This is a genomic window from Ruegeria conchae (assembly GCF_000192475.1).
Taxonomy (GTDB): Bacteria; Pseudomonadota; Alphaproteobacteria; order Rhodobacterales; family Rhodobacteraceae; genus Ruegeria; species Ruegeria conchae.
This window is the reverse complement of the sequence record NZ_AEYW01000022.1, coordinates 57,672-172,357: the sequence shown is the minus strand read 5'-3', so window position 1 is coordinate 172,357 and position 114,686 is coordinate 57,672. Positions and strand designations below refer to the sequence as shown.

At 55.9% G+C, this 114,686-nt stretch carries 112 protein-coding genes and 1 pseudogene (2 of these 113 cut by a window edge); 63 read left to right on the top strand and 50 right to left on the bottom strand.

What is annotated here, in order from left to right:
• Positions 1-14: the 3' portion of a winged helix-turn-helix domain-containing protein gene (locus tag G7G_RS0119025; RefSeq protein ID WP_010443052.1), read on the top strand. The gene continues 1,201 nt to the left of window position 1, outside the view; 14 of the gene's 1,215 nt are visible here — the last part of the coding sequence; its start codon lies beyond the left edge, outside the window; the stop codon is at positions 12-14.
• Between the two features lie 8 nt (positions 15-22).
• On the opposite strand, the gene G7G_RS0119020 is transcribed toward G7G_RS0119025, so the two are convergent.
• Positions 23-919 carry a helix-turn-helix transcriptional regulator gene (locus tag G7G_RS0119020; protein ID WP_010443051.1) on the bottom strand — a complete coding sequence of 299 codons (897 nt, stop codon included), beginning with the start codon at positions 917-919 and terminating at the stop codon, positions 23-25.
• A gap of 207 nt (positions 920-1,126) precedes the next feature.
• Positions 1,127-1,558 (bottom strand): MarR family transcriptional regulator, encoded by a 432-nt coding sequence (locus G7G_RS23335; protein ID WP_310793667.1) that lies wholly within the window; start codon positions 1,556-1,558, stop codon positions 1,127-1,129.
• 98 nt (positions 1,559-1,656) lie between these two features.
• On the opposite strand from G7G_RS23335, the gene G7G_RS0119010 reads away from it, so the two are divergent.
• Positions 1,657-3,066: a pyridoxal phosphate-dependent decarboxylase family protein gene (locus tag G7G_RS0119010; protein WP_029622194.1), complete on the top strand. Its 1,410-nt coding sequence runs from the start codon at positions 1,657-1,659 to the stop codon at positions 3,064-3,066.
• Here G7G_RS0119010 and G7G_RS0119005 read toward each other — a convergent pair.
• Positions 3,063-4,205: a DUF3095 domain-containing protein gene (locus G7G_RS0119005; RefSeq protein WP_029622193.1), complete on the bottom strand. Its 1,143-nt coding sequence runs from the start codon at positions 4,203-4,205 to the stop codon at positions 3,063-3,065. The genes G7G_RS0119010 and G7G_RS0119005 overlap by 4 nt on opposite strands.
• Positions 4,206-4,351: 146 nt before the next feature.
• On the opposite strand from G7G_RS0119005, the gene G7G_RS0119000 reads away from it, so the two are divergent.
• From G7G_RS0119000 to G7G_RS0118970, 7 genes are all read left to right on the top strand, one after another.
• The gene (locus G7G_RS0119000) at positions 4,352-5,524 is read left to right on the top strand and encodes an MFS transporter (RefSeq protein WP_010443047.1); all 1,173 of its coding nucleotides are present in this window, start codon (positions 4,352-4,354) and stop codon (positions 5,522-5,524) included.
• A 15-nt stretch (positions 5,525-5,539) separates the two neighbouring features.
• Positions 5,540-5,671, top strand: a complete 132-nt coding sequence (locus G7G_RS24875) for a hypothetical protein (protein ID WP_010443046.1) — start codon at positions 5,540-5,542, stop codon at positions 5,669-5,671.
• A 12-nt stretch (positions 5,672-5,683) separates the two neighbouring features.
• A complete protein-coding gene (locus G7G_RS24870) occupies positions 5,684-5,809 on the top strand; it encodes a hypothetical protein (protein ID WP_010443044.1) in 126 nt (41 codons plus the stop codon).
• On the top strand, positions 5,806-6,072 hold the full coding sequence (locus G7G_RS24760) for a glycosyltransferase (protein WP_324292956.1): 267 nt from the start codon (positions 5,806-5,808) through the stop codon (positions 6,070-6,072). Before G7G_RS24870 ends, G7G_RS24760 begins: the two co-directional genes overlap by 4 nt.
• A 124-nt stretch (positions 6,073-6,196) precedes the next feature.
• Positions 6,197-7,219 (top strand): aspartate-semialdehyde dehydrogenase, encoded by a 1,023-nt coding sequence (locus G7G_RS0118980; RefSeq protein ID WP_010443042.1) that lies wholly within the window; start codon positions 6,197-6,199, stop codon positions 7,217-7,219.
• Between the two features lie 322 nt (positions 7,220-7,541).
• The gene (locus tag G7G_RS0118975) at positions 7,542-9,764 is read left to right on the top strand and encodes a HEAT repeat domain-containing protein (protein ID WP_010443041.1); all 2,223 of its coding nucleotides are present in this window, start codon (positions 7,542-7,544) and stop codon (positions 9,762-9,764) included.
• 216 nt (positions 9,765-9,980) lie between these two features.
• Positions 9,981-11,456: an NAD-dependent succinate-semialdehyde dehydrogenase gene (locus G7G_RS0118970; RefSeq protein WP_010443040.1), complete on the top strand. Its 1,476-nt coding sequence runs from the start codon at positions 9,981-9,983 to the stop codon at positions 11,454-11,456.
• Between the two features lie 58 nt (positions 11,457-11,514).
• Here G7G_RS0118970 and G7G_RS0118965 read toward each other — a convergent pair whose 3' ends face one another.
• From G7G_RS0118965 to G7G_RS0118950, 4 genes are all read right to left on the bottom strand, one after another.
• The gene (locus tag G7G_RS0118965) at positions 11,515-12,720 is read right to left on the bottom strand and encodes a tetracycline resistance MFS efflux pump (protein WP_010443039.1); all 1,206 of its coding nucleotides are present in this window, start codon (positions 12,718-12,720) and stop codon (positions 11,515-11,517) included.
• 179 nt (positions 12,721-12,899) lie between these two features.
• Positions 12,900-13,331 carry a universal stress protein gene (locus tag G7G_RS0118960; protein ID WP_010443038.1) on the bottom strand — a complete coding sequence of 144 codons (432 nt, stop codon included), beginning with the start codon at positions 13,329-13,331 and terminating at the stop codon, positions 12,900-12,902.
• Positions 13,328-15,937: a TRAP transporter permease gene (locus tag G7G_RS0118955; protein ID WP_010443037.1), complete on the bottom strand. Its 2,610-nt coding sequence runs from the start codon at positions 15,935-15,937 to the stop codon at positions 13,328-13,330. The genes G7G_RS0118960 and G7G_RS0118955 overlap by 4 nt, the downstream gene beginning before the upstream one ends.
• A gap of 107 nt (positions 15,938-16,044) precedes the next feature.
• Positions 16,045-17,007: a TAXI family TRAP transporter solute-binding subunit gene (locus G7G_RS0118950; RefSeq protein WP_010443036.1), complete on the bottom strand. Its 963-nt coding sequence runs from the start codon at positions 17,005-17,007 to the stop codon at positions 16,045-16,047.
• Between the two features lie 244 nt (positions 17,008-17,251).
• Between G7G_RS0118950 and G7G_RS0118945 the strand changes: the two genes are divergently transcribed.
• Both G7G_RS0118945 and G7G_RS0118940 read left to right on the top strand, forming a co-directional pair.
• A complete protein-coding gene (locus tag G7G_RS0118945) occupies positions 17,252-19,642 on the top strand; it encodes an ATP-binding protein (protein ID WP_010443035.1) in 2,391 nt (796 codons plus the stop codon).
• The gene (locus G7G_RS0118940; protein ID WP_010443034.1) at positions 19,639-20,256 is read left to right on the top strand and encodes a response regulator transcription factor; all 618 of its coding nucleotides are present in this window, start codon (positions 19,639-19,641) and stop codon (positions 20,254-20,256) included. The genes G7G_RS0118945 and G7G_RS0118940 overlap by 4 nt, the downstream gene beginning before the upstream one ends.
• A 278-nt stretch (positions 20,257-20,534) precedes the next feature.
• On the opposite strand, the gene G7G_RS0118935 is transcribed toward G7G_RS0118940, so the two are convergent.
• The 3 genes from G7G_RS0118935 to G7G_RS0118925 are packed head-to-tail and all read right to left on the bottom strand — an operon-like array spanning position 20,535 to position 23,537.
• On the bottom strand, positions 20,535-21,533 hold the full coding sequence (locus tag G7G_RS0118935) for an ABC transporter substrate-binding protein (protein ID WP_010443033.1): 999 nt from the start codon (positions 21,531-21,533) through the stop codon (positions 20,535-20,537).
• Positions 21,512-22,879 carry a sensor histidine kinase gene (locus G7G_RS0118930; protein ID WP_010443032.1) on the bottom strand — a complete coding sequence of 456 codons (1,368 nt, stop codon included), beginning with the start codon at positions 22,877-22,879 and terminating at the stop codon, positions 21,512-21,514. Before G7G_RS0118930 ends, G7G_RS0118935 begins: the two co-directional genes overlap by 22 nt.
• A complete protein-coding gene (locus tag G7G_RS0118925) occupies positions 22,869-23,537 on the bottom strand; it encodes a response regulator transcription factor (RefSeq protein WP_010443031.1) in 669 nt (222 codons plus the stop codon). Before G7G_RS0118925 ends, G7G_RS0118930 begins: the two co-directional genes overlap by 11 nt.
• 109 nt (positions 23,538-23,646) lie before the next feature.
• On the opposite strand from G7G_RS0118925, the gene G7G_RS0118920 reads away from it, so the two are divergent.
• The 4 genes from G7G_RS0118920 (at position 23,647) to G7G_RS0118905 (ending at position 27,869) form a co-directional block, all read left to right on the top strand.
• Positions 23,647-24,627 (top strand): Bug family tripartite tricarboxylate transporter substrate binding protein, encoded by a 981-nt coding sequence (locus tag G7G_RS0118920; RefSeq protein WP_010443030.1) that lies wholly within the window; start codon positions 23,647-23,649, stop codon positions 24,625-24,627.
• Positions 24,628-24,696: 69 nt separating this feature from the next.
• Complete coding sequence (locus G7G_RS0118915) at positions 24,697-25,179, top strand: tripartite tricarboxylate transporter TctB family protein (protein WP_010443029.1); 483 nt, start codon at positions 24,697-24,699, stop codon at positions 25,177-25,179.
• A 1-nt stretch (position 25,180) separates the two neighbouring features.
• Positions 25,181-26,692 carry a tripartite tricarboxylate transporter permease gene (locus tag G7G_RS0118910; protein ID WP_010443028.1) on the top strand — a complete coding sequence of 504 codons (1,512 nt, stop codon included), beginning with the start codon at positions 25,181-25,183 and terminating at the stop codon, positions 26,690-26,692.
• The gene (locus tag G7G_RS0118905; RefSeq protein WP_010443027.1) at positions 26,682-27,869 is read left to right on the top strand and encodes a CaiB/BaiF CoA transferase family protein; all 1,188 of its coding nucleotides are present in this window, start codon (positions 26,682-26,684) and stop codon (positions 27,867-27,869) included. The genes G7G_RS0118910 and G7G_RS0118905 overlap by 11 nt, the downstream gene beginning before the upstream one ends.
• Positions 27,870-28,068: 199 nt before the next feature.
• On the opposite strand, the gene G7G_RS0118900 is transcribed toward G7G_RS0118905, so the two are convergent.
• The 3 genes from G7G_RS0118900 to G7G_RS0118890 are packed head-to-tail and all read right to left on the bottom strand — an operon-like array spanning position 28,069 to position 31,675.
• On the bottom strand, positions 28,069-29,556 hold the full coding sequence (locus G7G_RS0118900; RefSeq protein WP_010443026.1) for a heme biosynthesis protein HemY: 1,488 nt from the start codon (positions 29,554-29,556) through the stop codon (positions 28,069-28,071).
• Positions 29,557-29,566: 10 nt separating this feature from the next.
• Entirely contained in the window at positions 29,567-30,907 is a 1,341-nt protein-coding gene (locus tag G7G_RS0118895) for a COG4223 family protein (protein ID WP_010443025.1), read from the bottom strand.
• A gap of 54 nt (positions 30,908-30,961) precedes the next feature.
• Complete coding sequence (locus G7G_RS0118890; protein WP_029622191.1) at positions 30,962-31,675, bottom strand: uroporphyrinogen-III synthase; 714 nt, start codon at positions 31,673-31,675, stop codon at positions 30,962-30,964.
• A 97-nt stretch (positions 31,676-31,772) separates the two neighbouring features.
• Between G7G_RS0118890 and tsaD the strand changes: the two genes are divergently transcribed.
• Genes tsaD through G7G_RS0118870 form a run of 4 tightly spaced genes read left to right on the top strand, consistent with a single transcriptional unit; the run spans position 31,773 to position 34,522 of the window.
• Complete coding sequence (gene tsaD / locus G7G_RS0118885; protein ID WP_010443023.1) at positions 31,773-32,870, top strand: tRNA (adenosine(37)-N6)-threonylcarbamoyltransferase complex transferase subunit TsaD; 1,098 nt, start codon at positions 31,773-31,775, stop codon at positions 32,868-32,870.
• On the top strand, positions 32,867-33,829 hold the full coding sequence (locus G7G_RS0118880) for an NAD(P)H-dependent glycerol-3-phosphate dehydrogenase (RefSeq protein ID WP_010443022.1): 963 nt from the start codon (positions 32,867-32,869) through the stop codon (positions 33,827-33,829). The genes tsaD and G7G_RS0118880 overlap by 4 nt, the downstream gene beginning before the upstream one ends.
• A gap of 1 nt (position 33,830) precedes the next feature.
• Positions 33,831-34,100 carry a YciI family protein gene (locus G7G_RS0118875; protein WP_010443021.1) on the top strand — a complete coding sequence of 90 codons (270 nt, stop codon included), beginning with the start codon at positions 33,831-33,833 and terminating at the stop codon, positions 34,098-34,100.
• The gene (locus G7G_RS0118870; RefSeq protein WP_010443020.1) at positions 34,100-34,522 is read left to right on the top strand and encodes an EVE domain-containing protein; all 423 of its coding nucleotides are present in this window, start codon (positions 34,100-34,102) and stop codon (positions 34,520-34,522) included. Before G7G_RS0118875 ends, G7G_RS0118870 begins: the two co-directional genes overlap by 1 nt.
• Positions 34,523-34,744: 222 nt before the next feature.
• Here the strand turns inward: G7G_RS0118870 and G7G_RS0118865 are convergent, their stop codons facing one another.
• Entirely contained in the window at positions 34,745-35,086 is a 342-nt protein-coding gene (locus tag G7G_RS0118865; RefSeq protein WP_010443019.1) for a DUF2853 family protein, read from the bottom strand.
• Positions 35,087-35,277: 191 nt separating this feature from the next.
• Between G7G_RS0118865 and G7G_RS0118860 the strand changes: the two genes are divergently transcribed.
• Positions 35,278-35,925 carry a DUF899 family protein gene (locus G7G_RS0118860; protein ID WP_010443018.1) on the top strand — a complete coding sequence of 216 codons (648 nt, stop codon included), beginning with the start codon at positions 35,278-35,280 and terminating at the stop codon, positions 35,923-35,925.
• 4 nt (positions 35,926-35,929) lie between these two features.
• Here the strand turns inward: G7G_RS0118860 and G7G_RS0118855 are convergent, their stop codons facing one another.
• The 3 genes from G7G_RS0118855 to G7G_RS0118845 all read right to left on the bottom strand — a co-directional run bounded on the left by G7G_RS0118855 (position 35,930) and on the right by G7G_RS0118845 (position 38,497).
• On the bottom strand, positions 35,930-36,679 hold the full coding sequence (locus G7G_RS0118855; RefSeq protein WP_010443017.1) for an extensin-like domain-containing protein: 750 nt from the start codon (positions 36,677-36,679) through the stop codon (positions 35,930-35,932).
• 13 nt (positions 36,680-36,692) lie between these two features.
• Entirely contained in the window at positions 36,693-38,081 is a 1,389-nt protein-coding gene (gene ahcY / locus G7G_RS0118850; RefSeq protein WP_010443016.1) for an adenosylhomocysteinase, read from the bottom strand.
• Between the two features lie 101 nt (positions 38,082-38,182).
• Complete coding sequence (locus tag G7G_RS0118845) at positions 38,183-38,497, bottom strand: hypothetical protein (RefSeq protein WP_010443015.1); 315 nt, start codon at positions 38,495-38,497, stop codon at positions 38,183-38,185.
• Positions 38,498-38,704: 207 nt separating this feature from the next.
• Between G7G_RS0118845 and G7G_RS0118840 the strand changes: the two genes are divergently transcribed.
• The 3 genes from G7G_RS0118840 to G7G_RS0118830 all read left to right on the top strand — a co-directional run bounded on the left by G7G_RS0118840 (position 38,705) and on the right by G7G_RS0118830 (position 41,216).
• Positions 38,705-39,298, top strand: a complete 594-nt coding sequence (locus tag G7G_RS0118840) for an HD domain-containing protein (RefSeq protein WP_029622189.1) — start codon at positions 38,705-38,707, stop codon at positions 39,296-39,298.
• 74 nt (positions 39,299-39,372) lie between these two features.
• Positions 39,373-40,197, top strand: a complete 825-nt coding sequence (locus G7G_RS0118835) for an FkbM family methyltransferase (protein ID WP_010443013.1) — start codon at positions 39,373-39,375, stop codon at positions 40,195-40,197.
• A 50-nt stretch (positions 40,198-40,247) separates the two neighbouring features.
• A complete protein-coding gene (locus G7G_RS0118830; protein WP_010443012.1) occupies positions 40,248-41,216 on the top strand; it encodes a glycosyltransferase family 2 protein in 969 nt (322 codons plus the stop codon).
• A gap of 328 nt (positions 41,217-41,544) precedes the next feature.
• On the opposite strand, the gene G7G_RS0118825 is transcribed toward G7G_RS0118830, so the two are convergent.
• Complete coding sequence (locus tag G7G_RS0118825; protein ID WP_010443011.1) at positions 41,545-41,781, bottom strand: hypothetical protein; 237 nt, start codon at positions 41,779-41,781, stop codon at positions 41,545-41,547.
• A gap of 212 nt (positions 41,782-41,993) precedes the next feature.
• Positions 41,994-42,137: pseudogene (locus G7G_RS24755) on the bottom strand (two-component system response regulator); the annotation flags it as partial.
• A gap of 234 nt (positions 42,138-42,371) precedes the next feature.
• Here G7G_RS24755 and G7G_RS24270 point away from each other — a divergent pair.
• Complete coding sequence (locus G7G_RS24270; RefSeq protein ID WP_010443010.1) at positions 42,372-43,178, top strand: hypothetical protein; 807 nt, start codon at positions 42,372-42,374, stop codon at positions 43,176-43,178.
• A 264-nt stretch (positions 43,179-43,442) separates the two neighbouring features.
• Here the strand turns inward: G7G_RS24270 and G7G_RS0118815 are convergent, their stop codons facing one another.
• From G7G_RS0118815 to G7G_RS0118805, 3 genes are all read right to left on the bottom strand, one after another.
• Positions 43,443-44,210, bottom strand: a complete 768-nt coding sequence (locus tag G7G_RS0118815; protein ID WP_010443009.1) for a sulfotransferase family 2 domain-containing protein — start codon at positions 44,208-44,210, stop codon at positions 43,443-43,445.
• Between the two features lie 128 nt (positions 44,211-44,338).
• The gene (locus G7G_RS0118810; RefSeq protein WP_010443008.1) at positions 44,339-44,893 is read right to left on the bottom strand and encodes an ActR/PrrA/RegA family redox response regulator transcription factor; all 555 of its coding nucleotides are present in this window, start codon (positions 44,891-44,893) and stop codon (positions 44,339-44,341) included.
• An 87-nt stretch (positions 44,894-44,980) separates the two neighbouring features.
• Positions 44,981-45,598, bottom strand: a complete 618-nt coding sequence (locus tag G7G_RS0118805) for an SCO family protein (protein ID WP_010443007.1) — start codon at positions 45,596-45,598, stop codon at positions 44,981-44,983.
• 89 nt (positions 45,599-45,687) lie between these two features.
• On the opposite strand from G7G_RS0118805, the gene regB reads away from it, so the two are divergent.
• From regB to G7G_RS0118755, 10 genes are all read left to right on the top strand, one after another.
• Positions 45,688-47,079 carry a sensor histidine kinase RegB gene (regB, locus tag G7G_RS0118800; protein WP_010443006.1) on the top strand — a complete coding sequence of 464 codons (1,392 nt, stop codon included), beginning with the start codon at positions 45,688-45,690 and terminating at the stop codon, positions 47,077-47,079.
• A gap of 65 nt (positions 47,080-47,144) precedes the next feature.
• A complete protein-coding gene (locus tag G7G_RS0118795; protein WP_010443005.1) occupies positions 47,145-48,653 on the top strand; it encodes a PAS-domain containing protein in 1,509 nt (502 codons plus the stop codon).
• Positions 48,654-48,693: 40 nt separating this feature from the next.
• On the top strand, positions 48,694-49,164 hold the full coding sequence (tsaE, locus tag G7G_RS0118790; RefSeq protein WP_010443004.1) for a tRNA (adenosine(37)-N6)-threonylcarbamoyltransferase complex ATPase subunit type 1 TsaE: 471 nt from the start codon (positions 48,694-48,696) through the stop codon (positions 49,162-49,164).
• Entirely contained in the window at positions 49,161-50,165 is a 1,005-nt protein-coding gene (locus G7G_RS0118785) for an aminoglycoside phosphotransferase family protein (protein WP_010443003.1), read from the top strand. The genes tsaE and G7G_RS0118785 overlap by 4 nt, the downstream gene beginning before the upstream one ends.
• Entirely contained in the window at positions 50,162-50,848 is a 687-nt protein-coding gene (locus tag G7G_RS0118780; RefSeq protein WP_010443002.1) for a nucleotidyltransferase family protein, read from the top strand. Before G7G_RS0118785 ends, G7G_RS0118780 begins: the two co-directional genes overlap by 4 nt.
• On the top strand, positions 50,841-53,768 hold the full coding sequence (addB, locus tag G7G_RS0118775; protein WP_010443001.1) for a double-strand break repair protein AddB: 2,928 nt from the start codon (positions 50,841-50,843) through the stop codon (positions 53,766-53,768). The genes G7G_RS0118780 and addB overlap by 8 nt, the downstream gene beginning before the upstream one ends.
• A complete protein-coding gene (gene addA / locus G7G_RS0118770) occupies positions 53,765-57,124 on the top strand; it encodes a double-strand break repair helicase AddA (protein WP_010443000.1) in 3,360 nt (1,119 codons plus the stop codon). Before addB ends, addA begins: the two co-directional genes overlap by 4 nt.
• A gap of 58 nt (positions 57,125-57,182) precedes the next feature.
• Entirely contained in the window at positions 57,183-57,503 is a 321-nt protein-coding gene (gene trxA / locus G7G_RS0118765) for a thioredoxin (protein WP_010442999.1), read from the top strand.
• Positions 57,504-57,594: 91 nt separating this feature from the next.
• On the top strand, positions 57,595-57,945 hold the full coding sequence (locus G7G_RS0118760; RefSeq protein WP_010442998.1) for a Lin0512 family protein: 351 nt from the start codon (positions 57,595-57,597) through the stop codon (positions 57,943-57,945).
• Positions 57,942-58,304, top strand: a complete 363-nt coding sequence (locus tag G7G_RS0118755) for a Lin0512 family protein (protein WP_010442997.1) — start codon at positions 57,942-57,944, stop codon at positions 58,302-58,304. The genes G7G_RS0118760 and G7G_RS0118755 overlap by 4 nt, the downstream gene beginning before the upstream one ends.
• Before the next feature lie 56 nt (positions 58,305-58,360).
• Here G7G_RS0118755 and G7G_RS0118750 read toward each other — a convergent pair whose 3' ends face one another.
• Positions 58,361-58,558 (bottom strand): DUF1127 domain-containing protein, encoded by a 198-nt coding sequence (locus G7G_RS0118750; protein WP_010442996.1) that lies wholly within the window; start codon positions 58,556-58,558, stop codon positions 58,361-58,363.
• 198 nt (positions 58,559-58,756) lie between these two features.
• Between G7G_RS0118750 and hslV the strand changes: the two genes are divergently transcribed.
• On the top strand, positions 58,757-59,308 hold the full coding sequence (gene hslV, locus G7G_RS0118745; protein WP_010442995.1) for an ATP-dependent protease subunit HslV: 552 nt from the start codon (positions 58,757-58,759) through the stop codon (positions 59,306-59,308).
• A gap of 95 nt (positions 59,309-59,403) precedes the next feature.
• Here the strand turns inward: hslV and G7G_RS0118740 are convergent, their stop codons facing one another.
• Both G7G_RS0118740 and G7G_RS0118735 read right to left on the bottom strand, forming a co-directional pair.
• Positions 59,404-60,645, bottom strand: coding sequence for an MFS transporter (locus tag G7G_RS0118740; RefSeq protein WP_010442994.1), 1,242 nt, complete (start codon positions 60,643-60,645; stop codon positions 59,404-59,406).
• 105 nt (positions 60,646-60,750) lie between these two features.
• On the bottom strand, positions 60,751-61,152 hold the full coding sequence (locus G7G_RS0118735; protein WP_010442993.1) for a DM13 domain-containing protein: 402 nt from the start codon (positions 61,150-61,152) through the stop codon (positions 60,751-60,753).
• A 199-nt stretch (positions 61,153-61,351) separates the two neighbouring features.
• Here G7G_RS0118735 and hslU point away from each other — a divergent pair, with 199 nt between their 5' ends.
• The 3 genes from hslU (at position 61,352) to G7G_RS0118720 (ending at position 65,074) form a co-directional block, all read left to right on the top strand.
• Entirely contained in the window at positions 61,352-62,659 is a 1,308-nt protein-coding gene (hslU, locus tag G7G_RS0118730) for an ATP-dependent protease ATPase subunit HslU (protein WP_010442992.1), read from the top strand.
• Between the two features lie 100 nt (positions 62,660-62,759).
• A complete protein-coding gene (locus G7G_RS0118725) occupies positions 62,760-63,857 on the top strand; it encodes an alpha/beta hydrolase (protein ID WP_010442991.1) in 1,098 nt (365 codons plus the stop codon).
• Positions 63,854-65,074 (top strand): MFS transporter, encoded by a 1,221-nt coding sequence (locus G7G_RS0118720; protein ID WP_010442990.1) that lies wholly within the window; start codon positions 63,854-63,856, stop codon positions 65,072-65,074. The genes G7G_RS0118725 and G7G_RS0118720 overlap by 4 nt, the downstream gene beginning before the upstream one ends.
• Here the strand turns inward: G7G_RS0118720 and G7G_RS0118715 are convergent.
• Genes G7G_RS0118715 through G7G_RS0118705 form a run of 3 tightly spaced genes read right to left on the bottom strand, consistent with a single transcriptional unit; the run spans position 65,071 to position 67,363 of the window.
• Positions 65,071-65,658 carry a Smr/MutS family protein gene (locus G7G_RS0118715; RefSeq protein ID WP_010442989.1) on the bottom strand — a complete coding sequence of 196 codons (588 nt, stop codon included), beginning with the start codon at positions 65,656-65,658 and terminating at the stop codon, positions 65,071-65,073. The genes G7G_RS0118720 and G7G_RS0118715 overlap by 4 nt on opposite strands.
• Positions 65,658-66,704 carry a murein transglycosylase A gene (mltA, locus tag G7G_RS0118710; protein WP_010442988.1) on the bottom strand — a complete coding sequence of 349 codons (1,047 nt, stop codon included), beginning with the start codon at positions 66,702-66,704 and terminating at the stop codon, positions 65,658-65,660. The genes G7G_RS0118715 and mltA overlap by 1 nt, the downstream gene beginning before the upstream one ends.
• Positions 66,701-67,363 carry a Tim44/TimA family putative adaptor protein gene (locus tag G7G_RS0118705; protein WP_010442987.1) on the bottom strand — a complete coding sequence of 221 codons (663 nt, stop codon included), beginning with the start codon at positions 67,361-67,363 and terminating at the stop codon, positions 66,701-66,703. Before G7G_RS0118705 ends, mltA begins: the two co-directional genes overlap by 4 nt.
• 108 nt (positions 67,364-67,471) lie before the next feature.
• On the opposite strand from G7G_RS0118705, the gene G7G_RS0118700 reads away from it, so the two are divergent.
• Both G7G_RS0118700 and secB read left to right on the top strand, forming a co-directional pair.
• Positions 67,472-67,972: an FxsA family protein gene (locus G7G_RS0118700; RefSeq protein ID WP_010442986.1), complete on the top strand. Its 501-nt coding sequence runs from the start codon at positions 67,472-67,474 to the stop codon at positions 67,970-67,972.
• 54 nt (positions 67,973-68,026) lie between these two features.
• Positions 68,027-68,527 carry a protein-export chaperone SecB gene (gene secB, locus G7G_RS0118695; RefSeq protein ID WP_010442985.1) on the top strand — a complete coding sequence of 167 codons (501 nt, stop codon included), beginning with the start codon at positions 68,027-68,029 and terminating at the stop codon, positions 68,525-68,527.
• Positions 68,528-68,552: 25 nt separating this feature from the next.
• Here secB and dnaQ read toward each other — a convergent pair whose 3' ends face one another.
• The 4 genes from dnaQ to G7G_RS0118675 are packed head-to-tail and all read right to left on the bottom strand — an operon-like array spanning position 68,553 to position 71,287.
• Complete coding sequence (gene dnaQ / locus G7G_RS0118690; RefSeq protein WP_010442984.1) at positions 68,553-69,275, bottom strand: DNA polymerase III subunit epsilon; 723 nt, start codon at positions 69,273-69,275, stop codon at positions 68,553-68,555.
• Positions 69,268-69,861 (bottom strand): dephospho-CoA kinase, encoded by a 594-nt coding sequence (coaE, locus tag G7G_RS0118685; RefSeq protein ID WP_010442983.1) that lies wholly within the window; start codon positions 69,859-69,861, stop codon positions 69,268-69,270. The genes dnaQ and coaE overlap by 8 nt, the downstream gene beginning before the upstream one ends.
• Positions 69,858-70,691, bottom strand: a complete 834-nt coding sequence (locus G7G_RS0118680) for a shikimate dehydrogenase (RefSeq protein ID WP_010442982.1) — start codon at positions 70,689-70,691, stop codon at positions 69,858-69,860. The genes coaE and G7G_RS0118680 overlap by 4 nt, the downstream gene beginning before the upstream one ends.
• Positions 70,688-71,287 carry a Maf family protein gene (locus tag G7G_RS0118675; RefSeq protein ID WP_010442981.1) on the bottom strand — a complete coding sequence of 200 codons (600 nt, stop codon included), beginning with the start codon at positions 71,285-71,287 and terminating at the stop codon, positions 70,688-70,690. The genes G7G_RS0118680 and G7G_RS0118675 overlap by 4 nt, the downstream gene beginning before the upstream one ends.
• 402 nt (positions 71,288-71,689) lie before the next feature.
• Between G7G_RS0118675 and hemJ the strand changes: the two genes are divergently transcribed.
• The 7 genes from hemJ to G7G_RS0118640 all read left to right on the top strand — a co-directional run bounded on the left by hemJ (position 71,690) and on the right by G7G_RS0118640 (position 79,065).
• Positions 71,690-72,139 (top strand): protoporphyrinogen oxidase HemJ, encoded by a 450-nt coding sequence (gene hemJ, locus G7G_RS0118670; RefSeq protein ID WP_010442980.1) that lies wholly within the window; start codon positions 71,690-71,692, stop codon positions 72,137-72,139.
• 126 nt (positions 72,140-72,265) lie between these two features.
• On the top strand, positions 72,266-73,537 hold the full coding sequence (rho, locus tag G7G_RS0118665; protein WP_010442979.1) for a transcription termination factor Rho: 1,272 nt from the start codon (positions 72,266-72,268) through the stop codon (positions 73,535-73,537).
• A gap of 30 nt (positions 73,538-73,567) precedes the next feature.
• Positions 73,568-74,854 carry a tRNA uridine-5-carboxymethylaminomethyl(34) synthesis GTPase MnmE gene (gene mnmE / locus G7G_RS0118660; protein ID WP_010442978.1) on the top strand — a complete coding sequence of 429 codons (1,287 nt, stop codon included), beginning with the start codon at positions 73,568-73,570 and terminating at the stop codon, positions 74,852-74,854.
• A gap of 12 nt (positions 74,855-74,866) precedes the next feature.
• The gene (gene mnmG, locus G7G_RS0118655; RefSeq protein ID WP_010442977.1) at positions 74,867-76,735 is read left to right on the top strand and encodes a tRNA uridine-5-carboxymethylaminomethyl(34) synthesis enzyme MnmG; all 1,869 of its coding nucleotides are present in this window, start codon (positions 74,867-74,869) and stop codon (positions 76,733-76,735) included.
• Positions 76,732-77,355, top strand: coding sequence for a 16S rRNA (guanine(527)-N(7))-methyltransferase RsmG (gene rsmG / locus G7G_RS0118650; RefSeq protein WP_010442976.1), 624 nt, complete (start codon positions 76,732-76,734; stop codon positions 77,353-77,355). Before mnmG ends, rsmG begins: the two co-directional genes overlap by 4 nt.
• Positions 77,348-78,151 (top strand): ParA family protein, encoded by an 804-nt coding sequence (locus tag G7G_RS0118645; RefSeq protein ID WP_029622185.1) that lies wholly within the window; start codon positions 77,348-77,350, stop codon positions 78,149-78,151. The genes rsmG and G7G_RS0118645 overlap by 8 nt, the downstream gene beginning before the upstream one ends.
• A gap of 20 nt (positions 78,152-78,171) precedes the next feature.
• Positions 78,172-79,065 carry a ParB/RepB/Spo0J family partition protein gene (locus G7G_RS0118640; RefSeq protein WP_010442974.1) on the top strand — a complete coding sequence of 298 codons (894 nt, stop codon included), beginning with the start codon at positions 78,172-78,174 and terminating at the stop codon, positions 79,063-79,065.
• Here the strand turns inward: G7G_RS0118640 and G7G_RS0118635 are convergent.
• Genes G7G_RS0118635 through rph form a run of 4 tightly spaced genes read right to left on the bottom strand, consistent with a single transcriptional unit; the run spans position 79,055 to position 81,880 of the window.
• Entirely contained in the window at positions 79,055-79,408 is a 354-nt protein-coding gene (locus G7G_RS0118635; protein ID WP_010442973.1) for a YbaN family protein, read from the bottom strand. The two genes, G7G_RS0118640 and G7G_RS0118635, sit on opposite strands and share 11 nt — an antisense overlap.
• 3 nt (positions 79,409-79,411) lie before the next feature.
• Positions 79,412-80,566 carry a radical SAM family heme chaperone HemW gene (gene hemW, locus G7G_RS0118630; protein WP_010442972.1) on the bottom strand — a complete coding sequence of 385 codons (1,155 nt, stop codon included), beginning with the start codon at positions 80,564-80,566 and terminating at the stop codon, positions 79,412-79,414.
• Entirely contained in the window at positions 80,556-81,170 is a 615-nt protein-coding gene (gene rdgB / locus G7G_RS0118625; protein WP_010442971.1) for an RdgB/HAM1 family non-canonical purine NTP pyrophosphatase, read from the bottom strand. The genes hemW and rdgB overlap by 11 nt, the downstream gene beginning before the upstream one ends.
• Entirely contained in the window at positions 81,167-81,880 is a 714-nt protein-coding gene (rph, locus tag G7G_RS0118620; protein WP_010442970.1) for a ribonuclease PH, read from the bottom strand. Before rph ends, rdgB begins: the two co-directional genes overlap by 4 nt.
• A 112-nt stretch (positions 81,881-81,992) precedes the next feature.
• Here rph and hrcA point away from each other — a divergent pair, with 112 nt between their 5' ends.
• Entirely contained in the window at positions 81,993-83,057 is a 1,065-nt protein-coding gene (gene hrcA, locus G7G_RS0118615) for a heat-inducible transcriptional repressor HrcA (RefSeq protein WP_010442969.1), read from the top strand.
• 10 nt (positions 83,058-83,067) lie between these two features.
• Positions 83,068-83,631, top strand: a complete 564-nt coding sequence (locus G7G_RS0118610) for a nucleotide exchange factor GrpE (protein WP_010442968.1) — start codon at positions 83,068-83,070, stop codon at positions 83,629-83,631.
• Between the two features lie 58 nt (positions 83,632-83,689).
• Here the strand turns inward: G7G_RS0118610 and mutS are convergent, their stop codons facing one another.
• Positions 83,690-86,305 carry a DNA mismatch repair protein MutS gene (gene mutS / locus G7G_RS0118605; protein WP_050806479.1) on the bottom strand — a complete coding sequence of 872 codons (2,616 nt, stop codon included), beginning with the start codon at positions 86,303-86,305 and terminating at the stop codon, positions 83,690-83,692.
• 161 nt (positions 86,306-86,466) lie between these two features.
• Between mutS and G7G_RS0118600 the strand changes: the two genes are divergently transcribed.
• Both G7G_RS0118600 and G7G_RS0118595 read left to right on the top strand, forming a co-directional pair.
• Complete coding sequence (locus G7G_RS0118600) at positions 86,467-88,722, top strand: NADP-dependent malic enzyme (protein ID WP_010442966.1); 2,256 nt, start codon at positions 86,467-86,469, stop codon at positions 88,720-88,722.
• 3 nt (positions 88,723-88,725) lie between these two features.
• Positions 88,726-89,598 carry a ribokinase gene (locus G7G_RS0118595; RefSeq protein ID WP_010442965.1) on the top strand — a complete coding sequence of 291 codons (873 nt, stop codon included), beginning with the start codon at positions 88,726-88,728 and terminating at the stop codon, positions 89,596-89,598.
• On the opposite strand, the gene msrA is transcribed toward G7G_RS0118595, so the two are convergent.
• The 3 genes from msrA to G7G_RS0118580 form a co-directional block, all read right to left on the bottom strand.
• Positions 89,595-90,266: a peptide-methionine (S)-S-oxide reductase MsrA gene (msrA, locus tag G7G_RS0118590; protein ID WP_010442964.1), complete on the bottom strand. Its 672-nt coding sequence runs from the start codon at positions 90,264-90,266 to the stop codon at positions 89,595-89,597. The genes G7G_RS0118595 and msrA overlap by 4 nt on opposite strands.
• A 91-nt stretch (positions 90,267-90,357) precedes the next feature.
• Positions 90,358-90,639, bottom strand: coding sequence for an SCP2 sterol-binding domain-containing protein (locus G7G_RS0118585; protein ID WP_037321989.1), 282 nt, complete (start codon positions 90,637-90,639; stop codon positions 90,358-90,360).
• 135 nt (positions 90,640-90,774) lie between these two features.
• Positions 90,775-92,001: an argininosuccinate synthase gene (locus tag G7G_RS0118580; RefSeq protein ID WP_010442962.1), complete on the bottom strand. Its 1,227-nt coding sequence runs from the start codon at positions 91,999-92,001 to the stop codon at positions 90,775-90,777.
• A 139-nt stretch (positions 92,002-92,140) separates the two neighbouring features.
• Between G7G_RS0118580 and G7G_RS0118575 the strand changes: the two genes are divergently transcribed.
• Both G7G_RS0118575 and ilvA read left to right on the top strand, forming a co-directional pair.
• Positions 92,141-92,908 carry a hypothetical protein gene (locus G7G_RS0118575; protein ID WP_010442961.1) on the top strand — a complete coding sequence of 256 codons (768 nt, stop codon included), beginning with the start codon at positions 92,141-92,143 and terminating at the stop codon, positions 92,906-92,908.
• A 57-nt stretch (positions 92,909-92,965) separates the two neighbouring features.
• Positions 92,966-94,192, top strand: a complete 1,227-nt coding sequence (gene ilvA, locus G7G_RS0118570; protein ID WP_010442960.1) for a threonine ammonia-lyase IlvA — start codon at positions 92,966-92,968, stop codon at positions 94,190-94,192.
• On the opposite strand, the gene G7G_RS0118565 is transcribed toward ilvA, so the two are convergent.
• Positions 94,189-94,539, bottom strand: coding sequence for an Hpt domain-containing protein (locus G7G_RS0118565; RefSeq protein WP_010442959.1), 351 nt, complete (start codon positions 94,537-94,539; stop codon positions 94,189-94,191). The genes ilvA and G7G_RS0118565 overlap by 4 nt on opposite strands.
• Before the next feature lie 121 nt (positions 94,540-94,660).
• Between G7G_RS0118565 and G7G_RS0118560 the strand changes: the two genes are divergently transcribed.
• The gene (locus G7G_RS0118560) at positions 94,661-95,935 is read left to right on the top strand and encodes a PP2C family protein-serine/threonine phosphatase (protein WP_010442958.1); all 1,275 of its coding nucleotides are present in this window, start codon (positions 94,661-94,663) and stop codon (positions 95,933-95,935) included.
• On the opposite strand, the gene G7G_RS0118555 is transcribed toward G7G_RS0118560, so the two are convergent.
• Positions 95,932-96,375, bottom strand: coding sequence for an NUDIX hydrolase (locus G7G_RS0118555; protein ID WP_010442957.1), 444 nt, complete (start codon positions 96,373-96,375; stop codon positions 95,932-95,934). The genes G7G_RS0118560 and G7G_RS0118555 overlap by 4 nt on opposite strands.
• A 76-nt stretch (positions 96,376-96,451) precedes the next feature.
• On the opposite strand from G7G_RS0118555, the gene hslO reads away from it, so the two are divergent.
• From hslO to G7G_RS0118515, 8 genes are all read left to right on the top strand, one after another.
• Positions 96,452-97,438, top strand: a complete 987-nt coding sequence (hslO, locus tag G7G_RS0118550; protein WP_010442956.1) for an Hsp33 family molecular chaperone HslO — start codon at positions 96,452-96,454, stop codon at positions 97,436-97,438.
• On the top strand, positions 97,428-98,027 hold the full coding sequence (locus G7G_RS0118545) for a CoA pyrophosphatase (protein WP_010442955.1): 600 nt from the start codon (positions 97,428-97,430) through the stop codon (positions 98,025-98,027). Before hslO ends, G7G_RS0118545 begins: the two co-directional genes overlap by 11 nt.
• Complete coding sequence (locus G7G_RS0118540; RefSeq protein WP_010442954.1) at positions 98,024-99,178, top strand: CCA tRNA nucleotidyltransferase; 1,155 nt, start codon at positions 98,024-98,026, stop codon at positions 99,176-99,178. Before G7G_RS0118545 ends, G7G_RS0118540 begins: the two co-directional genes overlap by 4 nt.
• A 194-nt stretch (positions 99,179-99,372) precedes the next feature.
• Entirely contained in the window at positions 99,373-101,211 is a 1,839-nt protein-coding gene (locus G7G_RS0118535; RefSeq protein ID WP_010442953.1) for an ABC transporter ATP-binding protein, read from the top strand.
• Positions 101,208-103,040 carry an ABC transporter ATP-binding protein gene (locus G7G_RS0118530; protein WP_010442952.1) on the top strand — a complete coding sequence of 611 codons (1,833 nt, stop codon included), beginning with the start codon at positions 101,208-101,210 and terminating at the stop codon, positions 103,038-103,040. Before G7G_RS0118535 ends, G7G_RS0118530 begins: the two co-directional genes overlap by 4 nt.
• A gap of 39 nt (positions 103,041-103,079) precedes the next feature.
• Positions 103,080-104,303 carry a class I SAM-dependent RNA methyltransferase gene (locus tag G7G_RS0118525; protein WP_010442951.1) on the top strand — a complete coding sequence of 408 codons (1,224 nt, stop codon included), beginning with the start codon at positions 103,080-103,082 and terminating at the stop codon, positions 104,301-104,303.
• A gap of 22 nt (positions 104,304-104,325) precedes the next feature.
• Entirely contained in the window at positions 104,326-105,111 is a 786-nt protein-coding gene (locus G7G_RS0118520; protein WP_010442950.1) for an ion transporter, read from the top strand.
• Between the two features lie 62 nt (positions 105,112-105,173).
• The gene (locus tag G7G_RS0118515) at positions 105,174-105,692 is read left to right on the top strand and encodes a L,D-transpeptidase family protein (RefSeq protein ID WP_029622180.1); all 519 of its coding nucleotides are present in this window, start codon (positions 105,174-105,176) and stop codon (positions 105,690-105,692) included.
• 1 nt (position 105,693) lies between these two features.
• Here the strand turns inward: G7G_RS0118515 and G7G_RS0118510 are convergent, their stop codons facing one another.
• The 7 genes from G7G_RS0118510 to cysQ all read right to left on the bottom strand — a co-directional run bounded on the left by G7G_RS0118510 (position 105,694) and on the right by cysQ (position 113,587).
• Positions 105,694-107,127, bottom strand: a complete 1,434-nt coding sequence (locus G7G_RS0118510; protein ID WP_010442948.1) for a nodulation protein NodH — start codon at positions 107,125-107,127, stop codon at positions 105,694-105,696.
• 6 nt (positions 107,128-107,133) lie between these two features.
• The gene (locus tag G7G_RS0118505) at positions 107,134-108,834 is read right to left on the bottom strand and encodes a DUF5927 domain-containing protein (RefSeq protein ID WP_010442947.1); all 1,701 of its coding nucleotides are present in this window, start codon (positions 108,832-108,834) and stop codon (positions 107,134-107,136) included.
• Positions 108,831-109,817 (bottom strand): glycosyltransferase family 2 protein, encoded by a 987-nt coding sequence (locus G7G_RS0118500; RefSeq protein WP_010442946.1) that lies wholly within the window; start codon positions 109,815-109,817, stop codon positions 108,831-108,833. Before G7G_RS0118500 ends, G7G_RS0118505 begins: the two co-directional genes overlap by 4 nt.
• Positions 109,818-109,966: 149 nt before the next feature.
• Entirely contained in the window at positions 109,967-111,013 is a 1,047-nt protein-coding gene (locus G7G_RS0118495) for a glycosyltransferase family 2 protein (protein ID WP_010442945.1), read from the bottom strand.
• Complete coding sequence (gene galE / locus G7G_RS0118490; protein WP_010442944.1) at positions 111,010-111,993, bottom strand: UDP-glucose 4-epimerase GalE; 984 nt, start codon at positions 111,991-111,993, stop codon at positions 111,010-111,012. Before galE ends, G7G_RS0118495 begins: the two co-directional genes overlap by 4 nt.
• Positions 111,990-112,790, bottom strand: a complete 801-nt coding sequence (locus tag G7G_RS0118485) for a 3-deoxy-manno-octulosonate cytidylyltransferase family protein (protein WP_010442943.1) — start codon at positions 112,788-112,790, stop codon at positions 111,990-111,992. Before G7G_RS0118485 ends, galE begins: the two co-directional genes overlap by 4 nt.
• Entirely contained in the window at positions 112,790-113,587 is a 798-nt protein-coding gene (cysQ, locus tag G7G_RS0118480) for a 3'(2'),5'-bisphosphate nucleotidase CysQ (protein WP_010442942.1), read from the bottom strand. The genes G7G_RS0118485 and cysQ overlap by 1 nt, the downstream gene beginning before the upstream one ends.
• Before the next feature lie 123 nt (positions 113,588-113,710).
• Between cysQ and G7G_RS0118475 the strand changes: the two genes are divergently transcribed.
• Complete coding sequence (locus tag G7G_RS0118475) at positions 113,711-114,532, top strand: ABC transporter permease (protein WP_010442941.1); 822 nt, start codon at positions 113,711-113,713, stop codon at positions 114,530-114,532.
• Here the strand turns inward: G7G_RS0118475 and G7G_RS0118470 are convergent.
• On the bottom strand, positions 114,529-114,686 hold the final stretch of the coding sequence (locus G7G_RS0118470) for an alpha-ketoglutarate-dependent dioxygenase AlkB family protein (protein WP_029622179.1). It continues 445 nt past the right edge of the window; 158 of the gene's 603 nt are visible here — the last part of the coding sequence; its start codon lies off the right edge, out of view; it ends in the stop codon at positions 114,529-114,531. The two genes, G7G_RS0118475 and G7G_RS0118470, sit on opposite strands and share 4 nt — an antisense overlap.

Sequence of the window (114,686 nt, the reverse complement as noted above, 5' to 3'; positions counted from 1 at the left end):
AAGACCCTAAATAGAGCCTGTATTACCTCAAGAAACCATGTTCTTCGACAAGCTCCATCAGATCTCTGATCGACTCATTCTCGGTCTGCCCAGATGTATCCAGCTGAGCGTTCGCACGCCCGTACAATGCCTCGCGACTGGCGAGTATGCACTTGAGCTGCTCCATTGCTTTTGGATTTCCTGCCATGGGACGTTCGTCGCCTTGCGCGCGCACCCTTTCCATATGCTCGGTGGGTGTCGCCCGAAGCCAGACGGTGTGAAACCGGCTCAGCAATGTCGTATAGGTCGAAGGCTCTGAAACGATCCCACCAGCGACAGCAAGAACCATTCGATCATCGGCGGCAATGACTCGGTCCAACGCTTGCGCTTCAAGGTTGCGATATCCCTCTTGCCCGTAGAAGGCCATGACTTCAGCCAATGGCATCCCCGACATTTCTTCGATCTGAGCCGTCAGTTCCACAAAGGGCAGCTTAAGCGCAGCGCCAAGCAAAGCACCCAGCGTTGATTTCCCCGCGCCACGTAAACCGATCAGACAGACCCGCTGTGCCCGAGCATTCTCAGCAGGATCGGGACGCAGTGCCCTCATGACGTTGTCTTTGATGTCATCGCTGGCCTGCCGGAACAGTTCGAGCATCTGCAAACCATCGGAATCCCAGGGATCTTCTTCGCCGATCAGCCATTCGGCCTTGTAATCCAGCGCCTGCGCAATCCGATGCAATACTCCGATCGAGATATTACCCTCACCAGCTTCGAGTTGAGCTAGATACCGGGGCGAAACACCCGAGCTTTCCGACAAAACCCTGCGCGGAATGCCGCGCATTTGCCTGGCCTTCCGCACACGCGCTCCAACGCGCTCGCTCAAATCCTGCGTGGCGAATTCTTTAGTCTGTGCCGGATTTTGCGGCTTGGGCCCATCCATCTTTGTCAGACCGTTTGTTCCAGGTGACCCTAAAGCTACGACGCTAGAACGACGCGGGCAATCGATATTGTACAAACTCAGGAACCGATGCAGGAATTGCTGCCCAAAAATAAATAAAAGTCCATTGTTTAGAGTCTATTCAGCTTGAGTAATTAGCTTTTTAAGTCGTGTAGTTCGCTCAAAAGATTCAGCAGTGTTTCGTGTTGCTCAGCCCCCCATCAATTCGCGCGTTTGTGCCGCCAACCGCAACATTTCCGGCAAGTTGGCATGAATAATCTGCATTCCTTCTTTGGTGATTTCGACGATCTGGCGACGACGATCTTTTTCGACGGCCTGCCGTTTGATCAACTTTTTATCTTCCAGCTTTTTCAGAATCCGAGTCAGGCTGGGAAGCGACAAACAAGCGCGTTCTGAGATCTGCGTGGGTTCTTGCGGACCTTCTTCTTGCAAGACGCGCAGTACGCGCCATTGCTGTTCAGTTATCCCAGCGTCAGCTAAAACACTACGTATCGGCCCCATCACCCTTTCACGCGCACGCAACAAGGCAATCGGCAGTGATCGAGACGTCAACGGCAAACTATTCGTCATGGTTAATTTTGACGCGACTCCCTTTGTTTCGCAATAGATTGCTAAGTTCACACAAACTTGCAGGGCTGGATTTTAATTAACTTGTTTATTAATGGTGAGTCGAAGTGATTATTCAGCAGGCAGATCAGATTGGCCGCAAGGAGACCGCAATGAATTGGGACGAATTTTCCGTATGGGGCAAAAAAATCGCTGATTGGACACAAGATTATCACCTGACCGTTGGCGACAAGCCCGTTCGTGCAAGAACTGAGCCTGGCGATATTCTGAACGCCTTACCCGCCCATCCGCCCGAGCATGGTGAAGCAATCGAAAGTATTTTTCGCGATTTTGAACAGATCGTGATGCCCGGTATCACCCATTGGCAGCACCCCCGATTCTTCGCCTATTTCAACTCGAACGCGTCTGCGCCGTCGGTGCTTGCTGAATTCCTGGCCAGTGCCATCGCGCCGCAATGTATGCTGTGGCAGACCTCTCCCGCCGCGACCGAGATGGAAACGCGGATGATGGATTGGCTGCGCGAGGCGCTGGACCTGCCTGAAGGATTTGCCGGGGTCATACAGGATTCCGCCTCTTCGGCGACGCTGGCGGCTGTGTTGACCATGCGCGAAAAGGCAATGAACTGGCAAGGAAACAGCCAGGGTCTTTTTGGCCAAAAACCACTGCGTGTTTATTGCTCGTCCGAAGTACATACCTCAATCGACCGCGCCATTTGGGCTTCGGGGATCGGACAAGACAATCTTGTGCGCATTCCTGTTCAAGGTGATTGGCGTGGGATGGATCCAAACGCGTTCGAAGCAGCGATTCAGGCTGATTTAGACACTGATTTACAGCCAGCTGGTGTGATCCTTTGCGTTGGTGGAACAGGAACCGGGGCGACTGATCCGGTGGATCGCTGCCTTGAGATTGCGCGTAAATACGGGCTCTATTCGCACGTCGACGCGGCCTGGGCCGGCTCTGCTATGATCTGTCCCGAATATCGCAAATACTGGCCGGGTATCGAACAAGCTGACAGCATCGTCTTCAATCCGCATAAATGGCTAGGTGTCCAGTTCGATTGCTGCGCACATTTCTTGAAGAACCCCGATGATTTGGTCCGCACGTTAGCGATCAGCCCAGAGTACCTAAAAACCCATGGGAAAGACGGAATCATCAACTACTCGGAGTGGTCGGTGCCACTGGGCCGTCGGTTCAGGGCATTGAAGCTGTGGTTTGTCATCCGAACCTACGGGCTGGAGGAGCTGCGTGAACGGCTGCGCAATCATGTCAACTGGTCGGTCGCGCTGCATGATCGACTGGCAGCTGAGCCGGACTTTCGGATCGTCACGCCGCCAATGTGGTCGCTGTGGACCTTCCGATATGAGCCGCAGGGCGCCACCGACCTGGATGACCTGAACTTGCGACTGGTGAACGCGATTAATGATGACGGGCGGATTTATCTGACCCAGACCCGTATGGACGGTGATTTGGTCATCCGCTTTCAGGCCGGGCAGTTCGAAACCACTGAGAGCGATGTTTTGATGGCATATGACGTGATAACAGAAGTCGCGCGAAGCCTTTAGGCCCGCATCACAGCTGCGGCCTGCGCGTAGCCGCCTGAGGCACCGTCAACGAAGTGAACATGGTCATCGCTCATTGCTGAGGGCACAAAGCAGGTCATCATCGCCTCTTGCTGAGCATGCAGGCCGTATCGGATCTTACCGCTTGCCTGGGCGTCTTCCAGCATCCGGGTGATCTGCTCCAACGTGGATGGGTCGCAATCCAACGTCATCTTCAATCCGTCATCAAATTTGCGAAAATCCGCGTTGCGGCTGACCATTTCTTTATAGTGATTGGGTTCGAACTGCCCCAATCTTACACCAGTTTTGAACAACAGCCCGATCAGCATATTTTCGATCATCAGCCGTATCTTCTGAACCAGCAGATTGCGCCCAGCGCGTGAGACATGGGCATCGATATCAACACCTGGCGGAGGAAAGCTCATCGGTGGTCCCTTTTGGGGAACCGGATGACCGGCCCGGTCCAACCCTTCGGCGATCGATAAAACGGATTGGCTCAAAGCCGCGAAATCGGCTTCGCTAGACTCTAATGTTGGCTGAATTACCAGAGATACGATCTGACCGTGGCGGGCCGGACTGTTGGACCAGCGGCAAGACAGGCCCGTCAGGTCAGGCTGCGCGTCAAGCCCAGCCGGTGGAATGGCGACGCGCCCGGATTTCATCTGCGCCTCGGCCCAGGCCAATCCACCGCCTGTAAACATCGCATAGTCAACACCAGTAGAGGGCGCATAGCGGGCAACACGAAGATCGCGCCCAGCAGCGCGGATGTCAGCCACCGAAACCAGCCCTGCGCGCAAAGTGATGGCAAATTCTGTTTCGGCCCAACTCTGCAAAGCCGCTAACGTTTCGCGCGCTATCCTGGCATCTTCGCCCGGCACTGCAAAGCCGGCCCCATCGCCACCAAAGACATAGGGGAATACACGACCTCCCAGCGCGTTGATCATGCCAGAAATAACCGCAGCACCAACCATGTTAACGGTTTTGTAACGGCCACGCTCGATCTCTCCGGTCGAGTCCACGATATCCGCGACTCCCAAAACCCACGTATCAGGCAAAGGTGTAAACTGCACCGGATCGCTCAGTCGCAGGAAGCTGTCTGAAATAGGGACTGAGTCATAAAATAAAGAGTCTGAAGGGGGCATAACACTCTCTGAAATTCCCAAAACTGCTTTCAAGATAGCCCAAATGTGAAGGATGTCTGCCCCTTTAGCGCTACCCCGAGCGCTTGTGCAAGCCTGCACAACGTGCAAAGCATCTCGGCAGGGTATACGGGCAAAAGAGGCAGCAGATGCAGGCAGGCTTGATAGTTTTATGTCTGGCTTATGTCCTCAGCCAGTTTTTTCGCGCATTCCTGGCCGTGCTGACTACCGATCTGGGCAGAGACATCGGGGCCACGCCCGAAGACCTGGCCTTTGCGTCGGGGCTTTGGTTTCTGATCTTTGCCGCAATGCAAATCCCGGTGGGCTGGGCTCTGGATCGTGTCGGCCCAAGGCGCAGCTCTGCGATGCTTTTGCTGATTGGCGGCGCAGGCGGGGCTGGCCTGTTCGCCATTGCAACCACTCCGTTTCATGTTGCGCTGGCCATGGCGCTGATCGGGGTTGGCTGTTCCCCTGTCCTGATGGCGTCCTATTATATCTTTGCCAGAGAATTTCCACCTGCCAAATTCGCCACGCTCGCCGCAGTAATGCTGGGCGTTGGGTCAGTCGGCAATCTGGTGGCCTCTTACCCAACGGCTCTGGCGGTTGAGCTTATGGGGTGGCGGGCCACATTGGGTGGTTTAGCGATCATTTCGGGCGTGGTGGCTGCAGGGATCTGGCTGACGGTGCATGATCCCAATAAGGTCGAGACCGAACACAAAGGATCGGTTCTGGACCTGCTGAAAGAGCCCGCCCTCTGGACCATCCTGCCACTTATGCTGGTGGCCTATGCGCCCTCTGCGGCGTTGCGCGGTCTCTGGGCAGGGCCTTATCTGCGCGATGTATTTGACCTCAGCACTACTCAGATCGGGCAGGCAACGCTGATCATGGGTGCAGCGATGATTGCGGGCACCTTTGCCTATGGGCCTTTGGACCGCATCCTTAAGACCCGCAAATGGGTGATCTTCGGTGGCAACGCCCTGGGCGCAGCCACTTTAGGACTGCTGTGCCTTTGGATCGACGGGGGCGTCTGGCTCTCGGTCTTGCTGCTTGCGGTCATCGGCTTTCTGGGCGCCAGTTTTCCGGTCATCATGGCGCATGGTCGCGCCTTCATTCCAGCCCATCTGGTCGGGCGTGGTGTTACCCTGCTGAACCTCTTCGGCATCGGCGGTGTCGGGTTGGCGCAATTTGCCACCGGGCGCATCCATGCGGCCAGCGCCGCGATCAGCCCCTCGGCGCCCTATACCGCAATCTTCGGCTTTTTCGCCGCCACCCTTGCAATTGGTTGCGTGATCTATCTGTTCAGTCGGGACAGCGTGGACTGAAACCGGAGCCCACCCGTGCGGGACATCGAAGTGGTTGCGCTCAAATTGAAACTTTCCCCGTCAGGTGTGACGACTACGTTTATCCGGCTGCTGCCGATAGGTGAAAAGATGATCGGCACCCGCACCACCAAAGCGTTCGAAGCCTAGCAGAAACAAAAATTGCAGGACGCCGGGCTTGGAGACCGCGTTCATTTTCTGGGCGAACACCCCTGGGATGAGATTGTCGAGACCTATCGCGCGCTCGATCTGTTCGTGGCCCCGCGCGGCACGAAGGATTTGGCCTGACCTCGCTTGAGGCGATGGCCTCGGGCGTTCCCGCCATCGCCTGCCATGGGGTCGGTGCGTTCAGCGCGCAGATCAAAGATGACGAATCCGGGCGACTGGTCGAAAAAGATATTGCTGAGGCGCTGGCCGGTGCGCCGGAAGATATGCTGCATGACCGCGCCGCATTAACCACCGCGGGACACGCCGCGTGCACCCATGTCGAACAGAACTTCGAATCGAAAGCGAAGCGCAGGCAATTGTCGAGGTTTGTCGATCCTTGCTGAAACAACCTTGAACGGTACTGAACTGTGTCAAATCGGTGTGACGGGGTGAAATATGCCGAAACGCCTCTTTTTTCTTTGCCGCAACGCGGCTATGAACGCGCGTCCTTAACTTTGGAGACATGAAATGGGCTATCGCGTCGTAGTCGTCGGTGCCACAGGAAATGTGGGCCGCGAAATGCTGAACATCCTGGCGGAACGCCAATTCCCGGTCGATGAACTTGCCGCACTGGCAAGCCGTCGTTCGCTGGGCACCGAGGTTAGCTTTGGCGACACGACACTCACGACCAAGGACCTGGATACTTTTGATTTCACCGGATGGGACATGGCGCTGTTTGCCGTGGGTTCCGAGGCGACCAAAGTCTACGCCCCCAAGGCGGCGGCAGCTGGCTGCGTGGTGATCGATAACTCATCGCTCTATCGCTATGACCCGGACATTCCGCTGATCGTGCCGGAATGTAACCCGCAGGCGATCCACGACTATAAGAACAAGAACATCATCGCCAACCCCAACTGCTCGACCGCGCAGATGGTGGTGGCGCTGAAGCCGCTGCATGACCGCGCCAAGATCAAGCGCGTTGTCGTCTCGACCTATCAGTCGGTTTCCGGTGCCGGAAAGGAAGGCATGGATGAGCTTTGGGATCAAACCAAGGCCATCTATAACCCGACGACCGAGGTTGAGCCGAAAAAGTTTCAGAAGCAGATCGCCTTCAACGTCATTCCACAGATCGACGTCTTCATGGAAGACGGCTCGACCAAGGAAGAGTGGAAGATGGTTGTCGAGACCAAAAAGATCGTCGACCCGTCGATCAAGGTCACAGCCACCTGCGTCCGCGTTCCGGTCTTTGTTGGCCACTCTGAGGCCGTAAATATCGAGTTCGAGGAATTTCTGGACGAAGACGAAGCCCGCGACATTCTGCGCGAAGCGCCGGGCATCATGGTGATCGACAAGCGTGAAGCGGGCGGCTACGTCTCGCCCATCGAATGCGCGGGTGACTTCGCCACCTTCATCAGTCGTATCCGCCAGGACTCGACCATCGAGAACGGTCTGAACCTGTGGTGCGTGTCCGACAATCTGCGCAAAGGCGCAGCGTTGAACGCAGTTCAGATTGCAGAATTGCTGGGCCGTGAGGTTCTGAAAAAGGGCTGAGGCTGCACAATTTCGAAAGTCGATTAAACCCCGCTGCGCCGTCAGCGGGGTTTTTCTTTTTTTGAGGACAAATGGGGCGTCAGCCCGCAGGACTGCCGACGCCCGTTGCTGATAAAAACCCGCAACGACCATCGATCGATTGGCGGGCAGAGTTGACGTTCAGTTTAACACTTCTTCGGCGGCATCTATTGCCCAAATTCAACGGCCTGAGACCTTCATCTCAATCCAAATAGCTGGCGCGCAGCATTCAAATGTCAGCGCAAAATGCTCTGCCGTGAAAACCATTTCCCAGAAAAATGCCCAAATGATAGGCTGAGATATTATGGAAAGCCGACCAAATCGTCGATTAGCAGCTATTTTAGCAGCCGATATCGCAGGCTATTCAAGACTGATCGGTTTGGATGAAGAAGGCACCATAGACAAGCTGCGTTTGATCCGTGCCGAAGTCATCGAGCCATTGGTCTCAGGGCACTCGGGGCGCATTGCGAACACGGCGGGTGACAGCTTTCTGATCGAATTCCATAGCGCTGTCGATGCGGTGCGTGCGGCGGTCGACATACAATCGGAACTTTTGAAAAGAAACTCAGATATCGAACCTGACCGCGCCATCGTTTTTCGGATCGGATTGAATGTCGGTGATGTGGTCTCGAACGCGAATGACATATTGGGCGACGGCGTCAACGTGGCCGCGCGGCTTGAGGCATTGGCGGAACCGGGTGGAATTATCGCATCGCAATCGATCGTTGAATATGCCCGCAACAAGGTTCCTTTCAGTTTTGCGTCAATTGGTCCGCAATCAGTCAAGAACATCGCAGAACCGGTTGAGGCTTTCCGAATAGAAACTGATGCGGCACCCTTGCCGACAAAGCCGAAAGCGAAAAATGCGTCACGGTTTCTTAAGTTGGCTGCGGTTATGGCTGTGCTGATATTGATGGGTTATTTCGGGGCAATGAACTGGAAAAAGGGGCAACTGCGCGCCTCAGAAGCGCAATTGGCCTACCCGCTACCAGACCTGCCATCAATTGCCGTGCTTCCGTTGACAAATTTTACCAGCGACCCGTCCAACAAGATGCTGATCGATGGCGTTTCCGAGGACCTGATTACGGATTTATCCCGCATTTCCGGTTTATTTGTCATCGCGGGAAATACCTCTTTCGCTTTTCAGGACCGCGACATTGATGTTCCAGGTTTTGCCGAAAAATTGGGTGTTCGTTACGTCGTCGATGGAAGTCTTAGACGCACCGATGAAGGTTTTCGGGTCAATATCCGCCTGACCGACACGGTAAACGGTAGATTGATTTGGGCCGAACGTTTCGATGGTGAAATTGACGAGATTTTTGACCTGCAAAACAACATTGTGCTGGCGATTGCTCAGGAGCTTGATGTTCCTCTCGATTCTCAAAGTCGAATCGCAATCGAAAACGTAGAAACGGAAACCATCGAAGCACGCGAAGCATTCCAGCGCGGTTGGGAGCTTTATTCGCGTTTCAATGAACGCGACAATCTGGCTGCAATTCCGCATTTTGAACGCGCAGTCGAGTTGGACCCTGATTATGGGCGTGCCTGGGCGACTCTTGCTCTGGCACATTTACGACCGCACATTTTCCACCATTGGACAGGCTTCGCAGGCGCTGACGAACAGATGCATATTGGTCTGTTCTATAAGTACTTCCGCGAACTGACGGAGCAGGACACCTCATTGATCCACGTCGTCCGGGCGATAGTCAGTCTTAACCTTCCGGATTGGGACAGTGCCCAGGGCGTAAGTCGGGGAACGGATGAAGCCAGGCAAGAGGCTGCAAAAGCCATTGCCCTGCAGCCCAGCGACCCAGAGGCGCATTTGACAATGGGATGGGCCCTGATTGCGGGCGGTGAACCTGAGGAAGGACTGGCCTTTGTACAGGCTGCAATGCGTCTCGACCCTGCGTATCCCAGCCACTACGCGTTGTTTGAAGGTGCTGCGCTTTTTGCAATGGATGATCTGAACGGCGCAGAGGCGGCCATATTGCATGAACTGGATCGGAACCCTCAGGCAATTGAATTGATGCCATTTGCGGCCTCGGTTTTGGCCTTAAATGGCGATCGGAGCTCTGCGCGGGCAATGATCGATCGATGGCAGAAGGGAAAGCATGAGCGGGTTCTGAACGAAGTTGTTCGCGAGTACTTCTTTATAGTGCGCTGGATTGGCGCGCAGCAATATTTGAACAATCGCTTGAAAAAAGGTCTTCGATTGGCCGCGCTTGCACCGAGTACAACGATAGCAAGCCTCAAAGCCGATTTGTCACGCGGGGATGCCAAGGAACAGCGTGAAGCAGCTCAAAGATTGGCGCTATTTGGTGCCAATGCAGCACCAGCAGTTCCTGAGTTGATCAAGCTGCTCGACAGCCCATCGGTTTTTGTCAGAAAAGAAGCAGCCATTGCTTTGGGTGAAATTGGAGAAAGTGCCTCATCTGCGTTGCCCGCATTGGAAGCAAGCGTTGACAAATCCTTGTCGGGGAGTTTCGCTGCCCGAGCCATCGAACAGATACGCGGATATTCACAATAGTAACGACCTTGATCTCTGCCTGGAGACAGGACCCAAACACAGAAATGGTGAGATTGTGTATACGAAAGCCATGAGGCGTGGATTGATCCTGCTGACATGTGGCGTATATGGGAACGTAATCCGATTCCTCGCACCACTAACGGTACAGGACAAAATCTTCGCCAAGGCCATGTAAATCCTCGAAGCCTCGGTCGACGCTACTAAAGGAGCCTGATCATGCTGGACACCAAAGTGACGAAACTGGAGCTGAAGGATCCCAGCCTTCTGGAAACCCGCGCCTATATCAACGGCGCGTGGGTTGAGGGTGAGGCGACCTTTCCGGTTCACAACCCTGCCACCGGCGATCTGATCGCCAATGTGACGGATATCGACATCGAAGGCACCAGGCAGACCATTGATGTGGCTTATGCTGCGAAAAAGGAATGGGCTGCGCAGACCGGTAAGGAACGCGGCGCGATCCTGCGCAAGTGGTTCGATTTGATGGTCGAAAACGCTGACGATTTGGCCACTATCCTGACCGCTGAGATGGGCAAACCCTGGGCTGAAGCGCGCGGAGAAATTCTGTATGGCGCGTCCTTCATCGAGTGGTTCGCGGAAGAGGCAAAGCGTATCTACGGCGACGTGATCCCCGGCCACCAGCGTGACAAGCGCATCGTTGTGCTAAAGCAGCCCGTGGGCGTGGTGGGATCGATCACACCGTGGAACTTCCCCAACGCGATGATCGCGCGCAAGGTCGGCCCGGCGCTGGCCGTGGGTTGTACGTTTGTGGCGCGTCCTGCAACGCTTACACCGCTTTCGGCGCTGGCGATGGCAGTACTGGGCGAACGTGCGGGTATCCCGGCGGGCGTGCTGAACGTGATCCCCGGTACCGATAGCTCGGGTGTGGGCAATGAGCTGTGCACCAACGACAAGGTTGCCAAGATCACCTTTACCGGCTCGACCCGTGTAGGTCAGATCCTGATGCGTCAGGCGGCAGGCACCATCAAGAAGATGTCGCTGGAACTGGGCGGCAACGCGCCATTCATCGTGTTCGACGACGCCGATGTGGATGCGGCTGTGGACGGCGCGATGATCGCCAAGTTCCGCAACAACGGTCAGACCTGCGTCTGCGCCAACCGGATCTATGTGCAGGCAGGTGTCTACGATGAATTCGCTGCCAAGCTGGCCGAGAAAACCAAAGATCTGAATGTGGGCAATGGCTTTGGCGACGGCATCACCACAGGTCCGCTGATCAACGACGCAGCGGTCGCCAAGGTCGAAGAGCACATCTCGGACGCGGTATCCAAAGGCGCGACGGTCACGATGGGGGGCAAACGCTCGGATCTGGGCGGGACATTCTTTGAACCCACCGTTCTGACCGGCGTAACCCGCGACATGGTGGTCGCGAAGGATGAAACCTTCGGCCCCGTTGCCCCTCTGTTCAAGTTCGAAGAGGAAGACGACGTCGTTGCCATGGCCAATGACAGTGAGTTCGGCCTGGCTTCGTATTTCTACAGCCGCGATTTGGCGCGGGTCTGGCGCGTTGCCGAGGCGCTTGAATCGGGCATGGTGGGCGTTAATACCGGCCTGATCTCGACCGAAGTTGCACCGTTTGGCGGTGTCAAGCAGTCCGGTCTGGGCCGCGAGGGTTCGAAATACGGAACCGAAGATTTCCTTGAGATGAAGTATCTCTGTATGGGTGAAATTCAGTAAGCGCTTTCAATTCGTCGAAAACCAACGCACTCGCGGGTCGCTGCGGGTGCGTTTTTTTTCAGACCGAGGCGTGCCCGCGCAAACGAACCACCAAAGGCATCATCGCCAACACCAAAACGGCCGAGAAAAAGAAGGGTGCGCCCGGAAGGTAGACGCCTTCAGCATCGACTGAAGCCTGAAATAGGCCGGTCATCACCAGGGGCGACAGGACAGCAGCAACAGATGATAGCGACGCGATGACCCCCTGCACCACACCCTGACGGTCTTCGTCGGCCTGGTTCGAGGCCATTGCCGTCATCAATGCGGGCACAAGATCAGACAAGGCGGCCAGCAAAAGAAAGACCACAAGGGCGGTGATCGTTGCGGTAAAACCAAATCCGATCAATCCAATCAGCGCGGATATCATCCCCAGCATCAATGTGCGGTAATCGCCAATCCACCTGATAAGAAGGGGCATTAATCCCCCCTGCACAATCGCCAGCAACACGCCGTAAGCAGCAAGCGACAACCCAATGTAGAGTGTCGGCCAGTCGAAAACTTCACGTGTCCAGAACGCCCAAAGGGTTGGGTAAACCATGTTGGCAAATTCAAAGATGAAAATGCACAGCAGCGGTATCGCCAGCCCTGGAAACCGGAAAGCGTCAAAGATCGATTTGAACGGATTCAGATCGCGCTTGCCAAAAGGGCGGCGTTTTTCGGGTGTCAGGCTTTCGGGCAATACAAACACACCGAACAGGGCGTTCGCGGCGGATAAAACCGCAGCGATCCAGAACGGCGCAGTGATACTGATCTCGGCTGCAATGCCTCCGATGGCTGGCCCAAGCACAAACCCGATCCCGAAAGCCGCTCCAATCAGACCGAAATTTGCAGCCTTTTCGGTGGGCGAGGATATGTCGGCAATGTAAGCCGTCGCGGTGATGTAGGTTGCCCCGGCCAACCCTGCGAGCGTGCGCCCGAGAAGAAGCAACCAGAAGCTGTCAGCCAATGCCATGATCACGTAATCCAGCGCGAGCATGACCAAGGCGGCTATCAGGATCGGCCTGCGTCCGATGGCGTCCGAAATGCTGCCTACAATGGGGCCGCACAGGAACAGCGCTCCGGCATAGGCCGCCATCAGCAGCCCGCCCCAAAAGGCGCCCTGCCCGGTGTCCCCAGCACCAACGCGATCCATCAGGTCGGGCATGATGGGGAACACGATGCCGATACCGATGGCGTCGATCATCAGCGTGATCAGAATGAAGGTTATGGCTCGGCTTTTGAACATATCGCCCTATCGGACGGGTACGCGGCTAAAGCAAGAGGAAAGGACAGAACTTTTCACTTGTCGGGCAACTGTTTTCAATCAGGACAAACTCACCCGCAGCCATACCTTTGATGAGTGAACTGGCTGCCCCGTCGAAAGCAACCAATCTCAAGTTCCCGGCCCCCTTCGGTCCGTTCGATTTATCGCACGACATATACCGAGGTATGCGAATGACGGACGACCCGGGCCGCGTTTGGACCAAGCAGATAATCCTTAAAATCAGGCTTATGCGCACCGATCACGATCAGGTCTGATCCCGCGCTTTCGGCCGTTTTCAGTATTTCCTGATAGGCGCTGCCTGTGGCCACCACATGGCGAACCTGTGCATTGCGTTCCTCACCCAGCGTTGCGGCGCAGAGGGCGACCAGCTTTTCATGAGCCTCTTCAATCACCTTTTCATGGTGGTGGGGTTCGAAGAAACTGCTGACGAACCCCTCTCCATAATCGGGCGTCACCGTCACCACATCCAGCCGCGCGCCATCCATTTCGGCCAGCGCTGCGGCGCGTTCTAGGACAGCAACATCAAGATCGCCATTGCTGATATCCACGGCGCACAGAATAGCTTTGGTCATGCGGGTTCTCCCTGTTTTGCGGCGCGACCGCGCTGGAGGAAGGCGACAAGACCCAACAGGATCAGCGCCGGGATAAAGATCAGCTCTTTCGCGGGCTGGCTTTGCGGGGCCTGAATGCTGGTGATGCGAACGGCATCGTCAGCATAATAGTCGAACATATCCAGCTCATCCGCGACCGGCGTACCGAACATCGGCTCGTCAAGCTTGACCAGACCATCCTCTTCCAGCGTCATCAGGCCCAGAGCGTCAACGCGTGCTGTGCCATCGGCCCCTTCCGGAATGTCCAGAACGACGGTGGTTTCGGTCATATTGCCGGTGTCAAAATCCGGGCCCGCGACCTCGATCCGCATGGTGCTACCTGGCGCGGCCTCACCCACGGCCTGCGTCAGCTGTGCCGGTTCGATCTGCGCGAAGGGCGGTGCGATGCGGTTCATGAAGAAATCCGGACGGAACAGCGCAAAGGCGATCAGAATCAGCGCCACGCTTTCATAGATGCGGTTCTTGGTCAGGAACCAACCCATGGTGCCAGCGGTGAAAATCAGGATCGCGATGGTGGCGGAGATGGCCACCAGAATACCCTGTACCCAGCCTACATCGATCAGTAACAGATCGGTGTTGAAGATGAACACAAACGGCAGCGCGACGGTGCGCAAGGAATAGAAGAAGGCGGTAAAGCCTGTCTTGATCGCATCCCCGCCCGAAACGGCGGCGGCCGCAAAGCTCGCCAGGCCCACGGGCGGTGTCACATCAGCCATGATTCCGAAGTAGAACACGAACAAGTGCACCGCGATCAGCGGCACGATCAGACCATCCTGCGCGCCCAGTTCCACAACCACACCCGCCATCAGTGAGCTGACGACGATGTAATTCGCCGTGGTCGGCAGACCCATCCCAAGGATCAGGCTGAGCAGACCGACCAGCGCCAGCATGGCGATCAGATTACCGCCCGACAGGAACTCGACCAGATCGGCCATCACCTGACCCACTCCGGTCAGCGTTACGGTGCCGACGATCACACCCGCAGTGGCGGTGGCCAGAGCGATACCAATCATGTTGCGCGCGCCGTCGATCAGCCCGTTCCACAGGTCGGTGACACCGGCCATGAAGGCATTCGCGGTGTCGCTTTCGCCGCGGAAGATGGACTTGAGCGGTTTCTGCGTCAGCAGGATTACGAACAACAGAGAGGTTGCCCAGAAGGCGGACAGGCCGGGCGATTTCTGTTCGATCATCAGGAAGTAGACCAGCACGATGATCGGCAGCAGGTAATGCAGACCGGCCTTGTAGATCTCCGCGATCACCGGCAGTTCGACCTCTTTGGCATTAGGATCGTCAGGCACCAAGTCCTCTACTCCGGAGGCCAGCCAAAGTAGGATCAGATAGGCCAGCACAATCAGCGCCGACAGGACCAGCCCCGACGCGTCGGGCATAAGCGCGACAATCGCCTTGATCGGGTACTGTATGCCGTAGCAAAGCCCAGCAAAGCCCACGAAGAACAGCGCCATGCCGCCAATCGTACGACCCATCGAAACAACGCGGTCGCCCAATGTCGGCATGTTCCGCTTCACCGCTTCAAGATGCACGATATAGACCAGTGCGATATAGGAAATTGCAGCAGGCAGGAATGCATGGGTGATCACCTCAACGTAGGAGATGCCTACATATTCCACCATCAGGAAGGCCGCAGCGCCCATCACGGGCGGCATAATCTGACCGTTCACTGATGAGGCAACCTCGACCGAGCCCGCTTGTTCGCTTGAAAAGCCCACCCGCTTCATCAGCGGGATGGTGAATGTGCCGGTTGTCACAACGTTAGCAATCGACGAACCCGAGATCAGGCCGGTCGCCGCCGAGCCGACAACTGCCGCCTTGGCCGGGCCACCGCGCAGGTGTCCTAGTGCACCAAAAGCCATCTTGATGAAGTAGTTACCCGCGCCCGCCTTATCGAGCAGCGCGCCGAACAGGACGAAGAGGAACACGAACTTGGTCGAAACGCCCAGCGCGATGCCAAAGACACCTTCGGACGTGATCCACATATGGCTCATCGCCTTTTGCAGGCTGGCCCCTTTCCAGCGGATCACCTCGGGCACCCACTCGGAGGAACCGAAGAAGACGTAGGCGAGAAAGATCGTGGCAATGATAGCCATCGCAGGGCCAAGCGCACGCCGCGCGGCCTCAAACAGCAGCAGTAGGCCAACAAGGGCGAACCATTTGTCGGTGTCGTCTGCGAGACCGCCCGCATCAACGATTTTTTGGTAGAAGAAATAACCATACAGCGCCAGAAACGCGCCCGCGATCCCCATGATCCAATCTTGAATCGGGATGTAATTCCGCGGGCTGGATTTAAGCGCCGGATAGGCCGAGAAGGCCAGGAACATCGCAAAGGCCAGATGTATCTGGCGAGAGTTATTCACCACGCTGCCCGGCAGCAGGTAATTCGATAAGGGAGAGGCCAGAACGACCTGAAACACCGACCACAAGACCGCAACGATCGCCAGAAACAGCCCGACATTTCCCGCCGGATCACGCGCGCCTGCATCTGATGAGGCAACCAGTTCCTGAAGCTCTTCTTCGGAAAGAGGGCGGTTGCCTTGTGTGTCGGAACTCATGTTGGTATCTCCCTGTCCTTCGGCCTTGGTTTTTGCAGCCGTCTTGTCTCCGGTTTAGCCCGGATATGAATCGGGGCGCCCCGAAAGGCGCCCCGTGTCAGGTCTGATTACTGAATCCAGCCTTTTTCTTTGTAGTACTTCTCAGCACCTGGATGCAGCGGTGCCGACAGGCCATCCGCGATCATTTCTTCCGGTTTCAGGTTGGCAAATGCCGGGTGAAGCTTTTTGAAGTCATCGAAGTTTTCGAAGACCGAGCTGACAACCGCATAAACCGCATCTTCCGAAACGTCTGCCGAGGTCACGAAGGTCGCGCCTACACCAAAGGTCGATGTGTCGCCGTCCGAACCACGGTACATACCACCGGGGATGGTAGCGGTACGGTAGAACGAATTGTCACCCACCAGCTTGTCAACCGCATCGCCACTGACATTCACCAGAACCGAGTCGCACGCGGTGGTTGCTTCCTGGATCGAACCGGACGGGTGACCAACTGTGTATACCATTGCGTCAATTTGGTTATCACACAGAGCAGCAGACTGTTCAGCCGCTTTCAGCTCGGTCGCCAGTTCGAAATCGTCGGTGGTCCAACCCATCTCACCCAGCAGAACTTCCATGGTGCCGCGCTGACCGGAACCGGGGTTGCCGATATTGACGCGCTTGCCCTTCAGGTCTTCGAAATTCGAGATACCCGCGTCGGCACGCGCCACAACCGTGAACGGCTCTGGGTGTACCGAGAACACGGCACGCAGGTTCTCAAACGGGCCGGCTTCTTCGAATTTCGAGCTGCCGTTATACGCGTGGTACTGCCAGTCCGACTGTGCCACACCAAACTCAAGCTCGCCTTCGCGAATGGTGTTGATGTTGTAAACCGACCCCCCAGTCGACTCCACCGAACACCGGACCCCGTGCTCTTTCCGGCCCTTGTTGACCAGACGGCAGATCGCGCCACCCGTCGGGTAATATACACCCGTAACGCCGCCAGTTCCGATCGTGATAAACTCTTCTGCATATGCCGCTGGTGCCATCAGGGCCGCCGCGGCAAATGCGGTGATTGAGGATTTCTTGAACACTTTGACACTCCTGTTGTCAGTCTTTTTTAATCTGTTGGGGTGCCTGAAACCTTTCAGAACACAACACAAAAAATCGCACTGGAATCAGGCCCCCCGATGAATAAGAGGAAAGCGAAACCAAACAGCAGGTGTCTATACGGTTGATTACGTATAGGCTTGGATTCGAAGATAGGGGAATGAGGGTAATCGGCCGCATGTCGCGTCTTAGGTAGCGATACTTGTATTAAGGTCGTTTGGACAGAAATTGGACCACGCAGGACATCAAGAACTTCGTCCAGATCATGCCGAACCCGCGCGCAGGCGCAGGTCGCTGCGTGCAACGCTTGCATTGTGCCTGGGTGGGTTGCAGTTTCTCGCGATCCTTTCCGTCATCCTGTCGACCTTTGTCAGCTCGGAAAACGCGCTTTTGCGGCAATCACGCAATTCTCTGAACGAGGTTAGCGTCAACGTAATCGGGCAGGTCAAAAATTTCCTGAACCCGGCCCGGCAGGCATTGGATGCTACGAGGCGTCTTGCCGAAAATGACGTTCTGGACATCAGCGATGCCACCGTTTTGGAAAGCCATTTCTTCCAGCAGCTTCAGGTCGCACCACAGCTTGCAGGGATGTATCTGGCCGATAATACGGGCAGGTTTGTCTATGTAATGCGCGCAGAAGAGGCCGGGCGCTATCGCACCAAGTACGTTCCGCCATTTCTTGAGGGCACGACCGAGCATCCCGCCGATTTCAAATGGCGCAACGATCAGTTTACTCTGCTTGAGACGGCGGCCACCGAAACCGATACCTATGAGGCGCGCAGTAGGCCTTGGTTCCGAATGGTCTCTGAGACCAAAGCGCCGATCTGGACAGAACCCTATATCTTCTTCACGACGCGCCAGCCGGGGATCACCTATAGCGTGCCGATCTTGGACGAGGATGGAAACATCCGCGCCATTTTGGGTGTCGATATCCAGATCGACGCCCTGTCGGGATTCCTGCTGGATATCTGGTCTGAACGACGCGGTGCCGCGCTGGTTCTGAACGAAGATGGTGCGGTTCTGGCGCACCCAACGCTCGTATTGATCCGGCAGGAAGCCCATATGGAAGCGCCCGAGTTGACCCGGGTGGATCAGATCGCGGACCCCATCGCGCAAATGGCGTTCGGAGATGTGGTGCAAACCGATCTGAGCGACACTGAGGGTCCTGTCCACACGGATTTCCAGCTAAATGGTCAAGACTATGTGGCGATGTTAATCGAAGTGTCCGAGCCGGGGCTGCGTTGGCTAATCGGCCTTTATGCGGCCGAGGACAACTTTATCGGCGAGATCAAGAAGAACCGGACACAAGGCGTCTGGATCGCGCTGGCCATCGCCATTCTGACCGGCGCAATCGGGCTTGCCATGGCCGACCGGATCTATGCCCCGGTGCGCACCTTTGCCAGTCAGAGCCAGCAATTGTTCAGTGGGGAGATCACGCCCGAAGAAGGTTTGCACAGCCCTTATCGTGAGCTGGAAGATACCGGTGTGGCTCTGACGCAAGAGGTCAAACAACGTCAACGGTTCGAAACCGCCTATGGCCGCACCTTCGATCTGGCCTCGCGGGGGATGGCCCAGATCTCGCCCGAGACGGGGCGGTTTCTACGGACCAACGAACAGCTTTGCGACATCATGGGGTATCAGCCGGAAGAACTGGAGAAGATGACGCTGGCCGACATTCTGCCCGAAGACGGTCATCAGATTGCGGTCAAGTTCCGCGAAACCCTGCTGCAGGATTCCGAGTTCATAATCGAGAGCCAGTTTATCCGCAAAGACGGATCACCGATCTGGCTGCGGGTCAACGCAATCCTGATCCGCGATGAAAGTGGCATACCCGATCACGCAGTTGCCATTATCGATGATGTGAGTGATCGGAAGCAGGCCGAGGATGAGGCCGGCCGCCTTAGCCGCGATCTGTCCCATGTGGCGCGGGTCAACTTGATGGGTGAGATGGCATCCGGGCTGGCGCATGAGCTGAACCAGCCACTTAGCGCGATCTCATATAACGTTGACGCTGCGAAGATCACGTTGGATGAAATCGGCGATCCCGATCCTGAACTGACCGAGATCCTTTCGGATATCGACCGCCAGTCTCGCCGCGCAGGCGACATCATCCGCGCCCTGCGCGAAGTGGTGCGAAAGGATCGCGGACGTCAAACCCCGTTTGAGCTGAGCGGGCTGATCCGGCAAACCGTCAGTCTGATGGAGGCCGAGGCGAAACTGCATGAGATCAAGTTGCATTTCGAGGAATCCGGCCTTCCCCCGGTGATCGGAAACCGGACACAGATCGCGCAGGTGCTGGTCAATCTGCTGCGCAATGCAATTGATGCTCTGGCGCGTGATCCGGTCGCGAAAGGCCAGATCAACATTATGACCCGACCCACAGATGAAATGGTCGAAGTTCATGTGCAGGACAATGGGCCCGGCGTCAGTGATGATGTCACTTTGTTCAATACATTCGACACGCAAAAGACCGACGGAATGGGTCTGGGCCTGTCCATTTGCCGAACCATTATCAAAGCCAATGGCGGAACGATTTGGTATGAACCCACCGAAACAACCGGCGCATGCTTTTGTTTCACCCTGCGCCGTAGTGACTTATCCGAGGAAAATCAGGAATGATCTTTGATCCGCAGGTTGTATACATCGTCGATGACGACGAAGATGTGCGTATCGCCCTGTCGCGTTCCCTCAGCAAACGTGGGATGCAGGTCGAACACTTTCCGGATGCACAGGCCTTCCTAAACCAAGTGCATGAAGATGCAAAAGGATGTTTGATCCTTGATTACGGAATGCCGGGGATGGACGGGCTGGAACTACAGGACCATCTGAACCGGCGCGACTCGACTCTCCCGGTCATATTCATCTCAGGCCATGGGGGCATTCCGGAATCGGTCCGCGCCACAAAGGCAGGCGCAATTGACTTTCTGGAGAAACCTTTCGACCTGCAGGTGCTGGTTGAACGAATACAGGCCGCTTTCGAACTAGGCACAAAACTGCGCGCCGAGAAAACAAGGCGTCGGATGCTTGCAGATAAGCGCAGACTTTTGACCGAGCGCGAGGAACAGGTACTGCAGCATATTCTGACCCACCCCTCGCGGACATCTAGCAAAGAGATTGCCACCGCACTGGGAATAAGCCCTCGCACGGTGGAAATTCATCGGGGACGCATCCAACAGAAGGTTGGTGTGAAAACGACCATCGAGCTGTATGAGCTGTTTGGGCAGATGCACTGATCGCAAGCGTTACGACGTACACGCCCAAAACTTGATTTGGCGCAGCAGCAATACTGAGCTTTGGTCCTAGGCATCCTCTGCAGATGTGTAACAATTTTTCATAAAGCGCTTGTGCTTAGATGCGTTATCCTGCGGGGTCGGCATAGGTCGAAAGACAGATGCTGTCTGGCTTACGAATTGCGTCTTGCAGATCATATTGGCAATTTCGATACCGGCCCGCCCAATGCGACGGCAACATTGGCAAACGGAACCGATTGGTACAATCGGCCCGCGCATCACTATTGGATAACAGCGTTTTCCCAGGCCGAGATGAACTTTCTGCGTTTCAATACGTCTAGATAGGTCAGCAGCGCAGGGTTTAGTCCGATTGCCTCCTGTTCGCTATCGGCGGATGCAGACAAGACCGGCAGAGGCGAGCGCTCAGGACTTTGTGCCGTACCGTTAATCAGATAACGCACAAATGCTTCGGCAACCTCGGGTTTTTGTGTCGCCTTAGAAACCATGACCGTTCGCATCATCGTAGTCTGGAAGTCAGACGGCAATATGATTTCAAGAGCACCCTCACCTTCTGTCCGAGCCGCCGCGTAGCTGCCCAGCACGTTATAGGCGACCAGAATTTTCCCGTCAGCCAGATCGCGGATCATATCGCCAGAGCAGCAATATAGCCGGACGCCCAGACCGCCCATCACCTCCATCAGGCGCCAATAGGTTTCCGACGCACGCGCATCCTGCGTGGCGAACAGATAGCCCAGCCCGGATTGTCGTACGTCATAAGTTCCAACCTTGCCTCGAAACACCTCAGGCCGTTCTCGCAGCGCTTCGATCAGGCCCTGACGCGTTTGCGGGATGGTTTGGCCTTCGAAAGCAGCGCGGTTGACCACAATGGTGGCGGGCTCGGAGGTAAAGGCAAACAGACTGTCGTGCCACTGCGCCCAAACAGGAACGGGCATACCGTCCAGAGGCAGCGCAAACCCGTCATTGGCGAGTTTCAATTGCAGGTCCATGGCACTTGAGATGACAACGTCAAATGCATCAGGTGTTGCCCGAACGCGCTCATAGATATCGGCAGTCCCTGACACCAAATATTCGACACTAATCTGAGGGTTTCTTGCAACAAACTCTTCGATGAACGGTGCGAACAGAACGGTGTCGGTGCTCGATATGACACGCAAGGGCGTGCCCTCCGCGCCATCGTTGAACAACCGGCGATCTTCCCAGTCGTCCGCGGTTCCAACATGCGGAAGCAGCAAAAATATCAGAGCGATAAAATAACGCATGCGCCGCCCTCTGATTGATTGGTCAGAACCAGCGTGCCGCCGTGGGCTGTTGCCACGTCCTGTACAATGGTCAGCCCCAAGCCCGAACCAATGGTCCCTGTGGCGTTCTGGCCTCTCTCAAACCTGCGGGTCAACGTGTCAATCTCATCAGGTGGAAACCCCGGGCCAGAATCTTTGACGCTGATCTGGATCTGAGGCGTTGCGGTGACGTTGATTTCAACGGTGCTGTCGGGGGGTGCGTATTTCAGAGCGTTGTCGACCATGTTACGCACGGCGTTCTGCAACAGGATCGGATCACCTGAGTACTGAACCGAAGCGTCACCCGTCAGAGACAACGAAAGGTCTTTCATTTCGGCGATGGGCGTCAGGCGCTGCACAAGCTCATGGGTCAAAGCAACAAGATCGAGGTCTTCTCGTTCCAGATGATCGGCCCGGAATGTGATCATGGCATGATCCAGAAGTTGCCCTGCCGCCCGAGAGCTTTCGTCAATAGCCCGCACCATCGCACGCAAAGCTTCGCGATTTTCCTTGCGTTCGACGCGTTGCAAGGTCGCCTCGGCATAGGACCGGACGGTCGCCAACGGAGTACGCACCCGGTGCGCCGCCTCTGCGATGAAATCCTCGGACTGGCTGAGAGATTGATCCAGCCGCCCCATCAGGGAATTCAGCGAAGACACCAGAGGGGCCATTTCCTTGGGCACCGGTTTTCGGAACGGGCTCAGGTCCTGCGGTCCGCGACGGGTCACCGAGGTGGTCAGCTTGTTCAGCTGTCCGATGGTTGCTGTTGTAACCCAAAAAGACAGCGCCGCTGTCAGCACAAAAAACCCGATCCCCAAAAAGGCCGCATTGCGTGAAATCTGATCCAGCGTTTCGGCCAATGCATCCTGCGTCTGCGCAAGCGCGACCTCGATTTCGGTCTGACGGCCCAGACCAACCAATGTGCGGCTGGCGTTGACCTGCCGAATGCGCTCACCTCGAAGCTCACCTGCACCGAAGGTCCAATTGCCATCACCCGCATCTTGGGCAAGCTGAAGATCGTCATAGCCCGATATGAATGCACCATCCTGATAGATTGCATAGAACACTCGGTCATCCGACGGGGTCGCCAGCATAGAAAACGCGGCATAGGGAATATCGATCTCGAGCTGCCCATCACGCAGCGCAGCCGCATCCAGGATCGAGGCCGCCGACGCGCCAAGGATGTTGTCCTGCCCCTGCTGCGCCACTTGCGCTGCATAATTTCGGACCGCGAAGAACAGTAGAACGGCCAATAATGCCGCGCCGCTGATCAGCGCCAGCACAAGCCGATTTCTGAGCGATCCATAAACAGCCGGACTAACCGTCATGGTCCAGCCTGTAGCCCAGCCCGCGCAACGTGGTGATTTTCAGCTCGGATTTCTCAAGGTGCTTGCGCAGTCGACCCACATAGACCTCGATCGCGTTGTCCGAGATGTTGTCGTCGTAAGAAAACAACCTGTCGGCCAGCTTCTGTTTCGAAAAAACCTGACCTGGCGCGTTTATGAACAACTCCATCATCCGCAGCTCGCGATTGCGCAAGGATATCGTTTCTCCCCGCACGCTCAAATAGCCTGCGACAGGGTCAAACACGATCCCGCCGACCTCGATCCTTGATTTGGCAATCCCTGATTTGCGCCGCAAGACGGCCCGGCAACGGGCTTCTAGCTCGGCGTGATCAAAGGGTTTGGTTACATAGTCATCCGCCCCCAGATCGAGCGATCCGATTCGATCCGAAACCTGACTGCGCGCGGTCAAAACGATAACTGGAGTATCCGGATCACGGGCCCGATGACGCTGCAAAAAGTCCCGGCCATCTCCATCGGGCAGCATGATATCCAGCAGGATCAGATCATATTCCTCGATCTCAGCATAGGCTGTTGCGTCGTCCAATTTCTCTGCATGATCAACGACATGACCATCCAGGCGCATGCGGGCACACATCGCATTTGCAAGATCTAGGTTATCTTCGACCAGAAGGAATTTCATGAGGGCTGGGTCGCATCCTAACGCGTGACAGGTTGATGTCAGGTTCGTGTGGTTAAACTTCAGAATAATCTGAGCCGCCCCGCGGCCGGATGTCAAATGGGAGGACATCATGACAACATTCAAACTGGGCCGTCGTGCCCTGATCGCAGCCGTTGCTGCCGTTGGTCTAACCGGACCTGCATTGGCGCAAGACCAGGTCGTGGACAGCATCCACTTTCTGATCCCCGGTGGCGCCGGCGGCGGTTGGGACGGAACCGCACGCGGAACTGGCGAGGCCCTGACCAATGCAGGTCTTGTGGGCACGGCGTCCTACGAGAACATGTCAGGCGGCGGTGGCGGTAAAGCCATCGGTTATCTGATCGAAAACGCCGAAAGCAATCACGGAACGCTGATGGTCAATTCGACACCCATCGTAATCCGGTCTCTGACGGGCGTGTTCCCGCATAACTTCCGCGACCTGACTTTGGTATCTGGCACCATCGGTGACTATGCAGCAATCGTTGTTGGCAAGGACAGCCCGATCAACTCTATGGCAGACCTACTGGCAGCCTATGACGCCGATCCGGGTGCCACCGCCATTGGCGGCGGCTCGGTTCCGGGCGGCATGGACCATCTGGTGGCAGCCATGGTGATGGAAGCAGCCGGGAAAGATGCGCTGGGCGTCAAATACATCCCGTACGACGCAGGCGGTAAGGCCATGGCGGCACTGCTGTCTGGCGAAATCGCAGCCTTGTCGACTGGCTTCTCGGAAGCTGTCGATCTGGCCAATCAGGGTGAGGTGAAGATCATCGGCGTTACCTCTGAGGAGCGCGTAGACGCGGCACCTGATGCCCAAACCATGAAGGAACAGGGTATCGACACCACCTTCGTCAACTGGCGTGGATTCTTTGCGGCACCCGGACTGCCCGAAGACAAGCTGGTCGCCTATCAGGACGCCATCACAAAAATGTATGACACACCTGAATGGGAAGAAGTACGCGCGCGCAACGGTTGGGTGAACATCCACAACTCGGGCGACGACTTCTCGGCTTTCCTTGAAGATCAAGAAAAGCAGATCAGCGATCTGATGAAGAAACTGGGCTTCCTCTAAAGGTGGCTTCGGCAGAGCGGTCCTCCGCTCTGCCCCCAAACTCACAACAATAATACGGGAGGGGACACCATGGCGCTGGATCGTTGGATCGCGCTTGTTCTGCTGGGGATTTGTCTAACCTATGGCTATGCAGCCTGGTTCACGATGGACGGCAGCCTGCCCCCTTTCATGCAAAGAAACCCGATATGGCCCAGCACCTTCCCCAAGGTCCTGTCCATACTGGGGATAATCGCCTGCACAATCATTCTTCTGGGCTTTGAGAAAAGTGAAATAAAAGAGGCGGATATCGACTACCGCCGCCTTGGCGAATACCACCTTGGGCAGGCGATTTCGCTGCTGGTTCTGATGGTCGTCTACGCCCTATGTCTGCGCCCCGTCGGATTTCTGATCGCGACATCGGGCTTTTTGATTATCGGTTCGTACATTCTGGGTGAACGCAAATGGCATATCATGGTGCCTGTGGCCCTGATCGCAACCGGATCGGTCTGGTATCTGGTTCAGGAAGTTCTTGGAATTTACATGCGCCCACTGCCCGGCATTTTCGGAGGCTGACATGCTTGAAGGACTTCTGATCGGTCTGCAAACGGCCTTTTCGCTTCAAAACCTACTGATGGTCATCGCGGGGTGCCTGATCGGTACATTCATCGGCATGTTGCCCGGGTTGGGGCCAATGTCGATCATCGCGATCATGATCCCGGTCGCAATTTCGATGGGAGACCCATCCGCTGCTCTGATCCTTCTCGCGGGCGTCTACTATGGTGCGATTTTCGGTGGCTCGACCTCGTCAATCCTGCTGAACGCGCCGGGGGTCGCGGGCACAGTAGCGTCAAGCTTTGATGGCTATCCTATGGCGCGACAAGGCAAAGCCGGTAAAGCGCTGACCATTGCTGCGATCGCAAGTTTCGCAGGAGGTACGATCGGGGCAATCTTGTTGATGGTATTCGCCCCGGCGCTGTCTTCCGTGGCGCTGTTGTTTCATTCCGCCGAATATTTCGCGCTGATGGTCGTTGGCTTGTCAGCCATTGCGGCATTTGCCGGTTCAGGTCAGGTGGCAAAGGCGCTGATCATGACCATTCTCGGACTGATCATGGCCACCGTTGGCGAGGGTGCGCTGTTCAACCTGCCGCGCTTCACTATGGGCATCATGGACCTGCAATCCGGCTTTGGCTTCATCACGCTGGCCATGGCAATGTTTGCCTTGCCCGAGGCGCTTTTCCTCGTCCTCAAGCCCAAGAATCTGCAAGGCGATGATGGTGAAATCAAAGATCTGCGCATCACCAAAGACGAGGCAAAAGCCATCGCGCCGGTTATTGGACGCCAATCGACTCAGGGCTTTTTCATCGGGGTCCTGCCGGGCGCGGGCGCGACTATTGCGAGCTTCCTTGGCTATGCGGTCGAGCGCAACATCGCGCCAAAAAAAGAGCAGGAAGAGTTTGGAAAAGGCTCTATTAAAGGGCTTGCGGCACCTGAGGCTGCAAACAACGCGGCCTGTACCGGTTCGTTTGTGCCGCTGCTGACATTGGGCATTCCCGGATCGGGCACCACCGCGATTCTGCTAGGCGCACTGATTGCGCTGAACGTTACTCCGGGTCCTCGCTTGATGATTGATGAGCCGCAGATCTTCTGGGCAGTCATCATGTCGATGTTCATCGGTAACCTCGTCCTGCTGATCCTGAACCTGCCACTGATCCCCTATATCGCCAAAGTGCTGGCCGTTCCGCGCAACTATCTGATCCCGTTCATTCTATTCTTCACCTTGATGGGTGCATATATCGGCCAGAACAACGCCACCGAACTGTTGATACTGGTCGGTTTCGGGGTCTGCGCGACGGCTCTTAAGTTCGCAGATTATCCACTCGCTCCCCTGCTGATTGGCTTTATCCTTGGTGGAATGATGGAGGACAACTTCGCACGCTCCATGCAGCTTTACGATGGTATCGGATTTATCTGGGAGCGCCCGATGACACTGGCGCTACTCGTCATCGCCGTGCTGTTGGTGCTGCTGCCCAGCTACCGCGCCCGCCGAGCACGGGCACGGGCGGCCGGGATCGCCGATGGCGACTGAGCCACTCTCAGGGGTCCGCGTCCTTGACCTGACCAATGTTCTGGCAGGCCCCTATTGTTGCTATCAACTTGCCTTGATGGGCGCCGAAGTCATTAAAGTTGAACGCCCCGGCAGCGGGGACCTGGCCCGAGTGCTGGGCGCGGATTCTGAACGCAACAAGGCCGGAATGGGCATTAGCTTTCTGGCTCAAAACGCCGATAAAAAGTCTGTTACGCTGGACATGAAGGCTGAGCAGGGGAAGGCGCTACTCAAAAGGCTGGTTCAAACCGCCGACGTTCTGGTTGAGAATTTCCGCCCCGGTGTCATGGATCGACTGGGGTTGGGTTATGAGGTTCTGCGCAACGAAAATCCCAACCTGATCTATTGTGCGATCAGCGGATTCGGTCAGGACGGACCGAGGCGTGACGATCCCGCCTATGACCAGATTGTTCAGGGTATCAGCGGTGTCATGTCGATCACGGGCGCCCCCGATACGGCACCTTACCGGGTCGGCTATCCTCTTGCAGATACTGTGGGCGGATTGACCGCAGCCTTTGCCATCAGCGCGGCCTTGAACGCCAATCCACGCGGCACATTTCTGGACGTTGCAATGACTGAGGCCGTTGTCTCGACAATGGGTTGGGTCGTTTCGAACTATCTTTTGGGAGGCGTGTTGCCAGATGCCCATGGCAACGAAAACACCACCTCGGCCCCGTCCGGTACATTCGCCACGTCCAACGGCCCGATTAACATCGCGGCCAATCGGGATGAGCAATGGCAGGCCCTGGCAAAGCATCTAAACCGAGACGATTTGCTGACCCATCCCAACTATCAGACCCGTGAGGATCGCAAACAAAACCGGCATGCCCTTCGACAAGAACTCGAACGTGTGTTGATCGCCCGTCCGGCCGAGGATTGGGTTCGCGAATTGAATGCGCTCGGCGTTCCGACGGGGCAGGTTTTTACAGTGCCTGAGACTTTGTCAGACAAACAACTGGAAGGGAGGGGATTGATAGCGAGCCTGTCAGCTCACGGTGAAAACTTGCGCCTTGCAGGCAGTCCGATAGTCATGGATGGTGAGCGGAGAACTCCCCAAGCTGCCCCGCCTACCCTCGGTGCCGATAACGCTGTGATCTGGTCCGAGCTTGGCTTATCTGACGCAGAAATTGACGCACTAAAACAAGAAGGGATCATATGAATGACGTGACCGATCGGGGTAGGCGGCCTGTATTGCCATGGAACCCGTGCCGATCGGCTGAGCTGCCAAACGATTGAAAGCCTGGTTGGGACTGTTGGCGTCGCAGAAATGACTGATAGTACGTAGTAGCAAAGAATCCACCACGCCTGATTACAGCTCAGAGCTTGCTAATAAACAGCCCTAACGAATTATCGAACCATTAGGCCCGTTTCTCTTGCTCGATTTCGACGGGCTCGGCGTTTACTTCAATCACTTCTTCCACCTCTGGATCGTCGACTTCTGGTTCTTCCTCGGCTTCCGATTGATCCTCAAGCGCTCCGACGATCAGCGGCAACATGTGCACACCTGTCGCACTGGCGATTTCAGGCGTCTGCGGTGTCTGCCAACTGAGTGTGTCGAAGCTGCCGCAGTTCTGGCAGACCGGGCCCCATTCGGGCTGAATATCGTGGCAATTGTCGCAGACCCATTGCGGCCCGCGCGGTGCGTTCAACGCCTTGGCCAGCCAACCCTGAACCACTGCGTCCGAGGCACCTTCGCCCCGTTCAATCGCAGCCATCAGCGTGTAGGCCCTGGCATCCCCCTGCTTTTCAACCACATCGCCCAGCGCGCGGCGCGCTTCGGGGAAGTCTTCGGCTACGATGTTGAGCTCGGCCAGGATCAAGCGGGTCTCCATGTTCTCCGGGTGAATCCGAGTCAGCGCCGTGAACCGCTTGACGCGTTGATCGGGGGTTTCATCCGGCGCAATCTCAGCAAAGGCATGGGCCAGATCGGGATGAGGCTGAACCTCCCATGCCTTTTTGATTATTTTGGTTGCCGCGCGCGGTTTGCCCTTTTTGATATAGGCCCGCGCGGCCATAGCAGCTGCCGGGACCAGATCGGGCGACAGGCGGTTTGCCTCAATCGCGTGTTCCTGCTGTTCGACCGTTGCCGTATCATCCAGCAGCACCTTGGCCTCGGATAAGGCCAAAACCGCATCGCGCCGCTTGAACACATCACGCGGCAAATACCCGGCCTTCAGCTTTGACGTCAGCGTGGAGCGCGCGCCGGCCCAATCTTGCGCTCTGGTCTGCAGGTTCAGCAGCACATCCTGCGTCTCTTCGTGCCGGGGCTTCAAGGCCAGAGCCTTCTCGGCCAGCTTGCGTGCGGTTTCATCGTCACCTTCAGCCAGTTTCTGCTTCATGATCCCGCGCACGCCGACAAATCGTGTGGCGTTGTTGGTGACCAGCTTCTTGTAGGTCTCGGTTGCTTTCTTGGTATCGCCGGTCATCTCAGCGGCCTGTGCCACCAGCAGATTGGTCAGTTCCGGCTTGTTCAGCAGCTTCTCGGCCTTGTTGGCCTTGGTCATCGCCACGCGCCCCTCACCCGAGGCCAGCGCCATCAGCCCGTCCGCCAGCGCCTGATATCCGCGCTTTTCCCGACTGCGGTCGAAATACCGCGACAGGGCGGTTTCATCACCGTTGAGGAATTTCAACGTCGCGATCAGTAGCGTCAGCAGTTTGAAGAACAACCAGACCGCAAACACCAGCACGCCCAGCGCGATCACCGATTGCAGCGGACCAAGCGTGTATTCCGTGCCCGCGACGGTGATCTGCACCCCGCCGGATGATTCCATCAGGAACCCTGCACCCATGGCCAGCAGGCCGATAATCGCAACAAAAACAAGGATCTTTAACAATGACCACAGCATGGCAGGTCCTTCAGTTCGAGTTCAGGCTTGAAGCAAGCGTATTTGCGGCCTCGACGGCAGAGACCCGCGTCTGCGCCGCCTGCTCCCAGTCCGCCAATGCGGTCTGCGCCGCTTCGGGCAGTGATTTCAGTTCGGTCAGCGCCTTTGAGACATCACCATCCGCCAACGCCGCCTGAGCGCGCGACAGGACTGCGTCCGGGTCGTCCCCCTCTTGCGGTGTCACCGACCGCGCGCCCGTCTGGCGCTGCAGGAAGGCAACCAAGCCGGTCCCCTTGTTGGCATCGCGTGCATCGGCGAGCGCAGTGCGCGCAGCAGGGGCAAACGTCGAGCGCAAGGCTGAGAGCGTCTCAACCCCGTCCGTCGCTGACGCAGCCAAAGCATCCGGCACGTCAACACCCCCGGCTTTCAACTCAGCAACCAGTTCTTCATAGGGCTGACCGGCATCCAATTGGCCATGCAGACGCGACAGGATTGCAGCGTTGGTCGCCGCGCGAGCCTCGGCTGAGGCCTTCGCCTCAAGCGCCTGCGCATCTGAGACCATCTTTTCCACTTCGCTTCGCTGCGAGGCCAGTGAATCCTGCAGTTTCTTCAACTCTGACTCGAACGCGGCGGTCGCCTCGGGCGAGACATTTGCCTCAAGCGGTTGTTTCTCAAGCGCGGTCAGGCGTTGCTCCAACGGATCGACCTTACCGGTCAGACCTTCGACACTTGTCTTCACGGCACCCAGATCGCTTTCGACCGGCGTTAGCTTGTCAGACAAAGCCCTGATCTGATCCGAAAGGCCCGAGACATCGGGGCCATCAGCAAGAGATTTGGTCAGTTGGGCAATCTGATCGGATTGTTCCGCTAGCTTCGACTCGAGCGCGGAAATCGCGTCCGAGCTATCTGTCCCACTGGTTAAAAAACCGCCACTGCCCACGGCAAACCCGATTCCGGCCGCAACAACGCCGCCCAGCAGCGCCGGAACAAACCCGCCGCGCTTTTCGACGGTGCGTTCGACTACTTTCTCTTCTGCAGGTGCAACCTCTTCGACAGGCTCAGAAGCGGCTTCGGCTTCGGCTTCGGCTTCGGCTTCGGCTTCGGCTTCGGCTTCGGCTTCGGCTTCGGCTTCGGCTTCGGCTTCGGCTTCGGCTTCGGCTTCGGCTTCGGCTTCGGCTTCGGCTTCGGCTTCGGCTTCGGCTTCGGCTTCGGCTTCGGCTTCGGCTTCGGAAGTCAGCTCGTCCGCAGCATCCTCGGCGTCAACGGAATTCTCATCCGAGACTGCTTCACTTTTGGTTTCGGTGGCCTCTGCCACCTCTTCTACGTTGGGGTCTTCGACCGGCTCCTGATCGGGTTTCTTCTTATCAGCCACCGCGTTAATCCCCTTATCGATTCCCAAAACACATGAACAACAGACTTGCCCAAGTTAATCCGCACCCGGCGCGCTCTCAACCCGCATCACGTGATTCAAGAGTTTTTTCACGGCTTTCTGCATTTTATCCGGTGTCGGTTCATCCGCGATCTTCAGCCGTTCAAAACGCAGTGTTTTAAGGGGTTCCGCGGCGGCCTCGCTGATCGCGGCCAGCCACAAAGGCGCAGATCCGGCCCAAACGTCGGCAAAATGTCGCGCTGTGCGGGGCGAAAACAGCGGGGCGATGATGGGTTGGTTGTCCTCGGCGGCCTGTGACGCCTCATCACTCAGCGGCAAAAGCTGTTGTCGGTAAATCGGTTGTTCTCGGGTGGTCAGGCCGGATTCCGTCAGACGCTCGGCCACGTTGCCACGGCTGTGTTCTCCGCGCAGATGAAGCAGCGGGCTGCGTGGCCTGAGTTTCAGCAGATTGGCCACCAGTTCTTGTGCCGTCGCACCCCTCATCTGCGCGTCCCATCCCGCGTCCTGCGCAGCCTGCGTGGTCGCCGGACCAACGCAATAGGCGGGCAGGCAGCGATCCACATTCAATAGGGCGGCGGCGTTCACGCCATTTGCCGAGGAAAAGATCAGCCCAGCGGACTCATCAGACTCAACCGCGACCGTCAGCGGTTCGATCTTTAACAAGGGTGAATGGATAACTGCAACTTGCGACCGAATGTGGTCCGGCAGTTGCGCAACGAACCTGTCCGAGGCGGCGCGAGGGCGGGTCATCAACAAATACAACGGTCGGCGCCTTCGGCCTTGGGATTGTTTGCATCCGCGCGGGGTGATACCCCGCTTGGCAATCATGATGCAACGGATCAGGCCTATGGTGCAAACACTTACCGTCCTCGGACTGGAAAGCAGCTGCGACGATACCGCTGCCGCCGTGGTGCGGCAGTGCACAGGCGCACGGGCCGAGATCTTGTCATCCGTGGTACATGGTCAGACTGAATTGCACAGCGCCTATGGTGGTGTTGTGCCCGAGATCGCAGCGCGTGCGCATGCCGAGAAGTTGGATATTTGCGTCAAACAGGCTCTAACACAGGCCGAAGTTGGCTTGCGTGATCTGGATGCAATCGCCGTGACAGCCGGGCCGGGCCTGATCGGCGGCGTGATGTCCGGCGTGATGTGCGCAAAGGGTCTGAGTGCGGCGACCGGGTTGCCGCTGATCGGGGTGAACCATCTGGCCGGACACGCGCTGACGCCACGCCTGACCGACGGAATTGCCTTTCCCTACCTGATGCTGCTGGTCTCAGGCGGCCACTGCCAATACCTAATCGCGCATGGACCCGAGCATTTCACCCGTCTCGGCGGCACAATCGATGATGCCCCCGGAGAAGCCTTTGACAAGACCGCCCGTCTGCTGGGTCTGCCGCAGCCCGGCGGCCCCTCGGTCGAGGCCGAGGCCTGTACGGGCGATCCCAAACGTTTCCGCTTTCCGCGCCCGCTGCTGGATCGCCCCGAATGTGACCTGTCGTTCTCGGGGCTCAAGACTGCGCTGATGCGGATGCGGGATCAGATCGTGGCCGAAAAAGGCGGTCTGACGCGACAGGATCGCGCCGATCTGTGCGCCGGATTTCAGCAGGCGATCGTCGATACTCTGGCCGAGAAGACCCGCCGCGCAATTGCGCTGTATCTTGAGGCTTCTCCGTCGGAAACGGTTATTGCCGTTGCCGGTGGGGTTGCTGCAAATACTGCCATTCGTGCTGCATTAGAGACTGTTTCTGCGGAAATGGGCGCCCGATTTACCGCCCCTCCCATGGCTTTATGCACCGACAATGCCGCCATGATTGCCTATGCAGGAATAGAAAGATTCCGCACCGGTGTGCGGGATGGCTTGGACCTGATGGCACGACCCCGCTGGCCCTTGGATCAAACCAGCCCATCGATGCTAGGTGGCGGCAAGAAAGGAGCCAAGGCATGAGCGTTTCAGTTCTTGGATCAGGTGCCTTTGGAACCGCTTTAGCCATATCATTGGCGGGAAACGGCCCCGTTACGCTTTGGTCGCGGAACCCCGATCAGGCAAGCCAAATGCAGCAATCGCGAGAGAATGTCGATCGCCTGCCGGGCGTCACGCTGCCAGCCAACATCACGGTGACTGCCGAGATTGAACAGGCGGTGCGGTCCGATGTACTGCTGCTTGCGGTGCCAATGCAAAAACTACGTGATGCCCTGAATCTTCACGCAGCACGGCTGAGCGGGAAGGTTCTGGTGGCCTGCTGCAAGGGGATCGAACTGTCCACGGGTCTGGGTCCTGTCGCCGTCATCCGTCAAACCGTGCCGGACGCACAGCCGGCCCTTCTGACCGGTCCCAGTTTTGCCGATGATATCGCGCGCGGTCTGCCCACGGCGCTGACGCTGGCTTGTGCTGATGTCGAACTGGGTGAGGCGCTTCAGCAAGAGCTGACAACCGCCAACCTGCGCCTTTATCGAACCGCCGATACCGTCGGGGCCGAGTTGGGTGGCGCGCTAAAGAATGTGATGGCTATTGGTTGCGGTGCGGCTATTGGCGCAGGCCTTGGCGACAGCGCCCGCGCTGCATTGATCACGCGCGGATTTGCCGAGATGCAGCGCTTTGCCGCGCTGCGCAGGGCTCAACCGGATACGCTTATGGGGCTGTCAGGGTTGGGCGATCTGGTATTGACCTGCTCGTCCGAATTATCTCGAAATTATCGTTTTGGCCTGTGTTTGGGTCAAAAGAAGCCGTTTGACAGCACAACAACTGTCGAAGGCGTCGCCACCGCGCTGGCCATGTCTGAGATCGCCGCAAGTGAAGGACTGGATATGCCGATCAGCGCAACGGTGGCGAAACTCAGCAGCGGTGCATACAGTGTCACCGACGCGATTCAGGCGCTGCTGGGTCGCCCACTCAAGGAGGAATAATATGCTCATCGCCCTGATCGCCCGTGACAAAGCCGGAGCCCTGCAAACCCGGCTGGACAACCGCGCGGCACATTTGGCCTATATCGATGACACTGGTGTGGTGGCGCAGGCCGGGCCGTTGCTGGAAGGCGATGCGATGATCGGATCGCTGGTCATTCTGGATGTCGATGACCTGGCCGCAGCTGAGGCCTGGGCCGCAAATGATCCCTATGCGCTGGCCGGGCTGTTCGACTCGGTCGAGTTGATCCCGTGGAAAAAGGTTATCGGCTGATGGCGTATTGGCTGTTCAAATCCGAACCCTCGACCTGGAGCTGGGATCAGCAAGTCGCCAAAGGAAATGCAGGCGAGGAATGGGACGGGGTCCGCAATTATCAGGCCCGCAATTTCATGCGTCAGATGCAGATCGGTGATCGGGGGTTCTTCTACCACTCGCAGAAGGACAAGGCGATTGTTGGCATTGTCGAGGTCTGCGCCGAGGCCCATTCCGACAGCACCACCGATGATGAGCGCTGGGAATGCGTGGATATCAAGGCCGTCCGGCCATTTGCCACCCCTGTCACGCTGGATCAGATCAAGGCAGATGAACGTCTGGCTGAAATGGTTCTGGTCAAGAACTCGCGCTTGTCGGTGCAGCCGGTCAGCGATGCAGAATGGCAGGTGATCTGCGGACTGGGCCAGACCGAAGCAGATTGAATAAAAAGGGAAGGCCCTGACGGATGCAGAACCTTCCCTACCCCGCGTGCTCCCAAACTCACCACACACATACGGAAATCTGTTGGTTCTGACCGTCCTGGTCATGACCTGACCTTAGCCGATTTCAGAACCGCGCTTCAAACGCCAAGTATTTAGAGTTTCATTCAAATACAGAACACCCGCCGGCAGGACCGACGGGTGCTAAGCTGGCTTTAGGCTAGATCAGCTATAAACCGCTTCTTTGCCGAAATGCTTGGTCAGCATGTAATAGACCACGGCGCGGTATTTGTTGCGCTCGGACATGCCATAGGTTTCCATGGCCTTGTTGATCGCTTCCATCAGCTCGGGACCATCCGACAGGCCCAGCTTTTTGATCAGGAAATTGTTCTTGACCGTCTCAAGCTCACCTTCCTGGCTGGCCGCCACTGTCGACGCATCCGCGTCATAGATCGCCGGACCGCAACCGATGGTAACCTTGGTCAGCAGGTTCATATCGGGGTCCATCCCGCATTTGCCTTTCAGATCTTCAGCGTATTTGGCGATCAATTCGTCGCGTTTGCCCATGTCCCAGTCTCCTTAATCCATTGTCACGGAATTTTTTGCCGATGCGGAAGAGACTAGCCTCGTCGGCGGAATTCCCAAAAGGGAAAAATCACAAGGTTTCCCCCTAGGCTGAACTTTGCAGGACTACTCGATTTGATTTTTCCAGATTTATTATTTAACATTTTTGTTAATTATGATTCCCGGAGGTCCTCATGCCCGTTTCTCTGCCCAACGAAACCACCGAATACCGATCCGCACGTAACGCACTCCTTTCTGCCGAACGAGACCTGAGAGCCAAGGTTGAAGAGGTCGCGGCCTTGCGCCGCTCTCTTCCAACCGGTGGCAAAATCCCTGGTGATTATGCGTTCCGAGATCTGGCAGGCAAAGGCGCACCGATGTCCTCGCTGTTTGGCGACAAAGAAACGCTGATCATTTATTCACTGATGTACGGACCTGATGCGGAACGCCCCTGCCCTATGTGTTCTGCTTTTCTGGATGGACTAAACTCTCAGATCCACCATCTCATACAGAACGCCTCGGTTGCCGTGGTGGCGCAGAACACGCCTGAAAAACTCTCGGCGCTCAAGGATGAGATGGGTTGGAATGCGCTGCCGCTCTTTTCTGCACTGGGGACGAATTACCAGAGCGACTATCTGGCCCAGACCGAAGGGGGCGATCAGCTTCCCATCCTGAATGTCTTTCAACGGCTCCCTGATGGCATTCATCACTTCTGGAGTTCCGAGCTGTTCTTTGAACCCAGCGACTGGCATCCCCGGCATGTGGATGCAGCTTGGCCTTTGTGGAATGTACTGGATTTCACACCACAGGGCCGCGGAGATTTCATTCCTTCATTGCGCTGAGGTACTATCGGCAGTAGCCCCAGCCAGGCCCCTGCAGGTGAAAGTGATCGGCATGCAAGCGGTTGTAGTCAGGGCCAAGGACCACGCGGAACCAATCACAGGCTCCGCGCCCGATCTGACGCAGGAAATCGGCCTCGGGGCCGTCAGTGCCCCAGTCAGACAGCAGGTTCAAGCTGCGCCCATCCGAGAGGTCCAGCCCGACGATATCGATCGCGTCTGCAGTGGCGTGGCTGCTCCAGCCATTGTCTTGTCCTTGCGCGGTGCGCATCCGGCGGCAATTATAGCTGCCAATCTGGCGCAATCGGCTGACTGCGGTACCTAATACCTTCTCTGCGGCAGGCTGCACCACATGATGTTCCCACATGGCAAGCCGTAAGGTGGTGGCGCACCGGGTCTCAATCGCCGCGATCCGTGCTTTCACCAAGTTGGTCAATCGGCCCCGCCCCGCAATCCCACAGTTCTCTTCCACGACCAGATCTTCCATCGGTTCAAACTGTACCCCAGCCTCAGCCAGAGCGGCGCGGCACATGACGTCATCCGCCAGCGCTCGGTTCAGTTGATAGGTTGTGACCGGAGTCACCGGCGCAGTCACGGTCAGCTCACGCAGCGGGTTCCAGTACGGGGGCACCGGAGTGTTGGGATGGGCAAGCAGCCACCAAACGCCTCCGACCAACACGATCAACAGCGTTAAGAGGCCAAAAAGAAAAGACGCCGCCGAAAGCAGGAATCGGCGGCGTCTGGAAGGCTTGGTCATGCGTCTTTCGCACTTAGTAGCGGTAGTGTTCCGGCTTGTAGGGGCCTTCGGGTTTCACCCCGATATAGGCCGCCTGATCGCTATCCATCTGGGTCAGCTTCACGCCGATGCGGTCCAGATGCAGACGAGCGACTTTTTCATCCAGATGCTTGGGCAGGATGTAGACTTCGTTCTTGTACTCATCGCCCTTGGTGAACAGTTCGATTTGCGCCAGAACCTGGTTGGTGAACGAGGCCGACATCACAAAAGAGGGGTGCCCCGTGGCATTGCCGAGGTTCAGCAAGCGGCCTTCGGACAGCAGGATGATGCGGTTGCCCGAAGGCATCTCGATCATATCAACCTGTTCCTTGATGTTGGTCCATTTGTGGTTCTTCAGGCTGGCGACCTGAATTTCATTGTCGAAGTGACCAATGTTGCCAACAATGGCCATGTCCTTCATCGCGCGCATATGCTCGATGCGGATCACGTCCTTGTTGCCGGTGGTTGTGATGAAGATATCCGCGCTGGCAACTTCGTCTTCCAGCAGGGTGACTTCGAATCCGTCCATTGCAGCCTGCAGGGCGCAGATCGGGTCAACTTCGGTGACTTTCACGCGCGCACCAGCGCCGCGAAGCGAGGCAGCCGAGCCTTTGCCCACGTCGCCATACCCGCAGACTACGGCAACCTTACCGGCCATCATGGTGTCGGTGGCGCGGCGGATGCCGTCTACCAGCGATTCCTTGCAGCCGTATTTATTGTCAAACTTTGACTTGGTGACCGAGTCATTCACGTTGATCGCCGGGAACGGCAGGTGGCCGTCTTTCACCAGCTGATACAGGCGGTTCACGCCGGTGGTGGTCTCTTCGGACACGCCTTGGATCTGGTCGCGCATTTTGGTGAACCAACCGGGGCTGGCGGCCATACGCTTGGCGATCTGCTTCTTGATCACTTCTTCCTCTTCCGAACCCGGAACCGGAATGATGTCCTCACCCGCTTCGGCACGTGCGCCCAGCAGGATATACAGCGTGGCGTCGCCACCATCGTCGAGGATCATGTTCGGGCCGTCTTCGAACAGGAAGGATTTGTCCAGGTAATCCCAATGCTCTTCCAGCGTCTGGCCTTTGATCGCGAAGACCGGGATGCCGGCCTCGGCAATTGCAGCGGCCGCGTGATCCTGCGTTGAGAAGATATTGCACGATGCCCAGCGCACATCCGCGCCAAGCGCCACCAGCGTTTCGATCAGAACTGCGGTCTGAATGGTCATGTGCAGCGAACCCACGATCCGGGCACCGCTCAGTGGTTTGCTCTCACCATATTCTGCGCGCAGGGCCATCAGGCCTGGCATCTCCGTTTCGGCGATATCCAGCTCTTTGCGGCCAAACCCAGCCAGCGAAATGTCTTTGACGATATAGTCCCCGGCCATCAGGTGCTCCACTCCGGTAAATCTTGATCCGGGCTGCCCTAGCATTCATTGGGGCAGGTGGCAACGCAGGTGGCCGGGGTTAATTCCTGACACTGAAAATATCAGCTTGGCGTACCCTCTACTTTGATCTTTGGGATCGCTTCAAAAAAATCCGTGCCAACGGCGACAATACAACTGATGCCGTTTGCTTGGGTCACCAGGACGGTATAGCTTCCTGTTTCCTTCGAGGTCCAAACCTCCATGACCGACTGTGCGCCACGTGACTTTTGCAGACCGCCAAAGGCTAATTCCTCGGCATAACTGTCTTGCAGTTTGGTAATCACGTGCTCGCGTTCTGCACAATTTTGTGCAAATGCAGGCGGTGCAGTTGCAGCCATTCCAAAGGCGAGGGCGGTAGCAAATAAACGCTTGAACATAACAAGCTCCTTTCGATACGAGTTTCGCTTCGAGAGGGGCGCAACTGGGAGGAGTCTGCACCCCCCTCAGTCCTTAATGTCGGGATCGTATCGCACCGGTTCAAAGCACGAATGCTCAAGAAACTGTTGGCAGCATGTGATCCAGACAGGTACATCATAGCATAAGAACACGGATTAAACGTGTCCTAGTTCACAAGGCATGGCAAAATGGCAACACAACCCAGAGCGTGGCAAAGAATGTTGTCGGGTCGTCGGCTGGATTTACTGGACCCGACGCCGGTGGATATCGAAATCGAAGATATCGCTCACGGGCTGGCCTTTGTAGCACGTTGGAACGGTCAGACCAACGGGGATTTCGCCTATTCCGTGGCCGAACATTCCTTGCTGGTGGAACAGCTTTTTGGCCGCATCGCACCAAATGCACCAACAAAATGGCGATTAGCCGCACTGTTACACGACGCGCCCGAATATGTGATCGGAGACATGATTTCCCCGGTCAAATCTGCGGTCGGCCCGGATTATGGCGCGCTGGACGACCGGTTGGCAGCTGCAATCCATATCCGTTTCGGGTTGCCTGCCGCGGTGCCGCAAACGGTGAAGCGCCAGATCAAGAAAGCCGACAAGATCAGCGCCTGGATGGAAGCGACACAAATCGCGGGCTTTTCAGATACTGAGGCGACAAAATTCTTCGGTCGCCCTGACAAAGCGATTCTGGAGGGGCTGCAGATCAAGCTGCGCCCTCCCATCGAGGTAAGAGAAGCATATACCACACGGCATCAGGAGTTGCTGGACAGCCTCTAAGTCACCGATAGATTGGAGTTGCGTCCTGTGCTAATTTGCCATCAAAACAAGGCTATAGCCGGGCACAGGTTCTAATGAGCGATGCAGACAGTCAGGTATCGGTACCGAAGGCGCGATTGGATTATGCCAACGCCTGCTTACGTGAGGCCTACAACCTCACAGGTCGCGGACGGGTGCGCAATCTGATCCGAAAATCACTACTGCCACAGATGGTCACCTACCGAAACTTGAACATCCATCTGCATCCCTATGACAATTTCAGTGAGTTTGTACTCTGGCGAAAAGGTCGATCTCCGGAAGAGCTTGAGTTGAATTGGCTGAGAGAGACTTTTGAGGGGAAAACACTCAAGGTCTTGGATATTGGCGCTAATTTTGGTCTCTACTCGTTGTTCTTTGCGTCAATCCTCAGCCCAGACTCTCAGATTTTTGCGTTCGAGCCAAACCCTGCGCTGGCGGATCGCTTGTCTATGAACTGTGCGTTGAACGGTTTCGACAACGTCGATCTGAACACGTTCGCCATCTCGGACGAATCTGGCGACGCTGCGCTTTCGATAGAGCTTCGCGGCGATACGGCCACCAATCTGGGTGAAGGGCGATTGACGAATGACATGGCATGCGTGGACAATTCAAAATACCAACTCATTCAAGTGCAAACCCGAACACTGTTAGAGCTAAAACATCTATACGGAGCGGACTTTATCAAGCTGGATGTTGAAGGGCACGAGCCGCGCATCCTCACGCCCTTCCTTGCGGCTGCCGACGACGACGCGCTCCCGTACTATTTACAACTGGAAACTGTCAATCTCGGTACAGGTGCGAAAAGCCTGTTTGCTGCGCTGGCAGCTCGTGGATATGAAAATGCCTTTCAAACCCAACGCAATATCATCTTCAGAAGGTAGGCTGTGCATCAAGGATCACCGACCATGAACAAGCCTGGGGTCGAACCGGCATGAATGTTGGGTTGTTTTCCTGTGCAAAGAATGAAGGGCCATTCATTCTTGAGTGGGTCGCTTATCATCTGTTGATCGGGTTCGATCCGATCTTGATCTACAGCAATGATTCAACCGACGGTACGACCGAACTGCTTGATGTACTTGATAAAAACGGGGTTATTTCTCATGTCTTACAAGATCTGAAACCGGGCGATGTCCCCCAACATGAGGCCGCTGAAAAAGCCTATTTGCATCCATCGCTCATTTATGCCGATTGGTTGATGTGGCTCGATAGTGACGAATTCCTCTACTGTTCAGGTCCTAACAATCAAGTCACAGATCTGATCAATCGCCGTCATGGAAAAGCGGAAGGTATCGCGGTGAACTGGCTGATTTTCGGAGACGGGCATCATGCGACTTGGGAGCCCGGACTGATCACCCAGCGCTTTCTGAGACGCGCCGGGAGTGACCATCGCCTGCATCAGCGCTATAAGACGCTGTTTCAGACCTCCGAAAAGATACGCGGGTTCGGTATTCATCGACCCCATCTATACAAAGGGTTTCAGCAAGACGGGGGGCAATTCGTCAATGCATCCGGGCATCCCATGCATGACGATATTTATCGCTCTGGCGTGCGTCGACGACACGCATTTGGGACCGCGCCCAAAAATCTAATCTCGCACGACTGGGCGGCCGTTGTTCATTACCCGGTGAAAACGCGCGATAGTTTCGAGCTAAAGCGCCTGCGGGGTCAGGGCACTAAACCAATTGATGCACCTGACCGGTACAGCCGGTTTCGCGAACAGTATTGGAAGAAATACAATCAAAACAGTATCGTGGATGACAGAATGCTAGCGATGGGCGACAAGCTACAAGCGAAAGTGGACGCGTTGTTGGCAATTCCCAATGTCTCGCACGTACACTCACATTGCCTCAAGGTTTATGCGCAGCGTATTCTGGAGCGATCACAACATCCCACGCCTTGATTTGCAAATCGGCATAAAGATCGGAAATTTCCAATATTGCCTGAGAGATCGGGTAACTTACTTAAAAAAATCAGTTCTCGAATAGAGGTGCCAAAGATTACTAGGTCTCCGAATTTGAAACCATAGTTATAGGTGGGCGATCCAGTAATGCGCCGGTTGGTGATTTGGGGCCGGTTATGACCGCTGGCTTGATTACGCAACGATCTTTACGAACGGCATTGGCAATTATCGTTACAGATCTAGAATCGCTCGGTTGCCCGCCGGATGACATCACGTTCGGCGGACAAACATACACCCTTTACCAAAGTCTGTAGTCTCGATCGACCACTTAGCCTAAGTCAAAGATATCTGTTGGCAAAATGGCTGCAGGAATCTCAATATCAGCCATTGCTTCCTCAGGAAGAGTAAGGTCCGGCAAATCCGGCGCTTCAATGGGGAACACATGCTCAGGAAGCTCGGGCATACCGGCATCTGCAGGTGGTCCCACTTCGGGAAAATCGATGCCTATTTCGAAGAGCTTCTCGATCGCTTTCTGCGAAGGGTTTGGTCTCATGTCCGGCTTCATATCGCTTGATCCTCTGAACGGTTTGCCTGACCTGCCTCTTACTTGACGGCATTGTTGCAACTACAACACCGCGATGATGTCACAGAGAATCTAAACACGATTTGAACACATTGTTCACATTGCGTTAATTTTGTTTACAGAAGATCAACAGTTCAACTCAGTTGGGATATGATACCAATCTTCCGGAAAAATTTTTTACAAACTTGAAATTGTCATCGAGGATCGCGCTTCACCAATATCCACTGCAACGTACGGAAGTGCATTTTCAGGCACAGGGCTGTTTCAGTGACATTCCGATCGCGCAGCTCATAAACCCGTAAAATAGGCTCATAGCGGACGCGGTCTGCGTCCTTGGGTTATTCAGGCAGCAGAAGGGCGTACAACACTATGGTAAATTGAGAAAATTAGTTGATTGCCGCGATTTTTTGATGATTGGACATCGGATCAAGCCAAAGCGCTCAGGATATCTCTAAATCACACTTAATTAGTCAAATCCTGCATCGATATCATATCTTCAAACGGTGCCCATTCAGATCCGTTGTCAACATGCTTCATGTATGTCATACGCAATACTACTTTAGAGGTTTTTTATGGAACGCAGTCAGGTGGCGTCGCTATGGATTGGCAAACGCCTGAGCTTTTTAGACCTTGTTTGCCTCAAATCATTTGATGATATTGGTCAACGGGTCACATTGTTTTCGTATAGCCCAATCGAAAATTTACCTTCGTATGTCACGCAAGCCGACGCCCGAAGCGTATACGATCCAGAGCGAATTCTGCTTCAAAGAGTTGGAAACGGTTTTGTCCGGCGAAGTCCAGCACTACATTCCGACATTTTTCGACTACATCTTCTCGAGAAAACCAACTTTATTTGGACAGATACAGACGCTTACGCGCTAAAACCCCTAACAACCACGAATGGCTATCTGTTTGGAAGGGTAGGCTCAAACATTCTAAATGGCGTGCTGGCGCTGCCAAAAGACAGTAATACCCTCAAAAAGATGCTGGAATTCTCAGCAAACGATAATGAATTCCCTCCTTGGTGGGACCAGCCGACTCGTCGGAGACACCTGGAGAAGAATCTTCCTATTCAGCCTGAGTTTTTCCCTTGGGGAACATATGGTCCTCGGGCCTTGCAGTACTTTTTGGGGGAAACTGGTGAAGCAATACATGCTTCCAGAAGCGACGTATTATATCCCGTTAAAGCGCGTCACAGAGACATCTTATTGACCCGATCAGAAATCGAGATTCCTAAAAGGGCTCTTTCGATTCATCTATACTCTACCAATCTAAGAGCGGTGATCAGGCGCAATTTTGGTGGGAAAATACCCGAAGGGTGCTTTCTGCATCGATTGTGCGAGAAGCATGGTATCGATCCAAATGAGGCCCCACTTTGAGCAATTAACAGCACCGAGGAGTGCAACTGGTTATTTTACTGCGGGTTTCGCTTTGCCAAAATCCGTCGAAACACACGCCGGTATGTGTTTAGCCAACGTGCAGTCTCCAAACTTTGGTACAGCGCCTCCAGTCAAACTCTTGCATTGTCTCCAGATAAGTCTTGATTCCAAAAAAACGGTTCATGGATTTTCGTAGAAGCTTCGAGTTCGTCAAATATCACTTTTTACCGCGAACTTGGATCAAACGGCCAATATCGCTCAGCGTCAGCTAAACCGTGCTTTTACGTTTTCGAACATCTCAAAATCCATCGAGAACGCGGATTCAAGGTTCATATGATCAGTTCTCGTCAAGCTCTGTATGGCGTCTTTGGAAGAAGAAGAGTGTCCTAATGAGCTGCGGGTATCCTGCATCTCAGTTTGGATTCCAAAAATCTCATAAGAGATATGCTCCACCGCCGTATTAAGATCGTCAACGCGACCAATAAAATCGAAATCGATGAAATCAAAACTGATTTCTTTGCGTTGCGGACGCCAGTGACGGTTCAAGTCACGTGCAGTTTCGTCATGCGCAATGATGTCGAGAAAGTCTGACAATCCGAGATCGCCATCTGGTTCTCTACCAACATGCCGCAGAAACTTTTCTTTTTGACCTGGGGTTTTTAACAGATACCCAAAAAAAGCACTGAGCGTGCGCGCAGTCGGGTGACGAACGACCGAGAAGCAAAACCGCGTTCTTTCTTCTAGCGCTTCAATTGCTGACGGGACATCCAACGCCTTCCTTCCAGTCTTGATCAGCGATTTTGGCGGGTTGTGTATGCTTTTCATATCAATCTGCATTGAACCACCGGCCTGCGCATTCAACCTGTGCAGCAAAGTGGCAATAACCGTTGAACAGGCGCATTTATGATTTTTCATATACAGAAATGTACGCACCGGCGGATCAAACGCTGGCATATGAACGATTTGCAAAAAATGCCTTTGATGGTGGTAGTTTTTGAGAATATCTGAGGCACTGGGCGCGTTCGATTCCATCAAGATACCCCTTTATCCCGAGTTTTCGACCTAGTTGGTTTCAACTACTGAAAGACACCTGGAGCTTCTGAGAAACGCAGTTGCTCTGCGATATACCTCAGGAATTGCAAACTTACCTATGAGATGACCTATCGTGGGCTGCGCTTCGCCAAAATCCGCTGCAACGTCCTGCGGTGCATGTTCAGGCGGCGCGCTGTTTCCGAGACATTGCGATCACACAGCTCATACACACGCTGGATATGTTCCCATCGAACACGGTCGGCACTCATGGGGTTTTCCGGCGGCGGGGGCATTTCGTCACCCTTTGCCAACAATGCGTTGGTTATATCAGTCGCGTCGGCGGGTTTGGACAGATAATCGGTCGCGCCGATCTTGACCGCTGCGACTGCAGTGGCGATGGCTCCGTACCCGGTCAGAACCACAACCCGGCTGTCCGGGCGCTTTTCACGCAGAACTTCGACCACATCAAGCCCGTTGCCATCCTCAAGCCGCAAATCAACCACAGCATATGCGGGTGGTCGTGCGGTCGATATGGCGCGGCCTGCTGCGACAGAGCCTGCGGTCTCAACCTCGAATCCACGCTTTTCCATGGCCTTGGCCAGACGTCTCAGAAACGGCTCGTCATCATCTACCAGAAGCAGCGATTTATCGGGGCCGATTTCAAGCTGGGAACTGTCTGCCATATGTGGGTCTTTCCGCTATTTCACGCTCTTTGGCTTTAACATGAGTAATAGCAGCGCCATTCCAAAGGTCAAACCGACTGTTGCGCGTTAAATCTTGTCAAGGAAACAACCAACCTTGTCCGCCATCTGTTCGGCGGTATCATCACGCTTGAAAAATTCAAGGAAACCGTCCTCGGGCGTGACCAGGTATGTGAAAGTCGAGTGATCGACCAAGTAGTACTCATCGCTTTTGTCATGCGCTTTGTAGTAGGTTTTGTAGGCCTTGCTCGCGGCTTTGACCTGTTCGGCTGAGCCAGTCAGGGCGATCATACGATCATGCAGGTTGAACGCGTAATCATCCAATACTTCGGGCGTATCACGGTCAGGGTCAATTGAAATAAACAAGGGCGTCACCGACTGTCCGCGTTCGGCAAGCAGGTCAATCGCTTCGGCATTGCGGGACATGTCGAAAGGGCAGACATCGGGGCAGAACGTATATCCGAAATAGATCAACGTTGGTTCGGTGATCACATCCGAGTCTGTCACCGTTGCTCCCTTGCTGTTGACCAGCTCGAACGGCCCACCAATCGCGGCGCTGCCGCCTGCGATCTGGCTTGAACGGCACTGAGCAAACTTGTCATCCGAACCACCGCGTGTCAGCAGCCACATTGCACCCAGACCAACGGCCAGAACAACAGTTGCGAGTATGGCATAAAGACGGAGCATGACGGCTATCCTGAGACGAAGGTTGTTGATCGGTTCGGTCGGCACTCCTATCAACGTTGTGGGCCGACGCAATAGGACATAATCGACAGATGACAGATTCCAACACCAGCCTTTGGCGCGGGCAAGAACGCAGTACCTGGATCAGGTTGCGGACACTGATCCTGTTGCGATGGGTGGCCATCATTGGCCAGTTCACGGCAATCACTGTCGCGCAACAATACTATAATGTGCAGCTCGAGCTTGGCCTGTGTTACTTTGCCATTGGCGTTTCCGTCATGGGCAATCTGACAGCGATCCTGTTGTTCCCCGAAAACAAGCGCCTGTCCGAGTTCGAGAATTTTCTGATGGTACTGTTCGATCTGCTGCAACTGTCGATACTGCTCTATTTGACTGGCGGGCTTAACAATCCTTTTGCGCTACTGTTGATCGGGCCGGTGACGATTTCAGCCAATGTGATGAGCACACGTTCAACCCTGATCATCGGCAGCGTTGCGGTGATCCTGACAACATTGCTGGCACAGTTTCACCTGCCGCTGCGTACCAATCTGGGCCTTGTTTTGGATATCCCTGACATATTGTTGTTCGGAAATTGGGCCGCAATCATCATCGCCATTGTATTCATCGGCGCCTATTCCCATCGTATCAGCTCAGAAGTGCAGTCGATGTCCGAGGCGCTGTCGGCCACGCATATGGCACTGGCGCGCGAACAAAAGCTCACCGATCTTGGCGGTGTCGTCGCGGCCGCTGCGCATGAACTGGGCACACCTTTGGCCACAATCAAGCTGGCCAGTTCGGAATTGATCGAAGAGCTGGACGATCGCCCCGAACTGAAAGAAGACGCGGCTTTGATCCGTGAGCAGGCTGATCGTTGCCGCGATATATTGCGTGACATGGGACGGGCCGGAAAAGATGACCTTCACCTCCGGCAGGCCCCGTTGTCGACGGTGATCCACGAATCCGCAGAACCTCATATCAACCGGGGCAAGCAGGTACATTTCGAAGAGAAGCCGGTTGCCGACGGCGATGTTCAGCAACCCTCAATTCTGCGCAAGCCCGAGATCATTCACGGATTGCGCAATTTAATCCAGAATGCTGTGGATTTTGCACGGGCAAATGTCTGGATCGAGGCTGAATGGACCTCGGATCAGATCAGTGTTTCGATAATGGATGACGGTCGCGGATACCCCTCACACATTATCGGACGAATTGGCGATCCGTTCATGCGCCGCCGTCGGGCCGACCGCAGCAGCCGGCCCGAATATGAAGGCATGGGGCTTGGATTGTTCATTGCCAAAACCCTGCTCGAGCGCAGTGGCGCCGAGCTTTACTTTGCCAATGGCGCAGACCCGTATCAGACTTTGACAGATCAGCAGGAACGCAAAGGGGCAATCGTCAAGGTTATCTGGCCGCGCAAACTGATTGATGCGCAAACAGGCGACACGCCAGTCCCCTCAGGCGCAAACCAACCCTTCCAGATCTAAGTTAAGATCCCGTTAACTATTGCCCTTCATACAGGCTCGGGTTGATTTGACAGGGACGTTGAATAATGGCCGACTGGATCATTCTGGCCGCTATCAGCATGGTATCGGCCTGTTTTGCCATATTGTGGTTGTTGCCTCGGCACCAGAAATCGTTTGTAGATTACGGGCTGTCGTCGCCCGGATCGCTATTTGATGTGGTCTTCCTTTTCGATGGGGACAGGTTGATCAGCCACTCTGACATCGCATTGGCCGGATATGAGTCCGTCACCAACTGGTCTGATCTGCATAGGCTGCTTCAGCGTGACTATCCCTCTTTCCCAGAAACACCCGAACTCGTTCGGGCTCGGGGACATCTGGTTGTATCCGCTATTGATTGCACAGTTGACCGCGAAGTCTCATGTGAATGGATAGATGGAGTGATCCGCGTCCAGTTGCGCGATCTGAAGGGCGCTGTATCGGCAAAGCGCGCCGACCCGAATGACCCGACCCGTTTAGCGATGGATCAAGCACCTTACCCGGTATGGCTGTCGGGCGAATGCAACACGGTGCGTTGGTGTAACGCGGCCTATGTTTCTCTGGCTCGGAAGATCTCGGGGCCGGATGCGGATTTGACAAAACCGGTTTTTCCACTGCTTTCAGACGAGGCGCAACTGGGCCGGAAATCCCGTGTCTCGGTTCAGATCAAAGACAGTGAATCCAGATTGTGGTTTGATCTGACCCGTGTTGCCCAAGACCAGGGTCAGTTGTGTTATGCCGTCGATATCAACGCGATTGTTGAGGCGGAAACTGTACAGCGCAAATTCGTGCAGACGATGACCAAAACCTTTGCCCAACTCTCAATTGGCCTGGCTATTTTTGACCGTAACAGCCAGTTGGCTTTGTTTAATCCTGCACTGATTGATCTGACCTCACTGCCGCCGGATTTTCTGAGCCTTCGCCCCAGTCTGTCCAGCTTTTTTGACCGGTTGCGCGATCAGCATATGATGCCAGAGCCAAAAAATTACCGAAGCTGGCGGCGTCAGATGAATGATCTGCTGGAGGCAGCCCAGGATGGAAACTATCAGGAAACTTGGTCATTACCTTCAGGCTCAGTCTACTCTGTTAGCGGACGCCCGCACCCGGATGGTGCTGTGGCCTTTCTGTTCGAAGATATCACCGCCGAAATTACGTTGACGCGCAGGTTCCGCGCTGAGATGGATTTGATGCAGTCCATTCTGGACAAGCTTGCTGATGCGATCGCTGTCTTTTCGGATGACGGGACGCTGGCAACGACGAACTATGCCTACCAGTCGATGTGGGGTGACAGCGGCGAGGTCGGGTTTGAGCCTACTACTGTTCTTGAAATCACCCGCCAGTGGCAGGAACATTGCGCCGCCACTCCAATCCTTGGCGAGATCCGGGAATTTGTAACCACGCGCGAGAACCGGGCCGAATGGTCAGGCGAACTGACCCTAAAATCGGGCAGTACAATGACCTGCACAGTCAGTCCCATGCAAAACGGGGCAACCATCGTTCGCTTCACCTCAGACAGTGCCGTTGAAAACATCGCGCAGCAGCAAAAAATCAGCGCCTGAACCGGTTGCGGCCAATCCGACGTAGGTTCATTGTGGCGCCATGAATGCGCCGCTGAAATTGACTCTAAAATCCCCTCAGGACACTGCGGAAATCGCCACCCGATTGGGGGGTGCATTGCAACCGGGCGACACCATCCTGCTTGAAGGTTCGATCGGCAGCGGCAAAACCCATTTCGCACGCGCTCTGATCCAGTCGACATTGATCAAGCCTGAGGATGTACCCTCACCAACTTACACACTGGTTCAGGTCTATGAGACGCGGATCGGGGAAATTTGGCACTCTGATCTCTATCGGCTTGCATCCGTGGAAGAGATTGAAGAGTTGGGGTTGGTCGACGCATTTGACACCAGCATCTGCCTGATCGAGTGGCCCGAAAAACTGGGTCCGTTGTCCCCACAATCGGCCTTGCTTGTTCATTTCGCAACCGACCCCGACGATCAGGACACCCGGCAAGTTTCACTTACATGGTCGGACCCAAAATGGAGCACCAGGCTGGAGATGATCCAATGACAAACCGGGCCATTTTGGCAGAAGCATTGATCGCGCAGACCCCATGGAGCGGTGCACAACATGCACCCTTGGCCGGCGATGCCTCGAACCGCCGGTACGAGCGCTTGACCGATCCCGCCACTGGCCGCACAGCGGTTCTAATGGACGCCCCACCCGACAAAGGGGAGTCGGTCGAACCTTTCGTACGCATGTCGGAGTATTTGCGTTCAATCGGGCTGAGTGCGCCAGAAATCTATGCAGAGGACAGCGAATACGGATTTCTTCTGCTCGAAGATTTGGGCGACGCTCTGTTTGCCCGCGTCTTGCGAGACGATCCAACGCTTGAACGCACCCTGTATGACGTGGCAACCGATGTTCTGGTTCATCTTCACGCGGCCCACACTCTTTCGCTCGACAGCTATGATCCTGCTCTGATGACTGAGCTTGCGGCGCTTTCTTTCACCAAATACGCTCAAGGCATTCAAGGGTCGCATGATGAAGAAGCTCGCACCCGGTTCGAGCTTCGCTTTGCCGATATCCTGCACCGCGAAACCGGCGGGACACGGGTTGTTGTACAACGCGATTATCACGCAGAAAATCTGATCTGGCTGCCTGATCGAGACGGTCTGGCGCGTGTAGGGCTGCTGGATTTCCAAAGCGCGATGTTAGGGCATCCCGCCTATGATTTGATGTCGCTGCTGCAGGATGTGCGTCGCACGGTCCCTGTCGGCATCGAGATGCGGATGATCGACCGTTATATCACTGCAACCGGTGTTGACGGGCACGATTTCCGTACCGCTTATGCGGTTCTGGGCGCACAGCGCAACCTGCGTATTCTGGGTGGATTTGCGCGGCTGGCAATAGATTATGGTAAACCACATTACGTCGACCTGATCCCCGCTGCCTGGGCCCATTTGAGGCGCGATCTGGAGCATCCGGCGCTGGTTCCCGTGGCGGATCTTTTGCGCAGCGCCCTGCCCGAACCAAGCCCGGAGAACCTTGCAAAGCTGAGGTCGCAATGACCGCTACACCCCAAGCTGCAATGCTGTTTGCTGCCGGTTTCGGCACCCGTATGGGGGCCTTGACCAAAGACCGGCCAAAGCCATTGATTAAGGTCTCCGGGCGACCTTTGATCGACCATGCGTTGGATTTGGTCGATGCGCTGAGACCATTACGTGTTGTCGCCAACCTGCATTATCGCGCCGACCAGATTGCCGATCATCTGACGGGCCACGACGTGGCGCTGTCGCTCGAAGAGCCGCGCATTCTGGACACCGGTGGCGGGTTGCGCGCAGCGTTGCCGCTGCTTGGTCCCGAGCCGGTCTTCACCCTGAATAGCGATGCGATCTGGGCCGGACCAAACCCGCTGAAACTGCTCAGGGATCACTGGGATCCAAATGAAATGGATGCGCTTCTAATGTGCATTCCGGTCGGACAGGCCCTTGGTCATGCCGGTCCGGGTGATTTTACTCAGGACAGCACCGGGCGGATCACCCGAGGCGCAGGTCTGATATATGGCGGGGCTCAGATAATCAAAACCGACGGGCTGCGTGACATCAATGAGGACGTGTTTTCCTTGAACCTGTTGTGGGATCAAATGCTGCGGCATAATCGCCTATTTGCACTGTCCTACCCCGGTCGTTGGTGCGATGTGGGGCATCCCGAAGGTATTGATCTGGCCGAAGGGCTGATTGCCGATGTTTGAGCCCAGCGCCCTGCCCCGGGTCTTCGCGGTCCCTCCGGGAGCGGATTTCCCCAAGGTGCTGGTCGACGGGCTGCATGAGCGATTTGAGGGGCTGCCGCCCGAAGCGCTGGCCCGGGTTCAACTGGTGATCAACACCCGCCGCATGGCACGCCGGGTGCGCGATCTGTTTGATCAAGGACCGCCCTGCTTACTCCCGCGGTTATCTTTGGTTACCGACCTGGGCGAAAGCGCGGATCTCGCGCAGATCCCGCCCGCAATTCCACCCTTGCGTCGCAGGCTGGAATTGACGCAGCTGATTGCCAAATTGCTGGATCAACAACCCGATCTGGCCGCGCGTTCTTCGCTTTTTGATCTGTCCGACAGCCTTGCCGCGCTGATTGACGAGATGCAGGGTGAGGGCGTCTCACCCGAGGCGATCAGGCAACTGGACGTCAGCGACATGTCCGGCCATTGGGCCCGGGCACAAGCATTTATCGGCATCGCAGATCAGTTCATGGAGTCTGGCGCAGATACACTTGACGCGCAGGCCCGGCAGCGCCGCGTGGTCGAAAACCTGATCGCGCGCTGGCAGATCTCGCCGCCTGAACATCCGGTTATATTGGCGGGCTCTACAGGATCACGCGGAACCACCTTAATGCTGATGCAGGCCGTCGCGCGCCTGCCGCAAGGGGCCCTGGTGTTGCCAGGCTATGATTTCGACCAGCCCGAGCATGTCTGGAGCAATCTGGATGACGCCCTGACCTCCGAGGATCATCCGCAATATCGATTCCGCAAACTGATGCTCGGGCTTGGGCTTGGTCCCGATCAAATTCAGCCTTGGACCCCGGATCAGGCGCCCTCACCTGCGCGTAACAAGCTGATCTCACTTGCCTTGCGCCCTGCCCCGGTGACTGACGCCTGGATGACCGAGGGTCCTCACCTTGCTGATCTGAATGGTGCAACTAAGGATGTCACGCTGATCGAAGCGTCTTCTCCTCGGGCTGAGGCATTAGCCATTGCGCTGCGCCTTCGTCAGGCCGCAGAAACCGGGCAAACCGCCGCGCTCATAACGCCTGACCGGATGTTGACACGTCAGGTCAGCGCCGCGTTGGACCGGTGGAATATCCTGCCCGATGACAGCGCGGGCTTACCGCTACAATTGTCTCCACCCGGTCGGTTTTTGCGCCATGTCGCTGGGTTGTTCGCGCGCCGTCTGGATGGTGAGGCATTGCTGACACTGCTCAAGCATCCACTTTGCCATGATGGCGGCGACCGGGGCGCCCATCTGCTACACACCCGCGATCTGGAACTCGACCTGCGCCGCCACGGCCCGCCCTTTCCCGACAGTGTGAGCCTGACAGCCTTTGCTATTCGCAACGAAGCGCCCGAAGACTGGGTTCGCTGGGTGATCGATGCATTCTGCGATCAATACCGGCCACAGGAGCAACCACTGTCGGACTGGGTCGCGCAACTTCGCACACTGGCCGAAACAATCTCGGCGGGTACCACCGGTGAACCGGGTACATTGTGGGACAAGAATGCCGGCCAAAAGGCGCTTGCGGTAATGGCAGCACTGGAGGGCGAGGCACACCACGGTGGCGCGATGACCGCCCATGATTTTGCGGATCTTCTGGGCGCGTTATTGGCAGGTGAGGAGGTTCGCGACCGTGATGCGCCCCATCCGTATCTGATGATCTGGGGTACACTTGAAGCGCGCGTACAGAGCGCAGATCTTTTGATACTGGGCGGCCTGAACGAAGGCAGCTGGCCTGAGGCTGCGACACCCGATCCCTGGTTGAACCGACAGATGCGCAACGAAGCGGGGCTTCTGCTGCCCGAGCGCCGGATCGGCTTATCCGCGCATGACTTCCAACAAGCTGCAGGTGCACCGGAGGTGGTTCTGACCCGCGCGATCCGCTCGGATGACGCGGAAACCGTACCCTCTCGCTGGCTAAACCGCATGACCAACCTTTTGCAGGGCTTGCCTGAACAAGATGGAACCGATGCTTTGGCGGCAATGCGCGCGCGTGGCCAAAAATGGTTGGATTGGGCAGAAACACTGGAACATGCGCCCCAAATTGCAGCGGCTCACCGACCGTCACCACGTCCGCCCGTCGCAGCACGTCCGCGACGACTATCGGTGACCGAGATCAAGCGTCTGATCCGCGATCCTTACGCCATCTACGCCCGACACGTTTTGCGCCTGAAGCCTCTGGACCCGTTAGTACAGGCTCCGGACGCGCTGTTACGTGGCATCGTTATCCACGAGGTGCTGGAACAGTTCGTTCGCGACAGTGTGCTGGATCCGGCGTTGCTGAACCGTGAAAACTTCCTGAAACGGGCCGAAGCCCTGCTGCTGCAACACGTTGCATGGCCAACAGCGCGAAAGCTGTGGTTGGCACGGCTAGAGCGGATCACCGACAGTTTTCTATCCGCCGAGATTCACCGCCGCACCGATGGTGGGCCGGTGGCCTTTGAAGTTGGAATGCGTCTAGCGCTGGCCCCGTTGGACTTCACCATTGCCGGACGCGCAGATCGGATCGATCGAAGCGGACAGGGGACTTTGCGGATCATCGACTACAAAACCGGAACCCCGCCAACGGAAAGCCAGCAGGCAAAATTTGACAAACAACTGCTGATCGAAGCCGCAATGGCCGAACAGGGCGGTATCGAGGGGTTCGACCCGCTTCCCGTTGCGCAGGCGATTTTCATCGGTATGGGCGGCACCTACAAAGAGGTACCCGCGCCCTTGCAGAAAGAGCCGACCGACAAGGTACTGGCCGAACTGAAAGAGCTCATATCTGCTTATTTAGAACCTGATCAGGGGTTCTCGTCACGCCGGATGCTACACAAGGATACGGATGTCGGGGATTATGATCATCTCGCCCGTTTCGGAGAGTGGGATCGGTCGGCAGAAACCGCACCGGAGGACCTGACATGAGCGCCCGCAATGATGCCACCGAACGGCAAGTTCAGGCCGCGCGCCCCGACGCGTCAACCTGGTTGGCAGCCAATGCGGGCTCGGGCAAGACCCGGGTGCTGACCGACCGGGTCGCGCGGCTGTTGTTGGATGGCGTCCAGCCGCAGCACATCCTTTGCTTGACCTACACCAAGGCCGCCGCCAGCGAGATGCAAAATCGTCTGTTCAAGCGTCTTGGTAAATGGGCGATGCTGGGCAACTGCGCCCTTCAGGAAGAACTGGTTGAACTCGGTGTTCCGGGTGTGATCGATCCCAACCGTTTGGCACAGGCGCGCACCTTGTTTGCCCGCGCCATCGAAACACCTGGCGGCTTGAAGATCCAAACGATCCACTCCTTCTGCGCCTCTTTGCTTCGACGCTTCCCGCTTGAGGCTGGGGTCAGCCCGCAGTTCGCCGAAATGGAAGATCGGGCCGCCGCCCTGCTGCGCGAAGAGATCATTGAGGATTTTGCCGAAGGTCATCAGGCCGCACTGATCGAGGATGTGGCCCGTTTTGTGACAGATACCGGCTTTGACAAACTAACCGCCGCCGTGGCGCAGAGGCGAAACCAGTTTGAGGAAGTTCTGCATTGGCCGGACTTATTGCAACGTTTTGATCTGCCACAAGGATTTGATGAACAATCCTTGCTGCAAAGCGTATTTCTGGGTGGAGAAGTCGACCTGATCCAGTCCATCTTACCTGCCCTGAAAGAGAGCGGCGGAAACAACGCCAAAGCTGCCGACAAGCTTATGGGCTTTGTCGATGCGCGGCTGAACGACCTCGCTGTGCTGGAAAGCGTATTGCTTACAGGTAAGGCCGCAAAAGAACCGTTTACAGCTAAGATCAACAGTTTCCCCACCAAGGCGTTACGCGAAGGGGTGTTGGCCGACAGATTGCCCCAGCTTGAGGCCCTCATGTTGCGGGTAGAGGCCGCGCGGGAACAGAGGCTGGCGTTGATGGCTGCGCAGAAAACCCACGTTTTACATCGTTTTGCTGCCGCTTTCCTGCCTGAATACGAGCGGCGAAAACAGCTGCGGGGTTGGCTGGACTTTGATGATCTGATCCTGCGCGCTCGGCAGGTGTTAAATGACCCGGCGGTGGCGGAATGGGTGCTGTACCGGCTTGATGGCGGCATCGATCACATTCTGGTGGACGAGGCGCAGGACACCAGTCCAGATCAATGGGATGTGATCGAGAAACTGGCGCAGGAATTCACCAGCGGGGAAGGGGCCCGATCCGGGGTTGAGCGCACGATCTTTGTTGTTGGAGACAAGAAGCAATCGATCTATTCCTTTCAGGGCGCCGACCCGCAAGCCTTTGACCGGATGCAGGCCGAATTTGGGCGAAAGCTGCGAGAATCAGGCTCTAAACTGTGGGATTCAACGCTGGAGTATTCGTTCCGCTCATCCAGTGCGATCCTAGGGCTGGTCGATATCCTGTTCGAAAACCGTGCCGAGGCCGGGTTCCACAAGGACTCGCTGCACCGTGCCTTCAAGGCCGATCTACCCGGTCGTGTTGACCTGTGGCCTGTGGTCGAAAAGGTCGAGGAGGAGGAAGATACTGATTGGACCGACCCGGTCGACCGACCCGGCGCACGGCATCATACGGTTATTCTGGCAGAGCAGGTGGCCCGGTCGATCCGGGACATGATCGATGACGGCGCGACAATACCCGACGATGGAGAAACTCAAGGCACCAATATTCGCCGCAAGGTTCAGCCCGGCGACTTTCTGATCCTGGTCCAGCGCCGTTCGGACCTGTTTGCAGAGATCATTCGTGCCTGCAAAGCTGCTGATCTGCCCATTGCGGGCGCTGACCGCCTAAAAGTAGGCGCGGAGCTGGCGGTCAAAGATCTTGCCGCGTTGCTAAGTTTTCTGGCCACACCCGAGGACAACTTGTCACTGGCCACGGTCCTTAAGTCCCCTTTGTTCGGCTGGTCCGAACAGCAATTGTTCGATCTGGCCCATCGCAGGGAAGAACCCTATCTTTGGGCCGCGCTACGCAATCGTGCCGAGGAATTCCCGGATACGCTTGCAGTTCTGAACGATCTGCGCGGGCAAACCGACTTTCTCCGCCCTTATGACCTGATCGAGCGTATTCTGACGCGTCACGGCGGGCGTCGCAAACTGCTGGGCCGGCTAGGGGCCGAGGCAGAGGACGGTATCAACGCATTGCTGTCACAGGCACTGGCCTATGAAGGGACGGATATTCCCAGCCTCACCGGCTTTCTGCTCTGGATGCAAACCGATGACCTTGAGATCAAGCGCCAGATGAGCGGTGTCGGCAACATGATCCGAGTGATGACCGTTCATGGCTCGAAAGGGCTGGAAGCACCGATCGTGATTTTGCCCGACACTGGCAAACGGCAGCCGCCGCGCGATGCCGAGATCATGATGGCAGGGGATACCCCCTTGTGGAAAGTGCCCTCTGATACCTCACCCTCACTGATTGCTACGGCGCGTGAAGAAGCTCGAAGGCGCGAGGAGAATGAACGGCTGCGTCTTCTATATGTGGCTCTAACGCGAGCAGAAAAGTGGTTGATAGTCGCCGCAGCCGGAGATGTGGGTAAAGATGGCAGCAGCTGGTATCAAATGGTCGAGGCCGCGATGGCGCGCGCAGGGGCCAGTCAGATCCCCGGTTCCCAGACACTCCGGCTGGCGCATGGAGACTGGGACGCACTGCCTGTTGTTGAGCATGACAGCCTCCAAAAAATCGAACAAAACCTGCCGGAATTTTTTTATCACCCAGCGCCGCCAGCACCAACGCCAGTTGAAACCTTAAGCCCTTCTGATCTGGGGGGGGCCAAGGCTCTGCCCGGAGATGCCGGGCAGGATGAAGAGGCGGCGAAACTCCGTGGAACGCGGCTGCACCTATTGCTGGAACATCTACCCGCTGTTGCTCGGGAGCAATGGACGCATCTTTGCACACGGCTGTTGGCCGATTTGCAGGATGTGGAACGCCAGGAGTTGCTGAACGAAGCCGAGGCCGTCCTGATCGCCGATCATCTGAAACCGGTATTTGCACCGGATGCACTGGCCGAGGTCCCGGTCTCCGCCGATTTAGACGGCGCCCGAATGCACGGGGTGATCGACCGATTGATCGTTACCGATACGGACGTTCATGTGATTGATTTCAAATCAAATGCGACTGTTCCGGACAACCCTGAAACCTGCCCCGAGGGGTTGTTGCGCCAGATGGGGGCCTATGCAAATGCCCTGTCGCAAATATTTCCCAGGCACCAGATCCACACCGCAATACTATGGACCCGCACTGCACATCTCATGTGGCTGCCACACGATATAGTGACAGAGGCCCTGAGGCGTAGCGCTATATCTTGACCTCCTCCCGAACGGCACCTACGTTCTCAACCCAAGCATTCCCATTCAGGAGACAGACATGTCGACCGTTGCCGTAACCGACGATACCTTTGACGCCGAAGTCAAGAATTCTGATATCCCCGTCGTGGTGGATTTCTGGGCCGAGTGGTGCGGCCCCTGCAAGCAGATCGGCCCCGCTCTGGAAGAGCTAGCCAGTGAATATGGCGGCAAGGTGAAGATTGCCAAAGTGGACGTTGACAGCAACCCGAACGCGGCGGCTGCCATGGGCGTACGCGGCATCCCGGCGCTGTTCATCTTCAAAGATGGGCAGGTCGTTTCAAACCGTGCGGGCGCTGCACCCAAAGCGGCACTGCAAAGCTGGATCGACGAGTCGATCTGAGCCGGTGTGAACCAATTGCATCAAAGGCGTCTCATGCGGGACGCCTTTTTTGGTTGACCGCACGGATGTGCTGATCTGACGGGAACAAGAAATGGGAAAAACACGAGTTCTGGTAGAATTCGGATTGGGCACGTCGTTGCGGCGTGAGGACTATACCGAGGCGGCGTTGCGCGCCATCAAAGATGCACTCTGGCATAACTCGGTGAACATGGCAGAGCTGTTCGGGTTTCCGAAAGAAGCCATGATTATTGATGCCGAGATTGGCGTCCAACAACCAGACCAGGTAGATACCGAAGCGCTGAAAGCTGTATTTCCATACGGCCAACCGAATATCACGGTAACGCAAGGCGGCTTGGATATTGAAAAGTCCCACATCGAGGGCCGCACGGTGATCGCCAATGCGGCGATCATTGTGTCTTTTGACATGGAGCCCGCGCAATGACCGAGAAACGCATCATTCTGGAGATGGGAACCGGCAATGACCTCTATGGTCAGGACTATACCAAGGCCGCGCGCCGCGCTGTTCAGGACGCACTGCACCACTCGTCAATCACATTGTTCTCTAAGCTGGGCATCAGCCACGAAGAGATGCGCGTTGAGGTCACGATTGGAGTGCAGCGGCCCGAGGCGGTTGATTGTGATCTTGTCGCATCTGATCTTCCGCGGGGGCGCGCTTCGGTCCGTGCCGTCAAAGGCGGGCTGGATGTCGAGGACGCCGGGGCAGGCACGCTTCATGTTGTCGCCACCGCTGCGGTTGAGGCATATCTGCCTGATCTGGCGGGTAAATTCGTCAAGAGCTGAAAAAGAAAAAGCCGCTCGTTTGAGCGGCTCATCTTACGTCTAATTCTGATCCTAGATCAGAACTTGGTGATGTCGGCACGGTTCAGGCCAATATCATCCAGTTGCTCATCGCTCAGACGCGCCAGTTCATTGCGGGTCTTGCGAGATTGATACCATTCGACAACATTTTCGAATGAGTGGGAGAATACGTCCACTGCGTGCAGGATGGTGACTGCTCCGAGCGGCGCATGGGTTTTTGCGACAGCGTTTGCCATGTGCGTAGTCCTTTTTAACAGAAACAGCCGACCCGTTGTCGGTTGTGAGCCTCATGTAACTCCGGCGGCTGAGTCTCACAAATGCTGACTCAACAGTCCCGGTTTGCATTTTCTGCATATCTTTTGGGCGGTTTGAGAACTGGTTGCGCAGAACCCGTGCCCGGCCCATATATGGCAGCACGGATAACGGAGGCATTCATGGCAGACAGCGATTTTCCCGGATGGCACGGCACCACCATTATTGGCGTCAAGAAGGGCGGGCAGGTTGTCATCGCCGGGGACGGGCAGGTCAGCCTGGGCCAAACCGTGATCAAGGGCACCGCGCGAAAAGTACGTCGCCTGACACCGGGCGGGTTTGAGGTGGTCGCCGGGTTTGCCGGATCTACGGCGGATGCGTTCACGCTGCTGGAACGGCTGGAAGCCAAGCTTGAGGCAACACCCGGCCAACTGGCCCGCGCTTCGGTCGAGTTGGCCAAGGACTGGCGCACCGACAAATACCTGCAAAAGCTTGAGGCAATGCTGATTGTAACCGACGGCAAGGATCTGCTCGTGATCACCGGGGCAGGGGATGTGCTTGAGCCCGAACATAACGTGGCCGCCATCGGGTCGGGTGGCAACTTTGCCCTCGCAGCGGCTCGTGCGATGATGGACAGCGACAAACCGGCCGAAGATGTGGCGCGCGAAGCCATGGCAATTGCGGCGGATATCTGTGTCTACACAAACGGCAACCTGACTGTCGAAACGATTTAAGACGTTCTGCGTTTTAGCCAAAAGCAATGGATCGAAATGCGCGTTCGACCGAAGGGAGGGGCGGCGTATTTCGATCCAAATCAAACGCAAACGACTCAGGCTAACAGCGCTTTGATCTCTTTCCCTTTCCAACGCATGTGCATCCCGATCAGACCCATCAGCGCGGTCACGATTACGATGTAGTAGGGCACGCGGATATCGATGCTCATCAATCCGCCTCCAATCAGGGACATGATGCCGCCTGCCAGGCAGAACACGGCTGTGGTTACGCCCATAACCCAGCCTTGATCCGTTTCGGAAACGCTGGATGAGAACAAGCCCAGCAGTGTCGGGTAGGACACGCCGAAGAAGAAATAGAAGAAGAAGACCGGGATAAAGCTCAGCACACCGCTTGGGCTGAAGGCAAAGCCAAAGCCGCAGATCACCATAACCACCAATGATGTATAGATGATCTGGTGCTTGCTGAATCGTTCCTGTGCAGGCTTCACAAGGAAGGTGCTGGAGAAGGCTAGCGCAACGCCAATCACCACCATCGCCATGCTACCTCCGATCACGCCATAGCCCCACGCGCTGGTCAGGAAGTTGTCGACGAACACATAGAAAGTGACGTTGGCAACCATGAACAGCGCATAGACGGGCATGATTTTCAGAACCAACGGGTGCTCACGGACAGCTATAAGACTATCGGTGATGTCACGGGGACGGAAGACAAAGGGTTCGCGCTCGGTCCTGGTATCCTTGAAGAATGTGGTCACGAGGAAGATCGCGATCAGGACCAGAACAAACGCCCCGTAGAAAGGTGTCTTTAACGTCGCTGCACTGCCCAGCAAGGCGGCATCCGACAGGACCGCGCCGATAATCGGGCCACCCACAAGGCCAAAGCTGACGCCGGTCACGATGTAGCCCATGTTGCGATCTCGGTCAGCTGCATCCGTGCTGCCGTCAATCATTGCAGCCTGCGCAATCGGCTGATTGCCAGCGGTAAATCCGGTGATCGACCGGCCAATGATCAGTAAAAGCAAGCTGTTCATATAAAGCGCGGCGATGGTCAGGGCGTAGCCGACCAGCGCTCCGGTCAGGCAAACCAGAAGGGCATTCTTGCGCCCGATGGAATCTGAGACTTTCGAGACATAGACCACCCCCAGAAACCAAGACAGAAAGAAGCAGCCGATCACCAGACCATAATAGAAATGCCGGGTGCCCATGGCCGTGCTTTCCGGCAGAAAGCCCGACTTTGTTTCCATGATCAGAGAGTTGATTATGGGAAACACCAACCCCTGTCCGATCAGGTCAACAAAGACCACGAACAGCAAGGTAATCTTGGCAATCTTGGTCATAAAAACGCCCCCAGTTCCAATATCTTGGGGCGAGTGTAACAGACAGTTGCGCTGTTACCTAACGGCGTGTCAGAGGCCAGAAACTCCGACCTCTGACAGTCGTGATTACTTCAGCGAAGCGACGCCCAGCGGGACACCAGCAACCTCGCACCAGATGTAGACTTCGTTATAGCCCGACAGATCCATGGTTGGCGGAACGGCATAGGATTGCTTGCCAGTCAGGTGCAGCAGCGCGCCTAGCTTGCTATCGGGCGCATATGTGCCGTCCTTGCCAAACGCAACGCGTGGGTCCGGGCCGCCATCCAGCGAAAAGTCCTGACCCAGTTCAACGATGTAACGTTCGCCGTCTTTGACCAGCTTCACCGAACCAGTGGTGATGTGGTTCGAGCGACCTTCGAATGTGCCATTCTTTTTGGCGCCGCCGGCCAGGGCAGAGGTCGTGCCGGCCAGGGTCAGCGCTGCGCCTGTAGCTGCAGCTTTCACAAAAAGCGAACGACGAGTCATCATGATGAGGTATCTCCGTAAAATGATGCGGACTGGGGTGTCCGTCGCAAAGGGTTATGCAGCAGTTGCCGCATGATTGACGATTCACATCGCCACGAATTTCCGTGTGCTGTCTGTGAGTTGCCGTGATCTTTCCGTGATCGGCTTGTGTTTTCGCGCCGTATGATTAGGTTCCGCAGCGAAACATACGGATAGAACACTTATGACCGACCTGACCCCGCGCGAGATTGTCTCGGAACTGGACCGCTTTATCATCGGGCAGAAAGACGCAAAACGCGCCGTCGCCGTGGCGCTGCGCAACCGCTGGCGGCGCAAACAGTTGCCGGATGATATCCGCGACGAGGTCTATCCGAAAAACATCCTGATGATCGGTCCCACCGGCGTTGGCAAAACAGAAATCAGTCGCCGTTTGGCCAAACTGGCCCGCGCGCCGTTTATTAAGGTTGAAGCCACCAAATTCACCGAGGTTGGCTATGTCGGCCGTGATGTTGAACAGATCGTGCGCGATCTGGCCGATGCTGCGATCCTGCAAACCCGCGAATTCATGCGGGAAGATGTCAAAGCCCGCGCCCATCAGGCGGCCGAAGATCGCGTGATCGAAGCGATTGCAGGCACCGACGCCCGCGAAGCCACGCGTGAGATGTTCCGCAAGAAGCTTAAGGCCGGCGAGCTTGACGATACCGAGATCGAATTGGAGCTGTCCGATACCTCAAGCCCGATGCCGATGTTCGACGTTCCGGGCCAACCCGGCAGTCAGATGGGGATGATGAATCTAGGCGATATATTCGGCAAAGCCTTCGGTGGTCGCACGGTCAAGAAGCGCATGACCGTCGCCGAAAGCTACGATGCCCTGATCGGGGAAGAAGCCGACAAGCTGCTGGACGACGAAACCGTCACCCGCGCGGCGTTGGAATCCGTCGAACAGAACGGCATCGTGTTTCTGGATGAGATCGACAAAGTCTGTGCCCGCTCGGACGCGCGTGGTGGAGATGTCAGCCGGGAAGGGGTTCAGCGCGACCTGCTGCCGCTGATTGAAGGAACTACAGTCAGCACCAAACATGGCCCGGTGAAAACCGACCATATCCTGTTCATTGCGTCTGGTGCGTTCCACATCGCAAAGCCCTCAGACCTGCTTCCGGAACTTCAGGGTCGACTGCCGATCCGCGTGGAACTGCGAGCGTTGACCGAAGAAGACTTCGTGCGCATTCTGACCGAAACCGATAATGCGCTGACCCTCCAGTACACCGCCCTGATGGGTACCGAAGAGGTCACGGTCAGCTTCACCGAAGACGGAATCGCAGCCTTGGCCCGGATCGCCGCTGATGTGAATCAGAGCATTGAAAATATCGGTGCGAGGCGGTTGTACACAGTGATGGAGCGCGTGTTCGAAGAGCTTTCATTCACCGCGCCGGATCAGGCAGGTGCCGAGATTACGGTTGATGCGGGTTTTGTGGACGCCAATCTAGGTGAACTGACAAAATCGACCGACCTCAGCCGTTACGTTCTGTAACAGATGCCAGCCGGTTTTTGCCGGTAATCTGCATCCTCAGACTGGACGCTGAGCGGGAATAAGGTAGCGTGGCCCTGTAACTGCTTAGTAGGGGCAGACAGTGCTGCGCTATTTGATCATCATCGCGAACCTGTGCCTGCTGGCCGCCTGCGTGGACCGCTCGATAACAGAGATCACGCCCGAAGCGCTGAAGGTCGGTACCCCTGCAACGGTCTTTGCAGCGACAACCCGTGCGCGCGACATGGATGGTAGCTATGGCGCAAAACGCGCCGAGGCTTTGCGGTATCTTGAGATGACCGTCTCGATCCCGCCGTCGCACACGCCGGGTGATCTAAACTTCTCTTACGCGAACCCGAATCCGAACAAACAGTTTGTTGTAGCGGATGTTACTGAGTTTTCAGGTCCGCAAGATCTAACGGCCCGGTTGCGTGGTGTGGATGACGTGGTGATCTTTGTCCACGGCTATAACGCAACGCAAACCGAAACTGCCTTTCGTGCAGCCCAGCTAAGCCATGATATCGGTATCCCCGGAACCACTCTGATCTATTCCTGGCCGAGCCAGGCGCGCGGAACAGGATACGCCTATGATCTGGACAGTATGCTGTTTGCCCGCGACGGACTAGAACAGACGATCCGGCTGCTCAAATCAATGGGCGTCAAACGGGTTATCCTAATCGCGCATTCGATGGGCAGTGCATTGTCGATGGAAATGATGCGGCAAGCCGAACTGCGTGAACCTGGCTGGTCAAACCGCAATCTGGAGGGGGTTATCCTGATCTCGCCCGATCTGGATGTCGATCTGTTTAGGTCACAGATGAACAGCATCAAAAACCCGCCAGATCCGTTTGTGGTGATGGTATCCAGGAAAGATAAGATCCTAAACCTGTCGGCGCGGTTGCGCGGTACTGCGGACAGTAAGAGACTGGGCAATATCAGTTCGGCCGACGCATTGGCCGAATACCCGATAAACGTGATCGACACGACCGCATTCAACAGCGATGCAGGGTCGTCCCATTTCGTGGCTGCAACCTCGCCCGCACTTCTGGCGATTCTCAGCTCGGTCCGCAGGGTCAGCAATACATTCGGTCCTGACCGGCCCGGCATAGATGTGCTCGTCCCTCCCAGCGAACGCAATACGGATGGCGCGACAGAAATCATTCTGACCGAAACCGGGCAGGCGCAGGTCAGCACCCCGTGACGCGACCCGGCCTTCGTCGCTTTCTGATCCAGAATGCAAACTGGCTGGGTGCGGGAGTTCTGCTGACCTTTCTCTCCAGCTTTGGACAGACCTTTTTCATCTCGATCTTCGCGGGAGAAATTCGGGCGGAATTTGAGCTAAGCCACGGAGCCTGGGGTGGGATTTATTCGCTTGGCACAACTGTTTCCGCTCTGGTGATGATCTGGGCCGGAGGTCTTACCGATATCTTTCGCGTACGCGTGCTGGGCCCCGCGGTTTTGACCGGACTGGCATTGGCCGCGTTGGCAATGGCACTGAATGTTTGGCTTATTCTGTTGCCCGTTGTGGTCTTCTTTCTCAGACTTCTCGGTCAGGGGATGAGCAGCCATCTTGCGGCCGTCGCGATGGCGCGCTGGTTTACAGCGACACGAGGCAAGGCTTTGTCGATCGCAACATTGGGGTATGCAATCGGAGAGGCACTTTTGCCCCTGACATTCGTTGCTGCTCTGGCGTTTCTGGATTGGCGCTGGTTATGGGGGCTTGCAGCTTGCATAACCACTTTGGGTATTCCCGTACTGATCCGGTTGCTGCGTCAGGAACGAACACCGCAAAGCTTGGCGACCAATGCCTCGTCTGTCGGCATGCAGGGTCGCCAATGGACGCGTCGCGAGGCACTGTTGAACCCGTTGTTCTGGTTTATGACACCCGCAATCCTTGCGCCTTCGGCCTTTATCACAGCCTTCTTTTTTCATCAGGTGCATCTCGCCGAAATCAAAGGCTGGCCCCACATACAACTGGTCGCTCTGTTCCCGGTCTTCACAGGGGTTTCGATCCTGTCGATGTTTGCAGCGGGCTGGGCGTTGGACAAATGGGGCACGACCCGGATGATGCCCTATTATCAATTACCGATGGCCATCGGATTTGCGATCCTGTCGGTCTCAACTTCGATTGGCGGGGCGTTGATCGGAATGGTTTTCCTGGCTCTTACAGCTGGCGCGCATAATCCATTGCCCAGCGCCTTTTGGGCCGAGTTCTATGGCACGCGCCACATAGGAGCAATCAAGGCCATGGCCGCTGCAGTGATGGTTCTGGGTTCAGCAATCGGACCGGCTTTGACCGGTATGTTGATCGACAAAGGCGCTTCACTGAACACTCAATTCTTCTGGATCGCAGCATTCTTCTTGTGCGTCTGCGGCTTGGTTCGGATCGGCATAGCCCGCGCACTTCAATCGGGTTAGCGAACCCGCCTGAGGTACACGTAGTAAGCCCCATCGCCACCGTGACTGATATGTGCGGGCGTCACCTGCATCACCGCCTGCGTTAAGGGTGGAATAGAAAGCCAGTGTGGCACTTGATTGCGCAAAACACCGCGCGGGGTCGGAATTGGCCCGGGCTCGTCGCGATCCTTTCCCTTGCCAGTGATAACCAGCACCAACCGCTTGCCTTGCGCCTGCGCCGTCAGGATAAAACGCACCAAAGCGGGATGGGCTGCGCTCATACGCATCCCATGCAGGTCCAGCTTGCCCTCAGGCTTTAGCTTGCCACGTTTCATGCGCGCAAATGCCTTGGTATCCATTTGCACAGGATTTGCCCGCAATCCTTCGGTGATCGAGGGTTTGAGATTATTCCGCGTGGATTTGGATTGCGCTGTCTGGCCCAACTCAAACGCTTCGATGCGCGCCTTTGGGGTCTTGGTCGGTTTGGGTTTTGGCAACGTCGTGGGGTGGATGGTCTGCGGTATTTCGGGGTGCAATCGTTCAGCTTGTTTGATGACCTTGCGCCACAGCTCGATCTCTTCTGACGTCAGTTTGCGCCGTGTCATCAGAATTCATCCGGTAACAGGGCATAGGCTCGCTGAATCGGCAAAAGCACGACCATACGGCCAGGGTCTTTCAGACGGCCAGCAGCTTGCCCCGCCTCATCCCCAGTACCAAAGAAAATGTCCGCCCGCTGGGCACCCTTAATGGCTGAACCGGTATCCTGCGCGATCATTAATCGCCGTAACGGGGTCTTGCCATCCTTCTCAACCCAAACCGGTGCCCCGAGGGGCGTATATGCCGGGTCCGCTGCGATGCTACGCATCGTGGTGACCGAGCGATTCATTGCCCCCAGAGGTCCGAGTTCTGGGGCAACTCGGTTCACTTCACGAAAGAACACATAAGAGGGGTTGTGAAACAACAACTCGGCACCGGCTTCGGGGTTCTTGCGTACCCAGGCCCGGATCATCTGCGCACTGACCTCGTGCGCGCCCAGCGCGCCACGTCGGATCAATTCGGCTCCGATTGAACGATAAGGGTGCCCGTTCGCACCGCCGTAGCCAACTCGCAGAGCACCTCCATCGGGCAAGCGAATACGACCTGAACCCTGAATTTGCAGAAAGAACAACTCGACCGGGTCATCGACCCATGCGATCTCAAGCCCGCGGCCCGTCATCGCGTCTCCGGTCAGCAATTCGCGGCGACTAAGCCACCGATCAGCGCCTCGCGCCTCGGGAGGCATCCGGTAGAGCGGATAGCGGTATTTGCTGGTTGGATATTTAGAGCCGTCCAGTTCGGGTTCAAAATACCCTGTGAACAACGCGTCATCGCCGTCTTCAACCAGAACCGGGCGGAAAAACAGCTCAAAAAACGACCGTGCGGCCTGAGGTTCATAGGTTCTGGCAACGCCACACAGCGCCTGCCAATCCGGATCCTTCAGATCGCCGCAGGTGCTCAGAAAAACCGAAAGGGCTGCCCCGTGATCGTCGGCAGCCCAGCCATCAAGGTCATCAAATGACAGGATGGATCGCGTCGCCTCGGCTCCGGCGGCGCTGGCGCTGGCAGTGGTCATGACGACCCCCAGTAAAAGCGACCGAATCGCTGCAATCATGCGTCCGTGGCAACAAGTAGCCAGTTCGGATCGTCCGCGCCCATTACACGAGCAAAGGTCCAGCTGTCCTTTTGGCGTTTAACCGTATTGGGGTTGCCTTCGATGATATCCCCCCCGCGATCACGTACGACCGAGGTCAGCTCACCGATAAAGCGCATGGTGATCTCGGCCTGATTGCTGTCCTTGTCGAACGAAACATCTGCCAGAGTAGTTTCACGTACGCCGACAAATTCGGCTTCGATGGTCAGGCCCTTGTCTTCACGATCAGCGACTACTGAGACAAAACTGTCAAAAACCTCTTCGGACAAGAAAGGTTGAATCTCGTCCAGATTGCCTTTTTCGAACCCCATCACGATCATTTCATAGGCACCGCGCGCACCCTGAACAAATTCGCTAACCGAAAAACTGGGCTCAACCCGCTTCATCGCGGCCAGAGTTTGCGCTTGTTCGCTGTCTTCGGCTACATGATCGGTAATATCGTGATCCGGCCCGCCATCGATGACCTCGAAATCACGGCGCGTACCATTGGTATCTGGCTGTTGTTGAAGGGGTGGTTTTTCAAACCCTTCGCGTGTGCCCAATACGCTTTTCAGACGCAGGATCAGGAAAACGGCAATTCCGGCCAGGACCAGCAACTGGATCATAGGGTTGTCGCTCATTTCATACTCTTTTCAGCGCCAGGACTTTGTGAACCCGGCCTCAAGCCACTATGTAGGTGACAGTTGGGCGCAAGTCCACAGCCCGGCACATGCTAAAGGATACCGCAAATGTACCTGTTCTTGGCTTTTTTATTAGTTCCGATCGTTGAGATCGCCCTGTTCATACAAGTTGGCGGGCTGATCGGACTATGGCCAACGCTTGCAATCGTAGTCCTGACCGCCGTTCTGGGCACTGTATTGGTCCGGACACAAGGTCGCACGGCATTGGCCAATCTACAGCGATCCTTTGCCGAATTGGACGACCCGACCGAACCGCTTGCACATGGGGCTATGATCCTTTTGTCGGGTGTATTGTTGTTGACCCCCGGATTTTTCACCGATGCGGTTGGTTTTGCATTGCTGGTTCCGGGCATCCGCGTTGCTGTGTTCCGCTATCTGAAATCCAAGGCGACCATCACCCAATTCCAGATGGGCACCGGCGCGCAGTTTCGATCAGGTCCTGACCCGTTCAATCAGGACGACATGATTGATGGTGAATTCACTGAAGTCCGGCCGCGTAACGAACCCGGAAAGCCCTCTAAATGGGTGGAAGGTCCGCACCAGCATTGAGGTACCGCGCCCAAATTGATAAGCAGTGTCGAATTTCAATTCCGGAGTAGATAAATGGCCGAAGAAGACGCCAAAGAAAACACAGCGGCACAAGCCGCACCACAGGTTCAAATGCGCGTCCTGGGGCAATTCATTCGTGATATGTCCTTTGAGAACGTGATGGCGCAGAAAGGCGTCTCAGGCGATGTACAGCCAGAGATTTCGGTTCAGGTGAATCTGGATGCCAAGAAGCGCCCGACCGAGCATCAATTCGAAGTTTCGATCAAGCTGAAGCTGACTTCTAAAGCCAAAGGCCTGGAAGACGTATTGTTCCTGTGTGAGATCGACTATTGCGGGTTGTTCCACGTGGAGGGCGTGCCCGAGGATCAGGTGCATCCGTTCCTTATGATCGAATGCCCACGCATGCTGTTCCCCTTCCTGCGTCGCATCGTCAGCGACATCACCCGCGACGGTGGGTTCCCACCGGTCAATCTGGATAACATTGATTTCGTGGCACTTTATCGCAACGAACTGGCACGCCGTCAGGCCGCACAAGCGCAAAAAACCGACGCTTAAGACATTGACCCGCGGCTGGCTATGGTCAGGCGCGGGTCCACAGGGCATTGTCGCCCAGTTTTTCCACAAATTCCTGATGTGCTGCGCGTTCATCCTCGGTAAACCGGGGTGGCAATGCATTGGGTCGTGCAGTTGGGCGCCATTCTTCTCCGCCTCCGGCCATCGCGGTTGTAGTTGCCGACAGGCCGAAATCAGGCTGACGTCCTCCGATCAGCTCCAGATACACTTCTGCAAGGATCTCCGAGTCCAGAAGCGCCCCGTGTAACACCCGGTTCGAATTATCGATACCAAACCGACGACACAACGCATCCAGCGAGGCGGGCGAGCCCGGGAACCTTTTACGCGCTATGGCGAGTGTGTCGATTGCCTGATCCATGGGAATCAGTGACGCGCCCATCCACCTCAACTCGGCATTCAGAAACTTCATGTCGAACGAGGCGTTGTGGATCACCAGCTTGGCATCGCCCACAAAATCGCGAAATCCATGCCCAACCTTGGCAAAGACAGGCTTGTCCTTAAGCGTCACTTCGCCTTTTTCCGGCGGGCGTGGATTCTCCAACAAATCTGGGCCGATTCCATGAACCCCGAAGGCTTCATCAGGCATTGAGCGTTCCGGGTTGATATAGACATGATAGGTCTCTCCCGTGGCCACGTGGTTCCACAGCTCCACTGCGCCGATCTCGACAATCCGGTCACCGCTTTCGGGATCAAACCCGGTGGTCTCGGTATCGAGTACAATCTCACGCATCTGTCATCCTCGCCCGTATCTGCCTGATCACATCCTGCACCTGCACGCGGGCATGGTCCAGACTGTCCGTTTCAATCACAAAATCAGACCGGGCACATTTCTCGTCATTAGACATCTGTTTGGCACGGATCTGCTCAAACTGTTCCTCAGTCATCGTACCACGCGCCATGACACGCCTTTTTTGTTCATCAGCCGGAACCCGGACACAGACCACGGCGTCCATTGCAGTTTCACCGCCGGTTTCAAACAACAATGGAATGTCAAACACCAGGATATCGGCTGAGGCCGCTGCACGAAACGCCGTGCGATCCTCAGCAACCAAGGGGTGTACGATATTCTCAATCATTTTCAATGCATTAGAATCATTCGAAATGATCTGTTTTAGAGCTTCGCGGCTAACGGCTTCCTTTACAATCGCAGATGGAAACGCGTTGCGCATGGGCTCAACTGCAGAACCACCCTTTGCATAAAGCCGATGGACCGCCGCATCCGCATCCCAAAGCGCGCAACCTTCATCTGCGAACATCTGAGCGGTCGTGCTTTTGCCCATTCCGATTGATCCGGTGAGCCCGAGCGCAAAACTCATGCCAAGGCCGCCGCGCGCGTTTCGGCATCAACTTCAGGACGGACGCCAAACCAGCGTTCAAATCCGGGAACAGCCTGATGCAGCAGCATTCCCAACCCGTCGACAGTGGTACATCCCGCCTCTTCCGCCTGTTGCAAGAGACGCGTTTGAAGCGGTGCATAAACCAGGTCGGTGACAACAGCGCCGGGTTGCAATCCGTCCAGCGGAACGCGCAGTTCCGGCTGCCCCTGCATACCCAAGGAAGTCGTATTGACGACCAGTTCGGCATTCTCGATCACGTTGCCTGCCTGTACCCAATCCACGACGGTGATCCGCTGGCCGAACTCTTCTTTCAAATGATCGGCGCGGGTGCGGGTACGGTTGGTCAGCAGGATTTCGGGCACGCCTGCCTCTGCCAGCGCCTGCAGAACGGCACGGGCGGCCCCGCCTGCACCAAACACAACCGCCGGACCATCCGCTGGGTTCCAATCCGGCGCACCCGCGCGCAGATTTGCCATGAAGCCGTACCCATCCGTGTTATCCGCATGAATCGAGCCATCTTCGCGGAATACGAGCGTATTTGCCGCCCCGATGACCGAGGCCCGGTCCGAGACGTGATCTGCCAAGCGCAAAGCCGCTTCCTTGTGCGGCACAGTCACATTGGCCCCAACAAACCCGGCTTTGGGCAGCGTGTGCAGAACAGTTTCCAGATCGGCCGGCGCGACATCCATCGGGATATAATGCCCTGCCAACCCATAGGTTTTAAGCCAATGACCGTGCAGCTTTGGTGACCGGGAATGCGCAACCGGATGCCCAATCACTCCGGCCAGAGGAATTCGATGGTCCGTCATTGATCGATCACTCCCTTCACGGCCAGAAAGTTAAGCAGCTCCAACAGGGGCATACCCAAGACGTTAAAATAGTCGCCGTCAATGGTAGCGAACAGACGTGCACCTTCTTCTTCCAGCTTATAGGCCCCCACCGCATGACGAATGCTTTCCCAGTTGCGCGCCACATAATCGCGCAGATAGGCATCCGAGCTGGCACGCATCCGCAAGCGCACCTGACCGACATGCCGCCAGATCGGTTTGCCATCCTGATAGATTACTGCTGCGGAAAGTAGCATATGTCGCTTGCCGCGCATGGCTTTGAGCTGTGCCAGTGCATCTTCCGGCGTATCAGGTTTTGATAGCAACTGCCCTTCGAAATCTAGCACCTGATCACAGCCCAGGACCATGGCACCCGGAACCTTGTCACTAATTTTGCGCGCTTTCATCTCGGCCAGTGCATCAGCGATATCGCGGGGCGATGCCTGCTCGGCCAATAGCGAACGCTTGGCCGTATCTTCATCTACACGCGCGATCTGAGCTGAAAACGAGACGCCCGCGTTTTTCAGCAGCTGCGCGCGGATCTCGGACCCCGAGGCAAGGACTATGGGGACAGTCATGTGGAAAACCCCGTGTGCAAATCATTGAGTAGTCTTGAACGGTTTGTATGACTTTCCGGTTGACACACAACCCCGGGATTTTAGCACAAGACTTCCCCGAGTCGCCCGGATCCTGTCCATACAGGACAAGGATAAGTCGAAAAGATCGGATAAGCAGACTATCCCAAGATACCCTACTGGTTATCCACAGAGAACATTATGAGCGATCACATTAAGTATCTGTAATTATGTTGTTTTTTGAAATATCAATAGATCGTACAGCTCAGCGAATTGTTTTGTCCACCTGGGGAAAAACGCAGGACAAAAAAGTAATCCACCGATTTTGACCTCCCTACAAAACCATCATCCTTTTTCTTTCTTATTTTTTTATTAGGAGGGTTTCAGGCAAATCCGGAAAACCCGATGACCGATTTTCTTTTCGCAATATACCCATGGGTGAAATCGCTGCACATCATGGCCGTGATTTCATGGATGGCTGGGTTATTCTATCTGCCCAGATTGTTCGTGTATCACGTTGAAAAGGCGCAGGCCGTCGAGGGTGCGCAACAGATTTTCTTTGAAATGGAAGAAAAGCTGATGCGCGTGATCATGCGTCCAGCAATGATCGTGGCCTGGGTCTGCGGGCTGATCATGGTGTTCACGCCCGGTATCGTCGGATGGGATTGGAGCTGGCCTTGGGTCAAAGGTGCAGCTGTGATCGGGATGACCTGGTTTCATCATTGGTTGATGGACCGGCGCAAGGACCTTGCTGAGGGGCGAAATAAGCTCACTGGGCGGCAGTATCGCATGATGAATGAGGTTCCGACCATTCTGATGGTTGTGATCGTTCTGGCGGTCGTTTTGAAGTTCTAAGGGCCTGTTTGACTCTTCTTAAGTAAGCGCTTATCTATCGCGTAACGCGCCCGTCCGGGCGAGGTATCTTCCGTTCTGAAATTCCACTCTGGCGCCGCGGTCCAAGCGGCCGAGGTTCGTATCATCATGACAACTGAATCCCTGAATCTGGCTGACCTTAAGGCCAAAAGCCCCAAAGACCTGCTCGCCATGGCCGAGGAGCTTGAGATCGAGAACGCCTCGACCATGCGCAAAGGCGAAATGATGTTCCAGATTCTGCGCGAACGCGCGGATGAGGGATGGACCATCGGTGGCGATGGCGTGCTGGAAGTGTTGCAGGATGGCTTTGGCTTCCTGCGTTCGCCCGAGGCGAACTATCTGCCAGGCCCAGATGACATCTATGTTTCGCCTGATATGATCCGCAAACACTCATTGCGGACCGGAGATACGGTTGAAGGTGAGATCAAAGCGCCCGATGAAAACGAGCGTTACTTCGCGCTGACCAACGTCACCAAGATCAACTTTGAGAATCCAGAAAAAGCCAAACACAAGATCCTGTTCGACAACCTGACGCCTCTGTACCCGGATGAGCGTTTGAAAATGGAGATCGAAGATCCCACCATCAAGGACAAATCAGCCCGTGTGATTGATCTGGTATCGCCGATTGGTAAAGGTCAGCGTTCGCTGATCGTGGCGCCGCCACGGACCGGTAAGACGGTGATCCTGCAGAACATCGCGCATTCGATCGAACAGAATCACCCCGAATGCTATCTGATCGTCCTGTTGATCGACGAACGCCCAGAAGAGGTGACGGATATGCAGCGTTCTGTGAAGGGTGAGGTCGTGTCCTCGACCTTCGACGAACCCGCAACGCGCCACGTGGCGGTGTCGGAAATGGTGATCGAAAAAGCCAAGCGTCTGGTCGAGCACAAACGAGATGTTGTTATTCTTCTCGACTCGATCACAAGACTTGGTAGGGCGTTTAACACCGTGGTGCCTTCCTCGGGTAAAGTTCTGACCGGTGGTGTGGACGCAAATGCCCTTCAACGGCCCAAGCGCTTCTTTGGTGCTGCGCGGAACATTGAAGAGGGTGGTTCGCTGACCATTATCGCCACCGCACTGATCGACACTGGTAGCCGGATGGACGAGGTGATCTTTGAAGAGTTCAAAGGCACCGGTAACTCGGAAATCGTTCTGGATCGCAAAATCGCAGACAAACGTGTATTCCCTGCCATCGACATCCTCAAGTCTGGTACCCGGAAAGAGGACCTGCTGGTCGATAAGGGTGATTTGGCCAAGACCTTCGTTCTGCGCCGCATCCTTAACCCGATGGGTACGACCGATGCGATCGAGTTCCTGTTGTCGAAGTTGAAACAGACGAAGACGAACGGCGAGTTCTTCGATTCGATGAATACCTGACACAGGTCTTAACCAACGCGAGGCCTTCGAATGGATACGATATTCGCCTTGGCCAGCGCGCAAGGCAAAGCGGGGGTGGCGGTCATCCGCCTCTCTGGCCCGCAGGCGCATTCTGCGGCCAACATTTTGGCCGGTGGAGGCCTGCGATCACGCGGGATGACGGTTCGGACGCTTAGCGCCGCCGATGGGATGCGGTTGGATGAGGGTTTGGTCCTGACCTTCAAGGCTCCCTCTAGCTTTACGGGCGAGGACGTGGCCGAACTTCAGATTCATGGCAGCATGGCTTCGGTTAACGCCGTATTGGCATCTTTGTCGGATATGGATGATCTCCGCCTGGCAGAGCCGGGTGAATTTACCCGGCGCGCTTTGGAAAACAGTAAAATGGATTTGGCGCAGGTCGAAGGCCTTGCCGATCTGATTGACGCAGAAACCGAAGCGCAACGGAAACAGGCGCAAACGATTTTGGCAGGTGCTTTGGGCACTTTAGCTGAAGGGTGGCGGCGCGATTTGATCCGTGCGGCATCATTGCTTGAGGCTGTGATCGATTTTGCCGATGAAGAGGTGCCCACAGATGTAACGCCCGAAGTCCGCACATTGATTTCAGGTGTCATGGGCGAACTGACCCGAGAGGCGAAAGGTGTTCGCATCGCTGAACGGATTCGCTCTGGCTTTGAAGTTGCCATTGTTGGTCTTCCTAATGCAGGTAAGTCGACTTTGTTGAACGCCTTAGCTGGACGCGAGGCGGCTATTACATCTGAATATGCCGGTACGACGCGGGATGTGATCGAAGTGCGTATGGATCTTGCAGGATTGCCAGTTACTCTGCTTGATACAGCCGGTTTGCGAGTAACCGACGATCATGTCGAAAATCTAGGGATCGAGCTGGCTCGCAAACGGGCAGATGTTGCTGACTTGCGTGTATTCCTAACGGATACACCTGACGATTTAGGTATCCAGATGCAGGAAGATGATATTCATGTACTGCCAAAATCTGACTTACGAGCAGCTGATGGGCGTGGGATATCCGGTAAAACCGGGCAAGGAATTGACCACCTTATCGACAATATATCGTGTATCTTAAGTGAACGGGCTACTAGTCATGGTATTGCGACCCGTGAACGCCATCGCGTTGCGATGATAAAGGCAGCGGAAGCGTTGGCTGCGGGACAGACAGTTCTGGAATTGGGGCCAGATATGTATGATATAGCAGCTGAGGAACTGCGAACAGCCATTCGCGCTCTTGAATCTCTGGTTGGACGAATAGATGTCGAAACCCTTCTGGATGAGATCTTTGCTAGTTTCTGCTTAGGTAAATGAGGAGTGTTTCACGTGAAACATTCAAAATTTGATGTCGTTGTTATCGGTGCCGGGCACGCAGGTACCGAAGCCGCACATGCGGCAGCGCGCATGGGCGTTAAAACTGCTTTGGTGACTCTGTCTGAACGGGACATCGGCGTCATGTCGTGTAATCCTGCGATTGGAGGGCTAGGTAAAGGACATCTGGTTCGAGAGATCGACGCTCTTGACGGAGTAATGGGACGCGTCGCGGATCGTGCCGGTATTCAGTTTCGTTTGTTGAACCGGCGCAAAGGCCCGGCGGTCCAGGGTCCGAGGGCGCAAGCCGACCGGACCCTTTATCGGGCTGCGATGGCAGAGGAAACTAAGAAACAGGACAACTTATCGGTTATCACAGGCGAAGTAACCGACTTTCTGATGGACGGTCATCGTGTTGTCGGGGTTAAGCTGGCTGACGATTCCGAGGTTCCGGCGCAGGCGGTCATTTTGACGTCTGGAACATTCTTACGCGGAGTAATTCATATCGGGGACGTGTCTCAGCCCGGAGGACGTATGGGAGATCGCCCATCAATTCGGCTGGCAGAGCGTCTAGATGAGTTTGCATTGCCCATGGCGCGGCTGAAGACCGGTACACCGCCCCGATTGGATGGTCGGACCATAAATTGGGATATACTGGAACGTCAGGATGGCGACGCGGAGCCAACTCTGTTTTCATTCATGTCTAGGTCGGTGACCGCCCCGCAAATTGCATGTGGTATAACTCACACGAACGCACAAACGCATGAGATTATAGAAAAAAATCTATCGCGTTCTGCCATGTATGGCGGTCATATCGATGGTGTCGGCCCAAGGTATTGCCCGTCCATTGAGGATAAGATCGTTCGATTTGCGGACAAGGAGTCCCATCAGATATTCTTGGAACCGGAAGGGGTTCAGGATAATACAGTATACCCAAATGGTATTTCTACCTCGTTGCCGGAAGATGTTCAGGTTGCCTACGTTCAATCGATTGTTGGACTAGAACATGCAAAAATCCTGCAACCAGGATATGCGATCGAATACGATTATGTTGACCCGCGTATCCTGTCGGCATCTTTGTCCGTTCCTGATGTGCCTGGTCTATATCTTGCGGGTCAGATCAACGGCACTACAGGATATGAGGAAGCTGCTGCACAAGGCCTGGTCGCCGGTTTGAATGCTGCGTTAGAGGTGCAGTCTCGAGTGCCCTTCTATTTTACCCGTTCGGACAGCTACATCGGGGTGATGATTGATGATCTTACCACCCGTGGGGTTGCCGAACCCTATAGGATGTTCACTTCACGGGCTGAGTTTCGGCTATCCCTCCGTGCTGATAATTCGGATCAAAGACTGACCCCGATAGGGGAGGAACTGGGCTGTGTTGGGACGCAGCGCCGGGGCCTATTCGCGAATAAGCTCGAAAAGCTAGCGGCTGCCAAGGCCAGTCTAACTGCGCGAACGTATACTCCCAAAGAAATTCTGGCTGCAGGGATTAATGTCAATCAGGATGGAAATCGTCGCGACGGGATGGCAGTACTCGCCTTTCCTGACGTTTCTTTTGAAAATATTGTCCTGCTTGAACCTGAATTGGAAGGGACAGAGAGGGAAATCCGCCGTCAGGTTGAACGCGATGCCTTGTATGCAAACTACATAGCGCGCCAGCAACGTGATGTTGAAGCAATGAAGCGAGACGAGGCCCATGAAATACCTCGGGATTTCAACTATTTTGGGCTGGACGGATTGTCGTCGGAAATGAAGCAAAAGCTGTCACAAGCCAAACCGGCTAATATTGCTCAAGCTGGTCGCGTTGAAGGTGTGACACCGGCTGCATTAACTTTAGTCCTGGCTAAGCTCCGGCGCGACGTGAAAGCTCGCAACGCATGAAAGGTCAAGACGTTGCCATCGCTGAGAAACTGAATGTTTCACGTGAAACATTCGAACGTCTCGCGATCTATGTTGCATTGCTTGAGCGTTGGAATCCAAGAATCAACCTAGTATCAAGGAACAGCTTAAAGGATATCTGGGTTCGTCATATTCAAGATTCAGTTCAAGTATTCAGAACATCAAAGCCTGTAGATCATTGGGTTGATTTAGGCAGCGGCGGCGGGTTTCCCGGAATGGTCTGTGCAATCATGGCAATAGAGTCCGCACCAGAAACCCGATTTACGCTGGTCGAAAGTGATCAGAGAAAATCCGCATTTCTTCGAAATGTGGCCCGGGAATGCGGGGCGAATTGCACGGTCTTAGCACGAAGAATCGAAGCAATTGATCCCTTGGGCGCGGATATCTTGTCGGCTCGGGCATTAGCGGATTTGACCACCTTATTATCTTTTTGCGACAGGCATTTAGATGAAAATGGCGTAGCTCTGTTGCCAAAAGGCGCAACCTGGAAAAAAGAGCTTTTAGACGCACGCAAGGAATGGAATTTCGACGCCGATCCTATTAAAAGTCTTACAGAACCTCAGTCTGTTATCCTGAAAATCAAAGGAGTTGCGCGTGGTTGATCTGTCTCGTCCTGCCGGACCTCGGATAATCGCGGTTGCGAATCAAAAAGGCGGGGTGGGGAAAACCACGACTGCAATCAATCTGGCAGCCGGGTTGGCCGAGGCAGGTTGCAAGGTTTTAGTCGTAGATCTGGACCCCCAGGGCAATGCCTCAACGGGATTGGGGGTCGAAGATCGCGATTGGACAACCTATGACCTAATATTGGACGACGCATCATTGGAAGCAGTGGTACAGGAAACAGAAATTAAAGATCTTTTTGTAATTCCGGCCACCGTTGACCTAAGTTCAGCAGATATTGAACTGATCTCGAATGAAAAACGCAGCTATCTATTGCATGATGCGCTGCGCCAGAGAGCGATTGACTCGTTTGATTTGGATTTTGTTCTGATCGATTGTCCGCCATCTTTGAATTTGCTCACTGTAAACGCCATGGTAGCAGCTCATTCTGTCCTTGTGCCCTTGCAAAGCGAGTTCTTTGCGCTCGAAGGCTTGTCGCAGTTGATGCTGACTATCCGCGAAGTACGTCAGACCGCGAATCCTGACCTCAGGATCGAAGGTGTTGTGTTGACTATGTTTGACAACCGCAACAACTTGTCCCGTCAGGTCGAAAAGGACGCACGTGACAATCTTGGTCAGATGGTATTTAAGACCAAGATACCCAGAAATGTGCGGGTCAGCGAGGCGCCATCATATGCGCTTCCTGTACTGCAATATGATTCGGGCTCACTCGGCGCGATGGCATATCGGCATTTGGCGCGAGAAGTCATGCATAAGAACAACAAAGTAGCCATCTAAGTGGCCGTCAGGAGGGCAACATGAATGCCAGGAAAGGGAAACCCCGAGGACTAGGTCGCGGATTGTCGGCATTAATGGCTGATGTGGCACCAGAAGCTGATGGTCGTATCTCGTCGGAATCTCGCCGCCCCGACCTTACAGTGCCGATTGAGAAGTTGCAGGCAAACCCAGATCAGCCGAGACGTCGATTTGCGCAAGAGCAGCTGGATGAACTTGCCGCATCAGTCAAAGAAAAAGGCATTATTCAACCTTTGATTGTGCGCAGTATAGCAGGTGGCCAATATGAGATTGTCGCCGGTGAGCGCCGGTGGCGCGCCGCTCAGATGGCACAACTCCATGATATTCCAGTAATTATTCGCGAGTTTGATGATACCGAGGTGCTCGAAATCGCGATTATCGAGAATATTCAGCGTGCTGATCTGAATGCCGTGGAGGAAGCGGCAGGATTCAAGCAGTTGATGGATCGCTTTGGACACACGCAGGAAAAACTTGCCGAAGCTTTGGGTAAAAGCCGAAGCCATATTGCCAACCTGTTGCGTCTGCTGTCTTTGCCGATGGATGTGCAAACACTTGTGATTGAGGGGAAATTGTCTGCCGGTCATGCAAGGGCTTTGATTACAGCAGAAGATCCTTCGGAATTGGCGAAACAAGTTGTGCGTAACGGTCTTTCCGTGCGGGCTACTGAAGCGTTGGTCAAGAAACAACAGGGTGGTGCGGATAAGTCAGCGCTGAAACCCAGAAATCTGAATGCTGGGAAAGATGCAGATACGCGCGCCCTCGAAAAGGATTTGTCAGCTATTCTGGCAATGAAGGTCACCATCAACCACAAACCCGGATCTGAAACGGGACAGGTGGTGTTGTCCTATGAAAACCTTGATCAGCTGGATGATCTTTGCGCCAAGCTTAGCCGCTAGGGCGGGTCCAGATAAAAAGCATGACGCCGCTTAGCACAACGGCCTGAATGATCAGGACGTGTGAAGGCATGGACAGCAACACCGACAGGCCAAATACGGCGGCAACTGAAAGGGTGGCCGCCTTTTTTGCGCCAGGCCTAATTGCGCCCGAGTTCTGCCAGTCGATAATTAGCGGACCAAAGGTCTGATGGGTTAGCAGCCAATTATGCAGCCTTGATGAAGAGCGCGCAAAGAAAAATGCCGCGAGCAGAAGAAACGGCACTGTTGGAAGCAAGGGTAAGACCACTCCAACCATGGCGAGCGCGACGCAGGCCAACCCCAATCCAGCCCAGAGATATTGCATTTGTTACTCCAATAGCTCTCGGATAATGGCATTGAGAACGGCGCGGCCTTGAGATGTGGCGCGTAGCTGGTCGTCTTCCAGGATCAACATGCCCATATCGGCCAGTGCATAAAGCTTTTCCTGCGGTAGGTCTTCGCCCGAGAGTTGCTTGTATCTACCAATATTTAGGCCTTCTGAGATCCTTAGACACATCATAAGGTATTCAGACGCTTGTTCACGTTGTGTTAGTTTGAACCGGTTGCTTTCCCCACTTCCATTTTCAACGGCGGCTAGCCATTTGGTTGGTGAAAGAATGGTCTCGGTCGCGAATTTGTGGCCATCAAGGGTGATCCGCCCGTGTGCACCAGGCCCGATACCCACGTAATCACCATAGCGCCAATAGATCAGGTTGTGCTGAGACTCCGCTCCGGGTCGGGCATGGTTTGAGACCTCATAGGCGGGTAAACCATGGGCTTCGCATATCTCTTGCGTGGCCAGATACATATCCGCCGCGCTGTCATCCTCGGGCAGACCGCGCAGCTTACCAACTGCATAGCGATCTCCGAACGCCGTTCCCTCTTCGATGGTGAGTTGATAAAGCGACAGGTGATCGATCGCCATCGACAGGGCCTCGGCCAACTCAGCGCGCCACGCGTCCAGAGTTTGATGTTGTCGGGCATAGATCAGATCAAAACTGACACGGTCAAAGCAGCTACGGGCAATATCAAAAGCGGCGCGGGCTTCAGCCACGGTGTGAATGCGACCCAGACGGCGCAGGTCATCGTCGTTGAGGGCCTGCACACCCATTGAAATACGGTTCACACCAGCATCGCGATAGGCTGCAAAGCGACCAGCTTCGACTGAGCCGGGGTTGGCTTCAAGCGTGATCTCCATATCGTTGGCAGGGCGCCAAAGGGCGCGGGCCTCGTCGATGATGGCGGAGACGGTGTCCTGTGCCATCAGCGAAGGCGTGCCACCGCCAAAAAAGATGGTGTTAAGCACCCGACCTTGCGTTTCACTGGCTGCGCGTTTAAGCTCATTCAGATAGCTATTAAGCCATTGTTTTTGAACAATATTTCTTGAAACGTGGCTGTTGAAGTCACAATAAGGACACTTGGCCTCGCAAAAGGGCCAATGCACATACAGGCCAAAGCCCCCGTTACGCCAATCATCCGCCAAAGCAGCCTTTCACGAACATCTCCACCGCGCGGCCGCGATGGCTGATCTTGTTCTTTTCCCAACGGTCCATCTCGGCAAAGGTAATGTCGTGCCCTTCGGGGACAAACATTGGGTCATAGCCAAAGCCATCCTTGCCACGAATTGGCCAGGTCAAATGTCCAGGGGCCACGCCCTCGAACACCTCGTCATGCCCGTCGGGCCAGGCCAGAACCAGAGTACAGCGGAATTGCGCTGTGCGAGGGTGGGCAGCGCTCTTCGCTTCCAGCTCGTTATGTGCGCGGGTCATCGCCATCAGAAAATCACGGCCATTGCCGGTTTCTGCCCAATCGGCGGTGTAGACGCCTGGCGCGCCATCCAGCGCGTCGATGGTGATTCCGGAATCGTCCGACAGGGCGGGCAGGCCGGTGGCTTGCGCGGCGGCGTGGGCCTTAATCCGGGCGTTGCCTACGAAGGTATCCTCTATCTCTTCTGGTTCAGGTAGGTCCATTTCGCCGGCGCCCACGACGGCAACACCAAAGGGTTCGAGGAGATGTGCCATCTCCTCAAGCTTGCCTTTGTTGTGCGTGGCGACCAGCAGCTTGTCCCCGTTGAACTTACGAGTCATGCGGTGGCAGCTTTCTGTGAGGCAGCCAGTTCAGCCACGCCTTTTTCCGCCAGATCCATCAATTGGTCCATCTGTGCGCGGCTAAAGACGGATCCCTCGGCACTCATTTGCACTTCGATCAGTTTGCTAGAGCCGGTCATGATGAAGTTGCCATCGACGCCGGCCTCACTGTCCTCGGGGTAGTCGAGGTCCAAAACCGGCTGACCGGCATAAATCCCGCAGGATACGGCGGCGACGGGATCAACCAAAGGGTCCGAAATTACATCGCCTGTTTTCATCAGCTTGTTCACGGCCAGACGCAACGCCACCCAACCGCCAGTGATCGATGCACAACGTGTGCCGCCATCGGCCTGAATTACATCGCAGTCGACAGTGATCTGACGTTCACCCAGTGCAACCCGGTCGACGCCGGCGCGCAGCGCACGGCCGATCAGGCGTTGAATTTCTACGGTGCGGCCACCTTGTTTGCCGCTTGCCGCTTCACGCCGCATCCGCGTATTCGTCGCGCGGGGCAGCATGCCGTATTCGGCGGTGACCCAGCCCAGGCCCGAGCCTTTCATAAATGGTGGAACGCGGTCCTCGATCGTGGCGGTGCACAGTACATGGGTGTCACCCATCTTAATCAGGCAGGAACCTTCGGCATGTTTGGTAAAGCCGGTTTCAATTGAAACGGCGCGCATTTCGTTTAGATCACGTCCTGAGGGTCGCATGGAAAATCCTTTGTTTGCTGGGTTGGGGATACCGCTCTGCAGCGTTACGATGCAACCCCGATTGACCTTTCTTGTGCCTGCTATTTAATGACGATCCAGCAGAGGATTGCCGATGAGCGAAGCGAGCAAAATTCTGAGCGAGATGAACGACCGGTCACGTGAGGTGTTCCGGCTGATCGTCGAAAGCTATCTGGACAGCGGTGAGCCGGTCGGCAGCCGCACTCTGACACGCACGCTTTCGGAAAAAGTCAGCGCGGCGACCGTGCGTAACGTGATGCAGGATCTGGAATTCCTGGGCCTGCTGGACAGCCCGCATGTCAGTGCTGGTCGGATTCCGACGCAGCAGGGATTGCGGATGTTCGTCGACGGATTGCTTGAAATGGGCGATCTGGGCGCGGATGATCGGCAGAAGCTGGACGAAACACTAGGCTCTAACGCAGGCGATGTTGGTGGAATGTTGGATCGTGTGGGTTCGGCATTGTCACACGTGACACAAGGCGCCTCGCTGGTTCTGACACCCAAACATGAGGCCGAAATCAAACATATTGAGTTCGTCTCACTTGGTCATGATCGCGCCTTGGTGGTTCTGGTCTTCTCGGACGGGCAGGTCGAAAACCGGCTGTTCACACCTCCGCCCGGGCAAACACCAAGTTCGATGCGTGAGGCTGCGAACTTCCTCAATGCGCTGATCGAAGGGCGTACGCTTAGCGAAGTGCGTCGCCAGATGCTGTCGCAGATAGATGCGCGGAAGCAGGAAATCGATATTTTGGCGCGTGAGATGGTCGAAAGCGGCATTGCTGCGTGGGACGGGGATGGCAGCGACTCGGCTCGATTGATCGTGCGCGGACGCGCGAATCTACTGAATGAGCCGGGTCAGGCCGAGGAGTTGGATCGAATCCGCACCCTGTTTGATGACCTTGAGCGCAAACGTGACATCGCTGAATTCCTTGAATTGACCGAGGAAGGTGAGGGTGTGCGCATTTTTATTGGCTCTGAGAACAAACTTTTCTCACTTTCGGGTTCCTCTTTGGTGGTGTCTCCATATATGAACGCTGATCGTAAGATAATCGGTGCGGTTGGGGTCATCGGGCCCACACGTCTGAATTACGGACGGATCGTGCCGATCGTGGATTATACGGCGCAACTGGTTGGGAAGCTGATTTCCGACCGGAGCTAGAGGGTAAGAGATGGCAGAGCCCAAGAACGAAGATTTTCTGGACGACATCATGTCCGCAGAAGCAGAAGAGCTGGCCGAGGAATTTGCTGAGATCAGCGATGAAGCTCTGGAGTTGGACGAATTGCGCGCAGAGCGCGACGACTACAAAGACAAATTCATGCGAGCGCTTGCCGACGCTGAAAACGCCCGTAAGCGTGGCGATAAGGCACGTCGGGATGCCGAGCAGTACGGTGGATCCAAGCTGGCGCGTGACATGTTGCCGGTCTATGACAACATGAAAAGAGCGCTCGAAGCCGCGACCGATGAGCAAAAAGAGCTTGCTGCCGGCTTGTTGGAAGGTGTCGAACTCACCATGCGCGCGCTGAAGGACGTATTCCAGAAGCACGGGATCGAAGTAATTACACCTGAGGTGGGCGATCGATTTGATCCGAACGTTCATGAAGCGATGTTTGAGGCACCGGTTCCTGGCACCAAAGCAGGCGACATCATTCAGGTTTCGGCAGAAGGTTTCATGCTACACGACCGCCTGTTGCGCCCGGCGCAGGTAGGTGTTTCGTCGATGCCTGCGGGCTGATTGGCTTCAAAGAAGCCAAGCCTTCGGCGAGAGTATTTTTGAGAAGATGAAGGGGCGGTCAGGATTTGGCCGCCTCTTTTAGTTTGTAGATCAGGTCAAGGGCTTCGCGCGGGGTTAATTCATCCGGCAGAATCTCATCCAGCATATCCGTGACCGGTGTTGCCTTGGGGGCGGGAGGTGGCGGCGGCGGAGCGGCTGAAAACAAGGGCAGATCGTCGATCAAGGTTTTTTGCTTGCCTCCTTCGCGCTCAGTTTTTTCCAACTGGTCCAGAACAACACGCGCGCGTTCGACAACTGAGGCGGGCAGGCCAGCAAGTTGAGCAACCTGAACACCATAGGATCGGTCGGCGGCACCTTTATGGACCTCGTGCAGGAAGATCACCTCTCCCTCCCATTCCTTGACGGCTACTGTGGCGTTGTCTACGCCCTCCAGACTTCCTGCCAGAGCCGTCAATTCATGGTAATGCGTTGCAAACAGAGCGCGGCATTGATTGGCGGCGTGCAGGTGTTCCAGCGTGGCCCAGGCGATCGAAAGCCCGTCATAGGTGGCAGTGCCACGGCCGATTTCATCAAGAATGACCAGCGCGCGGTCGTCGGCCTGGCTGAGGATGGCTGCGGTTTCAACCATTTCGACCATAAAAGTTGATCGACCGCGCGCAAGATCATCTGAGGCCCCGACGCGGCTGAAGAGCTGGCTGACCACTCCGATATGCGCTTGCTCAGCAGGGACATAACTGCCCATCTGAGCAAGCAAGGCAATCAGCGCGTTCTGCCTCAAGAAGGTCGACTTACCGGCCATGTTCGGCCCGGTCAGCAACCAGATGGCGGCACCATCTACAGCGCTGAGATCGCAATCATTCGCAATGAATGCATCGCCGCCTTGCTGGCGCAACGCGTATTCAACAACCGGATGACGTCCACCTTCCACCTCAAAGCTGCGCGAGCTGTCGACCTGCGGACGACACCAGCTTTCCCCACGCGCTAGATCAGACAAAGAAGTAGTCAGATCCAGTTCTGCCAGACCTCGAGCCGCCTGGTTCAGTCGGGCGGCACGGTCCAGAATTTCGTCAGAAAGCCTTTGATAGAGCCGCTTTTCAATCTCCAACGCCAGATTTCCTGCGTTCAGGATGCGGGTTTCGATCTCGGACAGTTCCACAGTTGTGAATCGCACCTGATTGGCGGTGGTCTGGCGGTGGATATAAGTCTCAGAGAATGGCAGGCTCAGCATCTTCTCGGCATGGGTGGCCGTGGTTTCAATGAAATAGCCAAGCACGTTGTTGTGCTTGATCTTCAACGAGGTGATGCCAGTGTGTTCCGCATATTTTTGCTGAAACCCTGCAATAACAGAACGGCCTTCGTCGCGCAGCGTGCGGGCCTCGTCCAGCTCGGCGTCAAAACCCGGAGCGATAAATCCACCGTCGCGCGCCAGTAGGGGTGGTTCAGCAATCAATGCCTCATCGAGTAGGTTCAGTAGATCATCGAATCCTACGAGGTTCTGCAGAGCAGTTGCCAGCAGGATCGGCAGATCCTGGCCCTCGCAAATTCCGGCAATCGCAACAGCCTGAGTCAGCCCGTTACGAATGGCAGTCAGGTCACGGGGACCACCGCGTTCAAGTGACAGACGAGATAGGGCGCGGTCCAGATCTGGTGTTTTACGTAGGGCTTCGCGTAGATCCGAAGCAATTAGACTGTCTTCGGCAGCGAAACTCACGGCGTCCAGTCGGGCATGAATGACGTCCAGATTGCGCGAAGGACTGGATAGGCGCTGTTCCAGCAATCGCGCGCCACCAGGTGTCACAGTACGATCAACCACCGAAAGCAAAGAGCCCGCGCGACCACCGGACAAGGATCGGGTCAGTTCAAGATTACGACGTGTGGCCGCATCTATTTGCACTACCCGGTCCTCGGACTCTTTCAATGGAGTTTGCAGAAGGGGTAGTTTTCCTTTCTGTGTGATCTCCAAATAGTCAATCAGCGCGCCCATGGCCGAAATCTCGGCGCGTCCAAAATTGCCGAATGCATCCAGCGCGCCGACGTGAAACAAGCCGCAGATGCGCTTTTCAGCAGCAGTGCTGTCAAAGCTGGCACGTCCCACCGGGGTTAACGAAATGCCCAGATCGCGCACCGGTTCTTGCAACATCTGTTCCGTCCCGTCGGCCACGATAAGCTCGGACGGGGCTAACCGCGCCAGTTCGGGGCTGAGGCGTACGGTCGCCAATGGCATTACATGAAACGCACCCGTGGAAATATCTGTCCACGCCAGTGCAGCCTCATCCCGTACCTGGGAGTAGGCGGCCAGAAAGTTATGACGCCGCGCCTCCAATAAGGCGTCTTCGGTCAATGTTCCCGGAGTCACCAAGCGCACAACATCGCGCTTAACAACTGATTTAGAGCCTCTTTTCTTCGCCTCCGCCGGGCTTTCCAACTGCTCACAGACCGCAACACGAAAGCCCTTGCGGATCAAGGTCAGCAGATACCCTTCGGCAGAATGCACGGGCACGCCGCACATCGGAATGTCGATCCCGTTATGCTTTCCACGCTTGGTTAAGGCGATGTCCAGCGCTTCGGCCGCGTTGACGGCATCTTCAAAGAACATCTCATAGAAGTCGCCCATGCGATAAAATAACAGGGCGTCTGGATGAGCCTCTTTGATCTCAAGATATTGTGCCATCATCGGCGTGACTGTGGACAAAGGCGGCCCCCTTATGGCGTGTTCCGGACGCGACCTTACAAACCCCGCATCTTCTGTAAAAGACGAAAACTCATTCTCGTTGAGGCGCGGCCCGGCCTGCGGTATGACGCATCAGCCCTTAAGTCATGGAAACGACCTGTAAGATGCCCAAAGCGAAGATCACCAAAGAAGAGGCGTTGGCCTTTCACCTCGACCCAACCCCCGGCAAATGGGAGGTGCAGGCCACCGTTCCCATGACCACTCAGCGCGATCTGTCGCTGGCTTACAGCCCTGGCGTTGCGGTTCCATGTGAAGCCATCGCGGAAAACCCAGAAACTGCCTATGACTACACCAACAAGGGTAATCTGGTTGCTGTGATCTCAAACGGGACCGCCGTTCTGGGCCTTGGAAACCTTGGCGCGCTGGGGTCGAAACCGGTGATGGAAGGCAAATCAGTCCTGTTCAAACGTTTCGCCGATGTGAACTCGATCGATATCGAACTGGATACCGAAGACCCGGATGAATTCTGCCGCGCCGTGCGGCTGATGGGGCCCACCTTTGGCGGCATCAATCTGGAAGACATTAAGGCGCCCGAATGTTTCATCATCGAACAGCGCCTGAAGGAAGAAATGGATATCCCGGTCTTCCACGATGACCAGCACGGCACAGCCGTGATCTGCGCGGCGGGCTTGCTGAACGCGCTGCAAATCTCGGGCAAGAAGATTGAGGACGTGAAAATCGTTCTAAACGGGGCAGGTGCTGCGGGTATCGCCTGTATCGAACTGCTCAAGGCCATGGGCGCGCGGCATGAGAACTGCATCGTCTGTGACACCAAAGGCGTGATCTATCAGGGCCGGACCGAGGGTATGAACCAGTGGAAGTCGGCTCATGCCATTTCCACCGACCTGCGGACATTGGAAGACGCGATGAACGGTGCGGATGTGTTCCTGGGTGTGTCTGTCAAAGGGGCAGTGACGCAGGATATGGTTGCCAGCATGGCGGACAACCCGGTCATCTTTGCGATGGCGAACCCGGATCCTGAGATCACTCCGGAAGAGGCGCATGAGGTCCGCGTGGATGCCATCGTTGCCACAGGTCGAAGCGACTATCCGAACCAGGTTAATAACGTTTTGGGATTCCCGTACCTATTCCGCGGTGCGCTGGACATTCATGCACGTGCGATCAATGACGAAATGAAAATCGCCTGCGCCCATGCTCTGGCACGGTTGGCGCGTGAAGATGTTCCGGATGAGGTCGCAATGGCCTATGGCAAGTCGCTGACATTTGGCCGCGACTACATCATTCCGACGCCTTTTGATCCGCGACTAATTCACCGTATCCCGCCTGCAGTGGCCAAGGCTGGTATGGATACCGGCGCGGCGCGACGTCCGATCATTGACATGGACGCTTATGAGCTGAGCCTGAAATCCCGCATGGACCCGACCGCCAGCATCTTGCGCGGCTTGAACGCGCGGGCGCGTCAGGCGCAAAGCCGGATGATCTTTGCCGAGGGTGACGATCCGCGCGTATTGCGTGCAGCCGTCATGTACCAACGCTCGGGCTTTGGTAAGGCTCTGGTTGTGGGCCGGCCTGACGATGTTAAAGAAAAGCTTGAAGCCGCAGGTCTGGGAGATGCTGTGCGCGAGATTGAAGTGGTGAATGCCGCCAATACCGCGCATCTGGAGACCTATAAGGATTTTCTCTATCAGCGGCTGCAGCGCAAAGGGTTTGACCACAAGGACATTCACCGCCTCGCTGCGCGGGACCGACACGTCTTTTCGTCTCTGATGCTGGCGCATGGTCATGCGGATGGTCTGGTGACCGGTGCAACGCGCAAGTCGGCGCATGTTCTGGACCGCATCAACCATGTGTTTGACGCCGATGCCGCCCATGGCGCGGCGGGGGTTACCGCCTTGTTGCACAAGGGGCGGATCGTTCTGATTGGCGATACGCTGGTGCATGAATGGCCGGATGAGAACGATCTGGCCAATATCGCTGAACGTGCGGTTGCGGTCGCGCGTCATATGGGGCTGGAACCTCGGGTGGCCTTTGTCAGTTTCTCGACCTTCGGTTACCCGGTGTCTGAACGTGCTGAGAAGATGCACCGTGCTCCGGTAGTGCTGGACGAGCGCGGCGTCGATTTCGAGTACGAAGGGGAGATGACGGTTGATGTAGCCCTGAATGTGGATCAGCAGGAAGCTTATCCGTTCCAGCGCCTGACCGGACCAGCCAATATCCTGATTGTTCCCGCACGACACTCGGCTTCAATCTCGACCAAGCTGATGCAGGAAATGGGTGGAGCCACCGTGATCGGCCCAATCCTGTCCGGAGTCGACAAGCCGATCCAGATCTGTTCGACGGTTTCGACCGCGAATGACATTCTGAACATGGCCATTCTGGCCTCCTGCGATATTGGGTAAATCATGACGGTATGGAACCTCGGCTCAATCAACGCGGATATGGTCTACGCCCTGCCGCATTTGCCCTCAGCGGGTGAGACACTGGCGGCCAGCGGGTTGCAAAGGTTTCTGGGCGGTAAAGGGGCCAACATGTCGGTGGCTGCGGCCCGCGCGGGGTCACGGGTTTCGCATATCGGCGCGGTCGGGTCAGATGGCCTTTGGGCGCGAGACAGGCTGACCGAATATGGCGTGGACACCCGGCATATTGCTGAGGTGGATGTACCTACGGGTCACGCCATCATTGCGGTGGATGCGCAGGGCGAAAACCTGATTGTGCTGTTTCAGGGTGCAAACCACGTCATTTCTAACGACCAACTTGGACAGGCGTTGTCCTCGGCTGTTTCGGGTGACCTGCTGGTGATGCAGAACGAAACCAATGCTCAAATTGAGGCCGCCAAACTGGGTTGCGAAATGGGGCTGACCGTGTGCTATGCGGCCGCTCCATTTCAAGCCGAAGCGGTACAGGCGGTTCTGCCCTATCTGGATTTTCTGATCCTGAACGAGGTTGAGGCCGAGCAGTTGCAGGATGCAACGGGCCTGGCCCCGTCAGACCTGCAGGTCGAGCATGTTATCGTCACCTTTGGCTCAAAAGGTGCGCGGTATTATCAGCGGGGTCATAAACCACAGGCGTTTCGGGCGCATAAGGTCAACGCCGTGGATACCACGGGTGCTGGTGACACTTTTACCGGCTATGTGCTGGCGGGCATGGATCGGGGCATGCCAATGGAGCAGGCAATTGCACAAGCAAACCGTGCCGCGGCCCTGATGGTCACGCGGCACGGGACAGCTGATGTTATTCCTGATCTAAAAGAGGTACGCGAAGCGCAGCTGGATTAGGAACCGGCAAAGGGTGCTTCGCTTCCCCACAATTGCTTGACGCGCGCATCGCGACCGCAGGCTTTGCGGTATGCTTTGTACGCGTTCTTTTGGCGCTTGGGACCAAACCGGGTCAGGACCAGCTTGTCGCCCTTGTAATAATCCTGATGATAGGCTTCCGCCGGATAAAACGTGCCGGCCTGCAGGATCGGTGTGACCACCGTTTGACCCAACGCGTTTTGCGCGCTGCTCTTGGCCTGCTGCGCCAACGCCTTTTCCCCTGTGTTAGAGACGAAAATGGCGGTCCGATAACTCTCACCACGATCGCAGAACTGACCTCCCGCGTCCGTTGGATCGACCGAACGGAAGAACATGTTCAGCAAGGTTTCACGGGAAACGCGGGCGGGATCGAAGGTGATCTGCACCGCCTCGTAATGCCCGCTTCCGCCTTTTGAGACCTGATCATAAGTTGGGTTCTCGGTCGTACCGCCCGTATAACCCGAAACTGCACCTATTACCCCGGGCACGGATTCGAAATCGGATTCGACACACCAAAAACAGCCCCCGGCTACGGTCAGCGTTTCTGTCCCCGCCGCCGGGGCTGGCAAGGCGCGCAGCATTGCGACCAACAGGATCAGCACAAACAGAAGCGAAGGTTTCAGGCAATCAAGGTAAGTGGTCCGGGTCATGGCAGGTCTCCTTCCGAAACCAAGCTGCCCGCCGGATTGCGCTTGTGCAATGTGCTGACATGATTTGTCACGCGCTGGTGAGATGAGTTTATCAGCCCAGCAACTGCCCCAGCTTCATCGCCACACCCATATTGCCTGAGATCTTCAGCTTGCCCAAAGCAACCCCGGTCATCGGGTTCAGCTTGCCGGTCAGCAGTTTGGTCAGGTTATCGCGCGAGATACGGATGGTGCAATCGGTCTCGCGATCTTTGGTTGAGGCAGTGTTGTCGGCCAGGACAATCACGCCATCCTCACCGCAATCGAATTTCAGTGATCCGTCAAAGCCCTTGCCATTCAGACCTTTCTGAATTCCGTCGGCGATGTCTTGCAGCATGATCCGTCCTTCTTTGGTTGACGTATGCGTAAAGACAAACGCCTGATCCGGGCAAGCCTGACCTGACGGGAACCGTGCAAAGAAAAACCCCGGCGCCTTATCGGACACCGGGGCCGTTTTTCGAATTCTGATTGCCTACTTGTTCAGTCGTTTGTCACGCGCCGCCAAGAGTTTCAGGCGCAGTGCGTTCAGCTGGATGAAACCTGCTGCGTCTTTCTGATCGTATGCGCCGGCGTCTTCCTCAAAGGTCACGTGTGCTTCGGAATAGAGCGAATGATCCGACCAGCGGCCCACGGTCGAGGCCAAACCTTTGTACAGTTTCACGCGGACGGTGCCAGTAACGTGCTCTTGTGATTTGTCGATGGCCGCCTGCAGCATCTCACGCTCGGGGCTGTACCAAAAACCGTTATAGATCAGCTCAGCATATTGCGGCATCAACTGGTCTTTCAGATGCATCGCACCGCGATCCATGGTGATGGATTCGATGCCACGGTGCGCTTCCAACAGTATGGTGCCACCGGGAGTTTCGTAGATGCCGCGCGATTTCATGCCAACGAAGCGTCCTTCGACCAGATCGAGACGGCCAATACCGTGCTTGCCGCCATATTCGTTCAGCTTGGTCAGGATGGTTGCGGGGCTCATCGCCTCACCATTGATACTGACCGCGTCACCATTTTCAAAGCCGATCTCGATAAACTCGGGCTCATTAGGCGCGTCCTCGGGGTGGACGGTGCGCTGGTAGACGTAATCGGGGGCCATATCGGCGGGGTCTTCCAGAACCTTGCCTTCGGACGAGGTGTGCAGCAGGTTGGCGTCGACCGAAAACGGCGCTTCGCCGCGCTTGTCTTTGGCAATCGGGATCTGGTTCGCCTCAGCAAATTCCAGCAGACGGGTGCGGCTGGTCAGGTCCCACTCGCGCCAGGGGGCAATCACCTTGATGTCGGGGTTCAGCGCGTAAGCCGCCAGTTCGAACCGCACCTGATCGTTGCCCTTGCCGGTCGCGCCATGGGCGACGGCATCAGCACCGGTCGCCTCAGCAATCTCAACCAGACGTTTCGAGATCAGAGGTCGCGCGATGGACGTACCGAGCAGGTATAGACCTTCATAAACCGCGTTGGCGCGGAACATGGGGAAGACGAAATCGCGGACGAATTCTTCGCGGATGTCCTCGATATAGATGTTCTCGGGCTTGATCCCAAGCAACTCTGCCTTTTTGCGGGCAGGCTCAAGCTCTTCACCCTGACCCAGGTCGGCGGTGAAGGTCACGACCTCACAGCCATACTCGGTCTGCAGCCATTTCAGAATGATTGAGGTATCAAGGCCACCGGAATAGGCCAGAACAACTTTCTTGGGCGCGGACATCTGACTTCCCTTTATGCGTAGAACGACTGGCCCCTAGCGGGTTTTGGACGCGGGGGCAAGCTGTGTGGATTGACGCAGGGCGGGAATTGAGGTGAAACGGTCCGTTAGAGAACAAGGAATAGTTGAGAGGGCGGTTTTTATGCTGGGATTAGAGATATTCGTGCATTCGGTGAGAATGGTTCTTAGGAATCTGACACAGGCATTGCAGATTTCTGTTGTACCAGCGTTGATTGGCGGCTTCCTAGCAATCGGCTTGTTCTTTCTGTTCGGCATCCCTTTTGAAGAATTTAACAGTGAAACCACTGGCTTTCCTGACGGTGTAACGGCGGCATCCTTCACCGGATTTCTGCTCTGCTTTATGATCGTTATATTTGGGGTCATGCTGTGGATTGTCGTGTCGTGGCACCGCTTTGTTCTTCTTGAGGAATATCCAAGCGGTTTGGTTCCGTCTTTCAGGTTCGACCGTGTGCTCGCCTATTTCGGACGTCTCCTGATGCTCGGCCTAATCGCTCTAATAATCATGATACCGGGGACGTTGATCATGAGCATGATGGCGCAAGCCTCTGCAGTGCTAGGAATTCTGGTTTGGCTGGGTTTGATCATCTTTCTCACCATCGGCTTCTATCGGGCCTCCGCGATTTTGCCCGCCGCAGCGATCGGAAAACCGCTAAAGCTGTCTGAAGCTTGGCAGGCGACCTCTGGCGCAAGCGGAGCAATCGCACTTCTGGTCGTCTTGTCTATCCTCTTCCAATTGTTGCTTCAGCTGCTGGCATCACTGCTGCTGTTCGTCCCGATCATCGGTATCTTCATTGTCTTGTTTGCGAGCATGCTGATCGTCCCATTGATCAATGTTAGCATCCTGACGACGATCTATGGTGTGTTCATCGAGAAACGCGAGTTGTCCTGAGCCCGTACACATATGTATTCCTTGCCCTTTCAGCGGTGATCGGGCAGGGAAATCGACATGACTGATTTCATGCCCCGTGCCCGCGCTGCCGAACAGGCGATGCGCTCTGTTTTTCCAGCAACGCCTCTACAGCGGAATGCCCATCTGTCCGAACGTTATGGCGCGGATATCTGGCTCAAGCGCGAAGACCTCAGCCCGGTGCGGTCCTACAAGATCCGCGGCGCATTCAATGCGATGCGCAAGCAGCAGGGGCAGGAGCTATTCGTTTGTGCCAGCGCAGGCAATCACGCGCAGGGCGTGGCCTATATGTGCAAGCATCTGGGCGTGAAGGGTGTGATTTTCATGCCGGTGACAACGCCGCAGCAGAAGATACAGAAAACCCGTATCTTTGGTGGTGACAATATCGAGATACATCTGACCGGTGACTATTTCGACGATACTCTGTCCGCCGCTCAATCCTGGTGTGCAGAGCAGGGTGGGCATTTCTTGTCTCCGTTCGACGATGCTGATGTGATCGAGGGACAGGCCTCTCTGGCGGTTGAGATCGAAGCGCAATTGGGCGGCGTGCCTGATCACGTGATCCTGCCTGTTGGTGGTGGCGGAATGTCTTCGGGGGTCGCCACGTGGTTTGGGGGCCGGACGCATTGTTTATTTGTGGAGCCAAAAGGCGGCGCGTGCTTGCATGCGGCAATGGCAGCGGGACATCCGGTGGCGTTGGAGCACGTGGACAATTTTGTAGACGGCGCGGCAGTCGGAAAAATTGGTGCGAAACCCTTTGAGCTGCTGAAGGATCATCATCTGTCAGATGTTCTGGTCCTGTCCGAGGATCGGATTTGTACCACCATGATCGAGATGCTGAATGTCGAAGGCATCGTTTTGGAGCCAGCTGGCGCCTTGGCGATTGAGGCGGTTGCCGATGTCCAGAGCTTTATCCGCGGCAAGACCGTGGTGTGTGTAACCTCTGGAGGCAATTTTGATTTCGAGCGCCTGCCTGAAGTGAAAGAGCGCGCGCAGCGCTATTCAGGCGTGAAGAAATACTTCATCCTACGACTACCGCAGCGCCCAGGTGCGTTGAAAGAGTTCTTGGGCATCCTTGGCCCAGAGGACGATATTGCACGATTTGAATACATGAAAAAATCGGCACGCAACTTTGGTTCCGTGCTGATCGGCATAGAGACCCGCAAACCCGAGAATTTTATGCGTCTGTTCGCGCATCTGGATGACGCAGGGTTCACGTATACAGATATCACCGAGGACGAGACCCTGGCGCAGTTTGTAATTTAGAGCAGGTTTTCGGCGAGACCCTCCTGAAACAAGGCTTTCGAAGCGTCAAAAGCCGTACAGATTTCACCCAGATCGACTGCAGCGCCGTCGCCGGCAGCGGCCCGTCGCTCGCCGTCCTGACATAGCTTCGAGAAGCTGTCGAACCCAAGACTTAATGCGCTGCCTTTCAGGAAATGCAGGTTCTGCTCGATCTCGATCCGGGCCGTATCATCGCGCAGCTTCTTGATGACCTCCTGAACCTCGTCCAGAAAGATATCAACAACCACATCGAACTCTTCTGCGCCGACTTCATCACGTAACTGTCTGACTCTGGACCACTGAATCATGCCACCCTCTTGCGGTTGCATATTGGTATCCTGCTGCGGGTAAATCTGGAGTTAAACTTTGGCTGCTCGATCTTTCATCGGATGTTAAGTTGACGCCCTTAGCGTTTTGTCAACTGGAGAGTTGAGCAAGTACAGGGACTTCATGGTGCCGGATGCCAGTCATGTTGAGACCCGGGTCGAGCTGGATTTTGGCGCGATCCGTAAGGTTCTTGTTGTAGACGACAGCCGTCTGCAGCGGCGCATTCTGCTGGCCTCGCTGAAGAAGTGGGGGTTCGAAGTTCTTGAGGCCGATAGCGGCGAGGCTGCGATTGAGTATTGCGCAACCGATACGCCCGATCTGGTGCTTAGCGATTGGGTTATGCCCGGCATGGGCGGGCTGGAGTTCTGTCGCGCCTTCCGAGAGCTGGATAGTGATCAATATAGCTATTTCATCCTTCTGACCTCAAAAAGCGAAAAGCAGGAGGTCGCAAAAGGGCTAGACGCAGGCGCAGACGATTTCCTGATCAAACCTCTTGAGGCGGATGAACTGCGTGCGCGCATCTCGGCTGGTGCGCGTATTCTGGACATGCAGCGCGAGCTGTCGCGCAAAAACCAGCTGATCGAAACCGCGCTGAACGAGCTGAAGCTCGCCCATGACGCGATCGATAAAGACCTGATACAGGCGCGAAAGATTCAGGAATCGCTGGTGCCAGAGTTGAAGGGAACCTTCGGTAAATCTCAGGTCAGCCTGCTTTTGAAACCCTGTGGGCATATCGGCGGCGATCTTGTTGGAATGTTCTCACCCGGTGTTAATCGGCTGGGGTTCTATAGTATCGATGTCTCAGGCCATGGCATCACGTCCGCGATGATGACGGCTCGTCTGGGCGGGTATCTGTCCAGTACGCATTTCGACCAGAACATCGCGATGGAACGCCGGTTCAGCAAATTCTACGCCTTGCTACCGCCCGAAGAGGTCGCGTCTCTGCTCAACTCCCGTCTGATCGCCGACACCGGGATCGAAGAGTATTTTACGATGGTTTATGCCATCGTTGATCTTCGCAACGGACATCTAAAAATGGTGCAGGCAGGTCACCCGCATCCGCTGCTGATGCGCCATGATGGCAAAACCGAGTTTTTGGGCGAAGGTGGGTTTCCAATTGGTCTGCTGCCGGAAGCACAGTTTCAGCAAACCGAAACCTATATGCAGCCGGGCGACAAGCTGCTGTTGCACTCGGACGGGTTTACAGAATGTCAGCTCGCCGATGGCAGTTTGCTGGACGAAGACGGGCTTAGGTCAATGGCTGTCGAGTGCGCTGAAGATAACGGAGGGCCGGAATTCCTTGAGGATATGTTCTGGCGACTCAGTCAGGTGATGTCGCCAGACAGCGGCATGACCGATGACGTCTCTGCCGTGTTTTTCGAATATAACGGACCTTAGAGCCCATGCAGGTGGCGCTGGGCGAAATGGGCGTCGCCCTCATTGCCTAACAGATGAACGGCATCTGCGGTCTCCATCCAAATGGCCTCATGAATGTCTTCGGTCGGAGGGCCTAGGCGACGGACGGGGTGGGCGCGGTAGATTAGGCAGACTTTCTCGGCCCACAGGTCGTATTCCGGCATGTAGGTGTATCGCCGAAACGCACCCATACGCCGGGGTGCGGCGATCAGCCAACCGGTTTCTTCGTAAACCTCACGGTGAAGCGCCGTAATGGGTGATTCCCCGGGATCGATGCCGCCGCCCGGCAGCTGAAGATCGGGGCCAGGTTCCAGCTGACAGGTCAGCAACAAACGGTTGCCCTGAGGTAGCAAAGCATAAACGCCGACTCGCCGGGTGTATTTACGATCTGCCTCGGGGCTTTCACCGAACCGTCTGATCATGTAAGGCCCCTTTCAACCAAAACTGTTCAACCTATATGGTGGCGGTATGCCAACCTGTGGCGCTTAAGGAAACCCCATGTCTATTGGAACCAAAATCGCGTGGGACGACACGGTCCTGCCCTTTCAACTCGATGTATCGGACATGCGTGGCCGCGTGGCGCGGCTGGACGGTGTGTTGGACGGCATCCTGAAACAGCACGACTACCCTGAGGTGGTCGAGGCGCTGGTGGCCGAGATGGCCCTGCTGACCGCATTGATCGGGCAGACAGTATCGCTGCGCTGGAAGCTGTCTTTGCAGGTGCAGTCCAAGGGCGCCGTACGGATGATCGCAACCGATTACTACGCGCCGCAGGTCGAAGGTGAGCCCGCGCAGATCCGTGCCTACGCCAGCTTTGATCGTGACCGGCTGACCGATGCTGCCCCCTTCGATCAGGTGGGCGAGGGCTATTTCGCCATCATGATCGATCAGGGCGAGGGCACGCAGCCCTACCAAGGCATCACGCCATTGGCCGGCGGATCGCTGAGCGCCTGTGCCGAGGCTTACTTTGCACAGTCTGAACAGCTGCCAACCAGGTTTTCACTGAGCTTCGGCAAATCGACCGAACCCGGTGTCGGGGAACACTGGCGCGCAGGCGGGATTATGTTGCAGCACATGCCCAAGGCTTCGCCCTTTGCCGCATCCGGGGAAGGCAGCGGAGAGATTCTGACCGCCTCGGATCTGGTGGATGGTGAAGAGGGCGAGAACTGGGATCGCGTTAACATCCTGCTCGACACCGTAGATGATCTGGAGATGATCGGGCCGTCCGTTGCGCCAACCGACCTTCTGGTGCGCCTGTTTCACGAGGAACAGCCTCGCGTCTATGATGCGCAGCAGGTAAAATTCGGCTGCACCTGTTCCGAAGATCGCGTGCGCCAAAGCCTGTCGATCTATTCGGCGCAGGATATTGCGACAATGACCACGGACGAAGGCACCGTCACAGCAGATTGTCAATTCTGCGGTGCGCACTACGTGCTGGATCCAACGACCGTCGGGTTCGAGGCCGAAGGTCCGGATGGCGCGTGATCTGATCTCGGAACTGACAGCGGCTCTGGGTCGTAATGGCGATGGGTCCAGTGACTTTGATCTGAACCCGGAGACGGTGCTGCCTGCGGGGCGCAAATTGCGCCCTGCGGGTGTGTTAGTGCCTATTTCCATAGTCGGCGATGTGCCGCAGTTGATCCTGACCAAGCGCTCTTCGGCGTTGAAGCACCACCCGGGCCAGATTGCCTTTCCGGGTGGAAAACAGGATGAAGGTGACGCGGATGTCACGGCCACCGCCTTACGCGAAGCCCGAGAAGAAATCGGTCTGCCACCCGAATTGCCGCGCATACTGGGCCATCTGCCAACCCATGAAACCGTAACCTCCTTTTCGGTCACGCCTGTTGTTGCGATCCTTGAAGCCAGCTTCGAAACCATCGCCGAACCGGGCGAAGTGGATGAGGTCTTCTCAGTTCCGCTTGCGCATGTCTTGAACCCAGAGAATTATGTCGTCGAGTCGCGCCGTTGGCGCGGCCAAAGACGGTATTACTATGCTGTGCCCTATGGCCCCTACTACATCTGGGGAGCAACGGCGCGGATGCTGCGGGGACTGGCAGCGCGGATGAGTGAATGAAGCGGATCACAGAAGATTGGTTAACCGAACAAGCCACACAGGATGTGTGCGCCGCACTGACTAACGGTGGGGCGCAGGCGCTATTCGTCGGTGGTTGTGTGCGCAATGCTCTGCTGCACGCACCGGTTTCAGACATCGATATTGCCACGGATGCAAAGCCCGAGCGGGTTATGGAACTGGCGCAGAAGGCTGGGCTGAAACCAATCCCGACTGGGATCGAACATGGCACGGTAACCGTCGTCAGCAAGGGTATTCCTCATGAGGTCACAACGTTCCGCCGTGATGTCGAAACGGATGGTCGACGTGCGGTTGTGGCCTTTTCAGACAGGGTCGAAGAAGACGCTGCGCGTCGTGATTTCACTATGAACGCGCTTTACGCCAAACCTGACGGCACGATCCTTGATCCGCTGAACGGTTTGCCGGATCTACAGGCGCGTCGCGTGCGGTTCATCGGGGAGGCCAGTGATCGCATCCGCGAAGACTACCTGCGATCGCTCAGATACTTCCGCTTTCACGCTTGGTATGGTGATGCAGACCAGGGCTTCGACCCCGATGCGCTGGATGCGATTGCTGCGAATTTGGACGGGTTAGAGACACTTTCCCGCGAAAGGGTTGGGGCCGAGATGCTGAAACTTCTCGCTGCGCCTGACCCCGCTCCGTCGGTTGCCGCCATGCGCAGCACAGGTGTTCTGGCGCAGCTTTTACCCGGCGCGGACGACCGGGCTTTGGCGATCCTCATCAAGTTGGAACAAGACGCCCACGCCACGCCCGAAGCGATTCGCCGTTTGGCTGCAATTGCACCACCCGAAGTCGCAAAAACCCTGCGCCTCAGCCGTGCGCAACTGCAAAGACTGACTCGGATGCGCGACGAAGCGATGGCGACGACCAGCGTCACGGAACTGGGTTACCGCTATGGCTCGGAAGGCGGTTTACACGAGACGCTTTTGCGCCACGCATTTCTTGAACAGCCATGGTCAGACGACCTGAGCCAAGCCTTGCAACATGGGGCGGCGGCCAGTTTCCCGATCAAGGCGCCGGATTTGATCCCAGCCTTCTCGGGTCCCGCGCTGGGCGCAAAACTGGCCGAGCTTGAGGCGCGGTGGATCGCATCGGATTTCACGCTCAGCCGCGAAGAATTGCTGGCAGAATAAATTGAAGTCTCAAAAGGGGATGACAAATCCGATTTGATTTGGCAGGGTGCGCCAGACTCATATGGAGGGAGGAATGCGAATGTATTACGGGATCTGGTTCGGCTAAAGCCCGGAACACTTTGACCCGTAGGGGTGGTGTTCTGGCGCCATCTTTCTTCGCATGACCTATTTTTTGCTCAATCGGGGCACTCTCCATGTTTCGCTACTTCGAAAACCTTGTTGACCCTTTTGTCGCCTATGAACAGATAGATACCCCACCTACGCGGCTGTGGCCCTTCATGCTGGGCTATTCGCAGCCGTTCATGCGCATCTTTGTCTGGGCCGCGTTGATGTCTGTGATCGTTGCTGCTGTCGAGGTCGGGCTAATCTTCTACATGGGCCGCGTTGTGGACTTGCTGGGAAGTTCACCCGCTGAATTTTGGCAGGCGCACGGGACCGAGCTGATCGTGGTCGCCGCGCTGATTCTGTTCATTCGTCCAATTTTGCAGTTTGTTGATGTGCTTTTGCTCAACAACACGATCCTGCCAAACTTCGGCACGCTGATCCGCTGGCGAGCGCATAAACATGTGTTGCGTCAATCAGTTGGCTGGTTCGAGAATGACTTTGCAGGGCGTATCGCAAACCGGGTTGTTCAGACCCCGCCCGCTGCGGGCGAGGTGGTGTTTCAGGTCTTTGACGCGATTTCATTCTCGATCGCCTACATGATCGGCGCGGCCATATTGCTGATGGCGGCTGATCCGCGCCTGTTGCTGCCGTTATTGATTTGGTTGGTGTTCTATGGGGCCTTGGTGCGGTGGACCGTCAAGCGGGTCGGACCCGCGTCGCAAGCCGCGTCTGATGCGCGTTCGACCGTAACAGGGCGCGTGGTGGACAGCTATACCAACATTCACTCCATCAAGATGTTTGCCCATGACACGCAGGAACGGGATTATGCGCGCGAGGCGATTGCAGAAACCCGCCGCACTTTCCAGATCGAGATGCGGATTTTCACCATCATGGATGCCGCACTGGTTGCGTTGAACGGTGTGCTGATCGTGGGCGTCGTCGGCTGGGCGATCCTGCTTTGGGCGCAAGGTAGCGCTACGGTCGGTGTGGTGGCCGCCGCCACTGCGTTGACGCTGCGGCTGAATGCCATGACCGGGTGGATCATGTGGGCGTTGACCAGTTTCTTCCGGGAACTGGGCATCGTTGCCGAAGGGATGCAGACCATTGCACAGCCGATCGACTTGTTGGATGAGCCTAATGCGAAATCCTTGCGGCTGGGCAATGGCCAGATCGAAATCCGCGACCTGTCGCATCATTATGGGCGCGAAACTGGTGGTTTAGATCACGTCAACCTGACCATCCGGCCAGGCGAAAAGATTGGCCTGATCGGGCGGTCGGGGGCCGGAAAATCGACTCTAGTAAAGCTACTTCTGCGGTTTTACGACGTCGAGAAAGGCGCGATCCTGATCGATGGTCAAGACATCTCGAAGGTTACGCAGGACAGCCTGCGCAGCCATATCGGGATGGTCCAGCAAGACAGCGCTCTATTGCACCGCTCGGTGCGGGCCAACATATTGTATGGCCGGCCTGATGCGACTGAGGAACAGATGATTGCCGCCGCAAAACAGGCCGAAGCGCATGAGTTTATCCTTGATCTGCAGGATCCGGAAGGCCGCACTGGCTACGATGCACATGTGGGCGAGCGGGGTGTGAAACTGTCTGGCGGTCAAAGGCAGCGGGTGACGCTGGCGCGGGTGATCCTGAAAGACGCGCCGATTTTGCTGTTGGACGAGGCGACATCTGCCCTAGATTCCGAAGTCGAAGCCTCGATACAGGAAACACTCTACGGCATGATGCAAGGCAAGACCGTGATCGCCATCGCGCACCGGCTCAGCACGATTGCTCAGATGGATCGCATTCTGGTGATGGAAGGCGGCCGCATCGTCGAACAGGGCGGTCATTCCGACCTGCTAGCGCAAGGAGGGCTTTACGCCCAGTTCTGGGCGCGGCAATCTGGGGGCTTCCTGAACCCGGAGGCCGCTGAATGAAGATTGCCGACCTCATCCAACCGTTCAAAGACATCGAAACGCCCCCGCCGCAAACACTGGGGGCGTTCATTCGCTGGAGCCTGTCCGGCGCCTGGCCGATGCTATTCGTCGCCGCTGCGTTCTCGGCAATCGCGGGCGCGATGGAAGCGGGCACTGCGTGGGTCCTGGGGCGCGTTATCGATCTGACTTCCGCAAGCGGGCCCGACGCGTTTCTGACCGGCGGCAATCTTGCGATCATTTTGGGCGCTGTCGCATTCTTCATGCTGCTGCGTCCCGCGCTGTTTGGGCTGTCATCAATCGCGAACAACTACATCGTCATGCCCAACATCACGCCGCTGGTATTGGCCAAGCTGAACCGGTGGACGCTGGGTCAATCGGTGACCTATTTCGACGATGATTTCGCCGGGCGGATTGCCCAAAAACAGATGCAAACCTCAAATGCGATGACGCAGGTGGTGTCCGAAACCATCAGCGCGATTGTGTTCGCCTTGGCCTCGCTTGCGGGGTCATTGCTTTTGTTAGGGTCTATTCATCCGCTTGTTATGGTCCCGTTCGCCGCTTGGTTGGTTATCTACTTCCTGCTGGTGCGCTGGTATCTTCCACGCATTCGTGTGCGCTCTGCCGCGCGTGCTGGAGCACGGGCGATGGTGTCGGGCCAGGTCGTTGATACGATCACAAATATCAAGACGGTCAAACTGTTCGCTCATTCGGAATTCGAAGACCACGCGGCACGCAACTCCATGGTCGACCTGCGAGAACGGTCGCTGGAGTTCGGCAAGTTGTCGGCCAGTTTCCGTTTCATCCTGATGACGTTAGCCGGGGTTCTGCCGGTCCTGCTGATCGGTGCAACGCTGTGGCTTTGGCGGATGGGCGGCGCGACTGCTGGGGATATCGTAGCGGCTGGCGCTGTGGCGATCCGTATCTCACAAATGACCGGCTGGGTCAGTTTCACGTTGATGGGCTTATACGCCAATGTTGGCGAGATCGAGAACGGAATGCATACCTTGACCAAGCGCGACCGGGTCGAAGATGCACCCAATGCAACACCGCTTGTGGTCTCGGAAGGTGAGATCGCCTTTGACCATGTCAGCTTTGCCTATGGCCGCGATGTGGGTGGTGTGTCTGACTTGCATTTCACCGCAACTCCGGGTGAGAAGCTGGGCATTGTCGGAGCCTCGGGTGCGGGGAAATCCACCTTGGTTTCTCTGCTACTTAGGCTCTATGACGGGGAATATGGCGTCATTTCCATAGACGGGCAGGATGTTTCTCAGGTGACACAGGACAGTCTGCGCCAACAGATCGGGATGGTCACGCAGGAAACCGCGATGTTCAACCGCTCGGCGCGCGAGAACATCCTCTATGGCCGTCCTGATGCGTCCGAGGCTGAAATGATTGAGGCCGCGACTAAGGCCGAGGCGCATGAATTCATCCTGGGGCTTGAGGATGCGCAGGGGCGTAAGGGCTATGATGCGCATCTCGGTGAGCGGGGTGTGAAACTCAGTGGCGGACAACGGCAGAGGATCGCTTTGGCTCGCGCAATCCTGAAAGACGCTCCAATATTGGTTCTGGACGAGGCGACCTCTGCGCTGGATTCCGAGGTCGAGGCCTCGATTCAGGCCGCGCTGCACCGGGTGATGCAGGGCAAGACCGTTCTGGCGATCGCGCACCGCCTCTCCACGCTCAGCGAGATGGACCGGATCATCGTTCTGGATCATGGACATATCGTTGAAAGCGGTACTCATGAGGCACTGTTGGAACGGGGTGGGCTTTATGCCCGGTTCTGGCACCGCCAGTCGGGTGGGTTCATTCAGGCGGAGGCGGCAGAATAAGGGGTTTTGTTGGTCGTAAACCATCGGTATCAGGCCCCCATGACGCAGCACTACACTATAAACCGCCTTGGACATCAGGGCGACGGGATCGCCGATGGTCCGATCTATGCGCCACGCACCCTGCCGGGTGAGGTGATCAGCGGCACGCTGCTGGGGCAGTTCCTGAGTGACATCCGTGTCGAAACGCCCTCGGATCAGCGGGTCAAGGCACCTTGCCGTCATTACAAGACCTGTGGTGGCTGCCAGATGCAGCACGCAGCTGACGACTTTGTCGCCAACTGGAAGGTCGACGTGGTCCGCAACGCGCTCGCCGCGCAGGGGCTCGATGCCCCGATGCGGCCCATTCACACCTCGCCTGAACGATCCCGCCGTCGTGCGACCATCGCCGTTCGGCGCACCAAAAAGGGTACTCTGGCCGGGTTCCACGGACGCGCTTCGGAAACGATCACCGAAATTCCGGATTGTCACCTGCTGCATCACACCTTGATCGACGCCATTCCGGTGGCCGAAGCCTTGGCCATGTTGGGTGGCAGCCGCAAAGGCGTGCTGGCCGTAACGCTGACCCTGTCCGAAGTCGGTCTGGATGTGGCGGTCAAAGGCGGCAAACCGCTGGATGGACCATTGGAACTGGCGCTCGCGCAAGCGACCGAGCTCCACGGTCTTGCCCGGCTCAGTTGGGATGATGAAGTTATCGCCATGCGTGAGCCTCCGATCCAACGCTTTGGAAACGCTGGCGTCACCCCGCCGCCCGGAGCATTTTTGCAAGCCACCAAGGATGGAGAACAGGCTCTATTACAGGCCGTTTCCGATGCGACGCTGGGGGCCAAGCGGATCGTCGATCTTTTCGCGGGATGCGGAACTTTCTCGCTGCCGCTGGCACAGACCGCAGAGGTGCATGCGGTCGAGGGCGAGGCCGAAATGACGAAGGCCTTGGATCAGGGATGGCGCAAGGCGCAAGGCCTGAAACAGGTCACGACAGAGGCACGAGACTTGTTTCGCCGCCCGCTCATGCCCGATGAGCTCAAGAAATTCGATGCTGTCGTGCTAGACCCGCCGCGCGCAGGGGCCGAGGCGCAGGTGGCCGAGTTAGCGCAGGCCCAACGCCCAGTGCTCGCATATGTCTCATGCAATCCGGTGAGTTTTGCGCGCGACGCGAAAATTCTGGTTAATGCCGGATATGCCCTTGAATGGGTACAGGTGGTTGACCAATTTCGATGGTCGTCACACACCGAACTTGCCGCCCGGTTCTCGCTGAACCCGTAGATCTGAGATAAGGACCACCCGCATGGTGATCGCCCAACGACTTCTGCCCATCATCGAAGCCCCGGTATTCGGGCGATTCATCACCGGTGTGATTCTGTTCAACGCGGTGTTGTTGGGGATGGAGACATCACCCACGCTGATGGAAGCAGCGGGCCCGCTGATCGTGACGCTTGATAAACTGTGCCTCACCATCTTCGTCATCGAAATTGTGATGAAACTGATGGCGACCGGGCGTCGGTTCTTCACAAGCGGCTGGAACATCTTTGACTTTGTGATTGTGGGTGTCGCCCTTGTCCCAAGCGCGGGGGCGCTTTCTGTTCTTCGGGCACTGCGTATCTTGCGAGTATTGCGCGTCATCTCCGTTGCGCCGCGCCTGCGCCGGGTGGTCGAAGGCTTCATCTCGGCGCTGCCGGGCATGGCCAGCGTGTTCTTGCTGATGGCGATCTTGTTCTATATCGGCGCGGTGATCTCGACCAAACTGTTCTCATACAGCTTTCCGGATTGGTTCGGTGATCTGGGCATGTCTGCCTATACGCTGTTCCAGATCATGACGCTGGAAAGCTGGTCCATGGGGATCGTCCGCCCGGTGATGGAGGTCTATCCCTACGCCTGGCTATTCTTTGTTCCCTTCATCATGGTGACCACCTTTGCGGTGGTTAACCTTCTGGTTGGTTTGATCGTGAACTCGATGCAGGATGCCCACCATGCCGAGGATGAGGTCAAAACCGACGCCTATCGTGACGAGGTTCTTGAAAGGCTCGAGTCGATTGAACGCCGCCTAATGGAACAGTCGCACATCAAAAAGTGATTTAAGTTTCGCACAAATCTGGCATAATAATGGGCAAAAAAGAGCATCAGGCAGTGAAAACTATGGATCGTCGAGCATTTGGAATGGGCGCGATGGCAACGCTGAGCCTTTCAGCGTGCGCCTCAGCGAAACCCAGATTTCTTTCTTATCGCGGGCCCGAGGTGACCTCATTGGTCATCAACAAGGGCGCACGCAAGATGTATCTTCTTCATAACGAGCAGATTTTACGGGAATATGATGTCGATCTGGGATTTGCGCCCAGAGGTACAAAATCCAAAAAAGGCGATGGACGCACGCCTGAGGGCACTTATCTGATTGACCGCCGCAACCCACGTAGTCGGTATCACCTGTCGCTGGGCATCTCGTATCCGAACTCGGAAGATCGGGCGAAGGCCAAGGCCGCTGGCGTTGATCCGGGTGGCGATATCTTCATTCACGGACAGCCGAACCTACGATCCGAGTTCAAGCGTGCGAAGAAGACGCCTGATTGGACAGCGGGCTGCATCGCTGTGAAAAACGACGAGATCGAAGAGATTTACGCGATGGTGAACGAGGGAACTGTCATCACTCTGCGTCCCTGAATCAAAGCGGTTTCCAAGCACCAAACCCGAGCTGCACATAGTCGCGCTGGTAGGCTTCGGCTGCCAGCGCTTCAAGCCGTGCATCGTAAATTTGATCCAGCGAGAAGGGCACATCAGGCATTGCCTTCACCGGAGTTGGCGGTGCTTCGTGTCCCACTTGACGGGCAAGCTCGGGCAATTTGATTGCCATCTCAACCTCACGCAGAATCAGATCGGGTAGGGTGAATCCAGCCATGCCTTCTAGTGTTTGCGCCTGCCCGCACCATTCTCCGTCGACGCGGATCGGGGTCTGACCCGCAAGAATACTGCGCAACATGCCCAGATATGCCGAGAAAGCTTCGTAATGTTGGTCAAGTGAATAAGCACCTAGATCACCTTTGGCAGGTAGCGGCACTTTGTACCGCCGGCTCAGCATATTACGGATGCTGACATAGGCGCCGGGGCCGGTGTGCAGGATACGGTCACAGAATACCGCATGCGCGCGTGCCAACGGATGCCGTAACACTGTGAATTTGCGGTGATCGGGATGGCTTTGCATCCATTGACGCGTCTGTTTCTGATTGCGGCCAGTGATAAGGTCATCGGTTGTGACTCCATCGAGATCGGCGAGCCATTGCGCCACTTCCGCCTCGGGGCCACCGCGCACGGGTAGATACATCAGGGGCGTGTTTGCCGCGCCCACATAGCGCGAGACGGCAGGACCGCGGCGCGGCTCGAAATTTGGGATTTGGTGCAACTTGAACCAGTCGTACTGTGACAGTGCCTGCTCCATGTCGTCTGGATTGGTCACTTTCGACAAGACGGGTGCGGGGTTCTGGCGCTTGAGATGTTGGTTCAGCTCGGCAAGCCGTGCGCTGACGCCCAGCCAGGCTGCAAGCCCGTTCAGAACGTCCAGGTCATTCAGATCGTCATAGTCTATATAAAACGGCGTCTGCCCTGTGGTTTGCAAGTGCTTGAGAACGGTCTGTCGAAACGCCTGCCGTTGTTCAAGTTGGTCACAGAACTCTTCGGTGTCAAAGGTGACCTGCGCATCGCGGCGCTGCTTGATGTTTACCAATCTCCACTGCTTGGTCTCCAATGCGATTTTCCACGAGATGTAGCTGTCCAGAGGATTGCGCTTCAGGATGATCTTGGCACAGCGTGGATCATCAAGCGCAGGCCCAAGAGCACGCGCATCGTGATCACTGAAGAATCGAAAGCCGTTCATCTCGCCCGGTGCGTTTCGGATCGCATTGATCAGAGCCAGAGGATCGTTCTCGCGATCTTCTAGAGTAAACCCAAGAACGCTATCCAGTTTTGGCAGGCCGACGAAGTAGGGGTTGAACGCCTCACCGTGACAGGTCACCCCGTCGAGCGTATTCAACTGCAATTCCAACAGGTTCGAGCCAGTGCGCATATCGGCCAGTACGATGAAGTAATCGAAGAGGCGGGTCATTTTTAATTACTGCACCAGATAGGGCTTTTTGAACGATTTGGCTTGTCCGCCAAATACATCGTTAACAGGAAAATCACCCATCAAATAGGGATGCATGCCCTGGTTTTTGAGATTCTGCAGAAACTTACCAAACCCCGTCAGATCCACCATCGTGGGTGCCTCGGTCAAGTGGGTGGGCTGGGGCGCACCCATATCTTCAAGCACGGTCTGCAGGTGTTCCATGGGGGATTCCACGAACTCAGCCATAGTCCAGACCCGTATTCTAGATTTTGCGCGGGCTGTATCCAGCAACTCAAGCTGCTTTGTTTCCCGCTGCTGCAAACGGGCAGCTTCACACCGAATATCGGCAAAGTTCATGTTGGACCTGAACAAGGGAACCGCCCAGGCGCCAGTGATGATTGCAATACTGGCGTTCAGATCGCGCAACAGGAACTCGTTGATCTGTTGGGAATCATTCGGTCCGAATTGAAAACATTGGCGCTCGCCCCGTGTGTTCCAGATGACGTTCGACAGGAATGCAGTCGGATTGTAGTCGCGGAGAGACGCGCAATCTGGAAGCGCGCCGTTCATCATTGTGCCACCGTTTGCAAATTGCGCCTTCTCCGGGTGAAACAGATGTCCGTGCACCCGTGCACTCGTCACATTTGCAAGCCAGGGCTCGAAATCTTCAAACAGCTCTGAAAAGCCTTGAAGCACGGAATAAGGAAAAGCGGTTAGGCCGCGTTCGCTTGTCGCGCGCGGAAAACAACTCTGCATGTACAATCCGTCCCGGCCGCGAATGCGCCGCTCGACAGCTTTAGAAAACACTCGGTCGATCTTTCCCGGATTGGGCTCAGCCGGTGTCATCGCGCTGTTTTCATCCGACAAAAAGGATTGATACAGCCTGTCTGCTCCGTGCCAGACTTTCCGCGCCACAAAGCAATCCGAGCGGCGTAGCAATTGTAGGTGGTCGTCGTAGAACATATGAGGTCGGCCCTGATAGTCGAACTTCGACAGTGTCAGCGACCGGCTTTCGATATGCGTGGAATACAGGCGCGCGAGTGTTTGGAAATAGCTTTCGTCCGGGATCCAGACCCTCCGAAAATACCGGTCATAGTCCGGGCGCTTGGGGTCCTGCAAAATGGCTGACAGGGTTTGCCGTGTCAGGCACCACCATTGGCTGCCCATATGTGGCACAAGACCTTCAGGGATCGCCCTGCGCATTCCTACTACGCGTTGAAGCCGCACGTAGGCGTCAAACAATCTCCGCTGTTTGCGCCATGAGAACGGAAAACGCAGCGTGAAGCGTTCAAGATCCAACCCCCCCATGGTCCAGCTGACATCGCGTGTTGTGGCGCTTTCGATGAAATCAACGCGGGGGCGATCAGCCAGATAATCCATCAGCTCGCCCACAGGGCGAAGCGGCAAACAAGCACCCGAGGCAAGGAAAACGTGACGCACCTGCGGGAAACTGTCCAACATCTGAGTTGCAGCGGACTGTGAGGCTGCAACGATGCCCCACCCACCCCATTCACAGACATGTCGATCCGAGAACTGGATTAAAGGATTATCTGAACAGGCGGTGACCAGAGTGGAATATGCCGAGTTGGTCACCTTGCGATCCACATGGATCACGACCGGGCAGCCCGATGCGGTCCAATGCCGCGCCACCCGCTCTACTCGGTCGAGTGCGGTGTGCACCAGCATGACGATGCCCAGGCTGCTCATGCCCAGTTCCCTTTTGACATCATGCCGAGGATCTCAAGCTGTCGCCAGTTGATGTATTTCTCGGACCAGTTGTTCCAGAAAACGGGCTTATTCTCCAAGTGTTCGGCATAAGCTCTATATTCGCCCGAGGCGCGATAATGCTGGCTGCGGCTTAGTTCCTCACGGGCCTTGTTGCCCAGAGTGTCGATTAACTTAGCATGTAGCAGTGCGCCGCTGGTTTTTTCACCCCCACGTTCCTCGTAAACTTGGTTGAGGCCACGGGGCAGCAGCGCATGGGTCGAGCTGACATAGGCGTATCGGCGATGCCATTTCACCAAAGGGATTTTGTTCAGTGCAGGGGCTTTTTCGGGCGTATCATGAAAGAAAACCCGTGCTCGGGCACCACCTTGAATCCACAGGTTTCCATAGGTGGGATTCCGGGCGATCATGTAGTTGCCTGAGTCAAACCACGGGGCGATCTCGAACGGATTCTGACCGGCATGATAGGGCGTGTCTTCGACGACCCCCTCAGGATACATGTCGATCAGCATTGTGCCGAAACTACGAACGCTGGTGTCATCCAACCAGTCGGTCAACGCCCTTATCGGGCGGGTATCACAGAACGGGTAAACAAAGAACTCGTCCGGATCGACGGTCAAAACCCAGTGTTTGTGGGCATAGGTTCGCAACAGATAATTTGACCAGTCCAGCCCATAAGTCGAACTTTTGTAGCTGGCATCCGTCCACCACAGTGACACGTCTGGTTGGTCGGTTAAAAATTCACGCGTTCCGTCATCGCTATTGTTGTCGACGAATAGGAAATGGTTGATGCCAAGCTTGCGGTAATAGTCCAGAAAATAAGGCAGGCGGATACATTCGTTTCGCACGACGCTCATCAACAAGATGTCTTGCGGGCGAATATCTGACGTGTTGTTCTGTATCGCTTTCAATTCGCGTCTTTTGCGCAGGCACCGCAAAAGGCGACGCTTGCGTCGCAATCTCATGCGATAGGAATCCAAAAGGCTCACGCGGCTGCCCAACCTTTTTTGATATACGCGCGTCTGCCCGGGGCCGCCTGAGGCCTGAGTGGTGCCGAGCCGTCATCGTTTTATGACATCTAGTTACCTTGCGAAGCAATGGGTTTAAATCCCGTTTACTTCCCCGTAGTGGCTGGAAAGCCGCCGCCGTTCAGCAGCCCCAAAGTCTCCAATTGTTGCCAATCGCGCAGCTTTACAGAATCAGACCCCCAAAGATCGGGCTTATTAATTATCCCATCATAATATGTGCTGAATTTTTCAGGGTCGTGGAAATGCTGGCGCCTGTGTTTTTCTATCTGCGATTGTTCTACAACCCCCGGCAGGAATTTCGTGTGCAGCAAAACGCCCGAAGGAGCCTGCCCCTCTGGCCCGTCATATTCAAAATTCAGGGCTCGCGGCAGGGCGGAGTGGCAGGAATTCACATAAGCCATATGTCGCGCCCAATTGATCAAAGGGATTTTGTTCAGAGTCGGGGATCTTTCAGGGTGGTCCGAAAAGAAAGCTCTCTCTCGCGTCCCGCCTTGAACCCACAAGTTGCCCAATGGAAATTGACGTTGGGATCTGTAGGGGCCGGGGTCGAACCCGTTCAGAACATCAGTGGGATCGGATTGCGGGTCATAGTACTGCGTGCCCACTGGGCCTTTGGGAAACAGATCCAGCATCAATGCGCCAAAGGCGGACTGCCCACGCGCGTCCAGCCAGCCCGTCAAATCGTGTAACGAATGCGTGTCGTGATGGGCATAGACAAGCAATTCATCGGTATCGACCATAAGCGTCCAATGCCCGTGGCCAAATCTCCACTGCAGATATGTCAGCCAATCCAATCCGAACCGGGACGCACGATAGCTAGTAGTTGTTTGCCACAGAGATACATCTGGCTGATCAAGCAAGTACTGGGTCGATCCGTCGTCGCTGCCGTTATCCACAATCAGAAAATGATCTACACCCAGCGTCCGGTAGTGATGAAAAAACCACGGCAATCGGGTGATCTCGTTCCGTAGAGTGGTAAAGGCAAGGATAGCTCCCGGCGCGATTTGTTGCGTTTTGTCTGCACGCGAAGTTAACTGATGGCGGCTACGAAAAGACCGCCATAAAAGCCGCTTACGCTTTAGGCGCAGCTTGTATCGCTGCCCCCAGCTTAGCGGCTGATCCTTGGTGCTCACTTTTTGTAGCTGCCATTCTGATGCCAGCGCCACGCATCGGTGATCATCGTCTCTAACGTAGATCTTTTTGGCATCCAGCCTAGTTCTTGTTCTGCGCGGGTTGAACCGGATACCAGACGTGTACAGTCCCCTGCCCGGCGTGGGCCGATGCTGTAGGGCACCGCTCGATTGGTGACAGCCTTCGAATGCTCGATCACCTCCATAACCGAAAATCCCGATCCGGTACCCAGATTGAACACACGGCTCTCTTTGCCTTGTTCCAGCCACTTCAGACCAAGAACATGCGCAGCGACCAGATCGCGGACGTGCACATAATCGCGAATACAGGTACCGTCGGGCGTGTCATAATCGGTGCCGAACACTGTAAGACCATCGCGCTTACCGGCGACAGCGTCCAGCATCAGCGGCACCAGATGGGTCTCGGGTTGATGGAATTCACCAATTTCGGCATCCGGGTCGGCCCCGGCGACGTTGAAGTATCGGAAGATCACATGGTTTAGCCCGTAGGCGAATTCGAAATCACGCAGGATATCTTCGATCGCGCGTTTTGAGGCGCCATAGGCGTTCAGCGGTTGTTGAGGTGAGGTTTCATCGAGCACGACATTGTCGTGTTCTCCATAAGTGGCGCAGGTCGATGAAAAGACGAAATTCAAACAGCCCGCGTCGACCGCCGCTTGGATTAACGTCAAAGAGCCGGTCACATTGTTCGACCAGTACCTGCCAGGCTCGGACATTGCCTCACCTACTTGGCTGAGGGCTGCGAAATGCATCACGGCGGCTGGCTGGTACTTGGCAAAGACGGCGTCCAGATGCGCGCGATCCAGTAGGTCGCCCCGTTCGAACGGACCAAATTTCACCGCATCCTGCCAACCGGTGACCAAATTGTCATAGGTCACCGGAATATAGCCCGCCTTTGCAAGCGTCTTGCAGGCATGCGAACCGATATAGCCCGCGCCGCCGGTGACCAGAATATGGGTCATTCCAGTCCCATCGCGGCCATCATTTCTTCGATCTTGGCGACATCCTGGGGGTTGTTCAGTTCCCAAAATTGACGGCCCTTGGCTTCCACCTCTACGCACAGAACCTTACGACCGTTTTCCATGAAACGCAGTTGTTCAAGGCCCTCCATTGTTTCCAGCGGGCCGGTCGGCCAGGAGGGATAGTCTGCCAGTGCATCTGGCCGATAAGCGTAGACTCCGACATGATGAAAGACCGGAGTTGGATCATCGTTGGCATAGGTCTCAGAGGTGAAGGGAATTACCTCTTTCGAGAAATAGAGCGCACTGTGATCATTGCCGAACACTGCTGTCGTACCCCCAACGTGGTCGTGTTTGCGGTCATTCAACAACCCGTTCAGAGCGTCGCCATCGCAGCGCAGAACCGGGGTGGCCACACCGGCCTCAGGGGCATCGCGCAAGCCTGAGATCAGGTCTTCGACAAACCAGTGCGGCGTCAATGGTGCATCGCCCTGCAGGTTCACTACGATCTCATAACCGCTGCCCAGCGCCGTATGTGCTTCGGCGCAGCGCTCGGTGCCATTGCGACAGGTATCTGAGGTCATGATCACTTCGGCCCCGAACCCTTCGGATACTTCGCGAATGCGGTCATCGTCTGTCGCCACGACGACCCGATCGACACCCGCGACCGAAATGGCGGCGCGCCAGGACCGTTCGATCAGTGTCATGGCTGTACCATTGACCCCGGTCAGCGGCACCAGAGGTTTGCCCGGATAGCGGGTCGACGCGTAGCGGGCGGGAATGGCGATCAGAACAGACATCAGGCTTCCTTCAGGTCGACGCCCGGAGCATAGGCGATGAAAAATGGGTTGGCATAGCCGTCTTTGCCGTAGGTCAGCGGGGTGTGGTCATCAAAGCGCACGACATCTCCACCAGCACCGGCCAGTACTGCATGGCCCGCTGCGGTGTCCCATTCCATAGTACGGCCTACGCGGGGGTAAAGGTCAGCCTCACCCGTTGCTACCAGGCAGAACTTCAGCGACGACCCGGCGCTTTTGCTGTCGCGCACCTGATACTTGTTGATGTAATCCTCGGTCGCCTGATCCCTATGCGACTTGGAGGCAACGATCATCAGAGCTGAATTGTCTGGTTTAGAGACTGCTATTGGCGTTAGCGCACCCGGCTGATCCTTGTCGAGCGCGCCAGTTTCCTCAACCGCTTGCCCATCGGCCCGCGTATAAAACATCCGCCCCCGTGCGGGCGCATAAACCACGCCGCGCGTCGGTACGCCGTTCTCAACAAATGCGATGTTCACCGTGAAATCGCCACGACGGTTTATGAATTCCTTGGTGCCGTCCAGCGGATCGACGATCAGAAAGGTCTCACCTTTTTCCGAGTGCGAGTCCGCCTGCTCTTCAGTCACTAGTAAAATTTCGGGAAAAGCTTCGCGCAGCCCGGCCGAGATCAGCGCATCTGCGGCCTCATCCGCCTCGGTCACTGGGCTGGAATCGGATTTGACTTTGACGTCGAAATCATCCGCCTCGTAGATCTGCATGATCTTGTCGCCTGCCTGAAGGGCCAGCCGCCGGATGACGGGTATCAGGGCGTCATAGGTCACAAAAAAGCTCCGTTCTTGAGATTTGTTGATCCAAGTTTCTTACGGACTTATGGTGCGCTAGATACGGAACAGCAAGAAATTCGTGCCAGATTGCAGGTGACATGAGCAGGAAAGAGTGGTCGCGTGTTTCACTATAAGCGAAATCAGTCGTTGTTGGGCGGGGCCTTCACCACAGCTGAACTGATATTCTATGCGATTGTGCGCAATATCCGATCGCAGCATTCAAATGCGGTGATGGCGATCCTTATAAATATTCTTCAGGTGGTTGTAGTCGCCGGAGCGTTCTACTTGATCCTGTCTTTCATGGGCACCCGGATCGCGAAGATACGCGGTGAGTTCATACTTTTTCTGCTGTCTGGAGTGTTTCTGTTTCTGACACATATCAAATCGGTCGGTGCCATTGCCGGTGTCGGAGATGGCAACAATCCCATGACTTTGCATTCGCCGATGACCATGATGGTGATGCTGGCGGCTTCGGCGCTAGGCACGCTCTATACCCAACTTGTCTCGATCCTGGTGATTTTGTTTGTCTACAGTGTTGCCGTTTCGCCGCTCGAGATTCAGGAGCCAGGCGGAGCTTTTGCCATGCTTGTGCTTGCCTGGTTTACGGGGTGTTCGGTGGGGCTCGTGTTACTGGCGCTGAAGCCGTGGTTTCCCAATACAGTGACCATCCTGAAAAATGTCTATCGGCGGATGAATATGGTTTTTTCCGGCAAGATGTTCGTGGGAAACGCGCTGGGCGGGTTCATGCTGACCATGTTTGCCTGGAACCCGCTGTTTCATGTTATCGACCAATGCCGTGGTTTTGTGTTCCGGAATTATTTTCCTCGCAACACAAGCTGGGAATATGCGCTTTGGGTGGGGATTGTCCTGACCATGATCGGGTTGCTGGCTGAATTCTACACGCGCAAACACGTGTCAAAAAGCTGGGAGGCGCGTCGCTAGGTGGCGACCCGAAGCGTCAGATTAATACGCCCGCCCTTCGGCAGCAGTTTGGATGATCCAAATCGGATGCGGTCAATCCCGTGATATGTCAGCCGGGCAGGTCCGCCCATGATCACCACATCGCCCGAGCTCAGCCAGATTGACTCGGTCTTGC

Coding starts and splice junctions, on each gene's coding strand:
- G7G_RS0118560 (WP_010442958.1), top strand. CDS start 94,661: ATGGTGCCGGATGCCAGTCATGTTGAGACCCGGGTCGAGCTGGATTTT.
- G7G_RS0118915 (WP_010443029.1), top strand. CDS start 24,697: ATGGCGCTGGATCGTTGGATCGCGCTTGTTCTGCTGGGGATTTGTCTA.
- G7G_RS0118640 (WP_010442974.1), top strand. CDS start 78,172: ATGAATGCCAGGAAAGGGAAACCCCGAGGACTAGGTCGCGGATTGTCG.
- G7G_RS0118575 (WP_010442961.1), top strand. CDS start 92,141: ATGCTGGGATTAGAGATATTCGTGCATTCGGTGAGAATGGTTCTTAGG.
- G7G_RS0119005 (WP_029622193.1), bottom strand. CDS start 4,205: ATGCCCCCTTCAGACTCTTTATTTTATGACTCAGTCCCTATTTCAGAC.
- trxA (WP_010442999.1), top strand. CDS start 57,183: ATGTCGACCGTTGCCGTAACCGACGATACCTTTGACGCCGAAGTCAAG.
- G7G_RS0118610 (WP_010442968.1), top strand. CDS start 83,068: ATGGCAGAGCCCAAGAACGAAGATTTTCTGGACGACATCATGTCCGCA.
- G7G_RS0118715 (WP_010442989.1), bottom strand. CDS start 65,658: ATGACACGGCGCAAACTGACGTCAGAAGAGATCGAGCTGTGGCGCAAG.
- G7G_RS0118965 (WP_010443039.1), bottom strand. CDS start 12,720: ATGTTCAAAAGCCGAGCCATAACCTTCATTCTGATCACGCTGATGATC.
- G7G_RS0118750 (WP_010442996.1), bottom strand. CDS start 58,558: ATGGCAAACGCTGTCGCAAAAACCCATGCGCCGCTCGGAGCAGTCACC.
- G7G_RS0118755 (WP_010442997.1), top strand. CDS start 57,942: ATGACCGAGAAACGCATCATTCTGGAGATGGGAACCGGCAATGACCTC.
- G7G_RS0118600 (WP_010442966.1), top strand. CDS start 86,467: ATGCCCAAAGCGAAGATCACCAAAGAAGAGGCGTTGGCCTTTCACCTC.
- G7G_RS0118525 (WP_010442951.1), top strand. CDS start 103,080: ATGACGCAGCACTACACTATAAACCGCCTTGGACATCAGGGCGACGGG.
- G7G_RS0118675 (WP_010442981.1), bottom strand. CDS start 71,287: ATGACTGTCCCCATAGTCCTTGCCTCGGGGTCCGAGATCCGCGCGCAG.
- G7G_RS0118855 (WP_010443017.1), bottom strand. CDS start 36,679: ATGACCAAGCCTTCCAGACGCCGCCGATTCCTGCTTTCGGCGGCGTCT.
- G7G_RS0118485 (WP_010442943.1), bottom strand. CDS start 112,790: ATGTCTGTTCTGATCGCCATTCCCGCCCGCTACGCGTCGACCCGCTAT.
- G7G_RS0118905 (WP_010443027.1), top strand. CDS start 26,682: ATGGCGACTGAGCCACTCTCAGGGGTCCGCGTCCTTGACCTGACCAAT.
- G7G_RS0118785 (WP_010443003.1), top strand. CDS start 49,161: ATGACAAACCGGGCCATTTTGGCAGAAGCATTGATCGCGCAGACCCCA.
- G7G_RS0118970 (WP_010443040.1), top strand. CDS start 9,981: ATGCTGGACACCAAAGTGACGAAACTGGAGCTGAAGGATCCCAGCCTT.
- G7G_RS0118835 (WP_010443013.1), top strand. CDS start 39,373: ATGAGCGATGCAGACAGTCAGGTATCGGTACCGAAGGCGCGATTGGAT.
- hrcA (WP_010442969.1), top strand. CDS start 81,993: ATGAGCGAAGCGAGCAAAATTCTGAGCGAGATGAACGACCGGTCACGT.
- rho (WP_010442979.1), top strand. CDS start 72,266: ATGACAACTGAATCCCTGAATCTGGCTGACCTTAAGGCCAAAAGCCCC.
- G7G_RS0118500 (WP_010442946.1), bottom strand. CDS start 109,817: ATGAGATTGCGACGCAAGCGTCGCCTTTTGCGGTGCCTGCGCAAAAGA.
- G7G_RS0118505 (WP_010442947.1), bottom strand. CDS start 108,834: ATGAGCAGCCTGGGCATCGTCATGCTGGTGCACACCGCACTCGACCGA.
- addB (WP_010443001.1), top strand. CDS start 50,841: ATGTTTGAGCCCAGCGCCCTGCCCCGGGTCTTCGCGGTCCCTCCGGGA.
- hslV (WP_010442995.1), top strand. CDS start 58,757: ATGGCAGACAGCGATTTTCCCGGATGGCACGGCACCACCATTATTGGC.
- G7G_RS0118515 (WP_029622180.1), top strand. CDS start 105,174: ATGGATCGTCGAGCATTTGGAATGGGCGCGATGGCAACGCTGAGCCTT.
- ahcY (WP_010443016.1), bottom strand. CDS start 38,081: ATGGCCGGGGACTATATCGTCAAAGACATTTCGCTGGCTGGGTTTGGC.
- G7G_RS0118705 (WP_010442987.1), bottom strand. CDS start 67,363: ATGAGCGACAACCCTATGATCCAGTTGCTGGTCCTGGCCGGAATTGCC.
- G7G_RS0118930 (WP_010443032.1), bottom strand. CDS start 22,879: ATGACGGTTAGTCCGGCTGTTTATGGATCGCTCAGAAATCGGCTTGTG.
- G7G_RS0118530 (WP_010442952.1), top strand. CDS start 101,208: ATGAAGATTGCCGACCTCATCCAACCGTTCAAAGACATCGAAACGCCC.
- G7G_RS0118510 (WP_010442948.1), bottom strand. CDS start 107,127: ATGACCCGCCTCTTCGATTACTTCATCGTACTGGCCGATATGCGCACT.
- msrA (WP_010442964.1), bottom strand. CDS start 90,266: ATGACCCGGACCACTTACCTTGATTGCCTGAAACCTTCGCTTCTGTTT.
- rph (WP_010442970.1), bottom strand. CDS start 81,880: ATGCGACCCTCAGGACGTGATCTAAACGAAATGCGCGCCGTTTCAATT.
- G7G_RS0118680 (WP_010442982.1), bottom strand. CDS start 70,691: ATGACGGACCATCGAATTCCTCTGGCCGGAGTGATTGGGCATCCGGTT.
- G7G_RS0118760 (WP_010442998.1), top strand. CDS start 57,595: ATGGGAAAAACACGAGTTCTGGTAGAATTCGGATTGGGCACGTCGTTG.
- G7G_RS0119010 (WP_029622194.1), top strand. CDS start 1,657: ATGAATTGGGACGAATTTTCCGTATGGGGCAAAAAAATCGCTGATTGG.
- G7G_RS0118810 (WP_010443008.1), bottom strand. CDS start 44,893: ATGGCAGACAGTTCCCAGCTTGAAATCGGCCCCGATAAATCGCTGCTT.
- G7G_RS0118845 (WP_010443015.1), bottom strand. CDS start 38,497: ATGTTCAAGCGTTTATTTGCTACCGCCCTCGCCTTTGGAATGGCTGCA.
- G7G_RS0118935 (WP_010443033.1), bottom strand. CDS start 21,533: ATGCGTTATTTTATCGCTCTGATATTTTTGCTGCTTCCGCATGTTGGA.
- G7G_RS0118535 (WP_010442953.1), top strand. CDS start 99,373: ATGTTTCGCTACTTCGAAAACCTTGTTGACCCTTTTGTCGCCTATGAA.
- G7G_RS0118840 (WP_029622189.1), top strand. CDS start 38,705: ATGGCAACACAACCCAGAGCGTGGCAAAGAATGTTGTCGGGTCGTCGG.
- G7G_RS0118580 (WP_010442962.1), bottom strand. CDS start 92,001: ATGTCCGCGCCCAAGAAAGTTGTTCTGGCCTATTCCGGTGGCCTTGAT.
- hslU (WP_010442992.1), top strand. CDS start 61,352: ATGACCGACCTGACCCCGCGCGAGATTGTCTCGGAACTGGACCGCTTT.
- G7G_RS0118940 (WP_010443034.1), top strand. CDS start 19,639: ATGATCTTTGATCCGCAGGTTGTATACATCGTCGATGACGACGAAGAT.
- G7G_RS0118780 (WP_010443002.1), top strand. CDS start 50,162: ATGACCGCTACACCCCAAGCTGCAATGCTGTTTGCTGCCGGTTTCGGC.
- G7G_RS0118595 (WP_010442965.1), top strand. CDS start 88,726: ATGACGGTATGGAACCTCGGCTCAATCAACGCGGATATGGTCTACGCC.
- coaE (WP_010442983.1), bottom strand. CDS start 69,861: ATGAGTTTTGCGCTCGGGCTCACCGGATCAATCGGAATGGGCAAAAGC.
- tsaD (WP_010443023.1), top strand. CDS start 31,773: ATGGTGCAAACACTTACCGTCCTCGGACTGGAAAGCAGCTGCGACGAT.
- G7G_RS0118865 (WP_010443019.1), bottom strand. CDS start 35,086: ATGGGCAAACGCGACGAATTGATCGCCAAATACGCTGAAGATCTGAAA.
- G7G_RS0118890 (WP_029622191.1), bottom strand. CDS start 31,675: ATGACCCGCCCTCGCGCCGCCTCGGACAGGTTCGTTGCGCAACTGCCG.
- G7G_RS0118565 (WP_010442959.1), bottom strand. CDS start 94,539: ATGCAACCGCAAGAGGGTGGCATGATTCAGTGGTCCAGAGTCAGACAG.
- G7G_RS0118520 (WP_010442950.1), top strand. CDS start 104,326: ATGGTGATCGCCCAACGACTTCTGCCCATCATCGAAGCCCCGGTATTC.
- G7G_RS0118555 (WP_010442957.1), bottom strand. CDS start 96,375: ATGATCAGACGGTTCGGTGAAAGCCCCGAGGCAGATCGTAAATACACC.
- mnmE (WP_010442978.1), top strand. CDS start 73,568: ATGGATACGATATTCGCCTTGGCCAGCGCGCAAGGCAAAGCGGGGGTG.
- G7G_RS0118925 (WP_010443031.1), bottom strand. CDS start 23,537: ATGAAATTCCTTCTGGTCGAAGATAACCTAGATCTTGCAAATGCGATG.
- mltA (WP_010442988.1), bottom strand. CDS start 66,704: ATGATTGCAGCGATTCGGTCGCTTTTACTGGGGGTCGTCATGACCACT.
- G7G_RS0118740 (WP_010442994.1), bottom strand. CDS start 60,645: ATGACCAAGATTGCCAAGATTACCTTGCTGTTCGTGGTCTTTGTTGAC.
- G7G_RS0118540 (WP_010442954.1), top strand. CDS start 98,024: ATGAAGCGGATCACAGAAGATTGGTTAACCGAACAAGCCACACAGGAT.
- secB (WP_010442985.1), top strand. CDS start 68,027: ATGGCCGAAGAAGACGCCAAAGAAAACACAGCGGCACAAGCCGCACCA.
- G7G_RS0119020 (WP_010443051.1), bottom strand. CDS start 919: ATGGATGGGCCCAAGCCGCAAAATCCGGCACAGACTAAAGAATTCGCC.
- dnaQ (WP_010442984.1), bottom strand. CDS start 69,275: ATGCGTGAGATTGTACTCGATACCGAGACCACCGGGTTTGATCCCGAA.
- G7G_RS0118900 (WP_010443026.1), bottom strand. CDS start 29,556: ATGCTGTGGTCATTGTTAAAGATCCTTGTTTTTGTTGCGATTATCGGC.
- G7G_RS0119000 (WP_010443047.1), top strand. CDS start 4,352: ATGCAGGCAGGCTTGATAGTTTTATGTCTGGCTTATGTCCTCAGCCAG.
- G7G_RS0118880 (WP_010443022.1), top strand. CDS start 32,867: ATGAGCGTTTCAGTTCTTGGATCAGGTGCCTTTGGAACCGCTTTAGCC.
- G7G_RS0118635 (WP_010442973.1), bottom strand. CDS start 79,408: ATGCAATATCTCTGGGCTGGATTGGGGTTGGCCTGCGTCGCGCTCGCC.
- G7G_RS0118735 (WP_010442993.1), bottom strand. CDS start 61,152: ATGATGACTCGTCGTTCGCTTTTTGTGAAAGCTGCAGCTACAGGCGCA.
- G7G_RS0118545 (WP_010442955.1), top strand. CDS start 97,428: ATGGCGCGTGATCTGATCTCGGAACTGACAGCGGCTCTGGGTCGTAAT.
- G7G_RS0118910 (WP_010443028.1), top strand. CDS start 25,181: ATGCTTGAAGGACTTCTGATCGGTCTGCAAACGGCCTTTTCGCTTCAA.
- mutS (WP_050806479.1), bottom strand. CDS start 86,305: ATGATGGCACAATATCTTGAGATCAAAGAGGCTCATCCAGACGCCCTG.
- G7G_RS0118870 (WP_010443020.1), top strand. CDS start 34,100: ATGGCGTATTGGCTGTTCAAATCCGAACCCTCGACCTGGAGCTGGGAT.
- hemJ (WP_010442980.1), top strand. CDS start 71,690: ATGACCGATTTTCTTTTCGCAATATACCCATGGGTGAAATCGCTGCAC.
- G7G_RS24270 (WP_010443010.1), top strand. CDS start 42,372: ATGGAACGCAGTCAGGTGGCGTCGCTATGGATTGGCAAACGCCTGAGC.
- G7G_RS0118815 (WP_010443009.1), bottom strand. CDS start 44,210: ATGGAATCGAACGCGCCCAGTGCCTCAGATATTCTCAAAAACTACCAC.
- G7G_RS0118830 (WP_010443012.1), top strand. CDS start 40,248: ATGAATGTTGGGTTGTTTTCCTGTGCAAAGAATGAAGGGCCATTCATT.
- regB (WP_010443006.1), top strand. CDS start 45,688: ATGACAGATTCCAACACCAGCCTTTGGCGCGGGCAAGAACGCAGTACC.
- rdgB (WP_010442971.1), bottom strand. CDS start 81,170: ATGACTCGTAAGTTCAACGGGGACAAGCTGCTGGTCGCCACGCACAAC.
- G7G_RS0118825 (WP_010443011.1), bottom strand. CDS start 41,781: ATGAAGCCGGACATGAGACCAAACCCTTCGCAGAAAGCGATCGAGAAG.
- G7G_RS0118585 (WP_037321989.1), bottom strand. CDS start 90,639: ATGCTGCAAGACATCGCCGACGGAATTCAGAAAGGTCTGAATGGCAAG.
- G7G_RS0118700 (WP_010442986.1), top strand. CDS start 67,472: ATGTACCTGTTCTTGGCTTTTTTATTAGTTCCGATCGTTGAGATCGCC.
- G7G_RS0118960 (WP_010443038.1), bottom strand. CDS start 13,331: ATGACCAAAGCTATTCTGTGCGCCGTGGATATCAGCAATGGCGATCTT.
- G7G_RS0118955 (WP_010443037.1), bottom strand. CDS start 15,937: ATGAGTTCCGACACACAAGGCAACCGCCCTCTTTCCGAAGAAGAGCTT.
- ilvA (WP_010442960.1), top strand. CDS start 92,966: ATGACTGATTTCATGCCCCGTGCCCGCGCTGCCGAACAGGCGATGCGC.
- G7G_RS0118980 (WP_010443042.1), top strand. CDS start 6,197: ATGGGCTATCGCGTCGTAGTCGTCGGTGCCACAGGAAATGTGGGCCGC.
- tsaE (WP_010443004.1), top strand. CDS start 48,694: ATGAATGCGCCGCTGAAATTGACTCTAAAATCCCCTCAGGACACTGCG.
- galE (WP_010442944.1), bottom strand. CDS start 111,993: ATGACCCATATTCTGGTCACCGGCGGCGCGGGCTATATCGGTTCGCAT.
- G7G_RS0118975 (WP_010443041.1), top strand. CDS start 7,542: ATGGAAAGCCGACCAAATCGTCGATTAGCAGCTATTTTAGCAGCCGAT.
- hslO (WP_010442956.1), top strand. CDS start 96,452: ATGTCTATTGGAACCAAAATCGCGTGGGACGACACGGTCCTGCCCTTT.
- G7G_RS0118860 (WP_010443018.1), top strand. CDS start 35,278: ATGCCCGTTTCTCTGCCCAACGAAACCACCGAATACCGATCCGCACGT.
- addA (WP_010443000.1), top strand. CDS start 53,765: ATGAGCGCCCGCAATGATGCCACCGAACGGCAAGTTCAGGCCGCGCGC.
- rsmG (WP_010442976.1), top strand. CDS start 76,732: ATGAAAGGTCAAGACGTTGCCATCGCTGAGAAACTGAATGTTTCACGT.
- G7G_RS0118795 (WP_010443005.1), top strand. CDS start 47,145: ATGGCCGACTGGATCATTCTGGCCGCTATCAGCATGGTATCGGCCTGT.
- G7G_RS0118805 (WP_010443007.1), bottom strand. CDS start 45,598: ATGCTCCGTCTTTATGCCATACTCGCAACTGTTGTTCTGGCCGTTGGT.
- G7G_RS0118920 (WP_010443030.1), top strand. CDS start 23,647: ATGACAACATTCAAACTGGGCCGTCGTGCCCTGATCGCAGCCGTTGCT.
- G7G_RS0118875 (WP_010443021.1), top strand. CDS start 33,831: ATGCTCATCGCCCTGATCGCCCGTGACAAAGCCGGAGCCCTGCAAACC.